The organism is Polynucleobacter sp. MWH-UH35A (assembly GCF_018687075.1).
In the GTDB taxonomy this organism is placed as follows: Bacteria; Pseudomonadota; Gammaproteobacteria; order Burkholderiales; family Burkholderiaceae; genus Polynucleobacter.
Window position 1 is genome coordinate 1,819,640 of sequence record NZ_CP061285.1, and the last position, 111,761, is coordinate 1,931,400.

At 46.0% G+C, this 111,761-nt stretch carries 121 protein-coding genes, 1 tRNA gene and 1 riboswitch (2 of these 123 running past the window's edge); of the genes, 46 read left to right on the forward strand and 76 right to left on the reverse strand.

Annotation, left to right across the window (positions count from 1 at the left end; translation table 11 throughout):
- Positions 1 to 777, reverse strand: the 5' portion of a protein-coding gene (gene mutY, locus ICV36_RS09415) for an A/G-specific adenine glycosylase (RefSeq protein ID WP_215400426.1). 369 nt of this gene lie to the left of the window's left edge; the window shows 777 of its 1,146 coding nt (coding positions 1-777); the start codon lies at positions 775 to 777; the stop codon falls past the left edge of the window.
- The gene (gene mutM / locus ICV36_RS09420; RefSeq protein WP_215400427.1) at positions 762 to 1,598 is read right to left on the reverse strand and encodes a bifunctional DNA-formamidopyrimidine glycosylase/DNA-(apurinic or apyrimidinic site) lyase; all 837 of its coding nucleotides are present in this window, start codon (positions 1,596 to 1,598) and stop codon (positions 762 to 764) included. The genes mutY and mutM overlap by 16 nt, the downstream gene beginning before the upstream one ends.
- Before the next feature lie 35 nt (positions 1,599 to 1,633).
- On the opposite strand from mutM, the gene ICV36_RS09425 reads away from it, so the two are divergent.
- The 6 genes from ICV36_RS09425 to pth all read left to right on the forward strand — a co-directional run bounded on the left by ICV36_RS09425 (position 1,634) and on the right by pth (position 6,596).
- Positions 1,634 to 3,121 carry a lipoprotein insertase outer membrane protein LolB gene (locus tag ICV36_RS09425; protein WP_215400428.1) on the forward strand — a complete coding sequence of 496 codons (1,488 nt, stop codon included), beginning with the start codon at positions 1,634 to 1,636 and terminating at the stop codon, positions 3,119 to 3,121.
- A gap of 11 nt (positions 3,122 to 3,132) precedes the next feature.
- Complete coding sequence (ispE, locus tag ICV36_RS09430; RefSeq protein ID WP_371743225.1) at positions 3,133 to 4,011, forward strand: 4-(cytidine 5'-diphospho)-2-C-methyl-D-erythritol kinase; 879 nt, start codon at positions 3,133 to 3,135, stop codon at positions 4,009 to 4,011.
- Between the two features lie 5 nt (positions 4,012 to 4,016).
- A tRNA-Gln gene (locus ICV36_RS09435) sits at positions 4,017 to 4,093 on the forward strand.
- A 54-nt stretch (positions 4,094 to 4,147) separates the two neighbouring features.
- Positions 4,148 to 5,113 carry a ribose-phosphate pyrophosphokinase gene (locus ICV36_RS09440; RefSeq protein WP_371743200.1) on the forward strand — a complete coding sequence of 322 codons (966 nt, stop codon included), beginning with the start codon at positions 4,148 to 4,150 and terminating at the stop codon, positions 5,111 to 5,113.
- Between the two features lie 136 nt (positions 5,114 to 5,249).
- Entirely contained in the window at positions 5,250 to 5,894 is a 645-nt protein-coding gene (locus ICV36_RS09445; protein ID WP_215400430.1) for a 50S ribosomal protein L25/general stress protein Ctc, read from the forward strand.
- A gap of 111 nt (positions 5,895 to 6,005) precedes the next feature.
- Entirely contained in the window at positions 6,006 to 6,596 is a 591-nt protein-coding gene (pth, locus tag ICV36_RS09450; RefSeq protein WP_215400431.1) for an aminoacyl-tRNA hydrolase, read from the forward strand.
- Positions 6,597 to 6,605: 9 nt separating this feature from the next.
- On the opposite strand, the gene ICV36_RS09455 is transcribed toward pth, so the two are convergent.
- Genes ICV36_RS09455 through ICV36_RS09475 form a run of 5 tightly spaced genes read right to left on the reverse strand, consistent with a single transcriptional unit; the run spans position 6,606 to position 10,750 of the window.
- The gene (locus ICV36_RS09455; RefSeq protein ID WP_215400432.1) at positions 6,606 to 6,872 is read right to left on the reverse strand and encodes a YfhL family 4Fe-4S dicluster ferredoxin; all 267 of its coding nucleotides are present in this window, start codon (positions 6,870 to 6,872) and stop codon (positions 6,606 to 6,608) included.
- Positions 6,873 to 6,895: 23 nt separating this feature from the next.
- The gene (coaD, locus tag ICV36_RS09460) at positions 6,896 to 7,393 is read right to left on the reverse strand and encodes a pantetheine-phosphate adenylyltransferase (RefSeq protein ID WP_215400433.1); all 498 of its coding nucleotides are present in this window, start codon (positions 7,391 to 7,393) and stop codon (positions 6,896 to 6,898) included.
- 36 nt (positions 7,394 to 7,429) lie between these two features.
- Positions 7,430 to 8,077, reverse strand: a complete 648-nt coding sequence (gene rsmD, locus ICV36_RS09465) for a 16S rRNA (guanine(966)-N(2))-methyltransferase RsmD (protein WP_371743201.1) — start codon at positions 8,075 to 8,077, stop codon at positions 7,430 to 7,432.
- On the reverse strand, positions 8,049 to 9,386 hold the full coding sequence (locus tag ICV36_RS09470; RefSeq protein ID WP_215400434.1) for a pitrilysin family protein: 1,338 nt from the start codon (positions 9,384 to 9,386) through the stop codon (positions 8,049 to 8,051). The genes rsmD and ICV36_RS09470 overlap by 29 nt, the downstream gene beginning before the upstream one ends.
- Entirely contained in the window at positions 9,386 to 10,750 is a 1,365-nt protein-coding gene (locus ICV36_RS09475; protein ID WP_215400435.1) for a pitrilysin family protein, read from the reverse strand. The genes ICV36_RS09470 and ICV36_RS09475 overlap by 1 nt, the downstream gene beginning before the upstream one ends.
- Before the next feature lie 63 nt (positions 10,751 to 10,813).
- On the opposite strand from ICV36_RS09475, the gene ftsY reads away from it, so the two are divergent.
- Together ftsY and rpoH are read left to right on the forward strand one after the other, a co-directional pair.
- Entirely contained in the window at positions 10,814 to 11,704 is an 891-nt protein-coding gene (gene ftsY, locus ICV36_RS09480; RefSeq protein ID WP_215400436.1) for a signal recognition particle-docking protein FtsY, read from the forward strand.
- Positions 11,705 to 11,797: 93 nt separating this feature from the next.
- Positions 11,798 to 12,721, forward strand: coding sequence for an RNA polymerase sigma factor RpoH (gene rpoH / locus ICV36_RS09485; RefSeq protein ID WP_215400437.1), 924 nt, complete (start codon positions 11,798 to 11,800; stop codon positions 12,719 to 12,721).
- 44 nt (positions 12,722 to 12,765) lie between these two features.
- On the opposite strand, the gene ICV36_RS09490 is transcribed toward rpoH, so the two are convergent.
- Genes ICV36_RS09490 through ICV36_RS09510 form a run of 5 tightly spaced genes read right to left on the reverse strand, consistent with a single transcriptional unit; the run spans position 12,766 to position 16,847 of the window.
- Positions 12,766 to 13,350 carry an SCO family protein gene (locus tag ICV36_RS09490; RefSeq protein ID WP_215400438.1) on the reverse strand — a complete coding sequence of 195 codons (585 nt, stop codon included), beginning with the start codon at positions 13,348 to 13,350 and terminating at the stop codon, positions 12,766 to 12,768.
- Between the two features lie 30 nt (positions 13,351 to 13,380).
- Positions 13,381 to 14,274 (reverse strand): heme o synthase, encoded by an 894-nt coding sequence (cyoE, locus tag ICV36_RS09495; RefSeq protein WP_215400439.1) that lies wholly within the window; start codon positions 14,272 to 14,274, stop codon positions 13,381 to 13,383.
- 2 nt (positions 14,275 to 14,276) lie between these two features.
- Entirely contained in the window at positions 14,277 to 15,398 is a 1,122-nt protein-coding gene (locus ICV36_RS09500; RefSeq protein WP_251375003.1) for a heme A synthase, read from the reverse strand.
- Complete coding sequence (locus tag ICV36_RS09505; protein ID WP_215400440.1) at positions 15,398 to 16,054, reverse strand: hypothetical protein; 657 nt, start codon at positions 16,052 to 16,054, stop codon at positions 15,398 to 15,400. Before ICV36_RS09505 ends, ICV36_RS09500 begins: the two co-directional genes overlap by 1 nt.
- Positions 16,044 to 16,847 (reverse strand): SURF1 family protein, encoded by an 804-nt coding sequence (locus ICV36_RS09510; RefSeq protein WP_251375005.1) that lies wholly within the window; start codon positions 16,845 to 16,847, stop codon positions 16,044 to 16,046. Before ICV36_RS09510 ends, ICV36_RS09505 begins: the two co-directional genes overlap by 11 nt.
- A 23-nt stretch (positions 16,848 to 16,870) precedes the next feature.
- Between ICV36_RS09510 and ICV36_RS09515 the strand changes: the two genes are divergently transcribed.
- On the forward strand, positions 16,871 to 17,083 hold the full coding sequence (locus ICV36_RS09515) for a twin transmembrane helix small protein (RefSeq protein ID WP_128112804.1): 213 nt from the start codon (positions 16,871 to 16,873) through the stop codon (positions 17,081 to 17,083).
- Positions 17,084 to 17,145: 62 nt separating this feature from the next.
- Here ICV36_RS09515 and ICV36_RS09520 read toward each other — a convergent pair whose 3' ends face one another.
- The 7 genes from ICV36_RS09520 to ICV36_RS09550 form a co-directional block, all read right to left on the reverse strand.
- Positions 17,146 to 18,000, reverse strand: coding sequence for a cytochrome c oxidase subunit 3 (locus tag ICV36_RS09520; RefSeq protein ID WP_215400441.1), 855 nt, complete (start codon positions 17,998 to 18,000; stop codon positions 17,146 to 17,148).
- Positions 18,001 to 18,029: 29 nt separating this feature from the next.
- On the reverse strand, positions 18,030 to 18,224 hold the full coding sequence (locus ICV36_RS09525; RefSeq protein ID WP_215400442.1) for a DUF2970 domain-containing protein: 195 nt from the start codon (positions 18,222 to 18,224) through the stop codon (positions 18,030 to 18,032).
- Positions 18,221 to 18,805 carry a cytochrome c oxidase assembly protein gene (locus ICV36_RS09530; protein WP_215400443.1) on the reverse strand — a complete coding sequence of 195 codons (585 nt, stop codon included), beginning with the start codon at positions 18,803 to 18,805 and terminating at the stop codon, positions 18,221 to 18,223. Before ICV36_RS09530 ends, ICV36_RS09525 begins: the two co-directional genes overlap by 4 nt.
- Positions 18,806 to 18,819: 14 nt before the next feature.
- A complete protein-coding gene (locus ICV36_RS10285) occupies positions 18,820 to 19,035 on the reverse strand; it encodes a cytochrome oxidase small assembly protein (RefSeq protein ID WP_215400444.1) in 216 nt (71 codons plus the stop codon).
- On the reverse strand, positions 18,935 to 20,554 hold the full coding sequence (ctaD, locus tag ICV36_RS09540; protein WP_215400445.1) for a cytochrome c oxidase subunit I: 1,620 nt from the start codon (positions 20,552 to 20,554) through the stop codon (positions 18,935 to 18,937). Before ctaD ends, ICV36_RS10285 begins: the two co-directional genes overlap by 101 nt.
- Before the next feature lie 42 nt (positions 20,555 to 20,596).
- Entirely contained in the window at positions 20,597 to 21,754 is a 1,158-nt protein-coding gene (gene coxB, locus ICV36_RS09545) for a cytochrome c oxidase subunit II (protein WP_215400446.1), read from the reverse strand.
- Positions 21,755 to 21,933: 179 nt separating this feature from the next.
- Entirely contained in the window at positions 21,934 to 22,731 is a 798-nt protein-coding gene (locus tag ICV36_RS09550) for a class I SAM-dependent methyltransferase (protein ID WP_251375008.1), read from the reverse strand.
- 23 nt (positions 22,732 to 22,754) lie between these two features.
- Between ICV36_RS09550 and ICV36_RS09555 the strand changes: the two genes are divergently transcribed.
- Together ICV36_RS09555 and trmL are read left to right on the forward strand one after the other, a co-directional pair.
- Positions 22,755 to 23,516 carry a ComF family protein gene (locus ICV36_RS09555; protein ID WP_215400447.1) on the forward strand — a complete coding sequence of 254 codons (762 nt, stop codon included), beginning with the start codon at positions 22,755 to 22,757 and terminating at the stop codon, positions 23,514 to 23,516.
- Complete coding sequence (trmL, locus tag ICV36_RS09560; protein WP_215400448.1) at positions 23,509 to 23,979, forward strand: tRNA (uridine(34)/cytosine(34)/5-carboxymethylaminomethyluridine(34)-2'-O)-methyltransferase TrmL; 471 nt, start codon at positions 23,509 to 23,511, stop codon at positions 23,977 to 23,979. Before ICV36_RS09555 ends, trmL begins: the two co-directional genes overlap by 8 nt.
- Before the next feature lie 23 nt (positions 23,980 to 24,002).
- On the opposite strand, the gene ICV36_RS09565 is transcribed toward trmL, so the two are convergent.
- From ICV36_RS09565 to ICV36_RS09580, 4 genes are read right to left on the reverse strand one after another with little or no spacing between them, the layout of a single operon-like run.
- A complete protein-coding gene (locus tag ICV36_RS09565; RefSeq protein WP_215400449.1) occupies positions 24,003 to 25,025 on the reverse strand; it encodes an NAD(P)H-dependent glycerol-3-phosphate dehydrogenase in 1,023 nt (340 codons plus the stop codon).
- Positions 25,026 to 25,050: 25 nt separating this feature from the next.
- Entirely contained in the window at positions 25,051 to 25,563 is a 513-nt protein-coding gene (gene secB / locus ICV36_RS09570) for a protein-export chaperone SecB (protein WP_215391711.1), read from the reverse strand.
- Between the two features lie 28 nt (positions 25,564 to 25,591).
- A complete protein-coding gene (grxC, locus tag ICV36_RS09575; protein ID WP_215400450.1) occupies positions 25,592 to 25,846 on the reverse strand; it encodes a glutaredoxin 3 in 255 nt (84 codons plus the stop codon).
- A gap of 9 nt (positions 25,847 to 25,855) precedes the next feature.
- Positions 25,856 to 26,269: a rhodanese-like domain-containing protein gene (locus ICV36_RS09580; protein WP_215400451.1), complete on the reverse strand. Its 414-nt coding sequence runs from the start codon at positions 26,267 to 26,269 to the stop codon at positions 25,856 to 25,858.
- A 22-nt stretch (positions 26,270 to 26,291) separates the two neighbouring features.
- On the opposite strand from ICV36_RS09580, the gene gpmA reads away from it, so the two are divergent.
- Genes gpmA through ICV36_RS09595 form a run of 3 tightly spaced genes read left to right on the forward strand, consistent with a single transcriptional unit; the run spans position 26,292 to position 29,203 of the window.
- On the forward strand, positions 26,292 to 26,981 hold the full coding sequence (gene gpmA / locus ICV36_RS09585) for a 2,3-diphosphoglycerate-dependent phosphoglycerate mutase (RefSeq protein WP_215400452.1): 690 nt from the start codon (positions 26,292 to 26,294) through the stop codon (positions 26,979 to 26,981).
- Positions 26,982 to 26,994: 13 nt separating this feature from the next.
- Positions 26,995 to 28,428 carry a S41 family peptidase gene (locus ICV36_RS09590; protein ID WP_215400453.1) on the forward strand — a complete coding sequence of 478 codons (1,434 nt, stop codon included), beginning with the start codon at positions 26,995 to 26,997 and terminating at the stop codon, positions 28,426 to 28,428.
- A 19-nt stretch (positions 28,429 to 28,447) separates the two neighbouring features.
- Positions 28,448 to 29,203 (forward strand): HesA/MoeB/ThiF family protein, encoded by a 756-nt coding sequence (locus ICV36_RS09595; RefSeq protein ID WP_215400454.1) that lies wholly within the window; start codon positions 28,448 to 28,450, stop codon positions 29,201 to 29,203.
- A gap of 23 nt (positions 29,204 to 29,226) precedes the next feature.
- Here the strand turns inward: ICV36_RS09595 and ptsP are convergent, their stop codons facing one another.
- The 8 genes from ptsP to ICV36_RS09635 form a co-directional block, all read right to left on the reverse strand.
- Positions 29,227 to 30,978 carry a phosphoenolpyruvate--protein phosphotransferase gene (gene ptsP, locus ICV36_RS09600; RefSeq protein ID WP_215400455.1) on the reverse strand — a complete coding sequence of 584 codons (1,752 nt, stop codon included), beginning with the start codon at positions 30,976 to 30,978 and terminating at the stop codon, positions 29,227 to 29,229.
- Between the two features lie 5 nt (positions 30,979 to 30,983).
- Positions 30,984 to 31,253 carry an HPr family phosphocarrier protein gene (locus ICV36_RS09605; protein ID WP_215400456.1) on the reverse strand — a complete coding sequence of 90 codons (270 nt, stop codon included), beginning with the start codon at positions 31,251 to 31,253 and terminating at the stop codon, positions 30,984 to 30,986.
- A gap of 17 nt (positions 31,254 to 31,270) precedes the next feature.
- Positions 31,271 to 31,693, reverse strand: a complete 423-nt coding sequence (locus ICV36_RS09610; protein ID WP_215400457.1) for a PTS sugar transporter subunit IIA — start codon at positions 31,691 to 31,693, stop codon at positions 31,271 to 31,273.
- A 2-nt stretch (positions 31,694 to 31,695) separates the two neighbouring features.
- A complete protein-coding gene (gene gshB / locus ICV36_RS09615) occupies positions 31,696 to 32,637 on the reverse strand; it encodes a glutathione synthase (RefSeq protein WP_215400458.1) in 942 nt (313 codons plus the stop codon).
- 28 nt (positions 32,638 to 32,665) lie between these two features.
- Positions 32,666 to 33,964, reverse strand: a complete 1,299-nt coding sequence (gene gshA, locus ICV36_RS09620; protein WP_215400459.1) for a glutamate--cysteine ligase — start codon at positions 33,962 to 33,964, stop codon at positions 32,666 to 32,668.
- Between the two features lie 104 nt (positions 33,965 to 34,068).
- Positions 34,069 to 35,556 (reverse strand): ammonium transporter, encoded by a 1,488-nt coding sequence (gene amt / locus ICV36_RS09625; RefSeq protein WP_215400460.1) that lies wholly within the window; start codon positions 35,554 to 35,556, stop codon positions 34,069 to 34,071.
- A gap of 13 nt (positions 35,557 to 35,569) precedes the next feature.
- Positions 35,570 to 35,908: a P-II family nitrogen regulator gene (locus tag ICV36_RS09630; protein WP_011903792.1), complete on the reverse strand. Its 339-nt coding sequence runs from the start codon at positions 35,906 to 35,908 to the stop codon at positions 35,570 to 35,572.
- Between the two features lie 24 nt (positions 35,909 to 35,932).
- Positions 35,933 to 36,772, reverse strand: coding sequence for a TorF family putative porin (locus tag ICV36_RS09635; protein WP_215400461.1), 840 nt, complete (start codon positions 36,770 to 36,772; stop codon positions 35,933 to 35,935).
- A gap of 263 nt (positions 36,773 to 37,035) precedes the next feature.
- Between ICV36_RS09635 and ICV36_RS09640 the strand changes: the two genes are divergently transcribed.
- On the forward strand, positions 37,036 to 37,290 hold the full coding sequence (locus ICV36_RS09640) for an accessory factor UbiK family protein (protein ID WP_215400462.1): 255 nt from the start codon (positions 37,036 to 37,038) through the stop codon (positions 37,288 to 37,290).
- Positions 37,291 to 37,343: 53 nt separating this feature from the next.
- On the opposite strand, the gene ICV36_RS09645 is transcribed toward ICV36_RS09640, so the two are convergent.
- Genes ICV36_RS09645 through ICV36_RS09675 form a run of 7 tightly spaced genes read right to left on the reverse strand, consistent with a single transcriptional unit; the run spans position 37,344 to position 42,032 of the window.
- Positions 37,344 to 37,928, reverse strand: coding sequence for a hypothetical protein (locus ICV36_RS09645; RefSeq protein WP_251375009.1), 585 nt, complete (start codon positions 37,926 to 37,928; stop codon positions 37,344 to 37,346).
- Entirely contained in the window at positions 37,921 to 38,931 is a 1,011-nt protein-coding gene (gene lipA, locus ICV36_RS09650; protein ID WP_215400464.1) for a lipoyl synthase, read from the reverse strand. Before lipA ends, ICV36_RS09645 begins: the two co-directional genes overlap by 8 nt.
- Positions 38,928 to 39,572: a lipoyl(octanoyl) transferase LipB gene (lipB, locus tag ICV36_RS09655; protein ID WP_215400465.1), complete on the reverse strand. Its 645-nt coding sequence runs from the start codon at positions 39,570 to 39,572 to the stop codon at positions 38,928 to 38,930. Before lipB ends, lipA begins: the two co-directional genes overlap by 4 nt.
- A gap of 6 nt (positions 39,573 to 39,578) precedes the next feature.
- On the reverse strand, positions 39,579 to 39,845 hold the full coding sequence (locus ICV36_RS09660) for a DUF493 family protein (protein ID WP_072582654.1): 267 nt from the start codon (positions 39,843 to 39,845) through the stop codon (positions 39,579 to 39,581).
- A 19-nt stretch (positions 39,846 to 39,864) separates the two neighbouring features.
- A complete protein-coding gene (locus tag ICV36_RS09665) occupies positions 39,865 to 40,578 on the reverse strand; it encodes an alpha/beta hydrolase (RefSeq protein WP_215400466.1) in 714 nt (237 codons plus the stop codon).
- Positions 40,579 to 40,613: 35 nt separating this feature from the next.
- Entirely contained in the window at positions 40,614 to 40,922 is a 309-nt protein-coding gene (locus ICV36_RS09670; RefSeq protein ID WP_215400467.1) for a ferredoxin, read from the reverse strand.
- 15 nt (positions 40,923 to 40,937) lie between these two features.
- The gene (locus ICV36_RS09675) at positions 40,938 to 42,032 is read right to left on the reverse strand and encodes a VanZ family protein (protein WP_215400468.1); all 1,095 of its coding nucleotides are present in this window, start codon (positions 42,030 to 42,032) and stop codon (positions 40,938 to 40,940) included.
- A gap of 37 nt (positions 42,033 to 42,069) precedes the next feature.
- Here ICV36_RS09675 and ICV36_RS09680 point away from each other — a divergent pair, with 37 nt between their 5' ends.
- Together ICV36_RS09680 and ICV36_RS09685 are read left to right on the forward strand one after the other, a co-directional pair.
- The gene (locus tag ICV36_RS09680) at positions 42,070 to 42,855 is read left to right on the forward strand and encodes a biotin--[acetyl-CoA-carboxylase] ligase (protein ID WP_215400469.1); all 786 of its coding nucleotides are present in this window, start codon (positions 42,070 to 42,072) and stop codon (positions 42,853 to 42,855) included.
- Positions 42,852 to 43,664, forward strand: a complete 813-nt coding sequence (locus ICV36_RS09685; protein WP_215400470.1) for a type III pantothenate kinase — start codon at positions 42,852 to 42,854, stop codon at positions 43,662 to 43,664. The genes ICV36_RS09680 and ICV36_RS09685 overlap by 4 nt, the downstream gene beginning before the upstream one ends.
- On the opposite strand, the gene rfaE2 is transcribed toward ICV36_RS09685, so the two are convergent.
- Positions 43,661 to 44,149, reverse strand: a complete 489-nt coding sequence (gene rfaE2, locus ICV36_RS09690) for a D-glycero-beta-D-manno-heptose 1-phosphate adenylyltransferase (protein ID WP_215400471.1) — start codon at positions 44,147 to 44,149, stop codon at positions 43,661 to 43,663. The two genes, ICV36_RS09685 and rfaE2, sit on opposite strands and share 4 nt — an antisense overlap.
- Positions 44,150 to 44,240: 91 nt before the next feature.
- Here rfaE2 and ICV36_RS09695 point away from each other — a divergent pair, with 91 nt between their 5' ends.
- Genes ICV36_RS09695 through ICV36_RS09715 form a run of 5 tightly spaced genes read left to right on the forward strand, consistent with a single transcriptional unit; the run spans position 44,241 to position 49,037 of the window.
- Positions 44,241 to 44,810, forward strand: coding sequence for a glutathione peroxidase (locus ICV36_RS09695; protein ID WP_215400472.1), 570 nt, complete (start codon positions 44,241 to 44,243; stop codon positions 44,808 to 44,810).
- Positions 44,807 to 46,183, forward strand: a complete 1,377-nt coding sequence (locus tag ICV36_RS09700) for an NAD(P)/FAD-dependent oxidoreductase (RefSeq protein ID WP_215400473.1) — start codon at positions 44,807 to 44,809, stop codon at positions 46,181 to 46,183. The genes ICV36_RS09695 and ICV36_RS09700 overlap by 4 nt, the downstream gene beginning before the upstream one ends.
- Positions 46,184 to 46,186: 3 nt before the next feature.
- Positions 46,187 to 46,972 (forward strand): DUF1365 domain-containing protein, encoded by a 786-nt coding sequence (locus ICV36_RS09705; protein ID WP_215401631.1) that lies wholly within the window; start codon positions 46,187 to 46,189, stop codon positions 46,970 to 46,972.
- A complete protein-coding gene (locus ICV36_RS09710) occupies positions 46,969 to 48,264 on the forward strand; it encodes a cyclopropane-fatty-acyl-phospholipid synthase family protein (protein ID WP_215400474.1) in 1,296 nt (431 codons plus the stop codon). Before ICV36_RS09705 ends, ICV36_RS09710 begins: the two co-directional genes overlap by 4 nt.
- Entirely contained in the window at positions 48,261 to 49,037 is a 777-nt protein-coding gene (locus ICV36_RS09715; protein ID WP_215400475.1) for an SDR family oxidoreductase, read from the forward strand. Before ICV36_RS09710 ends, ICV36_RS09715 begins: the two co-directional genes overlap by 4 nt.
- 61 nt (positions 49,038 to 49,098) lie before the next feature.
- Here ICV36_RS09715 and ICV36_RS09720 read toward each other — a convergent pair whose 3' ends face one another.
- The 3 genes from ICV36_RS09720 to argS are packed head-to-tail and all read right to left on the reverse strand — an operon-like array spanning position 49,099 to position 52,093.
- On the reverse strand, positions 49,099 to 49,746 hold the full coding sequence (locus ICV36_RS09720) for a thiol:disulfide interchange protein DsbA/DsbL (RefSeq protein WP_215400476.1): 648 nt from the start codon (positions 49,744 to 49,746) through the stop codon (positions 49,099 to 49,101).
- Positions 49,743 to 50,330 carry an SPOR domain-containing protein gene (locus ICV36_RS09725; RefSeq protein WP_215400477.1) on the reverse strand — a complete coding sequence of 196 codons (588 nt, stop codon included), beginning with the start codon at positions 50,328 to 50,330 and terminating at the stop codon, positions 49,743 to 49,745. Before ICV36_RS09725 ends, ICV36_RS09720 begins: the two co-directional genes overlap by 4 nt.
- Positions 50,331 to 50,365: 35 nt before the next feature.
- Positions 50,366 to 52,093 carry an arginine--tRNA ligase gene (gene argS / locus ICV36_RS09730; RefSeq protein ID WP_215400478.1) on the reverse strand — a complete coding sequence of 576 codons (1,728 nt, stop codon included), beginning with the start codon at positions 52,091 to 52,093 and terminating at the stop codon, positions 50,366 to 50,368.
- Positions 52,094 to 52,128: 35 nt separating this feature from the next.
- On the opposite strand from argS, the gene ICV36_RS09735 reads away from it, so the two are divergent.
- Entirely contained in the window at positions 52,129 to 52,446 is a 318-nt protein-coding gene (locus ICV36_RS09735) for a DUF1840 domain-containing protein (RefSeq protein WP_215400479.1), read from the forward strand.
- Here ICV36_RS09735 and metH read toward each other — a convergent pair.
- Positions 52,443 to 55,193 (reverse strand): methionine synthase, encoded by a 2,751-nt coding sequence (gene metH, locus ICV36_RS09740; protein WP_215400480.1) that lies wholly within the window; start codon positions 55,191 to 55,193, stop codon positions 52,443 to 52,445. The genes ICV36_RS09735 and metH overlap by 4 nt on opposite strands.
- Entirely contained in the window at positions 55,190 to 56,254 is a 1,065-nt protein-coding gene (locus tag ICV36_RS09745; RefSeq protein WP_215400481.1) for a homocysteine S-methyltransferase family protein, read from the reverse strand. Before ICV36_RS09745 ends, metH begins: the two co-directional genes overlap by 4 nt.
- A gap of 75 nt (positions 56,255 to 56,329) precedes the next feature.
- Here ICV36_RS09745 and ICV36_RS09750 point away from each other — a divergent pair, with 75 nt between their 5' ends.
- The gene (locus tag ICV36_RS09750; protein ID WP_215400482.1) at positions 56,330 to 56,788 is read left to right on the forward strand and encodes a PhaM family polyhydroxyalkanoate granule multifunctional regulatory protein; all 459 of its coding nucleotides are present in this window, start codon (positions 56,330 to 56,332) and stop codon (positions 56,786 to 56,788) included.
- Here the strand turns inward: ICV36_RS09750 and ICV36_RS09755 are convergent.
- Positions 56,700 to 57,785, reverse strand: a complete 1,086-nt coding sequence (locus tag ICV36_RS09755) for an MBL fold metallo-hydrolase (RefSeq protein WP_215400483.1) — start codon at positions 57,783 to 57,785, stop codon at positions 56,700 to 56,702. The genes ICV36_RS09750 and ICV36_RS09755 overlap by 89 nt on opposite strands.
- Positions 57,786 to 57,832: 47 nt before the next feature.
- Here ICV36_RS09755 and ICV36_RS09760 point away from each other — a divergent pair, with 47 nt between their 5' ends.
- Complete coding sequence (locus tag ICV36_RS09760) at positions 57,833 to 58,015, forward strand: DUF1289 domain-containing protein (RefSeq protein ID WP_215400484.1); 183 nt, start codon at positions 57,833 to 57,835, stop codon at positions 58,013 to 58,015.
- Between the two features lie 19 nt (positions 58,016 to 58,034).
- Here ICV36_RS09760 and ICV36_RS09765 read toward each other — a convergent pair whose 3' ends face one another.
- Positions 58,035 to 59,018, reverse strand: a complete 984-nt coding sequence (locus ICV36_RS09765; RefSeq protein WP_215400485.1) for an MDR family oxidoreductase — start codon at positions 59,016 to 59,018, stop codon at positions 58,035 to 58,037.
- A gap of 87 nt (positions 59,019 to 59,105) precedes the next feature.
- On the opposite strand from ICV36_RS09765, the gene ICV36_RS09770 reads away from it, so the two are divergent.
- Genes ICV36_RS09770 through ICV36_RS09780 form a run of 3 tightly spaced genes read left to right on the forward strand, consistent with a single transcriptional unit; the run spans position 59,106 to position 60,602 of the window.
- Positions 59,106 to 59,402 (forward strand): hypothetical protein, encoded by a 297-nt coding sequence (locus ICV36_RS09770; RefSeq protein ID WP_215400486.1) that lies wholly within the window; start codon positions 59,106 to 59,108, stop codon positions 59,400 to 59,402.
- Between the two features lie 9 nt (positions 59,403 to 59,411).
- Positions 59,412 to 59,912: a flavin reductase family protein gene (locus ICV36_RS09775; protein WP_215400487.1), complete on the forward strand. Its 501-nt coding sequence runs from the start codon at positions 59,412 to 59,414 to the stop codon at positions 59,910 to 59,912.
- Between the two features lie 27 nt (positions 59,913 to 59,939).
- A complete protein-coding gene (locus ICV36_RS09780; RefSeq protein WP_215400488.1) occupies positions 59,940 to 60,602 on the forward strand; it encodes a glutathione S-transferase family protein in 663 nt (220 codons plus the stop codon).
- Between the two features lie 18 nt (positions 60,603 to 60,620).
- Here ICV36_RS09780 and ICV36_RS09785 read toward each other — a convergent pair whose 3' ends face one another.
- The 8 genes from ICV36_RS09785 to ICV36_RS09820 all read right to left on the reverse strand — a co-directional run bounded on the left by ICV36_RS09785 (position 60,621) and on the right by ICV36_RS09820 (position 72,185).
- Positions 60,621 to 63,656: an efflux RND transporter permease subunit gene (locus ICV36_RS09785; protein WP_215400489.1), complete on the reverse strand. Its 3,036-nt coding sequence runs from the start codon at positions 63,654 to 63,656 to the stop codon at positions 60,621 to 60,623.
- 7 nt (positions 63,657 to 63,663) lie between these two features.
- A complete protein-coding gene (locus tag ICV36_RS09790) occupies positions 63,664 to 64,803 on the reverse strand; it encodes an efflux RND transporter periplasmic adaptor subunit (RefSeq protein WP_215401632.1) in 1,140 nt (379 codons plus the stop codon).
- A 169-nt stretch (positions 64,804 to 64,972) separates the two neighbouring features.
- Positions 64,973 to 66,511, reverse strand: a complete 1,539-nt coding sequence (locus tag ICV36_RS09795) for an efflux transporter outer membrane subunit (RefSeq protein WP_215400490.1) — start codon at positions 66,509 to 66,511, stop codon at positions 64,973 to 64,975.
- A gap of 129 nt (positions 66,512 to 66,640) precedes the next feature.
- Positions 66,641 to 68,473, reverse strand: coding sequence for a glutamine--fructose-6-phosphate transaminase (isomerizing) (glmS, locus tag ICV36_RS09800; protein ID WP_215400491.1), 1,833 nt, complete (start codon positions 68,471 to 68,473; stop codon positions 66,641 to 66,643).
- Positions 68,473 to 70,017, reverse strand: coding sequence for a bifunctional UDP-N-acetylglucosamine diphosphorylase/glucosamine-1-phosphate N-acetyltransferase GlmU (glmU, locus tag ICV36_RS09805; RefSeq protein WP_215400492.1), 1,545 nt, complete (start codon positions 70,015 to 70,017; stop codon positions 68,473 to 68,475). Before glmU ends, glmS begins: the two co-directional genes overlap by 1 nt.
- On the reverse strand, positions 70,014 to 70,922 hold the full coding sequence (gene ttcA, locus ICV36_RS09810) for a tRNA 2-thiocytidine(32) synthetase TtcA (RefSeq protein WP_215400493.1): 909 nt from the start codon (positions 70,920 to 70,922) through the stop codon (positions 70,014 to 70,016). Before ttcA ends, glmU begins: the two co-directional genes overlap by 4 nt.
- 23 nt (positions 70,923 to 70,945) lie before the next feature.
- On the reverse strand, positions 70,946 to 71,341 hold the full coding sequence (locus tag ICV36_RS09815; RefSeq protein WP_215400494.1) for a dihydroneopterin aldolase: 396 nt from the start codon (positions 71,339 to 71,341) through the stop codon (positions 70,946 to 70,948).
- Between the two features lie 22 nt (positions 71,342 to 71,363).
- Positions 71,364 to 72,185, reverse strand: coding sequence for an SDR family oxidoreductase (locus ICV36_RS09820; protein ID WP_215400495.1), 822 nt, complete (start codon positions 72,183 to 72,185; stop codon positions 71,364 to 71,366).
- A gap of 25 nt (positions 72,186 to 72,210) precedes the next feature.
- Here ICV36_RS09820 and ICV36_RS09825 point away from each other — a divergent pair, with 25 nt between their 5' ends.
- Entirely contained in the window at positions 72,211 to 73,398 is a 1,188-nt protein-coding gene (locus ICV36_RS09825; protein ID WP_215400496.1) for a class I SAM-dependent methyltransferase, read from the forward strand.
- Between the two features lie 9 nt (positions 73,399 to 73,407).
- On the opposite strand, the gene ICV36_RS09830 is transcribed toward ICV36_RS09825, so the two are convergent.
- The 3 genes from ICV36_RS09830 to ICV36_RS09840 are packed head-to-tail and all read right to left on the reverse strand — an operon-like array spanning position 73,408 to position 77,371.
- Complete coding sequence (locus ICV36_RS09830) at positions 73,408 to 74,538, reverse strand: polynucleotide adenylyltransferase (RefSeq protein WP_215400497.1); 1,131 nt, start codon at positions 74,536 to 74,538, stop codon at positions 73,408 to 73,410.
- Positions 74,538 to 75,446, reverse strand: a complete 909-nt coding sequence (locus tag ICV36_RS09835; RefSeq protein WP_215400498.1) for a complex I NDUFA9 subunit family protein — start codon at positions 75,444 to 75,446, stop codon at positions 74,538 to 74,540. Before ICV36_RS09835 ends, ICV36_RS09830 begins: the two co-directional genes overlap by 1 nt.
- A 38-nt stretch (positions 75,447 to 75,484) precedes the next feature.
- Positions 75,485 to 77,371 carry a lytic transglycosylase domain-containing protein gene (locus ICV36_RS09840; RefSeq protein ID WP_251375011.1) on the reverse strand — a complete coding sequence of 629 codons (1,887 nt, stop codon included), beginning with the start codon at positions 77,369 to 77,371 and terminating at the stop codon, positions 75,485 to 75,487.
- 164 nt (positions 77,372 to 77,535) lie between these two features.
- On the opposite strand from ICV36_RS09840, the gene ICV36_RS09845 reads away from it, so the two are divergent.
- Positions 77,536 to 78,153 (forward strand): 5-formyltetrahydrofolate cyclo-ligase, encoded by a 618-nt coding sequence (locus tag ICV36_RS09845; protein WP_251375013.1) that lies wholly within the window; start codon positions 77,536 to 77,538, stop codon positions 78,151 to 78,153.
- Here ICV36_RS09845 and metF read toward each other — a convergent pair.
- From metF to metK, 3 genes are all read right to left on the reverse strand, one after another.
- Positions 78,142 to 78,972, reverse strand: a complete 831-nt coding sequence (metF, locus tag ICV36_RS09850; RefSeq protein ID WP_215400501.1) for a methylenetetrahydrofolate reductase [NAD(P)H] — start codon at positions 78,970 to 78,972, stop codon at positions 78,142 to 78,144. The two genes, ICV36_RS09845 and metF, sit on opposite strands and share 12 nt — an antisense overlap.
- A gap of 31 nt (positions 78,973 to 79,003) precedes the next feature.
- Positions 79,004 to 80,449 carry an adenosylhomocysteinase gene (ahcY, locus tag ICV36_RS09855; RefSeq protein ID WP_215400502.1) on the reverse strand — a complete coding sequence of 482 codons (1,446 nt, stop codon included), beginning with the start codon at positions 80,447 to 80,449 and terminating at the stop codon, positions 79,004 to 79,006.
- Positions 80,450 to 80,510: 61 nt separating this feature from the next.
- Positions 80,511 to 80,623: riboswitch (S-adenosyl-L-homocysteine riboswitch) on the reverse strand.
- 67 nt (positions 80,624 to 80,690) lie between these two features.
- The gene (metK, locus tag ICV36_RS09860; protein WP_215400503.1) at positions 80,691 to 81,857 is read right to left on the reverse strand and encodes a methionine adenosyltransferase; all 1,167 of its coding nucleotides are present in this window, start codon (positions 81,855 to 81,857) and stop codon (positions 80,691 to 80,693) included.
- A gap of 201 nt (positions 81,858 to 82,058) precedes the next feature.
- On the opposite strand from metK, the gene ICV36_RS09865 reads away from it, so the two are divergent.
- Genes ICV36_RS09865 through dapF form a run of 3 tightly spaced genes read left to right on the forward strand, consistent with a single transcriptional unit; the run spans position 82,059 to position 84,756 of the window.
- Positions 82,059 to 82,919, forward strand: a complete 861-nt coding sequence (locus tag ICV36_RS09865) for a lysophospholipid acyltransferase family protein (protein ID WP_215400504.1) — start codon at positions 82,059 to 82,061, stop codon at positions 82,917 to 82,919.
- Positions 82,920 to 82,942: 23 nt separating this feature from the next.
- On the forward strand, positions 82,943 to 83,842 hold the full coding sequence (locus tag ICV36_RS09870; RefSeq protein WP_215400505.1) for a lipid A biosynthesis acyltransferase: 900 nt from the start codon (positions 82,943 to 82,945) through the stop codon (positions 83,840 to 83,842).
- Between the two features lie 59 nt (positions 83,843 to 83,901).
- A complete protein-coding gene (gene dapF, locus ICV36_RS09875; RefSeq protein WP_215401633.1) occupies positions 83,902 to 84,756 on the forward strand; it encodes a diaminopimelate epimerase in 855 nt (284 codons plus the stop codon).
- Between the two features lie 12 nt (positions 84,757 to 84,768).
- Here the strand turns inward: dapF and pyrE are convergent, their stop codons facing one another.
- A complete protein-coding gene (pyrE, locus tag ICV36_RS09880; protein WP_215400506.1) occupies positions 84,769 to 85,437 on the reverse strand; it encodes an orotate phosphoribosyltransferase in 669 nt (222 codons plus the stop codon).
- Between the two features lie 8 nt (positions 85,438 to 85,445).
- On the opposite strand from pyrE, the gene ICV36_RS09885 reads away from it, so the two are divergent.
- On the forward strand, positions 85,446 to 86,228 hold the full coding sequence (locus ICV36_RS09885; protein ID WP_215400507.1) for an exodeoxyribonuclease III: 783 nt from the start codon (positions 85,446 to 85,448) through the stop codon (positions 86,226 to 86,228).
- 39 nt (positions 86,229 to 86,267) lie between these two features.
- Here ICV36_RS09885 and ICV36_RS09890 read toward each other — a convergent pair whose 3' ends face one another.
- The 12 genes from ICV36_RS09890 to gatC all read right to left on the reverse strand — a co-directional run bounded on the left by ICV36_RS09890 (position 86,268) and on the right by gatC (position 97,623).
- Positions 86,268 to 87,584 carry an MFS transporter gene (locus ICV36_RS09890; RefSeq protein ID WP_305848870.1) on the reverse strand — a complete coding sequence of 439 codons (1,317 nt, stop codon included), beginning with the start codon at positions 87,582 to 87,584 and terminating at the stop codon, positions 86,268 to 86,270.
- 15 nt (positions 87,585 to 87,599) lie between these two features.
- Entirely contained in the window at positions 87,600 to 88,193 is a 594-nt protein-coding gene (gene metW, locus ICV36_RS09895) for a methionine biosynthesis protein MetW (RefSeq protein WP_215400508.1), read from the reverse strand.
- Positions 88,186 to 89,328, reverse strand: a complete 1,143-nt coding sequence (locus ICV36_RS09900; protein WP_215400509.1) for a homoserine O-acetyltransferase — start codon at positions 89,326 to 89,328, stop codon at positions 88,186 to 88,188. The genes metW and ICV36_RS09900 overlap by 8 nt, the downstream gene beginning before the upstream one ends.
- Positions 89,325 to 89,975 (reverse strand): nucleoid occlusion factor SlmA, encoded by a 651-nt coding sequence (gene slmA, locus ICV36_RS09905; protein WP_215400510.1) that lies wholly within the window; start codon positions 89,973 to 89,975, stop codon positions 89,325 to 89,327. Before slmA ends, ICV36_RS09900 begins: the two co-directional genes overlap by 4 nt.
- Before the next feature lie 10 nt (positions 89,976 to 89,985).
- Complete coding sequence (gene argB / locus ICV36_RS09910) at positions 89,986 to 90,888, reverse strand: acetylglutamate kinase (protein WP_215400511.1); 903 nt, start codon at positions 90,886 to 90,888, stop codon at positions 89,986 to 89,988.
- A gap of 12 nt (positions 90,889 to 90,900) precedes the next feature.
- Positions 90,901 to 91,278: an RNA polymerase-binding protein DksA gene (gene dksA / locus ICV36_RS09915; protein WP_050747259.1), complete on the reverse strand. Its 378-nt coding sequence runs from the start codon at positions 91,276 to 91,278 to the stop codon at positions 90,901 to 90,903.
- A 231-nt stretch (positions 91,279 to 91,509) separates the two neighbouring features.
- Complete coding sequence (locus ICV36_RS09920; RefSeq protein WP_215400512.1) at positions 91,510 to 92,571, reverse strand: GTP-binding protein; 1,062 nt, start codon at positions 92,569 to 92,571, stop codon at positions 91,510 to 91,512.
- 69 nt (positions 92,572 to 92,640) lie between these two features.
- Positions 92,641 to 93,642: a tyrosine recombinase XerC gene (locus ICV36_RS09925; RefSeq protein WP_215400513.1), complete on the reverse strand. Its 1,002-nt coding sequence runs from the start codon at positions 93,640 to 93,642 to the stop codon at positions 92,641 to 92,643.
- Positions 93,623 to 94,297 carry a DUF484 family protein gene (locus ICV36_RS09930; RefSeq protein ID WP_215400514.1) on the reverse strand — a complete coding sequence of 225 codons (675 nt, stop codon included), beginning with the start codon at positions 94,295 to 94,297 and terminating at the stop codon, positions 93,623 to 93,625. Before ICV36_RS09930 ends, ICV36_RS09925 begins: the two co-directional genes overlap by 20 nt.
- A gap of 49 nt (positions 94,298 to 94,346) precedes the next feature.
- Complete coding sequence (gene gatB, locus ICV36_RS09935) at positions 94,347 to 95,819, reverse strand: Asp-tRNA(Asn)/Glu-tRNA(Gln) amidotransferase subunit GatB (RefSeq protein WP_215400515.1); 1,473 nt, start codon at positions 95,817 to 95,819, stop codon at positions 94,347 to 94,349.
- Positions 95,816 to 97,333: an Asp-tRNA(Asn)/Glu-tRNA(Gln) amidotransferase subunit GatA gene (gatA, locus tag ICV36_RS09940; protein ID WP_215400516.1), complete on the reverse strand. Its 1,518-nt coding sequence runs from the start codon at positions 97,331 to 97,333 to the stop codon at positions 95,816 to 95,818. Before gatA ends, gatB begins: the two co-directional genes overlap by 4 nt.
- Positions 97,330 to 97,623: an Asp-tRNA(Asn)/Glu-tRNA(Gln) amidotransferase subunit GatC gene (gene gatC, locus ICV36_RS09945; protein ID WP_215400517.1), complete on the reverse strand. Its 294-nt coding sequence runs from the start codon at positions 97,621 to 97,623 to the stop codon at positions 97,330 to 97,332. The genes gatA and gatC overlap by 4 nt, the downstream gene beginning before the upstream one ends.
- A 63-nt stretch (positions 97,624 to 97,686) precedes the next feature.
- On the opposite strand from gatC, the gene ICV36_RS09950 reads away from it, so the two are divergent.
- The 5 genes from ICV36_RS09950 to rodA are packed head-to-tail and all read left to right on the forward strand — an operon-like array spanning position 97,687 to position 103,260.
- On the forward strand, positions 97,687 to 98,730 hold the full coding sequence (locus ICV36_RS09950; protein ID WP_215400518.1) for a rod shape-determining protein: 1,044 nt from the start codon (positions 97,687 to 97,689) through the stop codon (positions 98,728 to 98,730).
- Between the two features lie 24 nt (positions 98,731 to 98,754).
- A complete protein-coding gene (gene mreC, locus ICV36_RS09955) occupies positions 98,755 to 99,690 on the forward strand; it encodes a rod shape-determining protein MreC (RefSeq protein WP_215400519.1) in 936 nt (311 codons plus the stop codon).
- A complete protein-coding gene (gene mreD, locus ICV36_RS09960; RefSeq protein ID WP_215400520.1) occupies positions 99,687 to 100,211 on the forward strand; it encodes a rod shape-determining protein MreD in 525 nt (174 codons plus the stop codon). The genes mreC and mreD overlap by 4 nt, the downstream gene beginning before the upstream one ends.
- Positions 100,212 to 100,219: 8 nt before the next feature.
- Positions 100,220 to 102,127 carry a penicillin-binding protein 2 gene (mrdA, locus tag ICV36_RS09965; RefSeq protein ID WP_215400521.1) on the forward strand — a complete coding sequence of 636 codons (1,908 nt, stop codon included), beginning with the start codon at positions 100,220 to 100,222 and terminating at the stop codon, positions 102,125 to 102,127.
- Positions 102,109 to 103,260: a rod shape-determining protein RodA gene (gene rodA, locus ICV36_RS09970; RefSeq protein ID WP_215400522.1), complete on the forward strand. Its 1,152-nt coding sequence runs from the start codon at positions 102,109 to 102,111 to the stop codon at positions 103,258 to 103,260. Before mrdA ends, rodA begins: the two co-directional genes overlap by 19 nt.
- 90 nt (positions 103,261 to 103,350) lie before the next feature.
- Here the strand turns inward: rodA and ICV36_RS09975 are convergent, their stop codons facing one another.
- Both ICV36_RS09975 and ICV36_RS09980 read right to left on the reverse strand, forming a co-directional pair.
- Entirely contained in the window at positions 103,351 to 103,671 is a 321-nt protein-coding gene (locus tag ICV36_RS09975) for an HU family DNA-binding protein (RefSeq protein ID WP_150114176.1), read from the reverse strand.
- Positions 103,672 to 103,748: 77 nt separating this feature from the next.
- A complete protein-coding gene (locus ICV36_RS09980) occupies positions 103,749 to 104,114 on the reverse strand; it encodes a hypothetical protein (RefSeq protein ID WP_215400523.1) in 366 nt (121 codons plus the stop codon).
- Positions 104,115 to 104,271: 157 nt separating this feature from the next.
- Here ICV36_RS09980 and ICV36_RS09985 point away from each other — a divergent pair, with 157 nt between their 5' ends.
- Complete coding sequence (locus tag ICV36_RS09985) at positions 104,272 to 105,168, forward strand: aspartyl/asparaginyl beta-hydroxylase domain-containing protein (RefSeq protein WP_215401635.1); 897 nt, start codon at positions 104,272 to 104,274, stop codon at positions 105,166 to 105,168.
- Between the two features lie 9 nt (positions 105,169 to 105,177).
- Here ICV36_RS09985 and ICV36_RS09990 read toward each other — a convergent pair whose 3' ends face one another.
- Entirely contained in the window at positions 105,178 to 105,480 is a 303-nt protein-coding gene (locus ICV36_RS09990; RefSeq protein ID WP_215400524.1) for a DUF167 domain-containing protein, read from the reverse strand.
- 22 nt (positions 105,481 to 105,502) lie between these two features.
- On the opposite strand from ICV36_RS09990, the gene can reads away from it, so the two are divergent.
- From can to ICV36_RS10020, 6 genes are all read left to right on the forward strand, one after another.
- Positions 105,503 to 106,174, forward strand: a complete 672-nt coding sequence (gene can / locus ICV36_RS09995) for a carbonate dehydratase (protein WP_215400525.1) — start codon at positions 105,503 to 105,505, stop codon at positions 106,172 to 106,174.
- A 1-nt stretch (position 106,175) separates the two neighbouring features.
- Complete coding sequence (locus tag ICV36_RS10000) at positions 106,176 to 107,075, forward strand: lipid A biosynthesis acyltransferase (RefSeq protein WP_215400526.1); 900 nt, start codon at positions 106,176 to 106,178, stop codon at positions 107,073 to 107,075.
- Positions 107,076 to 107,100: 25 nt separating this feature from the next.
- Complete coding sequence (locus ICV36_RS10005) at positions 107,101 to 107,853, forward strand: metallophosphoesterase (RefSeq protein ID WP_215400527.1); 753 nt, start codon at positions 107,101 to 107,103, stop codon at positions 107,851 to 107,853.
- Between the two features lie 3 nt (positions 107,854 to 107,856).
- Positions 107,857 to 109,275 carry a serine/threonine-protein kinase gene (locus ICV36_RS10010; RefSeq protein WP_215400528.1) on the forward strand — a complete coding sequence of 473 codons (1,419 nt, stop codon included), beginning with the start codon at positions 107,857 to 107,859 and terminating at the stop codon, positions 109,273 to 109,275.
- 248 nt (positions 109,276 to 109,523) lie between these two features.
- Positions 109,524 to 110,261: a pseudouridine synthase gene (locus tag ICV36_RS10015; RefSeq protein ID WP_215401636.1), complete on the forward strand. Its 738-nt coding sequence runs from the start codon at positions 109,524 to 109,526 to the stop codon at positions 110,259 to 110,261.
- Positions 110,262 to 110,317: 56 nt separating this feature from the next.
- A protein-coding gene (locus ICV36_RS10020) for a peptide chain release factor 3 (protein WP_215401637.1) crosses the window boundary here: on the forward strand, positions 110,318 to 111,761 show its 5' portion. It continues 185 nt past the right edge of the window; the window shows 1,444 of its 1,629 coding nt (coding positions 1-1,444); its start codon is at positions 110,318 to 110,320; its stop codon lies beyond the right edge, outside the window.

Consider the following 111,761-nt stretch of genomic DNA (forward strand, 5'->3'; position numbering starts at 1 on the left):
AGGGCGCTTTTGCAAAAGGACAGAATTACCCGCACGCATCAATAACATAGTGCAGTCGAATTCAGGCGATTTTGTCTTCTTGGTTTTTTGCGGCAGCAAAAGAACTTGATCGCTTAAATTTGCCTGGCAATCTTTGGCAAACGGGCACTTCTTTTCAGAGCCCAAACAAACTGGTTTGCGAGAAGTACACCAAGTAGCACCGAAGTCCATCAGCGCCTGTGTGTACACCGGCATATCGGCAGGTTTGTTCGGCAATAAATTCGTTGCCAATTGCCAAAGCTGATCATTGACAGCCTTATCTTGAATGGCGCCATCAAGCGCGAATAATCGCGCCAAGATCCGTTTGACATTGGCATCTAATATGGGTGCTCGCTCATGAAATGCAAAAGCAGCAATAGCACCTGCAGTTGAGCGACCTATGCCCTTCAGTTGCTCGAGCAAAACAGGGTCGCTGGGAAACTTGCCCCCAAATTCTGACATCACTTGTTTTGCGCAAGCATGTAGATTTCTGGCGCGAGAGTAATAACCCAAACCAGCCCACTCCGCCAATACCTCATCAACGCCTGCAGCAGCTAATTTTTTTACCGTTGGAAAACGTTTCATAAAGCGCGGGTAACGCTCAAGAACCGTAGCCACCTGCGTTTGTTGCAACATGATTTCTGATACCCAAACTGCATAGGGATCGCGATTATCTTGCCACGGCAAGCCTGAGCGGCCGCTGACACCATGCCAAGCAATCAACCTTGGCGCAAAGGTTTTGCTTAGCGCTTTTGACATTGGGAACAGAAATAGGTGGATCGTTGGCCCTGCACGATCTGGCTGATGGGGGTTCCGCATACTTTGCACGGCAGCCCTTTGCGATCATAGACTTTGGTTTGAACCATAAAGTGCCCAGGATCACCATCGCTATTCACAAAATCTTTTAATGAACTACCGCCAGCAGCAATGGCTTTTTTTAGTATGGATCTGACGGCCACCGCAAGACGAGAGCATTGTGGCCGAGTGAGCTTACCAGCTGCCTTGGCCGGATGAATGCCTGCCTCAAACAAACTTTCTGAACAATAAATATTGCCGACACCAACAACGGCTTGTCCCGCCAAAAGAAACTGTTTAACAGTAATACTGCGTTTACGAGAAGCTCTGTACAAAACTTCGGCGCCCAACTCACCAGAAAATTCTGGAGAAAATGGCTCTACTCCCAACTTCTGTAGCAGCGAAAATTTTTCTATTGGCCCCTTTGATTTTAGGTGCCACAGGACTGCGCCAAATTTTCGGGGGTCATGCAAGCGCAAACTCAACTTACCGAACTCCAGCGTAACACGATCATGAGTCTTCAGTGAATCGGAGCCTGGAAGTACACGTAAGGTACCAGTCATGCCTAAATGAATCAGCAAATAACCTGTGTCCATCTCTAATAAAAGATACTTCCCCCGTCTATTGATGGCATGTACTTTTTGCCCCGGCAAGATTTTAGAGAGACTTGCGGGCACAGGCCAACGCAAGCGTCCATCAATAATCTTGACGGCACTAACTTTGCGCCCCTCAAGATGGGGAGCAATTCCTAATCGGGTAACTTCTACTTCTGGGAGTTCAGGCATAAATGGATTGTAGATTCGCGGATTAGAATGTGCTTATGAGTAAATTCAGACTAAAACCTTTATTACAGGGTTTATTCCTGGCAGCTTTAGCTGGTGGAGTGTTTTCATCAGCCCATGCGCAACCGCAGCCAAACGGCTTACAAACCGGTGAAGCCGTATTTGAAGTACTAGCTTCCGAAATCGCCCTTCAGCGGGGTGAGGCCGGCTTGGCTTACAACACCTATTTAGAAATGGCGCGCCAATACAAAGATCCCAGATTGGCTCAAAGGGCGATGGAAATTGCTATTGCGGGCGGTTCTCCAGATCTAGCGATGCAAGCCGCAAAGACCTGGGATGAGCTCTCTCCAGCGGCAGATTCCAAGCCCAAAGAAGTCTTGGTGACCCTACTCATTCTAAGCAACCGTTGGACAGATGCTGTCAAGCCTGCCATCGCTTTATTACGTCAACAGACCCCGGCAAAACAAGAAAACACACTGTTGCAATTGCAAGCATTGCTTGCGAAAGCAAAAGATGAGTCTGAGGCCTTACGCGCTTTTTATGAAATCGCATCTACAGTCAAGATTCCACCGAAAGATCCTGGCCTGCTTTATACCTATGCCATGTCCGCTGAAAAGGTTGGTCGTATTGATGTTATGGAAAAAACACTGCGTGATATTTTGCGCAAGAATCCCAATGATGTGAATTCGCTTAATGCGCTGGGCTACTCCTTAGCTGATCGAAATGTCAATTTGCCTGAGGCCTATGCTCTTATTAGCAAAGCGCACCAACTCTCACCAAAAGATAGTTTTATTTTAGATAGCTTGGGGTGGGTGAACTTTCGTCTTGGTAAAAATGCACTTGCTTTAGAACAACTACAACAAGCATTTGCTATGAAACCAGAAGCGGATATTGCAGCCCACACTGGTGAAGTGTTATGGGTCATGAATCGCCATGCTGAAGCAGAAGAGATGTGGCGCCAAGGACAAAAATTGGATGCCAACAATCCAACACTAAAGGAAACTCTTAAACGTTTTAAACCCGACTGGACTAGAGATGATCAAGCAGCCAAAGGCTCATGGGATGGGCGCTTTGCCGTCAAAGTCATTGGTCTAACGGAATCGCAGAACCAAGGCGGCTCTGGTGGCTTTACCTTAACCCAAGAGGCATTAAAAGATGTGCTGGAAATTCGTAATCCCATGGGTGGGTCGATTGCAAAAATTACGATTACTCCTGGTGAAGCTACGCTCGAAAGTGATGGCAAGGTCGTTACCGAAGTGGATGCAGATACCCTAGTACAAAACACCTTGGGCCTACCACTGCCTGCTCGAGGTTTATCGAATTGGTTAAGAGGTGAAGTGCGCCCCGGCAGTGAGGCAAGTATTGATAGAAACTCCAAAGGGCAGGTAAGTAAAATTAGTCAAGATGGCTGGGACTTGGTATATACATGGAGTAATACCAATCGACTTGAAAAACTCATCATGACACGCAGCTCAAACATCGGCTCGATTGATATTCGTCTAGTGTTTGATCGTCCAAATGATTAAGCGAAACAGCAATTGTGAGCATTGATTATTTAACGCTTCGCTCTCCGGCTAAGCTCAATCTTTTTTTGCATATCGTTGGACGTAGAGCGGATGGCTATCACCTACTGCAATCTGTTTTTCAATTGATTGATTGGTGTGACACACTCCGCTTAAAAAGAATTCCTGAAAATGAAGTGCACCGAGTAAATCCCATTCCTGGAGTTGCGCCCGAACAAGATTTGGTGGTCCGTGCCGCACACTTACTTAAAGAATTTTGCAAGATTACTGCTGGTGTTGAAATCGATCTTCAAAAAGAAATCCCGATGGGTGCAGGTATGGGAGGCGGCTCTTCAGATGCAGCATCCACTTTAATTGGACTGAATGCCCTCTGGAATCTCAACCTACCCAAACAAACGCTCTGCGAGCTAGGTTTACAACTAGGAGCCGATGTCCCATTTTTCATTTTTGGCCAAAATGCCTTTGTTGAGGGAATCGGCGAAAAAATTCAAGAAATTGCCCTCGAAACCCCTGATTTTTTAGTCATATTCCCAGGCCAGAGCATTGCCACCGCTAGTATTTTTCAAGACCCGGAATTGACCCGAGATCATGCTCAGATTACAATTGATGGCTTTCTTGCATCGCCATCGCTATATCAATCAAATGATTGTCAGGCCGTTGCGATGCGGATTTGCCCAGAAGTGAAGCAAGCTTTGGATTGGATTACCCAGGCAGTATCGGGCTCACAGCCCCGAATGTCTGGTTCTGGAAGTAGCGTTTTTGCTGTCTTAGACCCTAAGACTGACACCGCAAAACTAGAAAATCTTCTTCAAAATCTTCCTAAAGGGTGGGTAGGTCGGGTTGTTCGGGGGCTAAATAAAAATCCCGCTTACAATTTGATTTCTTCAGATTGACCTGTAGGGGAATCGCCAAGCTGGTTAAGGCACTGGATTTTGATTCCAGCATGCGAAGGTTCGAATCCTTCTTCCCCTGCCAAAGACTGTAGAAACGATAAAGATAACCTTTTGACCCCACAAAACCCTTAAGACTATGTCCCCCATAAACGCAGATTTATTGACTCTTTTCACAGGCAACGCAAATCCCGTTTTGGCGCAGGCTGTAGCCAAAGAACTCAACCTCCCAATGGGGAAAGCCTTTGTTGGCCGATTCTCCGATGGCGAGATTCAAGTAGAAATTCAAGAAAATGTCCGCGGCAAGAATGTCGTAGTGATCCAATCAACCTGTGCGCCTACTAACGACAGCTTGATGGAGCTCATGATCATGATTGACGCCCTGAAGCGCGCATCTGCAAGCCGTATCACTGCCGTGATTCCTTACTTCGGGTATGCCCGTCAAGACCGTCGCCCACGCTCAGCGCGTGTTGCGATCTCCGCTCGCATTGTGGCCAATATGCTGCAGTCCGTCGCGGGCATCGAGCGTGTTCTGACGATGGACCTACATGCCGATCAAATTCAGGGCTTCTTTGATATTCCGGTAGACAACATCTATGCCTCCCCAGTCCTTTTGGCTGACCTGGAAGCACAAAAAACCAAAAAAGATCTCATCATTGTTTCGCCAGACATTGGCGGCGTAGTCCGCGCCCGCGCGATGGCCAAACAATTAGGCACCGATTTGGCGATTATTGATAAACGTCGTCCTAAGGCCAATGTATCTGAAGTCATGCACCTTATTGGCGAAGTAGAAGGTCGCCATTGCGTCATCATGGATGACATCATTGATACCGGTGGAACCCTCTGTAAAGCCGCTGAAGCGCTTAAAGAGCGTGGCGCTAAGGGTGTTACCGCCTACTGTACTCACGCCGTTCTATCAGGCGGTGCTGTAGCCCGAATTGCCGCCTCCGAATTAGATGAATTGGTTGTTACCGACACCATCCCTCTAACCCCAGAGGCGATGAAAGTATCCAAAATACGCCAATTGAGCGTTGCCCCCATCCTTGCTGAAACCCTTTCCCGCATTAGTAAAGGTGATTCAGTCATGTCGATGTTTGCTGAATAAGCCAAAAATCCCTGTTTTACCCCGGTTTTTGGCAGTTTTGAGCCTTTTGTAGGCAAAAACATCCTTTCCCACGATATAATCGAAGGCTTTTCTGTTTGGTCGCGAACGGAAATTAACCTTAACTAGGGAATTCATCATGAAAGTTGTAGCCTTTGAAAGAAGCGTACAGGGAACGGGTGCGAGCCGCCGTCTGCGCAATTCCGGAAAAACTCCGGGAATCGTTTACGGTAGTAAAGATCCAGCCTTGGTCATCGAGTTAGACCATAACGCGTTATTCCATGCTCTCCGCAAGGAAGCATTTCACTCATCTATTTTGGATTTGGAAATTGGTGGCAAGACACAAAAAGTGTTGTTGCGCGATTACCAAATGCATCCATTTAAGCCATTGGTATTGCACATTGACTTCCAACGCGTATCCGCGACTGAGAAAGTTCATATGCGCGTTCCATTGCACTTCACAAACGCTGACACTTCAGCAGCTGTGAAATTGCAAGGCGCAGTAATCAGCCACATCATGACTGAACTCGAAGTATCTTGCTTACCAGCAGACTTGCCAGAGTTCATCGAAGTGGACTTAGCGAAGATTGAAGTTGGTCACGGTATTCATGCTAAAGACATCGCATTGCCAAAAGGCGTTACCTTGGTATTGCATGTTGAGCAAGAGAACCCAGTGCTTGCAAACGCACGTATCCCAGCAGTTAAGGCTGCTGAGCCTACAGATGCGCCTGCTGCACCAGCTGCCGCTGCCCCTGCAGCTGAAGCACCAAAGGATAAAGCTTAATTTATTAGCTAAATCGCTTGTACTAGAAGGCCTGCGCAAGCGGGCCTTTTTTATTGCACCAAGCTTTCATTCTTTTTTGGCGAAATACTTTTATATCTTTAAACTCTCAACATGACTAAATTAATTGTTGGCCTAGGCAACCCCGGGGATGAACACGAAGAAGATCGACACAATGCAGGCTTCTGGTTTGTCGACGCCCTAGCAAAACAATTAAGCGTACGTTTTGAATCAGAAAAACGCTTTCATGGAAAAGTAGCGAAAGCTAAATGGGAAGGCGAAGATCTTTACCTTCTAAAACCAAGCACCTATATGAACCTGAGCGGTCAAGCTGTTGGTGCGCTATGTCGCTTTCACAAGATTGCACCTGCAGATATTCTGGTGGTGCAAGATGAGCTCGACCTCAAGCCCGGCACTGCTCGCTTAAAACTTGGTGGGGGTACTGGTGGCCACAATGGCCTCAAAGATATTCAGGCACATTTAAGCACACCAGATTATTGGCGTTTGCGCCTGGGCATTGGTCACCCCAGAGACTTAGCGGGCGATGGCCGCCCAATGGATGTTGCTGATTATGTTTTACGTAGGCCGCAACTAGCCGAACAGAAACTCATTCATGCCAGCATTGAAAATGGCTTGCAGATTTTGTCGCTCTTTTTAAAAGGGGATACCCAAACCGCCATGATGGAGCTGCACTCTAAGGGCTAAGCTGCTCAGTTAAGCAGTGCCAGCCTTTTTGGCAGCAGTTAATAATTTAAATTTCACCATTAACTGCTCCTGAGTTTCGGCGTGCTCAGGGTTAAAAGGAATGCAGTCTACAGGACATACTTGGCGGCACTGGGGTGCGTCATAGTGACCCACACATTCAGTACATTTATTGGGGTCGATTTCATAGATCTCTAGCCCCATATAAATTGCATCATTCGGGCATTCTGGCTCACATACATCGCAGTTGATGCATTCATCCGTAATCATTAAAGCCATGATTTACTCGCCGCCCTCATTCTTCACTCTTTGTTATGAGCACCAGAGGCAATTTTTTTGACCAACCATTTTTCCACTGATGGGAAAACAAACTTGCTCACATCACCGCCCATGGAGGCAATCTCACGCACAAAAGTGCCAGAAATAAATTGATATTGATCGGACGGAGTTAAAAACAAGGTTTCGACATCCGGTAATAGATAACGATTCATACCAGCCATCTGGAACTCATACTCAAAGTCGGATACAGCGCGCAGACCCCGCACAATTACGCGCGCATTATGCTCACGAGCAAAATCTTTCAATAAGCCTGTAAAACCAACGACTTTGACATTGGGATAGTGGCCAAGAACTTCCTTAGCGATATCAATTCGCTCTTCCAAAGTAAAGAATGGGCGTTTGCTACGGCTATCTGCAACACCCACAATCAGCTCTTTAAAAATGCTTGATGCGCGACGTACCAAATCCTCGTGACCACGAGTAAATGGATCAAATGTTCCTGGATATACGGCAACTGTCATAAGGTTCCTAAGGCTTTATCGGCTACAGGCAAGAGTTTAGCCTCTTCCACTACGAAATAGACAAGCTTTTACCTGTCCAGCCTCTAAGTATTTTCCACAATGCCAGCCTGGTAATAGAGCCTCTACCTCCTCACGGGAGCGGCTTGAGGGAAACTCCACATAAATACCGCCACCTCCAGAGTCATCGCACACCCTAGCAGCTTCAATGACCGAGCGATCCAATAAGCTTGAATCTTGAAATGGTGGATCAACAAAAATAAGATTGCTGGAACGATCTGACTGCTGCTTCAGAAATTCAAGGCTATCTCGCTGCAAAATTTCTACAACCCCATTTGCGGGGGATGACTGCAATAAAGCAAAGTTTGCACTTAAATTTGCACAACCTTTTTTATCCTTTTCGAGCAATATCACCAATGCAGCACCTCTTGAGGCGGCCTCAAAACCTAAAGCACCCGTACCCGCAAAAAGATCCAAACAGCGCAAGCCCGTTAAATCTTGTCCCAACCAATTAAAGAGGGTTTCACGAATACGATCAGTTGTAGGTCGCAAACCTGGAAGATCTAGAACCGTTAACAAACGGCTTCTCCAGTTACCCCCAATAATGCGAACCCTCTTTGGCGGCTCAGTTTTGAGAGATTTAGTTGCTTTTTTGGGCTTATTTATTTTTTGCTCCCAATACAACAATTTTCATGCGATCCATGGCAAGGTATTTTTGAAATGCTGCTTTGACCTGTTCCAAAGTAACCGCTTCAAGTTGTTTCGTCCATACATCCATCGTATCTAGTGGCAAGTCATTCCATGCAATTGAGGATACGTTATCCAATAACTTACGATTGTTATCAATGCGAAGCGGATAGCCATTTACTAAATTCGCTTTAGCAGCAGTAAGTTCAGACGACGTAGGTCCATCAGCAATAAATTGCGCAATCGTTGAACTCATCACCTCTAAAGCCAGTGAAGCTTGATCATTCTTGGTTTGCAGGCCCGCTTGAAAAATACCATTCTCTTTTCCAGGAGCAAAGTAGCTAAACACGCTATAAGCAAGGCCACGTTTCTCACGAACCTCGGACATCAGTCGAGACACAAAACCGCCGCCACCCAAAATGTAATTGCCAACAAGTAGGGGGAAGTAGTCTGGATTATTCCGAGCAACTGCAGTCATGCCCATGGCAATATGGGCTTGCTGAGAATCAAATGGAATCTGAATTTCTCGTTCCGCCAAAGGCTCAACAGGGGAGCGCTGTAACTCCGGTAATTTTGCTATGGGCGCACCTGCTTGCGGAATTTGTTTTAATAAGGCCTGAACAATTTCATTTGCCTGTGCACGGTCAACATCCCCAACAATACTGACGATCATGCGATCACCGCGGTAAAACTGTTTGTGAAACTCTCGCAAATCATTTGCACTCACAGAGGCAATAGATTTCACGGTCGGAGAGTTTGCCAAAGGATAGTTTCCATAGACTGCTTTTTTAAAGCGGCGCTCGAGCACAAACTCGGGTTTTGTTTCCGCCTCTAGCAAGCTCGTAATGGCTCTTTGCTTCTCACGCTCCAGAATTTTCGAGTCATAAGTCGGGGTGCTTAACATGGCTCCGGCCAACTGTACCGCTCTATCACGCAGATCTTTTCTGCTCAGGCTTCGAATACGAAGAATAGCGCGCTCCCCACCCACAGATAATCCAATATTGGCGCCCAAATCTGCGATTTCGTCGGCAATTTGGGCCTCTGTTAGCACGCCACTATCACCCTTCACCCCATAATTCATGAGGCCTGCTGCCATATCTGCCAAACCACTCTTGCCGACTGGATCATAACGATCGCCCGCATCAATGCTGACCTCAATATCTACCATGGGTAGCGCTTTAGTTTGAACTAAATATGCCTTGGCACCCTTATAAGAATCTAGCCTCTCAATGGGCAAGATGGCGCACACGTTACTAAGTAAACCAAAAGCTAAAACAGTAGCTGCAATACTTCTAGTAAAGAGATTCATTATTTGCTCACCTTACTTACAGATTGACGAGCCTGTGGTTCTAATACCGCAATTGTTAAACCCTCATTTACCAGATATTTTTTAGCAACCGCTTGCACTTGCTCAGGCGTAATGGTTTGCATTTTTTCTAGCATGTAGTCAATATCTTTCCAGGAGAAGCCAGCCATTTCAGTACTACCGATTTCCATTGCCTGACCAAAGATAGAATCACGCTTGTAGATTTGTTCAGACAAAATACGCACCTTAATGCGCTTCAGCTCAGACTCTAGAATTCCGTTTTGCTTCAATTCATCAAGAGCCCTCCGAATGCTGACCTGGGCTTGATCTACCGTCTTACCCTTGGCCATCGTCGCGCTGATTAAAAATAATTCTGGTCCACGTGAAATCATGTCGTAACCCACCCCAACATCATTCACCACTTTCTCCTGCTTAACGAGAGTGCGATTAAGACGGGCATTGTCATAACCATCAAGTACTGCCGTCAGGAGTTCTAGAGCATAAGGCTCAGGGTCATCCAACTTGCCAGGCTCAAGGCGCGGAACCTTCCAAGCCATCGATAGCTGAGCACTATCTGCAGGCGCTTTCACCTGAACCTGCTTAATCCCTTTTTGAGGCGGCTCAATTTGAGGCTTCCGAACTGCTAGCTCATGAGCAACAGCTGCACCGTAATATTTTTCTACTAAGGCCAGCACTTTTTTTGCATCTACATCGCCCGTGATTACTACAGTGGCGTTATTGGGAGAGTACCAACTACGATACCAATCGCGCGCATCAGCTGCTTTCATATTCTGCAAGTCATTCATCCAACCAATAACAGGATGACGATATGGAGAACTCATATAAGCAGTTGCCATTAATGACTCATTGAGCAAACTATTTGGGTTGTCTTCAGTGCGTAAACGACGCTCTTCCATAATGACTTGGATTTCTTTTAAGAACTCTGCATCATCAAAATTGAGATTCGACATGCGATCCGCTTCAAGCTTGATGACGTCTTCCAGTTTTGATTTTTCAACTTGCTGAAAGTATGCAGTGTAATCGCGCGAGGTAAATGCATTTTCGCGCCCACCGACAGCAGCAACCAAGCGAGAAAATTCGCCTGCTTTCACCTTGTCAGTGCCTTTGAACATCATGTGCTCAAGGACGTGAGCAACACCAGTCTTGCCGTTAACTTCGTCCATCGAACCAGCTCGATACCAGACCATATGAGCCACTGTTGGCGCACGATGATCCTCTCTCACGATGAGCTTTAAGCCATTGCTGAGCTGATATTCATGCGTATCAGCCGATTCAGGATTTGCAGCCCAACTAAGTTGAGCAAATACAATGAATACAAAGGAAATTCGAAGTAAATTAGAAAGCATCTGCTAAATCACCATATCCCAAGAATTAAATTGATAAGATGCATGTTTTAAATTGTATCGATTATGTTCGGCCTACGTAAAACCCTTGGATCTCTTTTTAAATCAAGCAAGATTGATGAATCTTGGTTTGATACTCTAGAAGAATCACTTATACAAAGTGATGTTGGCCTACCCACGACCGAACAACTCATTAGCAAGCTTCGTAAAGCAGCGAAATCCGAAAAGGCATCCAGTCCTGAAGAGTTACAAGCCTTATTGATTCAAGAGGTCAGTGCACTGTTGACTGCTATTGAACCTTCACCAAACCCGCTATTTACAAGTGACAAGCCTAACACCCCGGAGGTATGGCTGGTTGTAGGGGTAAATGGGGCTGGTAAGACAACAACCATTGGCAAGCTTTGCAGACTCTTTCAGTCGCAAGGTAAGTCAGTTCTCCTAGCGGCAGGCGATACCTTCAGGGCAGCTGCACGCAATCAACTCCAGGAATGGGGTGGACGCAACCAAGTGGATGTCATTACCCAAGAAGGTGGTGATGCGGCTGCCGTTGCCCATGATGCAATTCATGCGGCCATCTCCCGCAAGAACGACATTCTGATTATTGACACTGCGGGTCGCCTAGCGACTCAAGATAACTTGATGGAAGAGCTTAAGAAAGTGAAGCGAGTTATCGGCAAAGCACTTCCTGGAGCACCACACCACACACTACTAGTGCTAGATGGCAATACGGGGCAGAACGGCCTAAGCCAGGTCAAAGCCTTTCATGCCGCTCTCGGCCTTACTGGAATCATCGTGACCAAGCTAGATGGCACCGCAAAGGGCGGGGTGATCTGCGCCCTAGCCCATACCCTACAAGACGGACCAAAACCCGCTGTGTTAGCCCTGGGCAAAGGGGAAGGTATTGATGATTTGGCCCCCTTTACAGCAGGGCAATATTCATCCGAATTATTCAATTAAATCAATAGCTTATAGACTATTAAAACCATTAGCACTCTCTTGACAAGAGTGCTAAAATATACACCTATTAACACCTCATATTTATAAGAAAAAATGGTTCAAAAGAAATCTGACAAACCGAATTTGCAAACGCTGCCAGTCGCGCAGACTGCGGCGGCGTCTGCATTTCCAATGCTGCCAACTCTTGGGGTTGGCACTCTCGACTCATACATCGCTTACGTAAATCGCGTGCCGATGCTCAGCGCTGCGGAAGAGTTGCATCTTGCGCAGGAATTTCGTCGCACAGAAAATGTGGATGCCGCTAAAACATTAGTGCTCTCACATTTGCGCTTAGTAGTTTCTGTAGCCCGTCAATATCTTGGCTATGGCATTCCACATGCTGACTTAATTCAAGAAGGCAATATTGGCTTAATGAAAGCGGTCAAGCGCTACGACCCAAACAATGGTGCTCGCTTAGTGTCTTATGCGATTCACTGGATCAAAGCAGAAATTCATGAGTACATTCTCAAGAATTGGCGTTTAGTAAAAACAGCAACCACTAAAGCACAACGTAAATTATTTTTTAACTTACGCAGCAACAAACCTACCTTAAGCGCACTCACTCCAAGCGAGGTAGATGCCTTGGCTAAAGCCTTGGATGTCAAGGGTTCTGACGTTAAAGAAATGGAAATGCGTCTTGCTGGTGGCGATGTTGCCCTTGAAGGCGATGATAGCGATGATGAATCTGCTTACGCACCTATTCAGTGGCTGGCAGATAGCTCGCAAGAGCCGACTGCACGTATTGCTAACGCCGAAGCTGATGCACTGCAAGGTCCCAAGCTAGATCAAGCGCTGATGGCTTTAGACGAGCGCAGCCGCAATATTGTCCAGTCCCGTTGGTTAGCTATGGATGCTGAAGGTAATGGCACGAAGACATTACATGATCTTGCTGATGAATACGGCATTTCAGCTGAACGCGTGCGTCAAATCGAAACTGCTGCTCTCAAAAAGATGCGCGGCTTACTCCAAGCAGCCTAAATAAAAAAGGGTTCGATTCAGAACCCTTTTTAGTTTTTTTCTTTTCACTTCAGCAGCTCTTTTAAATCATGCGCCAAGGTCTCCGGACCTTGAGCGTGTTTGATGTACAAGCGTAAGCGGCCTTCGGGATCAAATGCATAACTACCTGCTGTGTGATCCATTGTGTAAGAACCCGGCTTGCTTCCAGGCACTTTCTTGTAATAGATCTTGAAGTCCTTAGTAACTTTTTCTAAAGCGGCTTCATCTGCAGGTCGCAAGCCCAAGAAACGGGGATCAAATGCAGGAACATATTGCTTGAGGATTTCTGCGGTATCTCGCTCAGGATCGACAGTCACAAAAAGTACTTGAACCTTATCCGACTGGGGCCCCAACAGAGCCATGACTTGTTGCATCTCTGTTAAGGTCGTTGGGCAAATGTCTGGGCACTGGGTATAACCAAAAAACATCACCACCACTTTGCCCTTAAAGTCAGCCAAGGTTCTCACCTTCCCATCAGGGTCCACCAAGCTGAAATCAGTACCAAATGCTTTGCTGCCAGTGATATCAACATTCTTAAACTCTGGCTTTGGACTGCAGGCGGTCAGAACAAAACATAGGATTGCTAAAGAGCAAATGCGCAGAAAATTCATATGGCTTATGAGATTTAAAGGTTTAAAGGTTTAAAGGAAATAGTGATCTACCAAGAGCGCCGCAAACAGTAGCGATAGGTAGGTAATTGAAAAACGAAACGTTTTCTTGGCCAATGCATCGCTATACGAGATGAATAGCGCAACTACATAAACCAAGAACAACAAACCCAGAACAATAGCTGAGATTAAGTAAACCATACCACTCATGCCATAGATATAGGGCAGCATCGTGGCCGCAATCAAGATTAGGGTGTAGAGCACGATATTCAATAGCGTGAAGCGCTCCCCATGGGTCACGGGCAACATCGGCAAGCCAGATTGCACATAATCATCCCGGCGATACAAAGCCAGCACCCAGAAGTGCGGGGGCGTCCACACAAAGATGATGAGAACCAAAAGCCAAGCTTCTGCAGAAAGTGTATTAGTCACAGCGGCCCAACCTAATGCTGGCGGCATGGCACCAGATAATCCGCCAATCACAATATTCTGAGGTGTTGCAGGCTTGAGTAACCAGGTATAGATCACTGCGTAACCAACAAAGGTGGCAAGTGTCAGCCACATGGTTAAGGGGTTACAGAAATTCCACAAAATAATCATTCCAAGCGAGCCCAAAACGATTGAAAAAATAATAATGTGAAAAGGCGTCACTTCGCCTGTAGCAGACGGACGCCATGACGTACGCTTCATCTTGGCATCAACCGCTTGCTCTATTAAACAGTTCACCGCAAAAGCAGCGCCCGCTAAAAGCCAGATGCCCACAATGCCCCCAAAAAGTACAGGGTAAGGAACCATCCCCGGTGTTGCTAAGAACATTCCTATAACCGCGCAAAAAACGGCGAGCTGAGTCACTCTCGGTTTAGTTAAAACCCAGTATTGACGCCAACGTGGCATAGCCACTGATACGTTGGTTTTAGAGTCACTCATATTTATGCCATCTTCTTTTGAATGAAAGGCTTCCAAGAAGCCCAATAGCTCATTCTGACCAAACAGAATACCAAAGCAGCAGAGCCTGCGGTATGCAATAAAGCCGCGAGTAAAGGCCACTGGAATATCACGTTCGAAATGCCTGTTATCACCTGCAAGAAAAGCACGCCTAGCAATAACTTAGCTACCCGACCAAGGCTCGATAGGACAGGGGTTGCAAGCTGTAGACCCTTCCACCCTAAAGTGCCTAGCACTACCAACACCAGTATTGCGAACAAGCGATGTGCCCAATGAATAGCTTGCAAAGCCACAGGGGAAATGAACTCACCTTGCGCATTTAAGCCAAGTTGACGCCAGAGAGTAAAGCCCTCCCCCCAATTAGTTTCAGGCCATGCACTGCCCAAGCACGTAGGGAAATCAGGGCATGCCAATACTGCGTAATTAGTACTCACCCAAGCACCCAAGAAAACCTGGATAAATAAAACCACAAAAGCAAGCGAAAGAAGTTGAGCAGAAAGTGGACGAATACGAATGGTGCGAATTGCAGAGGACTTACTCTCCCATACTTGCTGCGCATAAGCTGTTATGCAAGCCAATAGGACTAAAGCCAACAGCAAATGGATCGTCACAATAATTGGTTGCAGCTTTAGCGTCACTGTCCAAGCGCCAAACGCGCCCTGAACACAAACCAATAACAGCAATCCCAAGCTACCAAGCAAAGGATTTTTTCCTAAAGATTTCAATTTAGAGCATGCAATAGCTACTTGCACCAAAATTAAGGCGCCCACTGTCATTGCTAAGTAGCGGTGAATCATCTCAATCCAGGCTTTAATCACCGTCACAGGCCCTGTAGGTAAGGCGCTTTCGGCCTGCTGTATATCGCTCAGCGCATGAAAAGGGTTGGAAGTGCCGTAGCATCCAGGCCAATCTGGACAACCTAAGCCTGAGTCGGTCAAACGTGTAAATGCACCAAACACAATCAGATCGAATGTCATAAAGACCAATACCCAATTGAGTTTTTGGAAAAAACTATAACCTGGCTTTCTCCAAAGATAAACCAGTGGCAAGCCGGCAAAAATAATAGCAATTGCAGCTAACTCCAGAAGCAAAATCAAACTTGGCATTACAAATTCTCGCCCTTGTGATTGAGCTTCAACAGTTTTTCCAAGTCTTTCTTCATGCTCGAAAATTCTTTAGGAGAATTCGTGACTGGAAAATACATCATCTTGGCAGGGCTAGGATCAATTAATTGAATCTGTTGACCAGTGCCCTCTTTATTTAGCCAAGTATCAAATTCAGCTCTGAGCTTAGGATCCGCTGGCAGTGAAACAACCCGAAGACCAGCCGCTTTTTCGTCATAAACCTTGGTAACCTCAGGGTCTACAGGCTTACCATCGGTATTGACCCAGATCAGCTGCAAGCGCCCACTCTCTCTACCCATAGCAACTCTTGTCTGCCGCATCAGGAATAGCGCCTCGATGCATTTCTCATCTTTAATTTGGCATTCACTCGATGGACGAGCAATTAAGAGGGTCCACTTACCTTGTATAGGCGCATCAAGCCATGCCGAATTAAATTCTTGTGCTGGATGTACAAGCGTCCCCAGATTGGTTTTACCGCCCGCAGGCTTAATCACATAATACGTAAAATAAGAGGCAATCACCGGGGAAGCACAGGCCAGCAATAACAACAACATCTGTATACGGCCGCGACGAGTACGCGCATTAATCGCAGATGAATCTATCTGTGATGCCGGAATTAATAACTCTTTATCGCTCACCCTTGATCCCCTCGATACCCATTGCCAGACCCTGACGTTTATATTGCCGCAAGCCTGTCAGCAACCAAAATATAAATCCAGCAAAAGCCAAAGCAAACCACTGGAATGCATAAGCATAATGGCGATCGACCCCGCTTGTCAGGGGTGCCCATTCACGCAATAAACCATCTTCTGCACCAGCCTCAACCTCACGCAAAACAAAAGGGAGTTGCTCCCAATCTCGCTGTTTACCTTCGGCCTCTAAATCAAAGTTTTGTTCAATCCTGGGCTTACCAGTCTGGGTTGAATTTTTGCCGCTGCCCAACTCATACACCTTGCCGGGATGAGCAAAGACAATGCCTTCAATGCTAACGACCTTAGTTGGCGTCTGTACTGGCGGCAAGGTCTCACGATTTTCATTGTTGCGAGGAGCCCAACCGCGGTTTACCCAAAGAACCTCGCCCCTTCCTTCAAGCTTTAAAGGCATCATCAAATAGAAGCCGGACTGCGCGGTGTTACTGCCAGCGGGGGGAATAGGCCTTGGTCGGTTATCGAGCCAAATGGCTGCATCTGGAAGATATTGCCCTCGAGCCGTCATACGACGCTCCGTCGCCTCTTCCAGAGTCCAAGGACCCGCATTTGCATTCAGAATTGGCATTTGCTGCCGAGCCAATAAATTAGCCGCCAACGCAATTTTGGTCTCAGCCCTACCAAGCTGCCAAATGCCAGCGCCACAGCCAATAGCAATAACCATCAAGGCTGATACAGTAGCAACTATGCGCTTAGTAATGAGGGCGGTAAAAAGATTATTCAAGATATTGAAGATAAGGATTTGAGATGAAATGGCTTATTCCGATTGTCCTACTAATGATTGTTTTTAGCTTAGGATCGGCCCTGTATTACATGATGAAAGATAGAGGGAATAGCTCTCGCATGGTGCACTCGCTCATGCTGCGTATTGGCTTATCTATCGCCTTGTTTCTGGGAATTCTCCTGGCCCACTACTTTGGGCTTATTGAAGCAACGGGAATTAAAGTCGGCACTAACTAAAGCAAATTTTAATCAGCGCATAAAAACAAATCGGGGCTTTTAGCCCCGATTTTTTTGCTTACTTACATCCAGTAAACAGCGATGTACAGACCCAGCCAGACCACGTCAACGAAGTGCCAGTACCAAGCAGCGCCTTCAAATGCGAAGTGATGCTTAGAGGTGAAATCACCACGAATCATACGACGCAACACAATTGCCAACATCGTGCCACCCAAGAACACATGGAAACCATGGAAACCAGTCAACATGAAGAATGTGGAGCCATAGATGCCTGAAGTTAATTTCAGGTTCAACTCATGGTACGCATGGTAGTACTCATACACTTGGAAACCCAAGAACACTGCGCCCAAACCAACAGTTGCAGCTAAGCCAATGATGGCTTTTTTCATGTGATTTTCGACTAATGCATGGTGAGCGATAGTAATCGTTACGCCAGAGCTCAACAACAATAATGTGTTGATTGTTGGAATTGGCCATGGGCCCATGGTCGTAAATTTCTCAACCAAACCAGCTGGGCCATCATTTGGCCATACAGCCTGGAAATTTGGCCAAATCAATTTACTTTCAACATCGCCCATCCAAGGCATTGCAATATTACGCGCATAGAACAAGGCCGCAAAGAAGGCACCAAAGAACATGATTTCAGAGAAGATAAACCAAGCCATTGACCAGCGATAAGAGATGTCCACGTTGACACCATTCTTACCGGCATTTGACTCTGCAATCGTGTCGCCAAACCAGTTATAGAGCACATAGAGAACAAACGCTACACCTGCAAGACAAAGTGGGCCGCCCCAAGAGGCATGATTTACCCAACCAGAAATACCAAAGCCAAAAGCAATCAGACCAAAGGCGGCCATGGCTGGATGTCTAGATAGTCCAGGGACGAAATAGTATGGGGTTGAATTGGATGACATCTTATTCTCTCTATTCAATCAAAAAATAATCAATGGGACACTACTGCCTTCACTATCAACAGGAGAACGCCCATAAAAATCAAGGCGCCGATAACTCCTGCAATGATAATGTGCACAAAACTCAATGAAGCAACATCTTCCTGCAAACCTGACTTCTTACGCACCCCCAAAAAGCCCCACATCACGGCTTTCATAGACTGCATAAAACTACTTTTCTTTTTCATGAAACCACCTTTGATTTCGGGGCTGGGGGAGTGCCACCTAAGCCCAACTCAAAGAAGGTGTATGACAAAGTAATTGTCTTTACATCATCCGGCAAACCCGCATCAATTACAAAGACTACCGGCATCTTTTTTGTTTCATTTGCTGCTAGCGTTTGTTCCTGAAAACAAAAGCACTCTAATTTCGTAAAAAACTCTGTCGCACTTTTAGGTGCATAACTTGGTATTGCCTGCGCACGCACCGTACGATTCTGATTGTTCGTTACTTCATAAACAATCTCGGTCATTTCACCGGGATGCACTTCTAAAAAATTCTTTACTGGCTTAAATGTAAACGGGCCACGACTGTTCGAATCAAACTCAATGGTTACTGTGCGAGCATAGTTAACTTGCGTATTGCCAACCTTATTAGGGCTAAAGGCTCTGATACCATAATCATTCTTGCTCGTTACTACATTGATTCCGGTGACCTCACACAAGGCTTTGTACATCGGAACCAGTGCGTAACCAAAGCCAAACATCATTACTGCCGCAATTAACAGCTTTAATAAAATTTGGCGATTCAGTGATTGAGTTGAAACCATCGTTAGCGAGAGAATTAACCCAACATACTCCGTTTAATCACAATACCAATAAAAAAAGTTACTACAACACTTACAAGAATCAAGCCCATCCTGCGATTATTCGCAGCAAGGGCCTGCTTCTCTGGAGAATTAAATTCCTGCTTCACGCAATTGCTCTGCACTTGGCGGAGTTTCAAAAGTGTGATGTGGCGCTGGAGAAGGCACTGTCCACTCAAGACCTTTTGCTCCATCCCATGGCTTCATTGGGGCTTTTTCGCCTTTGCCGTTATAAGCCGGCAATACAACGAAGAGCAAGAAATAAACCTGCGCCAAACCGAATCCTAATGCGCCAATCGAAGCAATTGCATTGAAATCAGCAAACTGCGTTGGATAGTCAGCATAGCGACGTGGCATACCTGCCAAACCCAAGAAGTGCATTGGGAAGAAGGTGATGTTAAAGAAAATCATGGAAGCCCAGAAATGGATCTTGCCGCGAGTTTCGCTAGCCATGTAACCAGTCCACTTAGGACACCAGTAATAGAAACCAGCAAACATTGCGAACAATGAGCCTGCTACTAATACATAGTGGAAGTGGGCAACGATGTAATACGTGTCTTGAATGCCAATATCAATTGGCGCCATCGCACAGATCAAACCAGTAAAGCCGCCCATAGTGAACACAAAGATAAAGCCGATGGCCCACAACATTGGAGTTTCAAAGGTCATTGAACCTTTCCACATGGTTGCTACCCAGTTGAAAATCTTCACGCCAGTTGGAACGGCAATCAACATGGTTGCGTACATGAAAAACAATTGACCTGTAACTGGCATACCAGTTGCAAACATGTGGTGAGCCCAAACGATGAATGACAAGATCGCAATCGATGCGGTTGCATACACCATTGAGCTGTAACCGAACAATGTTTTTCTGGAGAATGCTGGAACGATTTCACTGATGATTCCAAATGCTGGAAGAATCATGATGTAAACCTCTGGGTGACCAAAGAACCAGAAAATATGCTGGAACATGATTGGGTCACCGCCGCCAACAGCGGAGAAGAATGAAGTACCGAAATGACGATCAGTCAGAACCATGGTAATCGCGCCAGCCAATACAGGCATCACAGCGATCAACAAGTAAGCAGTGATCAACCAAGTCCAGCAGAACATTGGCATCTTCATCAATGTCATGCCAGGAGCGCGCATATTCAAAATGGTCACGATGATGTTGATCGATCCCATGATGGAAGAGGCACCCAACAAATGCAGGGCAAAAATCGCCATGTCCATGCCAGGACCCATTTGCGAAGTCAATGGAGCATAGATAGTCCAGCCACCTGATGGAGCGCCGCCAGGAACTAAGAATGAGCTCAACAGCAATGTTGCTGCTACTGGCAGAATCCAGAAGCTGAAGTTATTCATACGAGCAAATGCCATATCAGATGCGCCAATTTGCAAAGGCACCATCCAGTTAGCAAAACCAACGAAGGCCGGCATGATCGCACCGAACACCATCACGAGACCGTGCATGGTTGTTAATTGGTTAAAGAACTCTGGACGCAAGAATTGCAAACCAGGCTGGAACAATTCCAAACGAATTCCCAAGGCCATCACGCCGCCAGCCAGCAAGCTAACGAATGAGAAGATCAAGTACATCGTACCGATGTCTTTGTGGTTGGTTGCAAACAGCCAACGACGCCAGCCGTGTGGCATGTGATCGTCATGCGCGTGGTCGTGTGCGTGATCGTGGGTAGTAGAGACTGTGCTCATAAATTACTCCGGTTTCGTTTTATCTGTATTTGTTAATCTGAATTACTTGCCGCCGCGCGCAGTAATAATCTCTTGGGTCTGAATCACTTCACCCGTCTTATTACCCCATGCATTACGTGTATAGGTCATCACCGCAGCAATATCGCCATCAGAAATCACGCCAGCCCACTTCGGCATAGCGCCTTTACCATTAATGAGGATATTGAACTGACCTGCTTTAGGGCCGTTAACCACTTTGCTACCGTCCAGCGCTGGGAATGCGCCCGCGCCTTTACCGTTTGGTTGATGGCAAGCTGCACAGTTCGCTGCATATACTTTGGCGCCACGCTCTTTTTGCTCATCCAAGGTGTAAACCTTTGAAGGATCGTCGCCACCAGCACCCATTTCCTTTTTCTTCTCTGCAACCCACGCGCTGTAGTCCTCTTGAGAAACCACTCTCACAACGATGGGCATAAAGGCATGCTCTGCACCACAAAGCTCAGAGCACTGACCACGGAATGTGCCAATCTTGTCAGCTCTAAACCAAGTGTCACGCACAAAACCTGGGATCGCATCTTGCTTCACGCCAAACGCTGGAATTGTCCATGCATGAATAACGTCATTAGCTGTAGTGATCAAACGAATTTTTTTACCAACGGGCACAACCATTTCATTGTCAACTTCCATCAAATAAGTATTTGATTTAGGCGCCAAGTTATTGATTGCTTCACGGGAAGTAGACAAAGTAGACAGGAAGCTAATACCTTCACCCTCACCTTTGATGTAGTCATAACCCCATTTCCACTGATAACCAGTGGTCTTAATAGTGATGTCTGAATTAGTAGTGTCTTTCATTGCCACAACAGTTTTTGTTGCAGGCAACGCCATACCAATCACGATGAGTAATGGAATGACTGTCCAAATAATTTCAACAGTGGTGCTCTCGTGGAATGAAGCTGATTTATGACCTAGAGATTTGCGGTGCTTCAAGATGGAATAGAACATCACACCAAAAACGCCGACAAAAATCAACGCACAAATAACCAACATCATCCAATGCAACCAATGAATCTCTTGCATGATTTTGGTAGCAGGAGGCGCAAAATTCAGCTGATTTACAGCTGGGCCACCAGGCATATTCTCTGCTGCATGAGCAATTGCAGTTCCAAAAGCTACTGCGAAATAGAGCGAAGCCCTAGTGACTTTTCCAAATAAATTCATCTTATTCTCTGTTTATTGTCGTGAGCAAAGCAGCAAAAATGCCACAAAATGCCCAAAAAACGGTCTTAAGCCAATACATACTGCCGTGATTATAGGGTTAATTGAGCACAACAACAAACAGGGTTAACCCAGCTTGATCCAATCTTGGTCAAGGTTTAAATGATAGTAAGCACTTACACTTAAGCAGAATCTGGCCTAGTCTTGCGTCCAATTTGATTTAGATCAATATAGGCAACGTTATCCTTCGCTTTTGCAAGGTGCTTTCCAAGAGCCCATGCATGCCCATAAACCACCTCCAAGGTCAGTTTTTGTGGCAAAAGCTCTAATTGAGGGGTTGCGTCAGGGCCCAAATGCAGCAAATTCAGAGCGCTGATGTCTGCGAGCAATAGTTCGGGCTTCTCATAATCTAGGGTCAAATACTCCATATCCATCACCGGGTCAGAAAAGCGCTCTGCAAGCAAAGCATCTCCCATATCGTGCATATCCCAAGGGCTTAATATATTTTTCAGTTTTAAGCTCGGAATTTCGAGTGAGCGCAGCTCTTTTCCGGTATCGGGCCCCAAATAGCTAAACGTGAGTAATCCACCTTCACGCAGTACACGCCAACATTCTCGAAGAAAATGTTTTGGATCTGCCAAATCCTGGATTAATAGATTACTGAACACCAAATCTACAGAATTATCTGGAATATCAAATCTTCCGGATGAAGTGAAGCTTGCTAAAGGACTCGCAGTGTTGCTAAACAGCGTGCGCCAATTGCGCAAGGCTTTAGCTCGCCACATTTGAAAACTAGAAACCCCCTCTTCAGTAATGCTTAGAGTTCGCACTTTAGGGAAGCGCTTAGCGAGCACATCTAAATGTTTGCCTGCAAAATCTGGCACGATCAAGAGATCTTTTACATCGAGCTTAACGATGTCTAATTTCTGCAGCATGCGATCTGCAATTTCGTCTTGTAACCATCTAATGGGCTGGGTCATTGGCTCAGTATACTCAGCGCCCCATGCGATTTCCAGAGAACATTTTTCAAACCATTTGCGAACAGCTTTTACCGACTGCTTGCATTACCTGTCAGACATTCCAAGGACACTCCGTTTGCGATCAATGTGTTGACTCGTTACAAAATAATGCTTTACTGAACTATGAATGCTGCTTTCAATGCGGCATAACGTTAGAGGCCTTTGAGGTGAACCAAGAAAAGTGCACCTCCTGCGAAAAGAACAAGCCACACTTTGATGAAACCTATTGCTTGGATCGCTATGATGGATCATTGCAGTCTCCACTCCATGAATTAAAGTATCAAAGGCGCATCGCATTTGCCCATGCACTTGGCAGCATATGGAATATTATTCTCAACAAAGAGCTTATTGATATTCACGCAGATTACTTGCTACCAGTACCGCTCAGTATTGAGAAATTAGCGCAACGCGGCTTTAATCAAAGCTGGGAAATTGCGAAGCAAATCCGCTGTGCCAAGCAGATTCAAAAATCACCTTATGCACTTCGTCGCCACCATTACTCAGGACACCAAGCAGGAAGCTCTCTGAGCAATCGTCACTTAGCAATTCAGGGAATGTTTTATGTAGAGGAACGATATATTCGTCAGTTGCAAGGCAAGACTGTCATCGTATTTGATGATGTAATGACTAGCGGTGCAACCCTGAATGAAATTGCACGCATTCTGAAGGACAATGGTGTATCTCGTGTAATCAATTGGGTACTGCTCAGGGCTACGCGACCAATCGAAAGAGTGTCACATGTTTAATATTGTTTTATTCGAACCAGAAATCCCGCCCAATACTGGCAATATCATTCGCTTATGCGCCAATACCGGTGCCAAGCTACACTTGATTGAGCCGCTTGGATTTCCGATGGAGGATGCCAAGTTACGCAGAGCGGGTTTGGACTATCACGAGTTTGCAAGAGTAAAAGTCCACAAAAATTGGGCGCAGTTTTTAAAAGATGAGCAACCCAATCCCGAGAATATCTTTGCTTTAACGACCAAAGGTTCTGGAAGGTTTCATGAGGGCAAATACTCTCCGAATGATTACTTTGTATTTGGTTCTGAAACCAAAGGCATTACCAATGAAGTAAGGGAGTCTATCCCAGAAAAAAATCGCATGCGCCTTGCAATGCAAGATAGTAGCCGCAGCTTGAACTTGTCGAATACTGTCGCGATTGTTGTGTATGAAGCTTGGCGCCAAAATGGCTTAGCAGGTGGTCAGTAAGCAACTGGCCAAAGAGTTATTCGCTATGATTCGATTTTTGGATCACGCCCCATCAACTTCTTAAGGGCATCTTGCGGCTTGAGTTTTCCTGAAAGCACCTCGCCCATCATCGCAGTAATCGGCATTTCCACATCTAAACGTTTTGCCAAATCACCAACTGCGGCAGCGCAAAGCACACCCTCAGCAACATGGCCAAGACTTGTCAGAATTTCTGGCAGTGGCTTGCCGTTCGCGAGCTCGAGACCAACTCGACGATTGCGAGAGAGATCACCGGTGGCAGTCAAGATTAAATCGCCAACACCAGTTAAGCCCATACACGTTTCAGATTTACCACCGGCAGCCTTCACTAGGCGCATCATTTCCGCCAAACCGCGGGTGAGAACAGCGGCACGGGCATTCAACCCTAAATCGAGCCCATCCCCAATACCTGCAGCAATAGCGAGGACGTTCTTTATAGCGCCACCTAATTCAACGCCGATCAAGTCATCACTGGAATAAACCCGCATATTACCGTGATGGAATGCCGCCTGAACCGTTTCACAAAGCACTGGAGATTTGCTAGCAACCGTTAAGGCACAAGGCATTCCCATACCAACCTCCCGCGCAAAGCTCGGACCAGATAAGGCGCCATACGAATGCACAATGCCATGCGCATGAATCTTGCTTTCACGCTCAACAACTTGGTGTGGCAATAAAGCGGTATCTGGCTCTAGACCCTTGCAGAGCCAAACAATGTTCAGCGGATGCTCTGCCATTCTTAATACTTGAGCAATCGTCTCTGAAAGCCCTGACATTGGCGTAGCAATAACCAATAAGTCATCACTGGAAAGTCTTTTTACCGCTTCAGAAAAGTCACTCTCAAACTTGAGACCCTCGGGTAATTGAACGCCCGAAAGATAGGTACGGTTTTCGCCACAATCTTGAATATCATCCAATTGTTGTTTGCTACGTGACCATAAACAAACATCACCATCTTGGAGATGGCGAGCGGCTTGTGCCGCCATCGCCGTTCCCCAAGCACCAGCACCAAGCAGCGTCACTTTCATGATCTGTGGGCTCGCTTGTTAGATATTAGTGGGGCTTGCTCTCAGCAGCTGCGCCATCTTTAGCGGCTGCTTCTTGTTGAGCCTGCATCAAACGATGCTCATACATACCGTGGAAATTAATCTCATTTAAATGAATTGGCTGGAAGCCTGCACGACTAATAATGTCGGCAATATTAGAGCGCAGATATGGATACAAGATTGTTGGGCAAGCAATGCCAAGCATTGGATCAATTTGCTCAACAGGAATATTACTGAACTCAAAAATACCAGCTTGCTTTGCCTCGACCAAGAACAATACTTTTGCATCAACTTTAGCAGTCACAGTAGAACTTAAGGCTACCTCAAATATTCCTTCGCCCAAGGGGGCAACAGCAATATCAATTTCAACTTGTACTTGTGGCTCTGATGCCACCAATAGAATCTGTGGTGCATTCGGCTGCTCAAGCGATACATCTTTTAGATAAATACGCTGAATACGAAATCCAGGCTCTTTAGATTGTTCGGCGCTTGCTTCTGGTGCAGAAGTTTGTTCAGTCATTACTAACTTTCTTTGTATGTGTAATCTTTTAGGCTAGCAAGGGGTCAAGCTTGCCAGCACGATCCAATGCTACTAAGTCATCATATCCACCAACGTGGGTGTCGCCTATGTAAATCTGAGGAACAGTACGACGACCAGTTCGAGTCATCATGATTTCACGTTGAGATGGGTCACGATCAATCAAAATCTTTTCCAAGCTTGTCACACCTTTTTTGAGTAATAACTTTTCAGCCATGACGCAATATGGACAAACCTGAGTGCTATACATTGTGACTGGAGGCATTATTTCTCCTTACTTCACCAAAGGAAGGGCTGCGGCTTTCCAGGCTTGCACGCCACCATCCAAAGAACCAACTTCCGCAAAACCCAGCTTTTGAGCCTCGGCAACAAGTTTGCGTGATTGGGTTCCTGAATCGCACACCAAGACTACTGGATGCTTCTTGTCGAGTTTGAGCTTTTCAACAGCGGCGGTCAAACCAGCCGCATTTACCAATTTAGCGCCAGGTAGATGGCCTGATTTGAAAGCCTCCTCCGAACGCAAATCCAATACATGAGCTTTTCGACGATTAATCCAAATAGTTGCCTCGGTAGGCGACAAGCCTTTTCCGCCAATAAGCGTAGATAATGTAGGTAGGAAAAGCGCTGCGCCCGAAACCAACAGTAGGGCAATAAGCGCTAAATTATCAATTTGCGTGAGAAAGTTCATCACCGGATTATAGAATGGCTCTATGAAACAACTTGTCCTTATTCGTCATGGCGAATCCGCCTGGAACCTTGAAAACCGCTTCACTGGCTGGGCGGACGTTGACTTAACCCCAAAAGGCGCTGAACAGGCCCTAGCAGCAGGTGAAAACCTGAAAAAAGCGGGTTATGAATTTGATGTTGCTTACACCTCAGTTTTAAGGCGTGCAATTCGCACCCTCTGGAATGTGCAAGACACCATGGATCTCATGTGGCTACCAGTAGTTCATAGCTGGCGCCTCAATGAGCGTCACTATGGCGCTCTCACAGGATTAAATAAAGCTGAAACCGCAGAAAAATATGGGGATGAGCAAGTTCACATTTGGCGTCGCTCATACGATGTACGCCCACCTTTGCTAGAACATGCTGATGAGCGCAACCCCAAAAATGATCCGCGTTATGCAAAACTCAATGCCGCTGATATTCCGTTAGGCGAATGTCTCAAAGATAACGTTGAGCGCGTACTGCCACTGTGGAATGAGTCTATCGCTCCTGCACTAAAAGCAGGAAAACGTGTTTTATTAGTTGCTCATGGCAATAGCATTCGATCATTAATTAAATATTTGGATCAAATGTCAGATGAAGCCATCATGGAAGTGAATGTGCCAAATGGTGTGCCACTTGTTTATGAGTTGGATGACAACCTCAAACCTATTCAACACTTTTATTTAGATTAAAAACAAAAGAGATATGCGCCAATTTCTAAAGAATTTCGCCCTGATAACCGTTGGTCTTATCGCCGGTGTGGCAGCGACAATCCAGCTCTCCGCTACGGCCCAGCAAGGAGCCCAGCTACCGCTAGATGAGTTGCGTACGCTTTCTAACGTCTTCGCACAAATCAAGCGTGAATATGTTGAGCCCATTGAAGATAAGCAATTGTTAACGGACGCAGTCAAGGGAATGGTGAGTAGTCTTGACCCGCACTCCACTTTCTTGGATAAAAAAGATTTTTCAGAAATGCAAGAGCAAACCTCTGGAAAGTTTGCTGGCCTTGGCATTGAGATTACCTCAGAAGATGGTGTTGTCAAAGTTCTCAATCCAATTGAAGATAGTCCTGCAGCACGTGCTGGCTTGCAAGCGGGGGATTTAATTACTCGTCTGGACGATAAACCTGTACGCGGTATGTCTCTCGATAAAGCAGTTCGCACAATGCGAGGCACTCCTGGAACAAAAATTACTTTGACGGTATTTCGTAAAAGTGAGGAACGCAGCTTTCCTGTCACAATCACTCGCGCAGAAATTAAAGTTCAGTCAGTTAAAACCAAAATTCTTGACAACGATATTGCTTGGGTTCGCATTACCAGCTTTCAAGAGCGTACCGTCCCTGACCTCGCTAAAAAATTAACAGATATTGCCAACCAGGATCCAAAGCTCAAGGGCATCATTTTGGATCTGCGTAACAATGGTGGCGGCCTACTTCAAGGTGCCGTAGGTGTAGCTGCTGCCTTCTTGCCTGCGGATGCGATTATTGTCTCCACCAAGGGACAATCCCCAGACTCCACACAAGTATTTAATGCCACGCCAGCCATGTACCGCCTTAATGAGTCTGGCGATCCTTTGGCTGGTGTTCCAGCCATGTTTAAAAAGTTGCCAATGGTAGTTTTGGTGAACGCCTACTCCGCCTCTGCCTCAGAGATTGTGGCCGGCGCACTTCAGGACTACAAACGTGCAACCATTATTGGAAAAACTACTTTTGGTAAAGGCTCTGTGCAAACTGTACGTCCACTTACCAATGATTCCGCACTGAAAATCACTACTGCTTATTACTACACTCCAAGCGGCAAGTCGATTCAAGCTTTTGGTGTGAAACCAGATATTCCGGTAGATCAAAATAAAGATGGTGATCCAGATGATGTATTGATCACTCGCGAGATTGACAGCGAGAAGCATCTGCGCAATAAACAATCAGCTGAAGACAAGTTAATCAAAGATCGTGAGCAGCGTCGTCTTGAGGAGCTACAACGCATTGAAGAAAAAAATGCCAAAAAGACTCCCGAAGAAAAAGAGAAAGAAAAAAATAAGAAGCCTACTGAACTCGGTAGCGCAGATGACTTTATGCTCTCCCAGGCTGTGGCGTTCATCAATGGCCAGCCTGTAAAGCGCTCATCATCTAAGCTGGAATAATGAAGCTCACGGCTTACCTATGAATGATGAGCAGTTACTTCGCTACTCCAGACATTTATTACTGGAAGAAATTGATGTAGCTGGCCAAGAAAAGCTGCTCAGCGCGCATGTATTGGTAATCGGCGCTGGCGGCTTAGGAAGCGCGGCAGCGCCCTACTTGGCTGCTGCAGGAGTGGGGCACATCACGCTAATGGATCATGATTCAGTAGAGCTGACAAATCTGCAGCGCCAAATCATGCACACCGAGAGCAGCATTGGTAAAAGTAAAGTTGCATCCGGAAAGGAATTTCTAGAACTCCTTAATTCCACGATTCAAATTGAAACTATTCAAGCTAAAGCAACCAGCGCTCTTCTTGATGAGTTATTACCAAGTGTGGATATCGTCTTAGATTGCACCGACAACTTTTCAACTAGACACCTCATCAATGCCGCCTGCTTCAAAAACAAAACTCCGCTCATTTCGGGGTCTGCTCTTAAATTTGATGGTCAAGTGAGCGTCTTTGATCCCCGCAACTCTAGTTCACCCTGTTATGCGTGCATCTTTTCTCCAGACGAAGAATTTGAAGAAGTTAGTTGCTCTAGCATGGGCATTTTCTCACCCCTGGTTGGCATAATTGGCGCCATGCAGGCAGCACAAGCACTGCAAGTATTAATTGGTTTTGGCGAGCCTTTGGTGGGTCGTATGTTGCTTTGGAATGGTCGCACTACCCAAATCGATGAAATCCGTATTAGCCGTAATTCTGAATGCCCAGTATGTGGCGCATCACACCAATAACTCAGCAAGAACCGACAAAGCCATTAAGACAGCAATCGCTCCAAAGCTTTTGCTTGCTCTTCAGGCTCATATGCCCTCAAAACTCTAGGTACACGAGCTCGTAACAAACCCACATTGGCTTTAAGAATCTCGCGCTTTACCAGCAGCAATTGGCTGAAATGCATCGAGAAGTCAGTTAAACCCAAAGCAAGCAATAATTTTGTTAAGGCGGGATCACCAGCCATCTCGCCACATACAGCTACCGGTACATTTGCACGTTTTGCCTGCTCGATGATGTTAGATAGCAAGCTTAAGATCGCTGGGTGCAAAGGATCATATAAGTGTGCCACCGCATGATCCGCCCGATCAATTGCTAGCGTGTACTGAATTAAGTCATTGGTGCCAATGGAAAGAAAATCAAATCGATTGATAAACAACGGCAGCACTAAAGCAGCCGCCGGAATTTCAATCATGGCGCCCACTTGAATATTGGGATTAAATGCTTTGCCGCGCTGATGTAATTGCTGCTTTGCCTTTTCGATCAACCTAAATGTTTCGTCAATTTCTTTAGCATGCGCCAACATCGGGATCATAATGCGTGCCTGACCATGTGCTGATGCGCGTAAGATTGCTCTGAGCTGCGTTAAAAAGATTTCAGGCTCTGTTAAAGACCAGCGGATCGCTCGTAAGCCCAAGGGGGATGTGCCAGTTTGAGAAACATCTCCACCACCACCCAAGGCTTTATCAGCGCCGACGTCAATCGTTCTGATATTGACAGGTAAGCCATGCATTAAATCAACTACCCGACGATATTCTTGATACTGTTGCTCTTCATCCGGCAAGGCCTGTTTGCGATCCATAAATAAGAATTCGGAACGAAATAGACCAACACCCACAGCACCCAATTTCACAGCTTGAATTGCATCTTCTGGCAACTCAATATTGGCAAACAATTCAATCTCAACGCGATCCGCAGTCTCCGTTTTTGCATGCTTTAACTGTTGAAGCTTACGCGCCTCTTTTAAAACTTGGGTTTGCAGTTTGCGATATTCGGCGAGAAGCTGCTCATCAGGGGCAACTACAACGACTCCTCGTTCTCCATCTAATACCAACCAATCACCATGCCGAATCATTTCACTGGCGTGGCGTACGCCAACTACCGCAGGTATCTCCATGCTGCGAGCCACAATGGCAGTATGCGAGGTCTTACCCCCAAGATCCGTCACAAAACCAGTAAAAGCATGCTCTTTAAAACGCAACATGTCATGTGGTGCAATATCGTGGGCAACGATGATTGACTCCACTCCGATATCACTCGTTGGCAAAAAATCAGAGTCGTTTAAAGGATCTTTTTTCTGCGCATTTAAAGCTTTGATGACACGCTCAGCAACCTGCCGAATATCATTGGCGCGCTCTTTTAAATAGGCATCCTCAATGTCTACAAATTGCTCTAACAAATCATTGAGCTCTGTAGTTAAGGCCCAGGCTGCATTTAAGCGCTGCGTACGAATTAACTTCATCGGCTTTTCAGCTAGAGCAGGATCTGCCAAGATCATCCCGTGCACATCTAAGAATGCCGCCATCTCTTGTGGCGCATCTTTTGGCAGTCCTTGGCGTAATTGATCCAACTCTAAACGCACCTGATCAAATGCATCTAATAACCTTTGAGCCTCTGCTTCTTCTTTACCAGCCTCAATTAAGTAGTGACCGACCTCCAATGCAGCACGAGAAATCAGTACCGCCTTGCCAATGGCAATGCCTTTTGATACTGGGATTCCGTGCAATGCAAACGTCATAGTATTTATTCGCCTTCGCCAAAGCGATCATTAATTAATGCTGTGATGGCCTGCATGGCTTCATCTTCTTTTTCGCCTACAGTCTCAAGCGTCACGGTGCTGCCTATACCAGCAGCCAACATCATCACACCCATAATGCTCTTAGCATTAATTTGACGCCCATTTCGTGACAACAATATTTCACAGGGAAACTGTGCAGCTAATTGCGATAGCTTCGCCGATGCGCGAGCATGCAAGCCTAATTTATTAATGATTTCAATTTCTGCTGAAGGCATTCTGTGCGGACCCTTATTTATTCTTGATTGACTTTGCTGCCCAAGCGCAAGATGCCATGCTGCCCACCAATTAGCGCTTTTTGCGCTAACTCTTCCAGCCCCTCACCGCGATGAGATATACAGCGCATCAACATCGGAAGATTGAGTCCCGCCAAAACAATGACGGGGGCATTTAATCCCGATAATGGGCCTAAGGCCTCCAACTTTGAAGCCACATTGGCAGGGGTGGCGCCCATGACATCTGTCAAAATCAGCACCCCATTACCAGTATTTACGCCATAAGCCGCCTTCATAACGCGATCAAAACTTGCTTTGGTATCTTCGTGGGGCGGGATATCCACAGCCCTCACGCGCTCGGGCAGCACGCCATATGTATGTTCAGCAAACCCCAGCATTGCGCTAGCAACCGGTGTATGGGCAACGATGACAATTCCAGCCATATTTAAGCCAATGCCTTCTCTAGTGCTGCCAACCAAAATTGCGGAACATTGCAGTCCGTTTGATTGGTGATTTCAACAAAACAAGTGGGGCTAGTCACATTAATTTCTGTAAGGTGGCCACCAATTAAATCTAATCCCACCAAGAATAATCCACGCTGATGTAAGAGTGGGGCTAATTTTTCAGCAACCTTTTTTTCTGCCCCAGTTAAAGGCATCGCTACCCCTTTACCCCCAGCTGCTAAATTGCCCCGAATTTCACTTCCTTGAGGAATGCGTGCCAATGCATATGGCACCACCTCTCCACCAATTAAAAGCACGCGTTTATCGCCCTGAGCAATCTCAGGCAAGAAACGTTGGACCATTAGCGTTCTTGCACCATTCTCACCCAGCGTTTCTACGATGCTAGCAAGATTGAGGCCATCTGGTCCCACTCTAAATACACCCATACCACCCATGCCATCCAGAGGCTTAATAACAATATCGCCATGGATCTGATGGAACTGCTCTACCGCAGCCAATTCACGCGTTACCAAGGTAGGCGGAATAAGCTCTGGGAATTCGGTAATGGACAACTTTTCTGAGTGATCTCGCACCGAGCTGGGATCGTTAAACACTTTGGCGCCCTGGCGCACTGCGGCTGATAGCAACCAGGTTGTATTAAGGTATTCAATATCGAATGGAGGGTCAGTACGCATCAAAACGGCAGAAAAAGTCTTCAGCGCTCGAGACTCCACTTCACCCAGCTCATACCAATTGGTGGAACTGGGTTTGATCAATAACGACTGGCAATCGGCTACTACATGATCATCTCGCCACAATATATTTTTACTTTGACAAAACCACAAGCGATGCCCCGCTTCTTGGGCTACACGCATCATTGCCAACGTAGAATCTTTTTGAATCTTGAATGACTCAAGCGGGTCTGCAATAAAAAGAAAGTTCATTTTTTCTATTGAGAGATTAACGTTTCATTTAAGCAACTTCAGCGTTGGGATCGGTGCGCTCAAGCTCTAATGATGATGCCAGCAGAGCCAAGCGAGCAACCACACCATACAGATAGAAGCGATTAGGAGCCGCACTACCAGGCTTAGCCCCCAGGTCAGGCATAGAGTTTTGCTCAAAGGCCAGCGGTACGAAATGCATACCTGGTGCATTGAGGTTCTCGTCAGGGCCTCGATCAGTGTGCACACGGTAGAAGCCACCAATGACATAACGATCAATCATATATACCACTGGCTCTGCTACAGCCTCATTTACCTTTTCAAAGGTGTAGACGCCTTCCTGTATGAGCACATCACTCACCTCAAGACCTTCTTTGACGACACTCATCTTGTTGCGGTCTTTACGATTCAAACCTTTTAGCTGTGAAGGATCATTCACAACCATCACACCCATGCCATAGGTGCCTGCATCGGCCTTTACAACAACATATGGCTTTTCTTTAATGCCATACTCGCGATATTTTTTAGCAGTCTTCTTCAAGACTTGCTCTACTGCAGCCTGTAACTCATCTTCACCTTTGCGCTCATGAAAATTAATATTCGAGCAACTCGTGAAGTAAGGATTAATCATCCATGGATCGATATCTACTACCTTAGCAAATTTCTTTGCAACTTCTTCATAAGCGGCAAAGTGATTTGATTTACGACGGACATGCCAGCCAGCGTGTAAGCCAGGGAGTAAGTACTGCTCATAGATATTTTCTAGAATCGGCGGGATGCCTGCAGACAAGTCGTTATTCAATAAGATCGAGCAAGGATCAAAATCTTTTAAGCCTAAACGTTGTTTCTTGAGACCTAGTCGAGAGAGTGGCTCCATCAACAAACGATTGCCATCAGGCAACTCAATCCACGTTGGCTTTTTTATCTCTTCAGAAAATGTACCTAGTCGCACATTTAAACCTGCTTGACGCAAAATGGAAGACAGGCGTGCAATGTTTTGTAAATAAAAAGTATTGCGGGTATGTTTCTCAGGAATCAATAGTAAATTTTTTGCTTCCGGACAAATTTTCTCAATTGCTGCCATAGCAGCCTGCACAGCAAGCGGCAACATCTGAGGTGAAAGGTTATTAAACCCGCCAGGAAACAGATTGGTATCAACCGGGGCCAACTTAAAGCCAGAATTACGCAAATCGACCGAACAGTAAAAAGGTGGGGTGTGCTCTTGCCACTCCAATCTGAACCAACGCTCAATGGTTGGGGTCGCTTCTAGAACCTTTGACTCTAATTCGAGCAAAGGACCGCTTAGGGCTGTAATGAGATGTGGAACCATTCCACCATTGTAAGATTATTAAAAGAAAGACGCGGGATCCTAGGATCCCGCGCTTAAAACTAGGCAGCCAACCAGAGCCGCCCAGTGAGGGGTAAATCTACTGATTAAGACTCGTATGCAGTCTCACCGTGTGAGCTGATATCCAAGCCTTCGCGCTCTTCTTCTTCCTTCACACGCAAACCAATCACGATATCGACTAGTTTGTAGGCAATAAAGGCCACAACACCAGACCAAATCAATGTAGTTGCAACGGCTTGGAACTGAATCCAAACTTGAGAGGCAATTGAGTAGTCTGGAGTAACGGCATTTGCCACGTAATCCCATACACCTGTACCACCCAATGCTGGATCAGCAAATACACCGGTCAACAGCGCACCAGAGATACCGCCTACGCCATGAACACCGAACACATCCAAGCTGTCATCAGCACCAAGAATTTTCTTGAGTCCAGTAACGCCCCAGTAGCAAACAATACCTGCGATCAAGCCAATAATTAGGGCGCCAACCACTCCAACAAAACCAGCTGCTGGAGTAACTGCAACCAAACCTGCCACCGCACCAGATGCTGCACCAAGGATTGATGGCTTTTTCTTGAAAATCCATTCAACTACTGTCCAAGTCACTACAGCTGCAGCCGTTGCGAGCAATGTATTAACGAAAGCCAACGCTGCACCGCCACTTGCTTCTAGCGCTGAACCTGCATTAAAGCCAAACCAACCTACCCACAATAGTGATGCACCAACCCATGTGAATGTAAGGTTGTGTGGCTTCATTGCTTCTTTACCGTAGCCAATACGCTTGCCAACTACATAGGAGCCTACGAGACCAGCAATAGCGGCATTGATGTGAACCACTGTACCGCCAGCAAAATCCAACGCGCCTTTTTGGAACAACCATCCAGAAGCTGCAACAGCTTTTTCTGCGGCCGCTGCATCTGTAAACGCATCAGGACCAGGCCAGAACCAAACCATATGAGCAATTGGCAAATAGCTGAATGTGAACCAAATGATCGCAAACAACAGCACGGCAGAAAACTTCACACGCTCTGTGAATGCGCCAATGATCAACGCAACTGTGATTGCTGCAAAAGCACCCTGAAACGCTGCAAATCCAAACTCAGGAATTACTACACCCTTACTAAATGTTGCAGCAGCAGTATCCGGCGTAATGCCCGCTAAGAACAATCTATCAAACCCGCCAAAAAATGCCCCGCCCTCCGTAAATGCGATGCTATAGCCATAAATTGACCATAAAACGATTATTAGAGAGAAGATGACCAAGGTTTGTGCAAGTACAGAAAGAATATTCTTGCTGCGTACTAAACCACCATAGAACAAACCTAAGGCTGGAATAGTCATCATGATTACTAATGCAGTACAAATCAACAACCAAGCTGTATCCGCTTTATTGCACTTTTCAGAGCAAAGAATTGGAGCAGGCTCAGCCGCAGCAGGAGTTGCTGCAGGAGCTGTGACTGCAGGCTTTTTAGCATCATCGGCAGCATGCGCTGGCGAAGTCACCATTACACCAGTAGCGCCAATAGCCAAGGCCATAGCACCACCAGCAACGAGTCGTTTCATCCAAGTTAACATTTTGAACCTCTCTTTAAAGTGCTGACGCACCGGTTTCACCGGTACGAATACGAATGACGTGCTCAACTGGTGAGACAAAAATCTTACCATCACCAATCTTGCCTGTACGTGCAGATTTTTCAATTGCTTCAATCGCACGCTCCAAGATGCCATCTTCAACAGCAGCTTCAATTTTTACTTTAGGCAGAAAGTCGACAACATACTCAGCACCACGATACAACTCGGTGTGACCTTTTTGACGACCAAAGCCTTTAACTTCAGTGACGGTAATGCCCGAAACTCCCACTTCCGAGAGAGCTTCGCGCACTTCGTCAAGCTTGAAGGGCTTGATGATTGCGGTAATTAATTTCATGTGTTTCTCCGTTCAGAGTGGAAATTAGAAAGTTTTAGTCAAAGAAATCAGACCAGTATTGCCACCTTGCGTTCTGCCACCTGGAACTGAATAGGCATAAACACCAGCATAAGAGCCACTACCTTGCTTAACGTTAGTGCCAACATATGCTGCTGAGGCAGATAAGCCACCGCCGAAATCTTTAGTTAAACCTAACTTCCAGTCGGCGTAGCTAAGTGATGCTTGACCTGCGCTGTAATACTGACCAGCAATCTTTTGGAAACCAGCATGTGCATTTACTGTGATGCCATAAAAACCAGTATCGTAGTTTGCAGTTAAATCGGTATAGTTGGATCCAGTACTGTTGTTAGTTCCAAAAGTATTACTCAATGAGTAGGAGAATTTGAGGAAACCTGTAACGGGTCCGAACGTAGCATTCTGAGCTACATATAGTTCAGTTGTATTAGGGTTTACATATCCACTAGCAGTGCTAATGCCGTTTGTTGGATAGTAGTACTGCAAGATACCGAAATCAGAAGCAAAGCCTTCAGCAATTAAATCTTTCTTAAAGCCGCCGTAAAAATCCATCTCAATTGGTGCGCTTTTAGCAATAGCACTATCTGATACCCAGCTAATCGATGAGTTCCAGTTACCAATATATAAACCGCTCTCATGAGCGTAGTCAAAGCCACCTTGAATAGCTGGCTTGTAGTTAGATTGTGTCAAGCCACGGTAGATGTAGTTGTTTGTTACGGTAACGTTTGCTGTAACTGGGCTTACCTCTGGTGCCGCTGGCTCATCCGCAGCAAAGGCCGCTGAAGATGCAAGACCTGTTAACAAAGCTACTGCTGCTGCAGAGATTGCTGTCTTGTGAATGGTTTTCATAAACTACTCCTTACTGGTTGTAATAAAAAATGGGTTGAATGCTTAATGCATGGGGTGATATTGAATTGCTCGGCCTCTCAGCCTTTGTCACAAATCCCCCCAATAAGGCAAATGCACTTTTTTGGTGCTTAATATTGCACCTAATAGGTGAATTTAGGGCATTTTTTGGGTTTTAACCCCTTTTTGGGCATTTTTACCCATACAACTTAAAATACGAATGTGTATCTTTTCTGCAACTCTCAATAGAACTGCGAATCCCCATCATGCAAAAACCTGGCGAAATCCTCGAGCAAATCCAACGTATCGCTAACGATATGCAGAATAAAGTTGGTGATGCAATCCGCAATTCGCCAGCTCAAGAAATTGAGAAAAATGTTCGCGCTATGATGAACCAAGGATTTCAGAAAATGGATTTGGTAACACGTGAAGAGTTTGAACTTCAAACCAAAGTACTTACGAAGACACGTGAAAAATTAGAAGCACTTGAAGCTAAAGTTGCTGCACTTGAAAAACAGTAATAGCTAGTTAATTGCTGTTATCACAGCAAATTCAATGTTTTGATTCTTTAGATTTACTCTGGAGAGAAATCACTAAAGAAGTTTTCATACTCTTCTTTAGAGAAAAAAGTTTTTGCATTTTCTTTCGCTGCATTCGTATGCAGCACTGAGATCTGATAAATCCAATGATCGCCATTTGGCGCAACTCGATTAATCCAACGAATACGCATGAGTTGCTGTGATTTGTTGTTTGATTTCAAATCAATAAAATAATCTTTGGTTGGTAAGCGTTGCTTATCTGTCGTTTTATAAAACGTATCCTCAATAGTGACATCGCCACCAGATGCTTTTGCCCTATCAATTAAATTTGCCTGGAGCTGATATAGGAGCTTACTAAGTGATGCACTTTGATTGGCCGGCAACTGAATGGTGCTAACTGAATAAATATCGTCATCAATTTTTACCGCTTCAAGAACTTGTAAAAACTCTTGATCAAGATAGGGGATACGTCGATCTAATTTATCCGGCTTACCGGGGAATAAAGCGGTGTATCGCTCTTGTGGAGACTGAACAGTACGCCAATCTAACTTGGGGCTGCATGCATTGAGAAAAGCTAAAGCCACCAATAAAGTAGCGGCTTTTGAAAGCCCTCTAAACAACCCCTGCTCCATGTGCTTGTTGATCTGCGTGATAGCTTGAACGCACCATAGCTCCCACAGCCGCATGGGAGAAACCGATTTCATAGGCTTTTTCCTCAAACATCTTAAAGACATCAGGATGCACATAACGAGTAACAGGCAGATGATGTCCTGAAGGTGCAAGGTACTGACCAATAGTAAGCATGTCGATATTGTGATCACGCATATCACGCATCACTTCTAAAATTTCTTCATCAGTCTCACCAAGACCAACCATCAAACCACTTTTAGTCGGGACATGCGGAAAGCGCTCTTTAAAGTCTTTCAAAAGCTTTAGAGAATGCACGTAGTCGGCACCAGGTCTAGCCTGTTTATACAAACGAGGGACTGTCTCGAGGTTGTGGTTCATTACATCAGGCAAACCACTCGGAGCATGCTCAGCAAAAATATCCAACGCTTTATCAAGTCGACCACGGAAGTCCGGCACCAATACCTCAATGCGTGTATTGGGCGAAAGGGCACGTGATTGAGAAATGCACTCTACATAGTGCATTGCGCCACCATCACGCAGATCATCGCGATCCACGCTAGTGATAACGACATAGTTCAATTTAAGTGCCGCAATAGTACGAGCAAGATTTGCGGGCTCTTTTATATCTAGCGGATCTGGTCTACCGTGACCTACATCGCAAAATGGACAACGACGGGTGCACTTGTCACCCATGATCATGAATGTGGCAGTGCCCTTACCAAAACACTCACCGATATTCGGGCAGCTTGCTTCTTCGCAAACAGTCACCAACTCGTTCTCACGCAAAATCTTTTTGATTTCAGAAAAGCGAGAATTATTCGAAGCGGCCTTAACTCGAATCCAATCCGGTTTTTTGAGAACCTCTTCCAGCGGAACAATCTTGATCGGAATGCGTGCGGTCTTCTCGCTCGATTTTTGCTTGCGAGATGCGTCGTAATTGAGATCTTGGCGCACCTCAATAGCTGGGTTGGTTTCAGGCTTATTCGTTGTCATGATGGCATCAGTTGCTTTTGCAGGTGCTGCAAAAGCCTTTGGCTAATAGTGCCTATATTGTCCTTGATCCCAAGGGTTTTCATATCAACCGTCTTTAAACCCTCATAACCGCAAGGGTGGATACGCTTAAAAGCTTCTAAGTCAGTGGCCACATTGAGCGCTAAGCCGTGATAAGAACAGCTTTTAGAGACCTTGAGGCCCAAAGCAGCCACTTTAGCGCCAACCCACTCTGGGGGTACTCCAGCCTGTTCAGAGATATAAATTCCTGGGGCGCCCGGATGTCTTTCAGCCTCAATTGCAAAATCCGCAAGCGTATCGATCAGCGCTTGTTCGATTCGAGAAACCAATTCTTTAACAAATATTCCAAGACGCCTGAGATCAAGCAATAGGTAAACCACAATTTGACCAGGTCCGTGATACGTAATCTCACCGCCTCGATCAACCTGAACAAGTGGAATTTGATTGCTAGGTGAATGCAGATTCCCTGCATCTCCAGCAAGACCTAAAGTAAAAACGGGGGGGTGCTCTAAAATCCAAATCTCGTCAGGCGTTTCGGCAGTTCGTTCTTTAGTAAAACGTTGCATCGCTTCATACGTCGATGCGTAATCAGCTAAACCAAGTTGTTTTACTAAAACTGACATGAATTACTACAGCACCACGCTAACCAATGGATGAGTGGATAGTGTTCTATACAACTCATCCAACTGTTCACGACTAGTGGCCGTGATTGGTAAAGTTATCCCTAAATAATTTCCATCCTTAGAGGGGCGTTGCTCAACTTTGCTCTCATCGAATGTTGGATCAAATTGTTTTGCAATATGCACTATCGCAGGTAGATATTCTGGATTTGCTTTACCCATGACCTTAATAGGAAATAGTGATGGGTACTCAATAAGTGATTTTTCTTCGGCCATAGGGTCTTTCTAGTATTTCTTATTGACGATGGTCTGGCATGCCTAACCAAGCGCCAGTGATGATGTTGCGAATGCAGTGCAATCGACGATGAAAAAAATGATCGGCGCCAGGAACCACTTGAACAGTTAATTCTTGCGGGCGCGCCCAATCTAAAACATCGATCAACGGAATAGTTTCATCCAATTCGCCATGAATCAAAATCGTATCCGTTGGAACTTGAGCTAAGGTCCATTTGCCGGCAGCGCTACCCACCATCACAAGGCGCTCAGCCGGTCTACCGAGATCCGCAAGCCTCTGTACTAAATGACTGCCAACAAAACTTCCAAAAGAGAATCCTGAAACTACTAAGGGCAAAGTATTTGAGCTCGCCACCCAAGATTGATTTGTGGTTGCTTCAAATTCGCTCCAGCTTGAGGGGGTTCGCATCCAGTCGGTCACATGCAGCAAATCATCCAACTCACCTACGCCGTCATCATGAACACCTTCGGTCCCACCCACGCCCCGGAAATTAGGACGAACACTCACGTAACCTAACTGATTAAAAGCGCGCGCCATAGTTTGAGCTACCTTATTGTCCATGGTTCCACCCATCAATGGATGAGGATGCGCAACAAGAGCTAAACCACGCACTGCGAATGTAGGGTCATTTTTTAATTCGTCTGGAAGATCAATAGACATTTCCATCGACCCAACAATGCCTTGTATATGAATTACTTTTGTACGACTATTCATAAAAAACTTTCAAATCTCTTTCAACTTTTAAGTGACTAGGTCAATTGCAAGCGCTCAACTGGGCGCCCCTCAATTAAGTGTGATTGAATAATTTCTTCAACGTCATCCACATCCACTAAGGTGTACCAAATACCATCTGGGTAGACCACCATTACAGGTCCATCAGCACAGCGATCTAAGCATCCTGCTTTATTTACCCGAATTTTTCCAGGGCCCGAGAGACCAAGCTCTTTCACTCTTTTTTTGGCGTAGTCAAATAAAGCAAAGGCATTGTGCTGATCGCAGCACTCCTCGCCATTGCTGCGTTGATTTAAACAAAAGAAGAGGTGGTGTGAAAAACTCATAAAAAATTATATTCATCAATGCTTTGGTTTGGGGTCTGTGACACTGCGAATCATCCAAATAAGTGCCAGAGGTAACCATACTACTGAAACCCACTGCATTAGTTCATTAAAGTGCAACAGACGCCCTTGATACCAGTGCCGTAGTGTCATTATGAAATAGGGATTGTCCGGCAAAACATTGACTGCGATTGTGGTGCCGAGCAAACAAATCAAAGCCAACCAAAACTTCGTCATTTGCTTTAGCCTCAAGGCCCATCTTAATAGGATGCTGCCCAGTACCATACCCCAAAGAGCACCGGCAGTAAGCCAAATTAAACTGAACTCAGCGCCAAATTGAAGGGCAGTGAACAAGTTTTTAATTAACACTGTCAGACCAAGTAAGCCATTCAGAATGCGCCACTGCGGAGCTTTAGTCCGCAACCCTAGTGAAAGCAGCAATGCAACGCCAAGCCAACATAATGTGGTGATGACTGTTTCTTGAATAACATGATTGATTACCAAAGTGCCCCAGTCTACTGAGCCAAAGATGGCGTGCCCCCAAACCCCCGTCCCCAGCCAAGAGCTTTGTGGATAAATTTGTGACCATGGAAATAAAAGAAATAAGGCGCACGCTGCCCAATTCAGACCAAACCATTGATCAAAACGCCTGCGAATTGCACTTCCAGACAGCCATTGAGGCCCAAGAGGAATGGCTAACAAGCCTCCCAATAGCCCACCCAAAATATTGGCCCACCAATCCATCTGACTAGGTATTCGGGTGGGGAGCCAAGACTGCAAAGTCTCCACACTCAGCGCCAAGGTTGCACTTAAGACCAAGGCAATTCCAAGTGCCACATAGTTGCGCCAACGGGGATAGGCCGCAAACATCACCAAAAACCCAAATGGGATATATGCCAAGATATTGGCCAATACATCAAATAGCGTAATAAAACGGGGTAATGGGGCATTCACCCAAGCCCATGCAGCGATGCCATTCTTAAAATCGAAGTCAAAGGGGTTCAGACTGACATATAAGATCAATAGCGCATAGCTTAGGCTCATAGCCCTTGCCAATGGCATAGCCTGAAGAGGCCATACCAACTTTCGAGGTCGCTGATCTTTTTGATCCATCCCACAATTCTAGGTCAGACCTTTCTACAATGGCGGAATGACTGCAAATTGCATCCTTGAACGCGTTAGCGAGACCAAATCCACCAACGACGATCTATTGATACGCTGGCGTGCGGGCGAGCTTATCGACCCTGTGGCACGAATTGCACACAAACAAACTGCTGGCAAAGGAAGGGCTGGTCGAACTTGGTTAGCGAATCCAGAGGATTCCCTTTGCTTTTCTCTAGCATTTCCATTTAAGCGACGCCCTGCTGAACTCAGTGGATTAAGCTTGTTGGTTGGCTTAGCGGTGATTGCTGGAATTTCGCAGGCTTGCGATCTGAGTGAGGCAGCACTTCATGCTGCTGGGCTACACCTGAAATGGCCCAACGACTTACTCCTCAACAACAATAAGCTCGGCGGCATTCTCATTGAAGGTGGCCAAGCCAAAGCAGATGATCCAACTTGGATGATCATTGGGGTTGGTATTAATTTACGCAATCCAGAAGCAATTGAAGCAAATCTAGACGCTGGAGTGAAGGCAAGCTCGCTCTCACAGATTACTAAGACACTTCCTGATGTTGAATACCTTTGGCTTAAATTAATTGCTTCGCTAGAAAACCATCTCACAGAATTTGATCTGCATGGATTTAAGTCATGCAAGGACTCATGGATGAAGTGGGATGCCTATCAAAATAAGCCTGTATGTATTTCTGGCACTGGCAAAGATCCTATTTATGGGATCGCAAAAGGTGTTGATGAAACAGGGGCATTACTATTGCAGCAAGATAACAAAACCATTGCTATCCATGCGGGCGATGTTTCATTACGGATTCAATCATGAGCCTCTATTTATTTTTTGATGTTGGTAATACGCGTCTTAAATGGGCTGCTGTAGAGCCGACCCAAAATCCGAGTGATCAACAAAAGAAATTGTGGGCTTACTCTGGATCAATTAGCAGCAAATCTTTACAGTCTGCAGAGCATCGAGCTGAGTTAGCAGACTATATTGCCAAAACGCTCCCAAAGCCTGCAGCTATTGGGTTCTGCTGTGTTGCGGGTCAAGAAGCCATTGCCAATCTCAAATCACTTTTTCCTCAATGGAATGATGTTGAGTGGAAGCAACTAAAAGGCGATAGCGCTTACGCAGGAATGCGGAGTCTTTACAAAGACGTCAGCAAACTTGGTGCCGACCGCTGGTCCGCCCTGATAGGTGCGCGCGCCCTTTCAAATAAAAACACTTTAATTGTGAATGCCGGTACCGCTACTACCATTGATCTGCTGGGCGCTAATGGCGTGCATTACGGGGGCTGGATTTTGCCTGGCCTAGGGCTAATGCAAGAAAGTTTGCAAAGTAAAACAGCGCAGCTACCTTTAGCGGTTCGCGAAGAAGCCCAACAAGAATTTGGAATCACAACGAATGAGGCAATTATTGGTGGATGTGATGCAGCGCAGATTGGCGCAATTCAATTTGCTTTGCTACAAGCCAAAGAAATGAATTTACCTATTGAAAAAATTTGGCTGGATGGTGGCAATGCCAAAATCCTGACAAAAGAAATTGCTCGATCCAATCTACCACTCAAGCAAACGCTCGAGGTAACGGAAGGCTTAGTACTGCGTGGTATTTGGGCTTGGTTGCTACAGCAAGTTTAAGAGCGAATCTTGCCCAATAAACTGGTAGTGGAGCGCTCATACAAGAAAGGTATTGCAACAGCTTTACCGCCCCAACTTTTCACCAAATGCGTTTCGGCTAAGGTATCGATTTCATAATCCCCGCCCTTAACATAAATATCAGGACGAATTTTTTCGATTAAGTTGACTGGTGTTTGTTCGGCAAACAATATGGCCATATCTACACTTTCGAGTGCGGCCAACAAAGCCTGACGATCGGCCTCAGAATTAATAGGCCTGTCATCGCCTTTGCCCAGCATCTTGACTGAAGCATCCGAATTCACGCCCACTACCAAACTTGCACCCAAGGCACGCGCTTGTGCCAAATAGCTGGCATGTCCACGGTGCAGGATATCGAAGACTCCATTAGTAAACACTAATGGCCGAGGAAGGTTTGCTAGGCGCTCAGTAAGCTGCTCTGGTGGGCAGACTTTAGCCTCAAAAGATGGGGGTGGTAAATGACTCATGACTCAATATTAATGGCAATCTTGCAAGGCCAGCGTTATTACCCAGAATGTCTTAGACTTGGTCTCTATCAAGTGAATTTAAAGGCGCAATATGCACCGCAATCTAATACATTGGCTCTTTGGCTTATTAACCCTCCTGTCTGGACTACAGATTGCCAATGCTGCAACCAACTGCAGCCCACTGCTCTCTCATACCTTTCCTCGCCTCCAGGACGAGGCGCCGCAAAATCTTTGCCAATACCAAGGCAAAGTCATTCTGGTTGTAAACACAGCTAGCTTTTGTGGCTTTACAAGTCAATACGAAGGTCTTGAGAAGCTCTATGCCAAATACAAAGATCAGGGCTTTGTAGTTCTGGGCTTTCCCTCCAATGACTTCGGACAACAAGAACCAGGCACTAATAAAGAAATTGCTGATTTCTGTAAAAACACTTATGACGTGAAATTTCCAATGTTCGCAAAGAGCGCTGTATCCGGAAACAATCCAAATCCTTTTTTTAAGATGTTGATTGCCAAGACCGGCACAACGCCAAAATGGAATTTCTATAAATATCTTATAGATCGCAATGGGAATGTCGTTGATTCATTCGGAAGCATGACAAAGCCTAGTAGTAGCAGCATTACCGGCCCTATAGAAAAGCTTTTAGGAGAAAAGGCGCAGTGAGTAAAAAACGAATTGCCATTATTGGAGCAGGGATTTCTGGATTAGGTTGTGCTTACGCTTTGAGACAACACCCAGATTTTGAAATTACATTATTTGAGGGCGGTGATCATATTGGTGGCCATAGCAACACCGTAGACTTTACTTACAAGATTGATGGGAAAGAAACCACCCACGGTGTAGATACTGGCTTCCTAGTATTCAATCGCAAAACCTATCCGCGTCTTGTTCGACTATTCGAAGAAATTCAGGCGCCAGTAGCCCCCTCGGAGATGTCTTTTTCTGTATCTATTGATACATCCGCAAAATCAATGCTCCATAAAAAAATTGAGTGGGCGGGTAACGACATTAATTCTTTCTTTGGCCAACGCGCCAATCTGCTCTCGGCATCATTTTGGAGAATGGCTTACGATATTTTGCGCTTTAACCGCTTAGCTACAAAGCTAGCACAGCAACAAATTGAGTCAGGTCATTTGTACAAAGAGCCTGATGAGAAGATTGCAGATTTTTTAGAACGCCATCGCTTTAGTCAAAGCTTCAAGGAGAATTATTTTCTGCCAATGATTGGTGCTATTTGGTCATGCTCAGTGGAGCAAATGCTGGAGTTTCCCATCCAAACGATGGTGCGCTTCTGCCACAACCACGGTCTTTTACAAATCCAAAACCGCCCACAATGGCTAACCATCAAGGGTGGCTCACGAGAGTATGTAAAGCGCATTGTTGCCGCCCTAGTAAAACATCAAATCATGATTAAACGTGAAAGCGTCCTGCGTGTGAACGCAAATCAAGGTGGTGATGGGGTTGAAGTAATCAGTCAGACAGGTTCGGCGCATTTTGATGAGGTAGTTATGGCGTGTCACAGCGACCAGACGCTTGATTTACTGCACGGTATTGATCAACAAGCCAGAAATATCCTTGCAGCGGTTCCCTATCAAAAGAATCGGGCAATTTTGCATACCGATATCCGCTTCTTGCCTGAAGCAAAGCGCTGTTGGGCAGCATGGAACTACACCGCAAAATCTGGCGACAAACCCAATGCGAAGCAACATGTCAGCGTCAATTACTTAATCAATCGCTTACAACCTCTTCCGGATCAACTGCAAGATACGCAAATTATTGTGAGCTTAAATCCCTCAGAAGAGCCGAACCCAACGCTGGTTCATCAAGAGATTCACTATTCACACCCTGTCTTTGATATGAGCGCAATACAAGCGCAAAAAGAACTTCCCTTAATCCAGGGCGCTTCATCAGTTTGGTATTGTGGTGCTTGGACAGGCTTTGGATTTCATGAGGATGGCTTGCGCTCTGGAGAATTAGTTGCTGAAGCCCTAATTGAAAGTGTTCGCCAACCCACACAAACCAAAGAAGACGTCTAATAAATAGTGCAAGCAAACATTAACTTTGGAGTAGTAAAACACCAGCGTGTGCGGCCGGCTAAAAATGCTTTTGGCTATGGTGTATTTACCGTCTCTATTCCTATGCGTGCGCGCAGCGCTAATCCCATGCTCCTCGATCAAAATGGACTGAGTGATAACCGCTGGGGCCTTTGCGCATTCTTTGACAAAGACCATGGCCTAGGAGAATCCAATTGCCTTGCATGGATAGAAAAGATTCTTGCTGCGAATGGCGTACAAAATATTGATGGTGAAATTTGGCTGCAAACTTTTCCAAGAGTACTGGGCTATGTCTTTAATCCGGTAAGCTTTTGGATTTGTACTCGAGCTAACGGCAAAGTACAAGCAGTGCTTGCTGAAGTAAATAACACTTTTGGTGAACGTCACTGTTACTTGCTGCACAAAGATTCTGGTGAAGAGCTTTACTCAGGTGAAACGCTTACTAGCAAAAAAGTATTTCACGTTTCACCCTTTTGCGAAGTACGAGGGGAATATCACTTCCGCTTCTTATTTCCCAAAGACAGTAGTAGCGGCAAAAATACCGTCTGCCGTATTGAGTTACATGAAGATGGCCTTCCACTCATTAATACCAGCATCAGTGGCACCAGTCGAGCACTCACTCGAACCAATATCATCAAGGCGCTTTTACGCTACCCATTAATGAGTTTAGGCGTTATCTTTCGCATTCATTGGCAAGCATTGAAATTATGGGTAAAAGGTGTACCCTTTCATTCAAAACCCAAACCCCCAGAACTTGAAGTTAGCAGATGAATCGCCCTGGACAACCCCTACTCTCTAGATTAAATTTCTCTCGCCCCGAAGGGCGAGTGAGCACCTCACCTCAACATCAAATTAGCACCAAAACACTCCTAACACTCTTGAGGCAACTGAACAACGGCTACCTAAAGCTGACTCTGCCAAACGGCGAACAGCGAGAGTTTGGTAATCACAGTGATGCTTTACACGCAGAAATACATATTTTGGAGTGGTCAGCATTCAAGGAGATCATGTCGCATGGCGATATTGGTTTTGCCGAGAGTTATATTCAAGGCAAATGGAATACACCCGATCTCAAAGCGCTACTTGAACTTGCGATTCGTAATCGAACCATTCTAGATAAAGCAATTTATGGCAATTGGTATAGCTCCATTTTTTATCGCCTAAAACATTGGCTAAGAGACAACAGCAAGGCTGGCAGTCGCAAAAATATTCATGCGCACTATGACTTAGGTAATGCTTTTTATGCGCTTTGGCTTGACCCCACCATGAGTTACTCTAGCGCCTGGTTTTCAGAAGGTGCCAAGCAAAACTTAGCAGACGCACAAAGAGCAAAGATCGTTCGCATTCTTGACTCCCTACAAACAAAGACGGGTGATCATATTTTGGAAATTGGCTGCGGCTGGGGTGGAGTTATGGAAGAGGCTCTTCGCAACAATAGATCAATTACCGGCCTGACTTTGTCTACCGAACAAAAGGCATTTGCGGAAAAACGTTTAGCTGCAATACAAAGACAAATTCCCAATTCCCCTAAATTTGAAGTCCGTCTTCAAGACTATCGCGATTGCCAAGAGAAGTTTGATGGCATCGCTTCAGTTGAAATGTTCGAAGCGGTTGGTGAAAAGCATTGGCCTGAATACTTCAAAACAATCGCCCAATGCCTCAAGGCTGGCGGCAAGGCCTGCGTTCAAACCATTGTTATTGCGGAAGATCTTTTTGATCGCTATCGTCGTAATACCGATTTTATTCAGCAATACGTCTTTCCTGGTGGTATGCTGCCTTCTCGATCAAGCTTTAAAGCTAGTGCCGCTAAAGCCGGTCTACAAATTGAAGATGAGTTTAATTTTGGGCAAGACTACGCCAAAACACTATGCCTTTGGCGTGATTCCTTTAATCAAAAACTTCAAGAAGTCCGTCAATTAGGCTTTGATGAGGCTTTCATTCGACTCTGGAATTTCTATCTCATGTATTGCGCTGCAGGCTTTACTGAACGCAACATCGATGTGGTGCAATTCACTCTGAGTCACCAACCCTCACGAGCATCTTCTGATGCAATCAGCGTATGAAACAATCTGGAATTGCAGACTTCTCCGGCAAAAGAGTCTGGGTCATTGGGGCCTCTAGCGGCATCGGAGAGGCATGTGCCAAAGCACTATTACTTAAAGGCTCGAAGGTAGCACTTTCCAGTCGAAGAGTAGAGCGACTAAATCAAATAGCGATTGCTAGCGGAGTTAACCAAACACTTGTCATTCCATTAGATGTCACAAATGATTCGCAATTGCAAGATGGCTACAAAAGCATCATGAGCGCCTGGGGTGGAATTGATCTACTGCTTTTTGTATCTGGTGTATACACACCGCTTAGAGCAGATAATTTCGATATCAAGATTGCAGAAAAAACGATAGATGCGAATCTTTTAGGGCCCATGAGAGCAGTTTCATTGGTGTTGCCAGAAATGCTCAAGGCCCACGCAGGGCATATTGCCATTGTTGGCAGCGTTGCTGGTTATAGCGGCCTGCCTAAGGCTTTGGCCTATGGCCCAAGCAAAGCCGCCATCATCAATTTTTGTGAAAATCTGTTTTACGACTTACTGCCAACTGGAGTCAGCGTGCACATGATCTCGCCTGGCTTTGTAACTACAGAAGCTACCGCACAGAATGATTTTGAAATGCCAGCTCTTATCAGCGCAGAGGTAGCAGCAAATGAGATATTAGTGGGTATTCAGAAAGGGGAATTTGATATTCACTTTCCCAAGCGTTTCTCTAGATTCTTAAAGTTTCTCAGAATCTTGCCCTACCCAATCTACTTTTGGATTGTGCGCCGTTTCGTCAAAATCTAATGAATGATGAAGGGTGCAGTGGTGTAGCGGTACTGTATTTACTACACCACTTCTTTTGAATTTACTGCTTGTACTTATCTTTGCGGATTTTCTCTTCTAGATAATCCATTACCGTAATAGCTTTAGCTTTGGAGCCCGCGATCGACGGTGATGTGACATATTTACCCTGCATCACAATAGTGGGAACCCCATCAATTCGATAAGCTTCGGTCAACTGTTTTGCTGCACGCGCTTTTGATACCACCGCAAATGAGCGATAGGTTGCTAAGAAAGTGTTCCGATCAATACCCTGAGATGCTACCCAGTCGGCGATCTCTGACTCCGTCAAGAGGCGCTTGTTTTCCTTGTGCATCGCATACATTACTTTTTCGTTTAGAGCATCAGCCTTACCCATGGATTCAAGCGCATAGTACATTTGACTATGCGGCAAGAAGTCATCACGAAAGGCTACTGGAACTCTTCTGAAGACTACATCTTTAGGCTGGCGCTTTACCCAGGCACTGAGTTCAGGCTCAAAGTCGTAGCAATGTGGACACCCGTACCAAAAGAATTCAATAACTTCTACCTTACCTTTGGTTTCTACTGGCTGCGCAATTGGCAAAATGCGGTAATCAAAGCCCTCTTCAATTTTTTGAGCTTGCGCACCCACTAAACCACTTAAAGAGAAAAGTGCAAATAAGGTAATGAGTCTTTTGCTAGCTGAAATCATGATTTATTGGATTTAATTAAAGTTGGTTTAATGCCCATGCCACTCAATTTATCGCGTACTGAGTTGCTCTCATCAACACTGTTATACGGACCTACACGCACGCGCCAAAGGGTGTTGCCATCACTAGTTACCTCACTTAACTGCGCCTGAATTCCTTGAATCGCTAGGTTAGCCTTTTGTGCGTCAGCATCGGCACGCTTGGTAAACGCACCCACTTGTAAGAAATAAATAGAATCGGATTTGGCTGCAGGAGATACGTCCGCTGGTTTGTCTGCTGCTTTCTTACCATTCACCAAATCGCCAATCGGATCTGCCGCAGCAGGGCTAGGTGATTTACCCTGCAGCGGTTTATTAAGGTCAACTGGTTCCGCAGGAGCCGCAGTGTCACCCTCAGCAGGCGCTGCAGAAGGCTTAATAGTCAGAGGGAGATTTGGGGCACGCACGCCAGGTCTTTCCTGGGGCGTATTTTTAGACAGATAAAAAGCGATGACAAACGCAATGCCGAGACCAGCGCCCAGACCCAATATAAAGCCGAGGATGGTGCCGCCGTATTGAGAATTTTGTTGATTCGGTGTTTTCATCATTTCCTCATCTTACATCTACGCCTCTTACCCCGCCATTACATCTTTGCTGGTGCGGATACCCCAAGTACTCTTAAGCCATTTTGCAAAACTTGGCGGGTCGCCAGAAGCAGGGCTAAGCGTGCCAACTTTAAATTCTGATCATCGACCAATACACGATCAGCGTTATAAAAAGTATGGAAATCACCCGCTAAGTCACGCAAATAAAAAGCAAGTGCATGCGGAGCCAATTCCTCTGCTGCAGTCGTTAGCATCTCTGGATATTCTGCTAAACGACGCAATAAATGATCAGACGCTTTGCTTTGCAAAAGAGAAAGGTCGGCTTTAGCCAAGTCTGATGTCTGGCCGCCCCACTGTTGCAAGATAGAACTAATACGCGCATGAGCATATTGAACATAGAACACGGGATTCTCATCGTTCTGCTGCAAAGCTAAATCAATATCAAATACGAACTCTGTATCTGCCTTGCGGGAGATCAAGAAAAAACGTACAGCATCACGGCCGCGCTGCAATGCCAATTCTCTTGCTTCAGGCGTCATTTCTGGAGTAACGCCACCAGACCACTCCACTAAATCACGCACTGTTACATACGAACCAGCGCGCTTAGAAATTTTTACCTCTTCACCATGGCGCATCACAGTAACCATCTTATGCAATACATAATCTGGATAAGTTTTAGGAATATCCCAACCGCGCTTTTGCGCTACGCCCTGCAAACCTGAGCGAACACGAGCAATCGTCCCATGATGGTCGCTGCCCTGCACATTGATCACTTTCTGAAAACCACGATTCCACTTGCTAGTGTGATAGGCAACATCAGGTACAAAATATGTGAAACTACCATCAGACTTCCGCATTACACGGTCTTTATCGTCACCATCATCCGTCGTTCTTAACCAAAGTGCGCCTTCAGACTCATAGGTCTTGCCAATACTTTGGAGATCGTCAACGATTTGAGCAACACTACCGTCGGTATACAAGGAGGACTCGAGGTAGTAGCAATCAAATTTAACGCCAAAGGTTTTTAAATCAATGTCTTGTTCATTGCGTAAATAGGCAACTGCGAATTGACGAATCGCTTCGATGTCATCTTTAAATTCTGCAGAAGCTTTAAATGATTCAGCAATCTCTGCAATATATTCGCCGTTATAAGCCTGCTCTGGCCACTTCGCATCACCAGGTTTTAAGCCTTGTAAACGTGCCTGCACTGATAAGGCCAAGTTTGCAATTTGTACGCCAGCATCGTTGTAATAAAACTCACGATGCACTTTAATTCCTTGAGTAGCTAGCAAATTAGCTAAGGCGTCACCAAGCGCGGCTTGTCTTCCATGTCCAACATGTAATGGGCCCGTTGGATTGGCAGAAACAAACTCAATCATTGCGTTTGGGGCTGACCCATGGCTAAGGGCTGACTCGCCAAAATGGATGCCTGCAGAGAGCACTTCCTGCACCACTGCAGTTTTAGCTGCATTACTAAGGCGGAAATTGATAAATCCAGGGCCAGCAATCTCACACGAAGTGATGAGCTCATTAAAGCCAGCTTGTTGCTGTAGGCGCTCTACCAAAGCTTGTGCTAACTCACGTGGATTGAGCTTCCAAGCCTTTGAAAGCTGGAGGGCAATATTACAGGCAACATCCCCATGATCAACTGCTTTGGGACGCTCTAATCGTGGGGTAGGGGCTTCGCCTAGGCCACGTTCCTGAGCCATTGCTGCAAGAGCAGCGCTCAGCATTTCAATTAAACGATTTTTATTGGTCAACAACATAGATAAGTGAGTTTATCAGGTGGTAAGCTATCACAATGATCTATCAATTTCGCTCTAAGGCTGGTCCAGACGTCATCATGCTGGCGGATCTGACTAAGCGAATTTTTGACATTTTAGGGCGCACCCTAGAGCCTCGCGGCATCCTAACGGTAGAGCAACTCCCCAGTCTCATTACCGCACTAGAAACAGCCATCCTCAAAGATCTTGAGGAGCGAGCTAAAGCAAATGAAGATGCTGATAAGGATTCCGAGAAGCCCAAGTTAGCCGACCGTCTTGGACAACGCGCTTACCCATTTCTTGAGCTAATGAAACAAGCTAAGGCCAAAGACGAACCCGTCATGTGGGGTGTTTAGTCCAATAAGCTCGCCAGCTGGCGACGGGTGTCTTCAACAGTTTGACCGCGACGTTTAGCCAAGTCTTCAACTTGATCGTCTGAGAGTTTGCCCACATTAAAGTAACGCGCATCTGGATGAGCCAAATAGAAACCGCTCACACTAGAAGCGGGATTCATCGCCATAGACTCCGTCAGAGTCATACCAATGTCTTCAGATCCTATTACGCGCAATAAATCTTCCTTGACTTCATGCGCAGGACAAGCCGGATAGCCAGGCGCGGGACGAATACCACGGTATTCCTCATTAATCATCTGATCATTTGTCAGAATTTCATCGCTTGCGTAGCCCCAAAGATCAGTACGAACACGATGATGCATGAGTTCAGCAAACGCTTCAGCCAAACGATCTGCCAAAGCTTTCAACATAATCGCGCTGTAGTCATCATGCTTTGCCTGAAACTCAGCAACTTTCTTTTCAACGCCATGACCTGTAGTCACAGCAAAACAACCGAGGTAATCAGCAACACCGGAATCTTTTGGCGCAACATAATCAGCCAAACAACGATTCGGTCTGCGTACCCCATCTATCACAGGACGCTCAGATTGTTGGCGCAAGTTATGCCAGACAAACAAAGGATGCTCGCGAGCCTCATCACTATATAAAACGATATCGTCACCAATAGTATTGGCCGGATAAAAAGCAACTACTGCATCAGCCTGTAGCCATTGGCCTTTAATTAGCTTATCCAGCAAAGCTTGTGCATCCGCATAAACCTTACGCGCTTCAATACCAACAACTTCATCATCCAAGATTGCAGGAAATTTGCCTGCTAAATCCCAGGTCTGAAAGAATGGCGTCCAGTCGATGTACTGCGCAATATCACTCAGTGCAAAGTTTTTAAATACACGGCGACCAATGAACTTTGGCTTCTCCGGCACATATATTGACCAATCAATCATCTCGCGATTTTTGCGAGCCGCTTCTAAAGAAATGGTTGGCGCAGCTTTCTTATTAGCGTGTTGCTCACGAATGCGCACATAGTCATCACGTAAGTCTTGAATAAATTTCTTGGCGCTTTCATCTGAAAGCAGGCTGGAGGCCACAGAAACCGAACGAGATGCATCAGGCACATAGACCACAGGACCATCGTAGTGCGGAGCAATTTTCACCGCAGTATGTACACGTGAGGTGGTTGCGCCACCAATCATTAACGGAATTTGACGCTCGCGGAACCAGTCATCCCGCTGCATCTCTTGTGCCACGTAGGTCATCTCTTCTAGAGACGGCGTAATCAATCCAGACAAACCAACAATGTCAGCATTCTCTTCTTTTGCACACTTCAGAATCTCTGCACATGGAACCATCACGCCCATATTGGCTACTTCAAAATTATTACATTGCAGAACAACAGTCACAATATTCTTACCAATATCGTGCACATCGCCCTTCACAGTCGCCATCACAATCTTGCCCTTGGCTTTGGCTTCGCCACCAGCAGCAATATGTTGACGCTTCTCTTCTTCGATATAAGGAATCAGAATTGCAACAGCCTGTTTCATTACACGGGCACTTTTAACCACTTGGGGTAAAAACATTTTGCCAGCGCCAAACAAGTCGCCAACGACATTCATACCATCCATCAGCGGTCCTTCAATCACTTCGATTGGCCTACCGCCTGCGCCCATAATTTCTGCGCGCAACTCTTCAGTGTCTTCTTCAATGAATGTCGTAATACCGTGTACTAATGCGTGCGTTAAACGCTCGCGTACTGGAGCTTCACGCCACACAAGGTTCTCAACCTGTTTAGCGCCACCACCTTTAAATTGATCGGCAATATCTAAAAGTCGTTCTGTTGGAGTTTTGCCATCTTTTTCTTTGAAGCGATTGAGAACAACATCCTCAACTCGTTCACGTAACTCGGGATCTAAGTCTGCATAAACGCCTAATTGCCCCGCATTCACAATACCCATATCCATGCCAGCTTGAATGGCGTGATACAGGAACACGGTGTGTATCGCTTCACGCACACGATCATTGCCGCGGAAGGAGAAACTCACATTGGATACGCCACCGCTGACCTTAGCGCCAGGAAGGTTTTCTTTGATCCAACGTGTGGCATTAATAAAGTCCACCGCATAGTTATCATGCTCTTCAATACCTGTAGCGATAGCAAAAATATTGGGGTCAAAAATGATGTCCTCAGCTGGGAAACCAATTTCATTTACCAAAATTTCATAGCAGCGCTGGCAGATTTCAGTCTTACGCTTGAATGTATCGGCTTGCCCCACCTCATCAAAGGCCATTACTACCGAGGCGGCACCATAACGACGAATTAAGCGCGCTTGCTTTCTAAACGGCTCTTCGCCTTCTTTCAAGGAGATCGAATTCACGATTGGCTTACCCTGAATGCACTTCAAGCCTGCTTCGATGACGCTCCACTTAGAGGAGTCAATCATGATGGGGACACGTGCAATATCAGGCTCAGAAGCAATCAAATTTAAGAAGCGAGTCATTGCCGCTTCAGAATCGAGCATCGCCTCATCCATATTGATATCGATGACTTGAGCGCCATTCTCAACTTGCTGACGAGCGACGGCAAGCGCCTCATCAAATTGATTATTTAAAATCATGCGGGCAAATGCTTTTGAACCGGTTACGTTAGTGCGCTCACCAATATTCACAAAGCCAACATCAGCAGTAACATTAAATGGCTCAAGACCCGAAAGTTTCATTGCTGGCATGACTTTTTTCTCAACATTACTCATGCTGCTACCTCAGCATTCTCGCGATAGAAAACACGAGGTTTACGTTTTGCAACAGCATTAGCAATCGCACGAATATGGTCGGGCGTTGTACCGCAACAGCCTCCAACCAAATTAACTAGGCCATCTTTTGCAAAACCATCAACCAGACTAGAGGTGATTTCTGGCGTCTCATCAAAACCCGTATCACTCATAGGATTGGGCAAGCCTGCATTAGGGTAGCAAGAAACAGCAGCATCACAAATCCTTGCGAGCTCGGCGATATAGGGGCGCATGAGCGCAGCGCCTAGCGCACAGTTCAAACCAAAAGTGAGGGGCTTTATGTGACGCAAGCTGTTCCAGAAAGCTTCAACCGTTTGACCAGACAAAATGCGTCCTGATGCATCTGTTACTGTTCCAGAAATCATTACCGGTAAGCGCTCACCAGTCTCTTCAAAAAATTCATCTAAAGCAAAGAGTGCAGCCTTTGCATTGAGAGTGTCAAAAATAGTTTCGACCAGAAATAAGTCTACGCCTCCTGCAAATAGCCCTTCGATCTGCTCACGATATGAGGCACGCAAAGCATCAAAAGTCACATTGCGCGCACCTGGATCGTTTACATCCGGTGAAATGCTGGCTGTCTTCGGTGTTGGCCCAATTGCGCCTGCTGCAAAACGAGGCTTATCTGGAGTGCTATATTTTTCACAAGCAGCCCGCGCCAATTTTGCTGAGACTACATTCATCTCATGCGCTAAGCTGGCCATTTTGTAATCTTCTTGGGCAACTGAGGTGGCACCAAAAGTATTAGTTTCTATGATGTCCGCGCCTGCATCCAAATACTGTTCATGGATCTTGCTGATGATTTGAGGCTGAGTCAGCACTAGCAACTCATTATTACCTTTGATATCGCCTGGATGGTCGGCAAAACGGGTATTCCCCGGCAAACCACGATAGTCAGCTTCAGTAAGCTTGTATTGCTGAATCATGGTTCCCATAGCGCCATCTAATATGAGGATGCGCTTCTTTAGCAGATCAGGTAGCGCCTGACCGCGGGTATAGGGCTGGGATAAACCATTAAATTGCATTGCTCAACCGGGAATAGTCTCTAGAATCCCTTATTCTATTGGAAAAGCCACTTTTCATTTACCCCGGAGCCCCTTATGTTTGAAACCATTCCAGAATTCAATCAAAGCCTAGATATGTTGAGAACAATGTGGGGACAAGGCGCAGCAGCCCAAGCTGGTCAGTTCCCATTCACAGCAGACGCCTCTAAGGCAGCCAGCGGCTTTGCTTCGGCTTTCCCTGGCTTGGATGTGGATGAGCTTGAAAAGCGTATCAAGGACCTTAAAAGTGTTGAAAACTGGCTTAATTTGAACCTCAATATCCTCAAGTCCACCATTCAAGGCTTGGAAGTACAGCATGCCACCATGATGGCCCTCAAGTCATTCGGTGATGCTGTTTCAGCCGCAGGCACAGCTGCTACTTCAGCAAGTGCCCCAAAAGAAAAATCTGGAACTAAGACAACTAGCGCTAGACCGCGGAAAACCGCAACACGCCGTCCTCGCAAAGCTGGCGACGCAACTTACCTCGACGAAGTAGGTAATTCAGATGAGCAATAGCCTCACCCATAGCAAATGTGAGCTGATGAATATCTAATTCACGTTTAAACAAAACCGGCACAATCTCTCGAGCATGTGCCGGTTTTTTACATGCGCCCAAGGTATCTACCAAGCGCTCATCATGATGTGCCTTCAGTTGTGCAACACGCGGTCTAATTCCAATAAATGGTTTGCCATGTGATGGAAGTACTAAGGTGTCCTCAGGTAGGGCTAAATATTTTTCAATAGAGTCCAAATACAAACCCAATGGATCAGCATCTGGGTCAGCATCAAAAACACTGACATTTGTGGATATCCGAGGCAAGAGCATATCCCCGGAAATCAGTAGGCCAAGCTCTTTACAAAAAAGAGAAGCATGTTCTGGCGCATGACCATACCCCATCATTACCTGCCAAGTGTGTCCGCCAATCAAAATAGATTCGCCATCAACAATCCGACGGTATTGGCGAGGTACACCGGGAACCATATTGCTGTAGTAATTGGAGCGCGCCCGAATTTTTTCCAAATCTTCAGGTGCAGTTAAACCATGTTTTTGAAAATGATCGGCGGAACCGCCACTTCCAGCGCGCGCACCTACAGCTGCGCCGCCCTCTTTGCAGCTTAACCACTGAGCAGTTAAATAATCTGTCATGGATATCCACATAGGGGCACACCACTTTTCGCACAGCCATTGGGATAAGCCAACATGATCAGGATGCATGTGGGTCACTATGATGCGTAAGACCGGCATGCCATCAAGCTGGGTGGCAAATACCTGCTCCCATGCAGCTTTTGTTTCATCGTTGGCAATTCCGCAATCCACAATCGTCCAGCCAGATACGCCATCAATCTCATCGCGCAATAACCAAAGATTGATGTGATCCAACGCAAAAGGGAGGCGCATTCTGACCCAACGAATGCCCGGAGCAACCTCTATGCTGCTACCTACTTCCGGAAGCGCATCTACTAAGGGATAATGAACTATAGCTTCAACACTTGCTTGGTTTTGAGTGCTCATGGTTTAACGTAATTTCTTTTTATTTTTTCTTTTTTTCTAGGTTCGCTTTGACAACAGTTCCATCGCCTTGCATTAATTGGTGTGACATTAATCCTGAAAACGGTTACTGTCGTGGCTGCTATCGTACCCTGACTGAAATTGCTGATTGGTCTGATCTAACTAATATCGAGAAACTTGAGGTATGCGCACAATTACCCAGCCGTAAACCCCAAGTGCCTCAGCATAACTGAGCTTTTAATCTCGCTTGCTTTATTTATTTACATCGACGATCAAACGTCCGCGTACATTACCCGCCATTAATTCTTGAGCATATTTAATCGACTCTTCAAGACTGATTTCATGAGAGATTTCATCTAAAGTTTTTAGATCCACCAACTTACTTAATTGCTCATAAGCAGCAACTCGTTTTGCACGTGGCACAGTGACGCTATTGATGCCATACAGCGTCACGCCACGCAAAATAAATGGGGCTACAGTAGAAGGAAAATCCATTCCTTGAGCTAATCCGCAGGCCGCTACTGCACCATCACTCTTAGTCTGGGCGCAAGCATTAGCTAGGGTATGGCTACCCACGCTATCAACCACCGCAGCCCAACGCTCTTTTGCCAATGGTTTTCCAGGAGCAGATAAGGTGGCGCGATCGATTACTTCTGTTGCGCCCAATTTTTTTAGATAATCCGCTTCAGCCATACGACCAGTACTAGCGACAACTGTAAAACCCAATTTGTGCAGCAACGTGATCGCAAAGCTACCCACACCTCCAGCAGCACCGGTGACCAATACTTCGCCATCACTTGGTTTAAGGCCATGCTTTTGCAGGGCCATGACACAAAGCATCGCGGTGTAGCCTGCAGTGCCAATAGCCAATGCTTGTTTAGCCGTGAAACCCTTTGGCAAGGGAATGAGCCAATCTGACCTTACTCGAGCTTGCTGTCCTAAGCCGCCCCAATGTCCCTCGCCCACACCCCAGCCATTTAAAAGCACCATGTCGCCAGTTTTGAAGTCAGGGCTGGAACTTTCTATTACCTCGCCTGCAAAATCGATGCCAGGCACCATAGGAAAGCTTCGCACCACCGGGCCTTTGCCAGTAATAGCCAAACCATCCTTGTAGTTAAGAGTCGAATACAGCACCTTTACACGTACATCACCCTCTGGGAGGCTGGCCTCATCAACTTGGGCTAATTCTGTGCGATAGCCTTGATCGTCTTTCTTTACCAATAGCGCTTTAAACATGTCTCATCCTTTTAGATCGAGGTATTTCCCCGCAGCAATTGCTTAATAGGTTTATCCTAACGAGCATTGCTGATTATGGAGGTTTCCATGAAAAAAATTCTACTATTAACTGCGTTTTCTGGCTTAGCGCTTGCAGGATGCTATTCAACCCAAATCAATATGTCTATGGGCAATATGCGCCTCATTAGCTCTAGTGCAGCACCACAGGATGTGATGGATTTCGCCACCAAGACCTGTAAAGATGATTTTTATGAAGGCGCAAGCTTTCTCTCCAAAGCCGGCAAAGAGTACCGCTTTAAGTGTGTAAAAGCCGAAGAAAATGAAATCTTGATTCCAATTCCTGGCACAACGATTGCAGATCCTGCAAAAGCCGAAGCTAAGTAAGTCAAGTTGATGACCCCATTTACCTCACAAGAACTGCGCAAAGGCTTTGCTTCATTTGCAACTGGGGTCACTGTCATCACCTGTTTGGATGAAGAAAATCAGCCTCATGGAATCACGATTAGCTCGTTCAACACCGTCTCACTAGAGCCGCCACTGATTCTATGGAGCCTTAAAAAACATTCACGGCTAATGCCTTGGGTTGAGCTTGGCAAGAAACATCTCATTCATGTTTTAGAGCGTTCTCAAGAAAATTTGGCGATGCATTTCGCCACCGTGAAGACTGAGCAATTTAAGGGGATTGACCATAAACTAGCGGCTAGCGGTCTCACCCAAATTGATCATTGCGTAGCCTATTACGAATGCGAAACCGTTTGTGTTCACGTTGGTGGCGATCACAACATCATTGTTGCTAAAGTGATTAACCTAAGAAATTATCCTGATCGTGAACCCCTCATTTTTGCTCGCAGCAAATTTGTTGGCCTTGATTTCACTGAAGCTAAAGCCGGCTAATACAAGTCATCTTCCCAGGAAAATACTATGATGCGTTTATGGGGTCGTAAAAGTTCGATCAACGTTCAAAAAGTATTGTGGTGCCTTGCTGAGCTTGGGTTAAAAGAAGGCAAGGATTTTGAGCGAATTGATGCAGGACTGCAATTTGGAATCAACAATACACCTGAGTTTTTAAAACTCAATCCGAATGGATTAGTGCCAACGCTAGAAGACAGCGATGTGGTACTTTGGGAGTCCAATACCATCCTGCGTTACTTAGCGCATCAATACGATAAAGCCGGACGCTTCTCTGGGGATATCAAAACTCAATACGAGTCTGAAAAATGGATGGATTGGCAATTGGGCACAATGTGGCCTGCGCTGCGCATTGCGTTTCTTGGGCTCACTAGAACTCCAGAATCCGAACGTAACTACCAAGCGATTTCCAAGGCCTACCAAGAGACCAATCGACTGCTAGGCTTACTAGATCAAACATTGGCCAAGCAAAACTATTGCTCCGGCAATCAATTCCAGACCGGAGATATTGTTCTGGCTCTGTGTGTCAGTAGATGGATGATGTTACACAATACCTTCCCAGAGCAAACAGGGGAACGTGCAAACCTTGAGCATATTAATGCTTGGATGAAACGCCTAGAAGAAGAGACTTGCTTTAACGAAATTGCTGAAAAAGAACTCAACATCGTCAAGTAGTCACCCTGCTTTTAATCTCTACTCCTGCTTAAATTTCTTAGCGTGATGATCGGCGCCAATCAATAAGTACATCGCTGGTACTACAAAAAGCGTGAACAATGTACCTATCGACAGGCCCGTAAAGATCACAATGCCCATAGATTTACGCCCAGCAGCACCCGCTCCCGAAGCGATTACTAAAGGCAATACGCCCAGAACCATTGCAGCAGTAGTCATCAAAATTGGGCGTAGACGAACGCTACTTGCCTCAACAATGGCATCAAGCTTACTTCGTCCAGCCTCTTGAAGTTCATTGGCAAATTCCACAATCAAGATACCGTGCTTACTAATGAGGCCCATTAGCGTTACTAGGCCAACTTGGGTGTAAACGTTCAGAGTCGTGAAGCCCAAGTTAATAAAAATCAAAGCGCCAAACAAGGCAAGAGGTACAGAAACCAAAATCACGATTGGATCACGGAAGCTTTCAAACTGGGCAGCCAGCACCAAGAACACAATCAAGATCGCAAAGAACATGGTGACCAAGAATCCACCTGACTCGGCCATAAACTGACGTGATGGACCAGCATAGTCCATGCTGTAACCATTCGGCGCAACTTCCTTCAAGGTCTGGCGCATGAACTCCAATAAATCCGCCTGGGAAATAAATGGTGTACTCACACCAGAAATGGTTGCGGAATTCAATTGCTGAAAGTGATTAATAGATTGTGGAACCACTCTTTGCTTAATCGTTGCAATGGTACGTGCTTGAACCATTGCACCACTTGGGGTGCGAATGTAATAGTCCAAGATTTGATCTGGGTTCAAACGATCAACCTGTTTCACCTGTGGAATTACTCTGTAAGAGCGTCCCGCCACTGAGAAATAGTTCACATAACCACCGCCTAATGCTGCAGATAATGCTGCACCCACTTGTTGCTGGGTCATACCCAATGCCGCAACTTTTTCACGATCGATTTCTAATACATCTTGCGGCTTATCAATCTTCAAATCAGAGTCTACGAAGAAGAAATTGCCGCTACGGCGCGCTTTGTCTAGTACCGCCTGCGATACTTCATTTAACTGAGCATATGGTTCTGTTGTATTAATAACAACCTGCACCGGCAAGCCTTGGGCACCTGGTAAGGCAGGAAACTGGAAGGCTGCAACACGCGCACCAGCAATACTGTTCCACTTCTGCTGCATATCTTCTTGAAACTTGGTTGCATTGCGACTGCGCTCGCCCCAGTCTTTTAACAAGATACCGCCAAAACTAGAAGTAGGACTCGTGATCTGGAATGCCTGTTCGTATTCTGGTTCTGCGGCAGCAATCGCGTAGATTTGATCCGCATAAGTTTGCATTTGTGTCACTGTGCTGTTTGGAGGCCCAGAGGCCTGCATCAAGACAATGCCTTGGTCTTCTGTTGGCGCTAACTCAGCACGTGCCGTTGCATATAAATAAGCAACCCCACCCAACAAAATGACACCCATCACGATGATGACTTGCCACGTGCTCAACAAATCTCGTAGGGTGCTTTGATAACTGTGATGGACCTTATCAAAAATGCGATCAATCTTCTGCACAAATGAAGAGGCCTCTTGCTCTTCAGTGAAAATGCGGGAACACATCATCGGCGAGAGCGTTAATGCAATCAACCCAGAAACTGCTACCGCACTAGCCAAAGTAAACGCAAATTCTGTAAACAGTGCGCCTGTTAACCCACCCTGGAATCCAATAGGGATATACACTGCAATCAACACTACTGTCATCGCCAGAATTGGGCCGCCTAGTTCACGGGCAGCAATTAAAGACGCCTCAAGCGGAGACTTGCCTTCCTTCATGTGGCGATCAACGTTTTCTACGACGATGATGGCATCATCTACCACCAATCCAATTGCTAGCACTAGCGCCAAGAGAGTAAGTAAGTTAATCGAATAACCTAAAACCTGCATTAAGAAAAAGGTTCCAATCAATGACAAAGGCATTGCAATCACGGGTACAGCAACAGCACGCGCACTACCTAAGAATAGGTAAATCACTACCGTCACAATAACCAGAGCTTCTAGCAAAGTAGACACCACCTCATCAATAGAGCTAGTAATAAATTTGGTTGAGTCATACACAATCTTGCCAGTCATGCCGATTGGTAATTGCTTTTGAATGTCAGGAACAACGTCTCTGACGCGTTGGGCAACATCCAATAGGTTCGCTTGGGGAGCGACTTTAATGGCAATAAATACAGAGCGCTTGCCACTGAAAGCAACGTTGGTGTTGTAGTCCTCAGATCCCAAAGTAACCGTGGCTACTTGATCCAAGTAAACAATATTCACGCCATCTTTTTTAATGACCAGTTTTCGGAACTCATCTAGCGTATGCAAATCAGTTCCAGCAACCAAGTCAACCGATACCATATCGCCCTTGGTGCTACCAACGGCCGACAAATAATTATTTGCAGACATAGCGCTATAAACATCATCCGCACCCACACCAAGACCAGCCATCTTCTCGCGGTCTAACCATGCGCGCAATGCAAACTTACGGCCGCCAGTAATTTCAGCGTTTTGCACACCCTCAACGGAGTCTAGTTTTGGCTTTACAACGCGCAACAAATAATCAGTGATGGCATTGTTAGGGATTTCATCGCTATAAAAGCCCATATACATCGCAGCGGTAGATTGACCCACCTGCACTGTCAAAATCGGTTGCTGCGCCTGAGGTGGCAACTGATTCTTTACCGCACTAATTTGAGTCTGTATCTGAGTTAACGCTGCATTTGCGTCATAGTTCAGCTTGAGCGTTGCAATAATTGTCGAGACTCCGCTAACGCTGGTTGATGATAAGTAATCAATACCCTGTGCCTGAGCAACCGATGCCTCTAAGGGTTGAGTAATAAAACCAGCAATCGTTTCAGGATCTGCGCCATAGTAAGCAGTCGTGATTGTCACAATCGCATTTTGCGTTTGTGGATATTGATTCACCGGCAATGAACCTATCGCCTTTAAGCCAAAAATCAATACCAAAGCGCTCACCACCATGGAGAGCACTGGCCTACGGATGAATATGTCAGTCCAATTCATCTGCTATTTATTCCTGCGGCTTCGGATCTGGTGAGTTTGCTGGCTGCACCTTGTTGTTAATAATGAGTGGCGTGCCATTCTTTAACTTCAACTGCCCACTCGTAACAACCGTCGCACCCTCATCAACACCCTTGAGAATCGCCACCTGATCGCCACGGGTGGATCCAGTAGTCACAAAGACCTGCTGCGCTTCAAGAGCAGGATTGCCTTGCTTGTCTTTTTTACCAGTTGGTTTAGCAATAAAGACTGTAGATCCGTAAGGATTGTAAGTAACCGCTGTTTGTGGAAGCGTTAAATATTTGACCTGATCACCAAGCTTAATATTCACATTAGCAAACATGCCTGGCAAAATTTTCTTATCGGGATTGGCAAGCTGAGCCTCAACCTGAATGTTGCGGGTATTGGTATCTACTTTTGGACTAACCGCTGTAATTTTTCCTGTGAAGCTTGCATCCTTAAATGCATCGGTTGTCACCACCACCTCTTGTCCGACCTGAATTTGCTCGGCATTATTTTGTGGCAAATTGAAATCCACAAAAATAGGGTCCAAGGTTTGTAATGTTAATAACTTGTCGCCAGGATTTACATACTGGCCGGGGTTAATAGCCACAATGCCAATGCGCCCACTAAATGGTGCCTTCAGATTTTTCTTAGCTACCAATGCAGTCTGCTGCTCTACCTGGGCCTGCTTCGATTTAGCATCAGCAGCACTCGTATCAAACACATTCTTACTAATTGCCTGAATAGCCAGTTGCTGTCTATCACGTTCATTAATCACTTTAGCTAAATCAGCCATCGCCTTCAAAGAATTCAATTGGGCAACATCAGAGGCATCATTTAATTTAATTAGCAAATCACCTTCTTTTACATCCTGACCCGACTTAACTGGCACAGTCTGAACTAAGCCGCCCAGTTCAGTACTGAGCTCAACACCCCTAAAGGCGCGCACATTCCCAACGCTGGTTAACTTCGGCTGCCACTCTGTAGTAGTGATCACCATGGTTGATACTGTTGCAGGAGGCAAGCCCATTCCTGCAATGAAATGCTTAATCATGAATGTCTTGAGTTGATTAAAAGCAAAGATCAAGCCTAATAATAAAAATACGCCGCAAAGCATGATAGTCATGCGACGTTGTAATGGTTCCATCGCCATTAACTTTGCGTGAACTTTAGTGCCACGCCATTTTTGACCCATGCGCGCCCAAAATGCTTTTGCCTTTTCCCACAGAGCAATCGCTCTATCGCGCAATTTCCATTCAATCGCTTTGCGCTGCATCCATGCCCACAGGGCAAGAACTAAGGCAATGAGCTTGTTCTTAATTATTTCCAGAAGTTTCATTTTGATCTTTGTTCGCTATGTCTTTTGACTTAAAAGCAGGGCCTTCACGATTCCACCAGCCGCCACCCAATGCTGCAAATAAAGCTGCCGTATCTGAGAAACGCGTTGCTTGTGCGGCAACTGATTTCACTTTGGCTTGTTGATACTGATTTTGGTAATAGAGCACCGCCAAATAACTTGCTGTACCCAACTTATATTGCTGCTGCACTAAATCTAGAGTTTCATAGGCATAGCGTTCTGCATCCGATGCCGCTTTGAGCGCTTGCGCACCTGTCTCGAGTGCGCGCAAGGCATTCGCCACCTCTTGAAATGCATTCAAGACAGTTGCCTGATATTGAAAAGCCGCTTGTTCATAGTTTGCGATCGCACCACGACGTTGCGCCAATAAAGCACCACCCTGGAATAGGGGTTGCAAGATGCCCCCACCCAAGGTCCATAAAGCAGAATTAGGACCAAATAAACCGTTTGAGGTCAAAGAGGCGGCGCCAATCGAACCGGTGATATTAAATTGAGGCAATAAGTTCGCCGTTGCAACACCAACAAAAGCGTTCTGCGCTTTTAACTGCGCCTCCGCTGCACGCACATCAGGACGTTGACGCACGAGGCTGGAGGGTACTGATAAAGGCAACTTCTCAGGCAAATGTAAATTTGCTAAATCAAACTTGGCAATATTGGCATTGCTCGGAATTTCACCCACCAGAACTGCGAGTTGATTACGTGCAAACGCAAGATTTCGTTCGTAGTTAAATAAATCTACTTGAGAACTTGAAACTAATGTGCGCTGGGATGTAACGTCTACCTTAGATACCGTGCCAATGATCAATTGCTTCTCGGTTACTTCGGCAAGATTCGTTTGCGCTTTTAAAATTTCTTCTGTAGCTTGCATCTGTGCACGCAGCGCCGCCTCTCTTACGGCGCTAGTCACCACATTTGCCGTTAAAGAAAGGTAGGCTCCCTCCAATTGAAACTGCGCAACCTCTGCTTGTGCACGTGCACCTTCAACCGCTCTACGTGCTCCACCAAACACATCTAACTTATAGGTAACGTTGACTGTTGCGTTATATAGGTTGTAAGTATCTGTACCATAATTCATGCCATACACAGCCGATGGCTGTTTTTGTCTTAATGCGTTTGCGCCAACGCCAATCGCTGGAAAATACTGACCGCCAATTTGTGCATTGACATTTTCTTGCGCTGCACGCAATGCAGCATCGGCAGCGCCTAAGTTAGGATTCTGCTCAAGCGCTTTTTTAATCAGCGCATCAAGCTCGGGGGACTTGTATAGCTCCCACCATTGCGCCTCGATATCAGCGCCCTCTACAAACTCCTGATCACTACCGCCAGGTACACCAGGAGCAGTAGTCAACTTCTTAGATAAAGCTGTTTCTGTATAAGACGAAGTCTTAGGGGCCTCGGGTTGTTTAAAGTCTGGACCAACTGCACACGCCGAAAGAACTCCCGCACAAACGAGCGAGAGAAAATTCAAACGTGAAAACTGGGCAATCGACAGAAACATGGGTTACAACAAATATCCTCTTTAACAAGAGTTATTTGAACACAAAAATGCAATCAGGGCTTCGTAAAGCCCTGATTTTTCTACTGAATTTTGTACACAACTTTAGCTCAATGTCAAACCGGCAAAAATTTACTCGACCGTGACACTCTTTGCTAAATTTCTAGGTTTATCTACGTCAGTGCCACGAGCACAAGCAGTGTGATACGCCAATAGTTGCAGAGGAACCACATGCAGAATAGGCGAGAGATTGCCATAGTGCTCGGGAAGTTTGATGACGTTAATGCCTTCACTATTTGAGATGTGGGTATCTTGATCAGCAAAAACATAAAGCTTGCCACCGCGAGCCTTGACTTCTTGCATATTCGATTTCAGTTTTTCTAACAGTACATCATTAGGTGCAACAGTCACAACGGGCATCTTATCTGTCACCAAAGCCAGCGGCCCATGCTTTAACTCACCAGCTGGATAAGCTTCAGCATGAATATAAGAAATCTCTTTGAGTTTTAATGCGCCTTCAAGTGCAATCGGGTAATGCATGCCGCGACCTAAGAAGAGCGCGTTCTCACACCTCGCAAACGCATCGCTCCAAGCCATGATTTGTGGTTCAAGAGCCAGAACCGCATGAAGCGCTTTTGGAAGGTGACGCAACTCACGTAGGAGCTCTTTTTCTCCTTCAGCAGAGAGTCTACCGGCGCGTTTTGCCAATGAGATCGCCAAAAGGTATAGCGCTAAAAGCTGCGTAGTAAATGCTTTAGTGGAGGCCACACCAATTTCAGCACCTGCTTTAGTTAAGAAGTGCCAATCGGTTTCACGAACCATGGCGCTACTTGCAACATTGCAGATGGCCAAAGTGTATTGGTGACCCAAGCTCTTTGCATGTCGTAATGCAGCCAAGGTATCAGCCGTTTCACCAGACTGCGACACAACAACAATTAAGGTTTTAGGATTAGGCACAGTGGTGCGATAACGATATTCGCTTGCAATTTCAACTTGCGTCGGAATACCAGCAATATCTTCCAGCCAATATTTAGCAACGCAAGCAGAGTAGTAACTTGTGCCGCAGGCCAAGATCAAAATTTGATCAAATGCATTCCAGTCTTTAGGGTTGGCATTGAACAAGTTGGGGCCAAATTCAGCGATATTGGCTAACGTATCACCAATCGCCCTTGGCTGTTCAAAAATTTCTTTTTGCATGTAGTGCTGATAAGGGCCTAAATCAACCGAGTCAGCTTGAGCTGGCATAGGTTTCAATTCTCTTTGAACAAACTTGCCCGCCTGATCAATGACCTCAACACCATCCGCCTTAAGGACAGCAACATCTCCTTCCTCCAAATAGAGCATGGAGTGTGCGCGCCCTGCTAAAGCCAACGCATCAGATGCCAAGAAGTGCTCATGATCGCCAATGGCCACCACCAATGGCGATCCAACCCGTGCACCCACCAGGGTGACTGGATTATCTTGAGCTATTACACCGATAGCGTATGCACCATGTAATTTAGGGAGTACAGCTCTCACGGATGCCGCGATGTCATTTTGACCACTAGCTACATATTGTTGATGCACTAAATGTGCGATGACTTCAGTATCCGTTTCAGAGGTAAATTCATAGCCAGCAACTTTTAATTCGGCACGAAGAGTTTCGTAGTTTTCAATAATGCCGTTATGAACTACTGCGATAAGGCCACCAGAAATATGGGGATGCGCATTTTGCGTATCTGGCTTGCCGTGAGTAGCCCAACGAGTGTGAGCAATTCCCAAAGTGCCACAAAAGTCTTTGCCCTGTTCGCCTAACTCGGAAACTCGTGCAGTGGTACGAGCGCGCTCTATTGGATGCTTGGCATCATCGCTATTAATTACTGCAAAGCCACAAGAGTCATACCCGCGATACTCTAGGCGACGCAAGCCTTCCACCAAAACTTCAACAATATTTTTATGAGAAGCTGCGCCAACAATGCCGCACATTATTTTTTACCCTTTGCAGTTGTCTTCACTGCCTTTTTGGCTACCTTTTTTATTGCCGCCTTCTTTATAGCTATCTTCTTTGTAGCCACTTTTTTAGCTGCTACTTTTTTTGTGGATGTTTTTTTGGCTAGCGTTTTCTTTTCTTGCTTCACAGGGCGTTGCCACTGCAATGAAATTTGTTTTGCTCTGGATACAGTTAATTGATTTGCTGGAGCATCTTTAGTGAGCGTTGTTCCAGCACCCAATGTGGCGCCACGACCGACACGCACAGGCGCAACCAGCTGAGTATCTGAGCCAATAAATACATCGTCTTCAATAATGGTCTGGTGTTTATTCACGCCATCGTAGTTACAAGTGATGGTGCCAGCACCAATATTCACTCTTGATCCAACAATGGAATCGCCAACATAAGCTAAGTGATTGGCTTTGCTATTAGCAGCAATTTTGCTGTTCTTCACTTCTACAAAGTTGCCAATATGCACATCGTTAGATAAATCTGCGCCAGGACGCAAACGAGCATAAGGCCCAATCACTGATTGATTGCCTACTTTTGCGCCATCAATATGGCTATATGCCTGAATTGAAACACCTTTACCAATCACGCTATTGCGAATCAGGCAATAAGGGCCAATCTTTGTGCCCGCATCTAAAGTAACGCATCCTTCAAAGACACAGCCCACGTCAATTGACACATCTGTACCGCACTCCAATGTGCCGCGCACATCAATACGCGCAGGATCCGCAAGGGACACCCCGGCAGCCATTAATTGGCTGGCAATATTCTGCTGATGCACTCTTTCTAGCGCCGCGAGTTGATAACGACTGTTAACGCCAACCGTCTCAAACTCGTCATCCGCTTGTGTTGTGCGGATTGGCACACCGTCTCTGACGGCCATAGCGATGACATCCGTTAAGTAGTACTCGCCTTGCGCATTACTTGCACGCAAAGCCTTTAACCATTTCTTTAATGCGTTCGTTGGCAACACCATGATTCCAGTGTTGATTTCTTGAATTGCATTTTGTGCAGGTGTTGCATCTTTCTCTTCAACAATCTCTTTCACGGCGCCATCAGCATCACGGACAATGCGACCATATCCAGTTGGATTGGCAAGGTTTTGCGTGAGGAGCGCAAGGGCACTATCTTGACCACGCACACCATCAGCCAACTTGACTAATTTAGCCAAGGTCTTTTGGCTAGTAAGGGGGACATCCCCATACAAAACTAATGTTGGCTCTTGAGTATCTAATTTCGGCAAAGCCTGCAAAAGAGCATGACCCGTTCCTTTTTGCTCTGCCTGGAGGGCAGTCACTACTTTGCTAAATCTGGAATCCTCTGCGCTTGCATTCACTAGGAATGCCTTGACATCCGCTGCACCATGGCCAACCACTACAACAGGGCCAGATTTAGCCTTCTTATCTTGCAGTGAAAGAGCAGTATTGAGAACGTGTTGAAGCAGGGGCTTGCCTGCCAAAGTTTGCAGAACCTTGGGCAGAGCGGATTTCATCCGCTTTCCTTGCCCAGCAGCCAATATGACGATATTCATAAAGGGGGATTATAAGTCCCCTGAATCATGGTTCCACAGGCTAATTCGTCTAGATCAGCCTCATCGATTGCCCTATCACCAGCAGATCTTGCAGCAATTCCAGAGAGTTCAGTGGAAATCTCCAGATTTTTGAAATCAAAGGCCTCGCCATCCATTAAATGTGATGGGACGATGTGATGCATCGAGCGAAATACGTTCTCAACTCTTCCTGGATGCTTTTTTTCCCACTCGCGTAGCATTTCTTTCATGACCTGGCGCTGGAGATTGGGCTGACTGCCACACAAATCACATGGAATGATGGGGAAATTCATATCTGCCGCATAGCGCTCAAGCAGTTTCTCAGGCACATAAGCCAAAGGACGAATCACAATGTGTTTGCCATCATCTGAACGCAACTTAGGCGGCATGCCTTTAAGTTTGCCCGCATAAAACATATTGAGCATCAAGGTTTCTAAAATGTCATCACGGTGATGACCCAAAGCAATCTTTGTTGCACCTAACTCATCTGCAACGCGATACAAAATTCCGCGACGCAGGCGCGAACATAATCCACAGGTAGTTTTGCCTTCTGGAATAACGCGCTTCACAATGCTGTAAGTATCTTGCTCTTCGATGTGATACTGAATACCTAAGCTCTTTAAATAATTGGGCAAAATTTCAGTGGGGAAATTAGGCTGCTTCTGATCTAAATTCACTGCAATGATTTCAAAGTTTATGGGCGCACGCTCACGCAGCTTCATCAAAATATCGAGCATGGCATAGCTATCCTTACCTCCAGATAAACACACCATGACTTTATCGCCGTCTTCAATCATGCCGAAGTCGCCAATAGCTTGCCCTACCAAGCGACAGAGTTTTTTCTCCAACTTGTTTTCTTCGAAGACAACCTTACGAATATCGCCCATAAGCATTCTTTTCCAATGGCTTTTTAAGACACCTTAATACGAAACACCTCAACACCTACTGAGTGGCAGTCTGGGTAAACATCCGGTTTAGCAGTACTGACACGTGCAGCCAAGACTTTAGGGTGCAGTAGCATTGCAGTCACAATGTCATCACAAAAAGTTTCTTGTAGATGAATGTGACCTTGAGAGGCTCTGGCCTTAATGGTCTCACGCATAAAGTCATAATCCACAACCTCTTCTAACTGGTCGTTAGTCGGTGTGTTCATAGATAGCGGAATATATAAATCTACATTAAGGATAACGCGCTGCTCTGCTTTTTTCTCAAAATCATGAACGCCGATGTTGATATAGATTTCATAGTCCCTGAGAAATAAACGGCGACAGTCAACCAAGGCGGGATGAGAAAGAATTGCGTGCATGAATATTTGCTTTTTAAATTACTTAATTGGTTTTGAACATCACATCACGTGATGAAGGCAATAAATGCTGACCACCATCTACATATAAAGTGGTTCCAGTAATAGCGCTCGAGTCAGCCAAAAATACGGCCGCTTTGGCAATGTCTGCAGGGGTTGAAGATCTGCCTAGTGGCGTCATTTGATGTGCTTTAGAAAACCCTTCGATAGTTTGATCACCGGAGGGCAACGAAATTCCAGGGGCCAATCCAACAACCCGCAGGTAAGGCGCAAAATCCATCGCCAATAATTCAACGGAAGAAAGAAGTGCCGCCTTAGATAATGTGTAGGACAAATAATCTGGATTGGGGTTAATCAATTTTTGATCAAGCAATTGGATTACTGCTGGGATGACTTCCGACATTTCGCCCGCTTTAGTTGGCTTGCTTTTTTGATACTCAAACATCAGCTGAGCTAACAAAATAGGCGCGGCTAAATTGACTTGCATATGATCCTGCAAGCTTTTTCCACTTACAGGTGTATTTGAGTTTGCGCGATCGTACTCAAAGATAGAGGCGCTATTCACCAAACAATCTAAACGAGGAAATACGTTACTCACATCCAGGAAAAGCTTTTGAGTGGCGTACTCATCAGCCAAATCCGCCTGAAAAGCCTGAGCCATAACCCCCAATTCCTGAATTTTTTCCACAGTTTGGGTGGCTTCTTGGCCGGATCGCCCATAATGAACAGCGACGTCCCAACCCTGACGGGCAAACTGCAAGGCAATTTCTTGACCCAGGCGCTTGGCAGCGCCAGTCACTAAAACTGCTTTTCTTTGCTGGGATGGGGGCGTTGAACTGGGGTTCAATTAAATTCTCTTAGACTAGCGAGCTATGGATATTACCTTGACCAGCCTTGAAACGGAGCATAGTGCGCTTCTAAAGGCCAAAATAGCCTCTCAGATCGCCTCCCAACAGGGCTGGCTGCCCTTTTCTCGCTATATGGAAATGGCGCTCTATGAGCCCGGCATGGGTTATTACAGCGCCGGGGCTCACAAACTAGGAGCTGGTGGTGATTTCACGACCGCCCCTGAATTAAGCCCCCTATTTGGGGCTGCCATTTGCTCCACCCTGCTACCCGTTCTCGAGGGACTCAAACAAAAGGGGCTTCCCACTCAGATTTTGGAATTTGGCGCAGGCACTGGCAAATTAGCCGCATCCATTCTGACTCGACTACACGATCTAGGGTTTCATTTAGATCACTACGACATTATTGAAATTTCACCAGACTTAGCTCAACGCCAACAAAAGAGAGTTAACGCGACCGTTCAACAGCTCAACCTCAAGACCCAATGTCGCTGGCTATCTGAGTTGCCTGAAAATTTCAAGGGCATCATTCTGGCCAACGAAGTAATCGATGCTATTCCTTGTGATGCCATTATTTTTAAAGATGGCTTTTGGTATTGGTACGGCGTTACATTTGAAAGTGACACGCTCTCCTGGAAAGCTGGGGCACCAGTAGAGCAAAAGTTACTCCCTGAGAGCCTTCTCAGTGGCAATTTCTCAGAAGGCTATGTCACTGAGTTGCACTCACCAGCAAATGCCTGGATGCAACAAATTGCCAAAAATTTAGATATTGGCCTGTTTCTCACATTTGATTATGGTTTTCCTGAAAGTGAGTACTACCACCCTCAAAGACTTGGGGGCACCTTGATGGCACACCATCGCCATCATGCCATTCAAGACCCTTTTTATCTTCCTGGTCTCTGTGACTTAACAACGCATGTTGAGTGGTCACAGATTGCTCGCAGTGTGCTATCTGAAAATGTGGATGATGTTTATCTTACGAATCAGGCTGCATACTTACTTGATGCAGGAATTGGAGATATTGCTCTAGAGATTGGCGATCCAAGTGATCCAGAAACATTTCTTCCGATCTCCAACTCATTGCAAAAGTTATTGTCCGAGGCGGAGATGGGTGAGCTCTTTAAGGCTTTTGCATTTACTAAGAAATTAGACAGTTTGATGCCAGGCCATACTCTTGAAGATCTGCCAGGCCTACGCGGCAGAAATAGGCTCTAGAAAATTATGTTAAGAATTTAGCGCTGCAGTAATTGCAGCCAATCTTGCGGATTCAAACGCACTGCCAATTCGCTCGCCATTTGAGCGGTCCTCTGCTGCGACACCGGCAATAATTTCTGCAGTATTAAATGCTTGCGCATTTCGTATTGCATGGATTAAAGCTGCAACCGGGAAAGCCAACTTTTCAGCAAGATGCAAAATTGCTTGTGTGCGATCAGGTTTACGCCAAACATCAGCACGGTTAAACCAAGCCAAAACGTCTACAGCTTGATAGGAGGTCTTTTGATACTTTTTTATCAAGGCCATCAGATCGCTAAATATTTCAGAGAAATCACGCACCTCGATTGGCATCCGCACACAATCAGCCCATGAACGAATTTCACTTGCAGGCAAATCCATCAAAGCAATTGCGCAGCGTTCCTCTAGGCTATTTCCCGTTAATGAAAAATGCGCAATCAACTCTTCGCGAAAGGCTTCCTCAGATAACTTAGTAACTAACGTAGAGGGCAAGAGAGATTTAGCTGCGCCAGTGTTTAGCAACACCTGAAACAGATGCATTGGCTTCTGCGCAACTAAGCCTCTAGCCAATTCTTGCCAAATGCGCTCTGCTGATAATGCGCTTAACTCACCTGACTGAACAATCGCTTTTAAAGCATTAAGCGTTTCATCTGCTACGGTAAATTCTGGGAAACGTGCGGCAAAACGGGCGATGCGCAACAGGCGCAGAGGATCTTCTGCAAATGCATCAGACACATGACGAAATACTTTGGCAGCCAAATCTTCTTGGCCGTTATAAGGATCAATAATTGGTCCGAATTGCTTTCCATCGGCACCCACTTCTTGCGCCATTGCATTAATCGTTAAATCACGGCGCTCTAAATCTTGCTCCAAAGTGACTGATGGATCAGCATAAAAATGAAAGCCTTTATAGCCTTGGCCAGTCTTACGCTCAGTGCGAGCAAGCGCATATTCAGCTTGCGTCTCTGGATGCAAAAATACTGGGAAATCTTTGCCTACGGGGCGATAGCCCTTAGCAACCATCTCTTCTACGCTGGAGCCCACCACAACATAGTCAATGTCGTGCACAGGTAAACCCATGAGGGTATCCCTGATGGCGCCGCCCACTGCGTAGATTTTCATTACTGCATGCCCTCTAGGCTACGGCGACTCACTTTGAAGACTTCTGTCAGCGCATCAACACCATTTTCTGGCAATGTGTTGGGCAGCTGCATGGAGGCAATATTGTCACGCGACATCAGCGTTGGGCCTGGAAGAAATTCAAATGCCAGTGCTTGTAAATAGCCTACAAAGGCGGGCACCGGAATGATGACACAAGAGGTATTGGCCTTACGTGAAGCGAGCTCAACAATCTCTTTCATGGTGTAAACCGTTGGACCCACCAAATCATACGATTGATGAATTGTTTGCGGCATTGATAGTGATTTCACAAAAGCGGATGCAACATCATCCACACTCACCGGCTGAAACTGCGCCTGATGATTTGCTAATGGCATCGCTGGAAATAACTTTGTCAACTTAGAAAACAAGTTAATAAACTGATCTTGTGCACCAAAGATAACTGATGGCCTAAAGATGGTCCAATCTAAATTGCTTGCTTTTACAGCGGCCTCACCATCACCTTTGCTGCGTTGATACATCGATGGCCCTTGTGAATCAGCACCTAAGGCACTCATATGTAGGTAACGCTTTAAGCCATGCATCTGCATTGCCGTAATAATATTTTTTGGCAAATCTACATGAGCAGCCTTAAACACTTTGCCATAAGGCTTGGCAGGTTTATCGTGCAGCACCCCAACCAAATTAATCACAGCACCATTTGACTTTATGCGCCCACATAGATTCTGCAACTCATCGAAATCATGAATCTCCGCCTCTTCAATATGCACCTTTGGCAACATCCGCAATTCTCGTGCAGTAGATAGGTGGCTAGTAGGCAGCAATACCGAATAACCCGCTAACTGAAGTTGCGCAGCAATCACACGCCCCACAAATCCATTGCCACCGATCAGAAGAATGTCATATTTCATAAAAAATGCTTTCTTTGCTTAGCGCCTTCATTGGTAGTTTATGGAAGCTCAGATTGAGTTGCAGCCTTCGGTGTAATAACCCCTAAGCGCTGTTTTAGAGATTGTGTTTGACCATTCATCACTGATGAATAGTAATTTGCATTAGAAAGTACATTCTTCACATAAACCCGTGTTTCTGTAAACGGAATTGTTTCGGCAAAAATAGCGCCCTCGGTTGGGCCAGACAACTTTTCACGCCAAGCCTTTGATCTCGATGGTCCAGCGTTATAGGCTGCGGAAGCTAAAACCCAAGAGCCGTCAAGATCAATCAGCACCATATTTAAATAATTACTACCCAAGGTCAAATTAGTATTGGTGTCGCTCAACTTGTCATTGGTGTAATTGGTCATCCCAATTTTTTTGGCCACATACTTTGCCGTATTTGGCATTACCTGCATCAACCCAGATGCGCCCACAGAAGAAGCGGCATTCATTATGAAGCGTGACTCCTGACGAATCAAACCATAGGCCCATGCGAGGTTTAAATCAATTTGGCGCGCAATTGGAGACAGCTCTTCTTTGTATGGAGTTGGGTAGCGCAAGCTAAAGTCATGCTCTTGCTTTGTGCGATCTGCTGTATTGACAACACGGTCATACAAATTAATGCGTTTTGCATACTCTGCGGCGGCCAACAACTGCTTGTCAGTCATGTTACGCAATTCCCAATTCCACTCGCGATTGCCTTCGAAGCGAAGATTCATGGCGTATAAACGCTCACCCCGAATAAAGCCCTTACGGCTTGCCATCGCATCAATCTCTTGCTCAGTCACTTTGGTTTTAGGTGGGGCATGATTAGATTTGCCAAGCTCTTCACGTGCAAGTTGCCCATAAAAGTTATATTGATCCGTAATCAATTCAAAACTATCTTTGGCTTTAGCTTCTTGACCCTCAGCTTTTAATGCACGGCCATACCAATAGGTCCATGCAGGATCTTTACTGCGAACAGCAGGGTTCATGCCATCAATTGCATTTTTAACGAGAGTCCAGTCTTTAGCACGTAAGCCTGCGCGCACTTTCCACTCTTGTGATTCAACCGACAGCAGCTCGTTATATCCAAGCTCTTGCTGCAGACGATATGCATCGTCTGCATTTGGGTCTAATTTTTTAGCCAAAAATTGTCCAATCACACCCCAAGCAACAGCTTGATTCTCTTTGCTATAGCGTGATGCACTTTGAGAAAAATCACGATAAGCTTTAACTGGATCAGACTTGGCTGCTTTAACAATATCGGCAATTGGATCTTCACCACCAAGTCGACGAGCCATGGTGTCATAACCTTTTTCGCTTGCAGCACGACCAATTGCTTTTGCTTCACTGGGAGACATACCCCCAGCAGCAACTAAGGAAGGCACCAACTCCTGACAAGCTTGTCCAAAGTAACTTGGATCCAACAAGACTAAGCGTGAATCGATCGCAAGCTTAGTTGGATTCTCGCCCTGCGATAACTTGGATAGCAAGGAATAACACTTCACTTGCGTGTCATCATCTAGCACAAACTTGGCATACTCAGCATCAAAGCGCGCCCAGTCCTTACGCTTGCCTAAAACGAGCAGCCAATCATTGCGCATACGATCAGCTAAAGCTGTACCTTGATATTGATTTAAAAATGCAACTACCTGCGCATCAGCACTGTAATCGTTACGCACACCGCCAGCGCTATCAAATAATTGCGGCTTAATATGAAAATAGGTTACGTAATCATCAAATGGGTAGTTGGCTAAATTCGATGAAAGCTGCTGGGTGCGAAAGACATCATTCTTTTTGGCAGCTTCGCGCAAATCGATAAACATGCGATCGGTGTCAGTAATTTCAGCAGGAGCAACTTTGCTTTCATACGACTTAGGCAGGGTGGGCTTTTTTAGCTTTTCTGCAAAGCTATTAGACATCCCCAAAGCAAGGCCCAAAACCAGAATTTTGGCCAATTGAAGGTATTTACAGTTTAGTGTTGCCGACTTCATTCTTACGATCTAATCCTATCTTTGTTTGCAAGGCTCCAGCCCTGCAATACTTGATTACTATATCCTTTAATTTTCGCCTGATAATGGTCGATATGCACGGTAATTCACCAAAAACTCTTCGCCAAGATTTATTAAAACAACGCAAAGAATTTGCTGCTGGGAATGGCTACGCTCAAATTCAGGCTGATCTCATAGATCACTTAAATCAATTGTTATCTGAACAAGGCAATTCCTGGCAATCTATTGCTCTGTATTGGCCCATTCAAGACGAAGTTGATTTACGGTCTACCTTACTGGCCTGGGCTAAAAAAACCCCCAATAGAACCCTCGCACTACCCTTTGCGCGGTCAGACAAACACCTCGATTTCTTTGAGTGGCGCCAAGGTGACCAATTGCTTCCAAGCAAACATGGCGTACTAGAACCTGATCCCAATAATTCTGCAAGGCCGCAAATCATCCCTGACCTAATCCTCATTCCTTGCGTGGGATGGTCTAGTTCAAAAGTGGGTGACAAAAAACATTACTGGCGCTTAGGCTATGGTGGCGGATATTTTGATCGCACCTTAGCCGATCTCAGAAAGAAAAATCCCAAGCTTGTTTGCGTTGGGATTGGTTTTGATTGGCAGCAACTAAATGATGGCCAGTGGTCAGCCCAGACTCATGATGAGCCACTCGATATGCTCCTGACGGAGTCAGGCTTACTTCGTTAAGTCTAAATTATCAGCAATCGCCAAAACGGCATCGGCCTGATTGAGTGAGTAAAAATGAATTCCAGGCGCGCCAGCGGTTAATAGCTGATCACAAAGATCTGTTACAACCTCTTCACCAAATGCACGGATAGAGGCAATATCGTCGCCATAGGACTGAAGACGCAAACGAATCCAGCGCGGAATCTCTGCACCGCAGGCATCCGAGAATCGCAGCAACTGACTGCTATTCGTAATCGGCATAATGCCGGCAATGATGGGCTGTGTGACACCTAAATCATAAGCCTCATCAACGAAACGGAAGTAAGCATCGCTGTTATAGAAATACTGAGTGACTGCAGAGTTTGCGCCCGCCTTCATCTTTTGTACAAAGAAATCAACGTCACTCGCAGGCGACTTTGCCTGTGGATGCGTCTCTGGGTATGCAGCCACATCAATGTGAAACCAATCACCAGTCTCTGCACGAATAAATTCCACCAATTCATTGGCATGATGAAACTCGCCATACTGACCCATGCCAGATGGCAAGTCTCCGCGCAAAGCCACAATTCGCTTCACGCCTAAAGCTTGGTATTGCTTGAGCATCTCACGCACACTTTCACGCGAACTACCAACACAAGACAAATGAGGAGCAACTGCTGCACCAGCAGCATGAATGTCACTCACCACTTTTAATGTGCCAGACTGAGTAGAACCACCGGCACCAAAGGTAACGGAATAAAACGCTGGCTTGAGTGCTTCTGAAAAACGCTCGCGTACCAGATGCAACTTGGTCTCACCTTCAGGTGTTTTTGGAGGAAAGAATTCGACGCTTAATTCCATGATTTTGGACCTAGGTTTCTATGTGATTGGATTAATAACGATAGTGGTCAGCCTTGTATGGGCCTTCCTTTGTTACGCCAATATATGCAGCCTGCTGATCTGACAACACAGTTAACTCCGCATTGAGAGTCTTGAGCTGTAAGCGTGCAACCTTCTCATCCAAATGCTTAGGCAATGTGTAAACACCGATTGGATATTTGTCTGTACCTACTGCATTCCACAATTCAATCTGCGCAATCACTTGGTTTGCAAATGAGGAGCTCATTACATAAGAGGGATGGCCTGTGCCGCAACCTAGGTTGACCAAACGACCTTTAGCCAAAATGATGATGCGCTTTTCAGGCTTGCCATTGGCAGCTGGGAAAATCACATGATCAACTTGCGGCTTGATTTCTTCCCACTTGTATTTTTCAATACCTGCAACATCGATCTCATTGTCAAAGTGACCAATGTTACAAACGATGGCTTGGTTCTTCATCTTAACCATGTGGTCATGTGTGATCACGTGGTAGTTGCCAGTTGCAGAAACAAAAATGTCTGCTTTATCAGCAGCGTAATCCATGGTGACAACACGGTAGCCTTCCATCGCAGCTTGCAATGCGCAGATTGGATCCACTTCAGTCACCCAAACTTGAGCAGATAAAGCGCGCAATGCCTGAGCCGAACCTTTGCCCACATCGCCGTAACCACAAACCACAGCAACCTTGCCCGCCACCATTACGTCAGTAGCACGCTTGATCGCATCCACCAAAGACTCACGGCAACCATAAAGGTTATCGAACTTACTCTTGGTTACAGAGTCGTTTACGTTAATTGCGGGGAACTTCAGATCGCCTCTAGCAAACATTTGATACAAGCGATGAACACCAGTAGTGGTTTCTTCTGTAACGCCTTTTACTTTTTCGAGGCGTGTTGAATACCAAGTTGGATCTTGTGCTAATTTTTTCTTAATAGCGGCAAACAAAATGGTTTCTTCTTCGCTAGTTGGGTGATTCAAGCAAGCTTGATCTTTTTCCGCGCGGGCACCGAGGTGCAATAACAAAGTAGCATCGCCACCATCATCCAAAATCATATTGGTGTAACCACCATCGGCCCACTCAAAAATGCGATGCGTAAAGTCCCAATACTGCTCAAGGGTTTCGCCTTTAATCGCAAATACTGGCGTACCGTTTGCAGCAATGGCGGCAGCAGCATGGTCTTGTGTGGAAAAAATATTACAAGAGGCCCACTGAACTTCAGCGCCGAGGGCTTCTAGCGTCTCGATCAATACTGCAGTTTGGATGGTCATGTGCAAAGAGCCTGTAATGCGTGCACCACGCAATGGCTGTTGTGCGGCAAATTCATCGCGAATGGCGATCAATCCAGGCATCTCAGTTTCAGCAATCGCAATTTCTTTACGACCAAAGTCAGCCAAAGAAATGTCGGCAATTGCGCAACGAGTTGCTACAAAGTTGTTTAAATCAGAAACGGTATTCATTAATGCTCCAGCTAAATACGATCCAATGCTGGAGTGGAAACTCGCTAGCCGTTGAACCATGGGTTAGCGAGCGCGGTTGCAATTAGCAAACTCCAGAGATTTCCTTGGAGCCCACTCCCTTCAAGCCTGGGGAAGTGCTGGGTCACAGCATTCCTTGCAACGCTCCTTGAAGGTATGCCGTAATTGTAAACAATTACGGCATATTTCGCCTCAATACATCTACAAACTGCGTATTTCCTACTTATAGACCTGCTGCGGCACGTAATGCAGCCGCCTTGTCAGTTTGCTCCCAAGTAAATTCTGGCTCCTCACGACCGAAGTGGCCATAAGCAGCGGTCTTCTTATAAATTGGACGCAAGAGATTCAACATCTTCACAATGCCTTTTGGACGCAAGTCAAAATGCTCAGAAACCAATTGAGCAATCTTCTCATCGGAAATCTTGCCTGTGCCAAAAGTACTCACCATTACTGAAGTGGGTTTTGCCACGCCAATCGCATAAGAAATCTGAATCAAGCACTTGCTTGCCAAACCAGCAGCAACCACGTTCTTTGCAACATAACGACCAGCGTATGCAGCAGAACGATCAACCTTAGATGGATCTTTACCAGAGAAAGCACCGCCGCCATGAGGAGCAGCACCACCATAGGTATCCACAATAATTTTGCGACCAGTTAAACCGCAATCGCCTTGTGGGCCGCCGATAACGAAACGCCCCGTTGGGTTCACTAAGAAGTTAATTGCGCCTTTGATCAAATGCTTAGGAAGCACTGGTTTGATAATTTCTTCAATCACTGCTTCGCGCAATTTCTCGAGAGAAATATCTTCGTCATGCTGAGTGGAGAGCACAACAGTATCAATAGAGTCAGGTTTGCCATCTGCATAACGCAAGGTCACTTGTGACTTCGCATCAGGACGCAACCAGTTCAAACGACCATCGCGACGCAATTGTGATTGACGCTCCACCAAGCGATGTGACAAGTGGATTGGTAAAGGCATCAATTCCGCAGTCTCATCACAAGCGTAACCAAACATCAGACCTTGGTCGCCAGCGCCTTGATCTAAACCATCGTCATGCGCCTTATCAACGCCTTGGGCGATATCAGGACTTTGCTTGTCGTAAGCAACCAATACTGCACAACCTTTGTAGTCGATACCATAGGCGGTGTTGTCGTAACCGATTTCACGCAAGGTATTGCGTGCAACTTGGATGTAATCCACGTTAGCGTTAGTAGTAATTTCACCAGCTAAAACAACTAAGCCGGTATTGCACAACGTTTCTGCCGCTACACGTGCAGTTGGATCTTGAGCCAAGATGGCATCAAGAATCGAATCAGAGATTTGGTCTGCTACTTTATCGGGGTGACCTTCAGAAACCGATTCTGAGGTAAAGAAGTAATCATTTGCCATTGCATATTCCTTTGTTAATTAACACGATCTTGGGACAACTCACGTGCCTGGAACTACAACGGCGACGCTTTAGCAGAATTTATGAATCGCTCTGCAAGTTGTCTTAACTCAGCGATGGAAGGATTCTATCCGAAAAGTGGCTAATTCACCAAATCAAACTGAAATCCACACACTTAGAGCGGCATTGAATATCATTGAGGGGTGCGAAAACTTCTTCTCAAGCTCTGCCTGAATCTGATTGCTGTGCTTCCCCTTGCGCCAGTACAGACAATTGGGGCCTTTTTAGGCATGCTGGCATACATTGGCTCAAAACAATATCGCTCACTTTTTCGCCCTCAATACGAAGCTGTAGTTCATGCTCGGGGTTTGCCATTCAAGCTGTGGGAAGCTATCAGAGCCTCTGGAATGCTTTTTTCAGATAGCCTGTGGATTTGGCGCAACCCCGCAAAGGCGCTTAACTTGGTTGAGGTACAAAACTGGGATGTCGTTGAAACGGCAATCGGCGAAGGACATGGCTTGGTAATGCTTACTCCCCATCTCGGTGGCTTTGAAATTATTCCGCGCGTACTAGCTCAACATTTTCCCGCAACCATTCTTTATAGGCCCTCACGCCAAGAATGGCTCAATGAGGTAGTAGAAGAAGGTCGCGCCTATCCGAATATGCATTTCGTACCGACCAATCTGAATGGTGTGCGTCAAATGACTAGAGCACTTAGCAAAGGCGAGGCAATCGGCATTCTTCCAGATCAGGTACCCAGCGGCGGTGAGGGCGTATGGGTGCCATTCTTTGGTCGTCCCGCTTACACAACGCCATTACCAGCTCGTCTTGCCAATCGCAACAACACGCCAGTAATCATGTTTACTGCCAAGCGTAAAGGGCTTGGTCAAGGCTGGTTAATGCAGGCAACTCGTCTTGCGTCGCTTTCAGAAGATGCTGACACTGCTGCTGCAGAATTAAATATTGCAATTGAAAACGCGGTGCTCGTCGCACCAGAACAATTCATTTGGTCTTATAACCGCTACAAGCATCCAGCCGGTGCAGAATTGCCTCCGAGCAATTAAATAAATTCGTTATCATTTTTGAAATGACCTGGTTACAAAACCTCTTCAATTTCTTAGCGCTGAGTCTTCTGCGGCTCTTTGCCTTTTTACCATACACCATTACGGTCTATGTAGGTTATGGCCTAGGCTGGCTTGCAGCCCATATTCCAAATGGTCGCACCCATGTAGTAAAAACCAATTTACGCCTGTGCTTTCCCAATCTCTCCAAAAAAGAAATTGACGATCTGGCAATTGAACATTGGAAATTATTTGGTCGTAGCGTACTAGAGAGAAGTCGAATCTGGTTAGGCAGCGGCAAACAAATTACAGACATTGTCACCATCAAATCCGCTATCACCCTCGGAGATCGCAAGCCCCGCCTTCTGATTAATCCTCACTTTGTTGGGCTTGAGGGTGGCTTCATGGCGCTGTCAGTTTTGGCCAATCAACATGACTGGCCACGTGGTGCTGGTCTATATCAAAATATGAAGAATCCTTTCTTCAATCAAAAGATGATTGAGTGGCGCAATCGTTTTGGTGGAAAATCCATTGAAAGGCAAAGTCGCTTGCGAGATCTCATTCGCGAAATTCAAACAGGTAACTTTATTTTTATTGCGCCCGATATTGACTTAGGACCCCGTGATTCAGTTTTTGTGCCCTTCTTTGGCATCCAAACCAACACCATTACTTCCGTATCCCGCCTAGCAAGGCTCAGTGGCGCAGAGGTATGTCTTATGACCACCACCTTGAATAAAGACCGCAAGGGATACACCTGCAATATCAGCGAGCCATTGCCAAACTTTCCTAGCGATGATGTTGAAAAGGATACTGCTCGCTTAAATCAATATATCGAAGAGCTTGTTCGCGAAAGACCAGCAGAGTACTATTGGGTACATAAACGCTTTAAACACAGACCCGCAGGCGAACCCAGCCTTTACGATTAAATGGAAATATTTTGAGCATCAATACCAGCAATTCAATACGCAAGTTGCGCTTCACCAAAATGCATGGTGCTGGGAATGATTTCATTGTGCTCAACGGAATTGAGCAAGATCTCAGCGGTATTACACGCGAGCAATGGCAAGCCTTAGCTCATCGTCAATTTGGTATTGGTGCAGATCAAATTCTGCTAGTTGAAAAGGCAACGCGCCCAGATGCTGACTTTCGATATCGCATTTTTAATGCTGACGGTGGCGAAGTGGAGCAATGCGGCAATGGCTCTCGTTGCTTTGTACGTTTTGTATTGGATCAAGGTCTTTCCAGCAAGAACCCTTTACGCGTAGAAGTGGCGCACACTGTTCTCACCCTCAAGTCCCACCCAGATGGGCAAGTAGAGGTGGACATGGGTGCGCCTATTTTTGAACACAGCCACATTCCCTTTAACGCAAATGGGCTGGCAAGTGTTCAAGAGTTTCAAGAAACACTGTATGCACTACCCTTAAATCACCCTGCTACACACGATACTTTGGTTGGCGTTCTATCGATGGGCAATCCACATGCAGTGCAAGTGGTTGGTGATGTTGATAGTGCGCCTGTTTTAGAAGAGGGGCCTGAAATTGAACAGTTTGCGGCTTTCCCAAATAAAGTAAATGCGGGTTACCTGCAAGTCATCAACCGCAATGAAATTAAATTACGCGTGTTTGAGCGTGGCGCAGGGGAAACCTTAGCCTGCGGCACCGGTGCTTGTGCAGCCGTTGTTTCTGGCATCCGCAGGGGTCTATTAGATTCGCCAGTAAAAGTACATACTCGTGGTGGAGACCTACAAATTACCTGGGCTGGAACCGTTGATGGCGTTGCTCAACCCGTCATCATGACTGGTCCAGCAGTGACTGTTTTTGAAGGTGAAACCGAAATCTAAGAGAGAGCGCTCTTAGATGCCGTACTTCTCGCGATAAGCTTTTACTGCGGGTAAATAATTGGTTAATTGAGTGTCACTTGATGCGGTCAAGAATGACATCAAGCCAGCCAGGTTAGCAATCGAAATCACGGGCAATCCAAACTCTTGCTCTACTGCTTGCACAGCAGACTTATCGCCAATATCTACCGCATTGCCAGAGCGCTCCATACGATCTAAAGCAATCAATACTGCAGCAGGCTCTGCCCCTGCTTTACGAATGAGATCTACAGACTCTCTTACAGAGGTTCCAGCTGAAATCACATCGTCAATAATCACGACTCGCCCCTTAACAGGAGCGCCAACCAGAACTCCGCCCTCACCATGATCTTTTGCCTCTTTGCGGTTGTACACATAGGGCACATTGATACCGCTGTCAGCCAAGGCAATGGCAGTTGCCGCCGCAAGTGTGATTCCTTTGTAAGCAGGCCCATAAAGCATATCGAATTGAAGATTGGATTCTTGCAGGGCTTTGGCGTAATAACGGCCCAAGGCACTCAAGCGAGCACCATCATTAAATTCACCGGCATTAAAGAAATAAGGAGAGAGTCTTCCCGCTTTAGTTTTAAACTCCCCGAAGGACAAAACCTTTGCCTCCAAGGCAAAACGAATAAAGTTATCTTGATTTGAATTATTTGAGCTCATAGGCCTACATGTTACGCATCATTTCCGCTAACCTCAACGGTATACGTTCTGCAGTCAAAAAAGGCTTTTTGCCATGGGCTGTAAAGCAAAAAGCTGACTTCATATGTATGCAAGAGCTCAAGGCTCAGCGCGATGACCTAGAAGATGCCATCCTTAATCCAGACGGTATGCATGGCTTTTTCCATCACGCCGAAAAGAAGGGCTATAGTGGCTGCGGCATCTATACCCCCCATAAACCCGATGAGGTCTTGTACGGCTATGGCAACGACGAGTTCGATGCTGAGGGGCGCTACGTTGAGGCCCGCTTTAAAGGCTTATCAGTCATTTCCGTTTACATGCCATCAGGCTCTAGCTCTGATGAGCGCCAAGAGGCCAAATACCGCTACCTAGACAGCTTTCTACCCCATCTTATTTCCCTTAAAAAATCAGGTCGGGAAATCGTCCTGTGCGGAGACGTCAATATTGCCCACCAAGAAATTGATCTGAAAAACTGGAAGGGCAATCTTAAAAATTCTGGTTTCTTGCCTGAAGAGCGCGCATGGCTAAGCAATCTTTTTAACAAAGTAGGCTATGTGGATGTGTATCGACAACTTGAACCAGAAGCAACCGAAACTTGCTACACCTGGTGGAGTAATCGAGGCCAAGCCTATGCAAAGAATGTTGGGTGGCGCATTGACTATCACATCACCACCCCTGGCATTGCCGCCACCGCTAAGAAGACGACTGTCTATAAAGATGAAAAATTTTCAGATCATGCGCCACTCACCGTGGACTATGACTGGAAGCTTTAAGCAATAAGTCGGGGTGTATTACTCCTCTTTTCTTGCTTGCTACTCTTCTTTTTGGATCTGCACAATCTTGAAATGCATTGTTACCCAAATCAAGATTAAGACTGGGGCGCCAATGATGGCAGTGCCATAAAAGAATGCTTGATACCCAAAGTGATCGACAAACACGCCCGAGAACCCTGCCAACCATTTGGGCAAGAGCAGCATCATCGAACTAAACAAAGCGTACTGAGTGGCTGAGTAGCGAATGTTGGTCAGCGATGACAAGAAAGCAATGAAGGCGGCGCTAGCAATACCCGAACTTAAGTTATCAGCAGAAATCACCCAAATCAAACCATGTAAATCATGGCCTTGGGTTGCTAGCCACGCAAACAATAAGTTACTGACAGCCGAGAGAACTGCGCCCACAAAAAGAATTCGGAGAACGCCAAAGCGGAGTGTGAGTACACCACCAACAAAAGCGCCGACCAAAGTCATCACTACACCAAACACTTTACTTACAGCAGCAACCTCATCCTTGGTGTAGCCCATGTCTACATAAAATGGGTTGGCCATAATGCCCATCACCACATCGCTAATGCGGTAGACGGCTATCAAAGACAAAATCAGAACTGCATGCCAACGATAGCGCGTAATAAATTCTGCAAAAGGCTCAACCAAGGTTTGATAGAGCCATGCTTTGGCAGTCCGCACCTTTGCTAACTCATACTTCACGGGCTCTTTGCTTAATAGGGTTGTCATTACACCAACGCCAATAGAAGCTGCCATACAAAGATAGGCAAATTGCCATGCGCCGGCATCGTAACCACTACCCGTTTCAGCACGAGCAGCAAGCCATAGAACCCCAGCACCAGCCCAAATGAGAGCGAGTCGATAACCAGTTTGATAGGTTGCTGCTAACGCTGCTTGATGATCGCTAGTGGCTGACTCAATTCGAAATGCATCCAAAGCAATGTCTTGAGTGGCTGATCCAAAAGCTACCAAAAGCGCACACCAAACAATCGAATTGAGTGCAAGCTTAGGATCCAATGTCGACATGCCGACTAGACCCAAAATAATGAGTGCTTGGGCAAAGAGCAACCAACTACGGCGGCGGCCAAATAATTTTGTTAGTAGCGGGATTTGCACACGATCTACCAGCGGCGCCCACATCCACTTAAAAGCATAAATTAATCCGACCCAGGTTAAGTAACCAATCGTACTGCGGTCTATTCCAGCTTCACGCAACCAAAAACTGAGCGTGCCCAAGATAAGCAACAAAGGCAGTCCTGCAGAGAAACCCAAGAACAACATGCGCAAACAAGGCCACTCGAGATAAACCCGAAAGTCTTTTATCCAAGATTGGACTGCAGTTAACACCTTTGTTTTTATACCCTAGGCGCGACGGATACGGAATAAGGCAAGACTGCCAAAAAGATTTGGCAATAAGGTAACCCGGCGACCTTCATGCAAGATACATTGATCGAGCACCTTGAGGCCCAAGCTTGAAGCCAACTTTTCGAAGTCAGCAACCGTTAGAACACGGACGTTTGGAGTGTTGTACCACTGATAAGGCAGGCTTTTAGAAACTGGCATGCGACCCAAACCAACAGCAAGGCGATGCGACCAGTGGCCAAAATTTGGGAAAGAGATAACAGACTCTTTGCCTACGCGCACTACTTCACGCAAAATTTTCTCAGTCTGATGAATGGTTTGCAATGTTTGCGATAGCACAACCGTATCAAAACTGTTGTCTTCAAAAAGAGCCAATCCTCCTTCTAAATCTTGCTGAATGACATTTAAACCTTTTTGCACACAAGACAGTACGCGTGCATCATCAATCTCAACACCATAGGTATGAACTGGTTTTTGCTTTTGCAAAAATTCTAGGAAGCTACCATCACCACAGCCAAGATCTAACACTTGGGTATTAGGTGCAATCCAATTGGCTATAGCGGCAAAATCAGCGCGCTTATTAAAATTAGTCATGCTTGGCCTCACGCATTTGCATAAAGTAGGCCCTAACCAAATTGTGATAACGCGCATCGTCCAGCAAGAATGCATCGTGACCGTGTGGCGCATCAATCTCCGCATAAGTAACTTCACTCTTATTACTCAACAAAGACTGAACAATTTCGCGACTGCGATTGGGTGGAAAACGCCAATCCGTTGAAAAGCTCACTACTAAAAACTTGGCTTGAACCTCTGCAAGGGCGCGATTTAAACTGCCATCGCAGCGACGAGCAGGATCAAAATAATCCAAGGCTCGTGTAATAAGCAAATAGGTATTGGCATCAAAATAAGTTGAAAACTTATCGCCCTGATGACGCAAATAGCTCTCAACCTCAAACTCAACATCAAAGCTGAAGCGATAGTCGTTGGACTCACCATTGGGGCGCTGCAACTCACGCCCAAATTTTTCTGCCATATCGTCGTCAGATAAATACGTGATGTGGCCAACCATACGGGCCAACCGCAAACCACGCTTGGGCACTACGCCGTGCTCATAATAGTTGCCACCATGAAAATCTGGGTCCGACAAAATAGCATTGCGCGCCACTTCATTAAATGCAATATTTTGCGCGCTAAGCTTTGGTGTAGATGCAATCACTACGCAATGGTCTATGCGCTTCGGAAATTGGATAGCCCAAGCCAAAGCCTGCATACCACCTAAACTACCGCCCATCACCGCAGCGAACTTCCGTATACCCAGCTTATCGGCCAAGCGAGCCTGCGTATTTACCCAATCCTCAACAGTAACGACAGGAAAGTCTGCGCCATAAGGCTTGCCAGTTTCCGGGTTAATGCTCATGGGCCCAGTCGAACCAAAGCAGGAACCCAAATTATTTACGCCAATTACAAAGAAGTGATTAGTGTCTACTGGCTTACCTGGGCCAATCATGTTGTCCCACCAACCAATATCTTCTGGATCTTCAGGGCTTGGGCCCGCTACATGATGAGAGGCATTCAGCGCATGACAAACCAATACGGCATTACTTTTATCAGCGTTGAGTTTGCCGTAGGTTTCAATGACTAAGTCATAACCAGACAACATGGCGCCACTCTGCAAAGGCAGGGGCTCGGCAAAATGAATGGTGTTTCTAGAAAGGTGTAGCTCGCTCATTCTGACAAGAGAAGACGCAAACTAACATCGGAGGCTTCTGTCGGCAACTTCTTAAATCCGCTACGGGCAAAGCGATGCCAACGGCCCAAAACAAAACTCATCAACATGGCAGCTCGGATGCTGACTTCTTCTTGACCCAGATTTGCCCAGTTACCACCTTGAGTTTGAGCAATACGCAGAGCCTGCTTAAGAGATGCCTCGACACGATCTAGCACCTGAGTAATGCGCTCTTGTAAACGATCATCTTCTTGTAACAAAGCATCGCCCAATAAAACACGGGTCATACCAGGATTTTTTTCAGCAAAGAATAAAAGCATTTGCAAAATGCCGCGCGCCTGAGCGAGGCCAGACTCTTCTTTTTGATTGATTTGATTAATCAATCCAAAAACCGTTTGCTCAATAAAAGAAATGAGGCCTTCAAACATCTGCGCTTTACTTGCAAAATGACGGTACAGGGCTGCTTCTGAGACCTCGATCTTAGCTGCTAAAGCCGCAGTGGTAACGCGTTCACCCTTGGGGTTTTGCAACATCTCCGCAAGCACTTGCAGAATCTGCAAGCGACGCTCGCCAGGACGAGGACGCTTGCGAGCTTTACCAGCGTCAGCATTGCTGTCGTTAATATCTGCTGGCTCTGTAGGTTCGCGCATGCTGATTTACTTATCTAGAACGGATCATCGTCCCGAACGCTTGCTCGGTCAGAATTTCTAACAATAAAGAATGTTCAATACGGCCATCGATGATGTGCACTGAATTCACGCCGCTCTTAGCAGCATCTAGTGCAGAAGAAATCTTAGGCAACATACCGCCAGAAATAGTGCCATCCGCAAAAAGTGCATCAATTTCTCGCGCAGTTAAGTCTGTCAACAGCTTGCCGTCCTTATCCATCACACCAGGAATATTGGTCATCATGACCAATTTCTCTGCGTGGAGAATTTCGGCCATCTTGCCGGCGACTAAGTCTGCATTAATGTTGTATGCCTGACCCTCAGCGCTAAAGCCGATTGGAGAGATCACCGGAATAAACGCATCATCTTGCAAGGCTTTAACGACCGCAGGGTTAATAGCTTCAATTTCACCAACAAAACCGATGTCTACTTTTTTTCCTGGCTCTGAGTCGCTAGGAATCATCATTTTCTTAGCGTGGATCAAGCCGCCATCTTTACCGGTTAAGCCAACCGCCTGGCCACCAAAGTGGTTAATCAACATCACAATATCTTGCTGTACTTCGCCACCGAGAACCCACTCCACAACTTCCATGGTTTCTTCGTCGGTTACGCGCATACCCTGAATAAAGGTTCCGGTCTTGCCAATTTTCTTGAGGGCTTCATCGATTTGTGGTCCACCACCATGAACCACCACTGGATTCATACCGACCAATTTCAACAAAATCACGTCGCGCGCAAAACTTTCTTTGAGGCGCTCTTCGACCATGGCGTTTCCACCATACTTAATCACAATAGTCTTGCCGTGATAAGCGCGAATATAAGGTAGCGCTTCGGCAAGAATCTCTGCCTTTAATAAAGGTGAGATATCACTTAGAGTTGGCAAATGCTTAGTCATTACAAGTCTGATTTATTCGCCAAATAATTTTTGGCGGAGTTCGCGACGCTCTTGAGCTTCAAGAGATAAATTGGCTGTAGGCCTTGCAATTAAACGGTTCAGGCCGATTGGCTCGCCTGTTTCTTCGCACCAACCATAGTCACCAGACTCAATACGCGCTAATGCTTGCTCTACTTTTTTGAGCAGCTTACGCTCGCGGTCGCGTGTGCGTAATTCCAATGCATGCTCTTCTTCGATGGTTGCACGATCAGCAGGATCGGGAACCAAAATGTTTTCACGCAGATGCTCCGTTGTCTCGGATGCATTCTTCAAAATGTCATCTTTAAGAGTAAGCAGTTTTTGACGGAAAAAATCCAACTGCGCAGCATTCATGTAGTCCTTGTCGGACATCTTGAGAAGTTCTGCCTCAGTGAGTGGAGCACCTTTTGCAACTTTAGTGCTCGCAGCCTTGCTTCCTGCTTTTGCAGCAGTTGCTGGTTTTGTTGCTGTTTTTACCGTCATCTCATTCTTTCCTGATTTGAAGCATTATTGCCTCATTCTGCCAAACTTTTATTACCCTCGAATCAATATTTCTCAATATTCATAATATCGACCGTGGCGGCGGATTGTACCCGAATCTCCCTAAGCCAAACATCCCTCAAGCCCAGCCAATAGGGTGTCCTTAGGTAAATCGATGCCTATAAAGACCATGCGGGTTTGCTTGGGTTCTGCACCCCATGGACCAGCTAAATCGCTGCCCATCATCTGATGAACGCCCTGAAACACCACTTTACGAGGGCTTCCCTTAACATAGAGGACGCCTTTATAGCGCAGCATCTTCTCGCCAAAGACCTCCAAAATGCCCCCAAGGAAGTCCTCCAACTTTTTGTGATCAAAGGGTTTATCACTACGAAAAACGAAGGATTGGATACGATCTGTATGGCCTGCGTGACCATGGTGGTGATCATGACTATGATCGTGGCCACACGTGCTGTGATCATGATCATGGCTGTGGTCATGACCGCAATTGGCATGATCGTGGTCATCCTGCTCCAAGAAGTGCGGATCAATATCCAACTTGGCATTGAGATTGAAGCCCTTCAGATCCAAGACTGCATTTAAAGACACCACGCCTTTAGAAATGCCAGCAATAGGCGCCCTTGGGTTCATATGCATTAAGCGATTGCGCAAGGCATCCACCTCAGCAGAGCCGACCAAATCTGTTTTGGTAATAAAGATTTGATCTGCAAAGCCAACCTGACGCTGCGCTTCTTCGTGCTCGTTGAGTTGCTGCTGACCATGTTTGGCATCTACTAGAGTAACCACGGCATCCAAAACATAATGGTCTGCAACATCATCATCCATAAAGAATGTCTGGGCTACAGGGCCAGGATTAGCTACGCCCGTGGTTTCAATTACCACACGATCAAAACTAATCTTTTTATCTTTGCGCTGTTCCCATAATGCATTGAGCGCTTCAACAAGATCGCCGCGAATGGTGCAGCAAATGCAGCCATTACTCATTTGCACAATGTTCTCTTGGTTGTCTTGCACCAAGATATCGTTATCAATGTTTTCTTCGCCGAATTCATTCTCGATCACCGCAATTTTTTTACCATGCTCCTCAGTGAGAATGTGTTTAAGCAAAGTAGTTTTTCCGCTTCCCAAGAAGCCTGTCAAAATCGTTACCGGAATTAATGCCATGGATGATCCAATCAAAATCTAAAAGCTAACAATTCCCAAAGTGGGAAACCTTCTATCTTACCGAGTTCCTTAGTCTTTGCCAGCCTTTGCGCGCGGATGCGCTTTATCGTATGCCTGAGCTAGGTGCTGAAAATCTAAGGACGTATAAATCTGGGTACTAGCGATGCTGGCATGCCCCAACATCTCCTGTACTGCACGTAAATCTTGCGAGGATTGCAGTACATGACTTGCAAAACTGTGCCGCATCATATGGGGGTGCACATGGGTTGGTAAACCAGCACGCATCGCTAAAGTGCGTAATCTTGCTTGCACAGTGCGTGGCGATAGTCGCTTGCCTGTGGTTGATAAAAACAGGGCCATTGATTCTTCGGCATAGCTACCAGCATCACGCAGCTCTCGCCATGCAGTAAGCGACTTCATCGCTGGTACACCAACCGGTACTGAACGTCGTTTACCGCCCTTACCTAAAACCGTTACCTCGGCAGCATCCCAATCTAACCAGCCAGCAGATTCATGCTGGCGATCTTTGCTTTGCATCACATCAATGCCGAGAAGCTCCGATAGACGCAAGCCTGAGGAATACAGTAAATCAATAATCGCCGCATCGCGGATCGACTCCAAATCTTTCTTTTCTTCAGCTTCTTTGACGGCTTGATTTACGAGGGCCAGCGCTTGCTCAACGGATAGCGCCTTAGGCAAGGACTTCAATCGCTTGGGCGCCTTCACATCATCCACCGGATTGGCAATCAGATTGCTGGTGACCTTGCCTGCACGCGCATCACGCCTCGCATCTTTCTCAGTAAGCCAGTCATACCAACCGCGCCATGCTGACAGCGCCCTTGCAATACTTCTCGCAGATTTGCCTTTGGAATGCAAGCGTCCGGCCCAACGACGTACATGACCATTGCTGACTTTTAATAATTCAATGGAGTCTTCAAGTGCAAAATTTTGGAGGTCGCTGAGATCCATGCCATATGCTTTGAGTGTATGCGGCGAGAGTTGACGCAACACATGCAACTCATGCAAATACTCTTGCATGAGGGGATGAAGTTCAGTCGCCTTTAATTTCATAAGCCTGGATACGATCCAAAGCTGCAGCAGTGAGTTCGGCGATCTGACGCAAATAGAAAGCGCCCATATCAGCAGTAAAACGTGACTCATCTCTACTTGCTAGCAATAACACCGCCGGCGATTGAGTGGAGCCAATACTCTTACCCAAAGGCAGGCCAATAGCCACCATACTTTGCCATTCTGGATCGATGGTTGTTTGGCTAGCTAATAGTGCCACGCTAGCGGCAGCCAACTCTTTTGCTGAGCCACATAGGGGTGTATCCACCCAAGGGCCAAAAGCAGAATTAGGAGCAAGCAATTGCGCAGACTCCACTTCAAACACTTCAGCAAGACCAGAGGTAATTGCCGCCTCTACATCAGACTTATTATTTGCCTTCATCAGGCGCAATAACCAAGCAACTAAACTTTGTTGGGTTTTATCGTTACGACTACCAAAGTGCAACATCTCACTTAAGCGACGATTGAGTTCTTGATTTTGTGTACGCAACACCGTCATCTGACGCTCTTGCAAAGAGATCGCGCGATCTTCATGTGGGTGCTTAATACGAATCTCATTTAAGAGATCGGCATAGCGCTCGAAAAAACCTGGGGTTACCCGTAACCACTCGGCAACCAATTCTTCTTGCTCAGCTTGTTTTGGATCGATTGCACTCATGAATTTCTTTCTCTAATGACTTTTTTATTTACTTGTTTTATAGACTTAGTTAGCCAAGTTTTTTACGCAAGAGCTCATTCACCTGGCCAGGATTAGCCTTGCCTTGTGAGGCCTTCATGATCTGACCGACTAGGGCATTAAAAGCCTTCTCTTTACCAGAGCGAAACTCTTCAGCAGACTTCTGGTTGGCGGCCAATACTTGATCGATGATGGCTTCAATAGCACCGCTATCACTAATTTGTTTCAAGCCTTTGGCATCAATGACTTGATCAACCGTGCTGATGGCCTTGCCTGCAATAGCTTCTTCCCACAGAATCGCAAAGATATCCTTGGCAATCTTATTGGAGATGGTGCCGTCTGCGACGCGAGTCAACAAGGGCGCCAAATGCCCAGCCTGTAGTGGTGCATCTGCCGTTGCAATACCTGCACGGTTTAAGGATGAAGCAAACTCACCAGCAATTAAATTAGCGGCTGCTTTAGCCAAAGGCTTGCCAACAATGGCCAACAACTCTTCAAATACTTTTGCAGTATCACGATCTTGAGTGAGCAACTGCGCATCGTATGCGCTCAAACCAAATTCGCTTTGCCATTGCTCACGCAATTGTGCAGGCAGTGCCGGCATCTTGCTGCGCACATCCGCAATCCATGCATCGTCTATTACCACTGGCAACAAGTCAGGATCGGGGAAGTAGCGGTAGTCGTTCGCATCTTCTTTGCTGCGCATGCTGCGTGTTTCACCGCGATCAGGATCGTATAAGCGGGTTTCTTGAACGACAGTGCCCCCGTCTTCGATCAATTCAATTTGGCGGCGCACTTCATACTGAATGGCCTCTTCCAGAAAGCGGAAAGAATTCAAGTTTTTGATTTCGCAACGAGTACCAAATTCAACCTGGCCTTTGGGGCGAACGGATACGTTTGCATCACAGCGGAAAGAGCCTTCTTGCATATTGCCGTCACAAACCCCCAACCAAACCACCAGGCTATGTAAGGCCTTGGCATAGGCTACCGCTTCGGCCGCACTACGCATGACTGGCTCGGTCACAATCTCGAGGAGTGGTGTGCCGGCGCGGTTTAAGTCTATGCCACTAGACGGTTCGCCATGGGGACCAATGAAGCCTTCTTCGTGAACTGATTTACCAGCATCCTCTTCCATATGGGCGCGAGTGAGTTCAACCACCTTCACCTCATCGCCAACTAGGATTTCTACTTGACCGCCGACTACTACCGGGATCTCCATCTGGCTAATTTGATAGCCCTTTGGCAAATCAGGATAGAAGTAATTCTTGCGCGCAAAAATACTTGCTGGAGAAATCTTTGCATTCACCGCCAAACCAAAACGAATGGCATGCTCTACTGCTTGACGATTCAATACTGGCAATACTCCAGGTAAAGCCAGATCGACTGCACATGCTTGAGTATTTGGCTGCGCACCAAAACGTGTGCTTGCGCCACTAAAAATCTTAGACTGCGTTTGTAATTGTGCGTGGGTCTCTAGACCAATAACGACTTCCCATTGCATCATGCCACCTCACTTGCTGGGCGCAAATGCCAATCACTGGCTTGCTGATATTGATGAGCCACTTGCAACAAGCGCGCTTCCGAAAAGTAATTACCGATAAGCTGCATACCAATAGGTAGATTGCTTGCATTAAATCCACAAGGAACGCTCATAGCTGGCAAGCCTGCTAAGTTAGTAGACAGGGTGTAAATATCCTCTAAATACATTTGCACTGGATCTTTTGACTTCTCACCCAAACGCCAGGCCACATCAGGGGCTACAGGGCCTAAGATGACATCGCACTGCTTAAACGCCGCCTGAAAATCCGCAGCAATAATACGACGTATCTTTTGCGCTTGCAGATAGTAGGCATCGTAATAGCCATGACATAGAACGTAGGTGCCAATCATGATGCGGCGCTTCACTTCTGCACCAAAACCTTCGGTGCGTGATTTCGCATACATATCATTAAGATCACGATATTCATTGGCGCGGTATCCGTAACGCACACCATCAAAGCGACTCAAATTACTAGATGCTTCTGCTGGCGCTAATACGTAATACACCGGAATAGATAACTTGGTTTTAGGCAAACTCACTTCAACTAATGTCGCACCCAAGCTCTCTAAAAGCTTGGCAGCTTCATTAACGGATTTAGCAACATCACTTGCTAAACCTTCGGCAAAGAATTCTTTTGGTAAGCCAACACGCAAACCTTCCAATGGTTTTGCAGGATTTGTGTTGCCTTCTTTCCAAGCTTGATTCAGGTAACGACCATAGTCCTCTCCTGAATCAGCCAAAGAAGTGGAGTCACGCGGATCATGTGAAGACATCGCCGACAAGAGAAGCGAGCAATCTTCAGCCGTCTTACCCATGGGCCCCGCTTGATCGAGTGAAGAGGCGTAGGCAATCATGCCGTAACGGGAAACGCGCCCATAACTAGGCTTAATGCCAGTTAATCCACAAAATGCTGCTGGCTGACGTATGGAGCCGCCGGTATCCGTTCCGGTAGCAATCGGCGCCAAGCCAGCTGCTACCGCTGCAGCTGAACCGCCGGATGACCCACCTGCTACGTGAGCGACATTCCAAGGATTTAAAACCGGTCCAAAAGCAGAGTTTTCATTAGAGGAGCCCATGGCGAACTCATCCATATTGGTTTTACCCAAACAAACCATTCCAGCACCATGGGGATTGTGTTCATCTGGAATTCCCAGATTAGCAACTACTGTGGCATCAAAAGGACTTTGATATTCAGACAATATTTTGGATGCCGCAGTCGACTTCCAGCCCCGCGTTACAAAGACATCCTTGTGGGCAATGGGGATACCCGTTAACTTTCCGAACTTTCCTGATGAAATTAGCTGATCTGCTTTATTTGCTTGCTCTAAGCTTAAGTGAGCATTCACATCAAGATAGGCATTCCACTGTTTTCCAGCCTCAATACGGTCCAAAAAGTACTGGGTCAGCTCAGCACTGGAGACCTCTTTTGCGGCAAGCGCTTTTGCCATTAAGGCGATAGAGGTGTTATGCCAACTCATTCGATCACCCTCGGAACTAGGAAATAGCCATCCTGCTGCGCAGGGGCTGACTGCATGTTTTCAGCGCGATGGTCCGACTCGGTAACTTGGTCAACTCTCATTGGTTGGGTCAAATCACGCAAAAAGAGGATAGGGTGAGCTAAAGGCTCAAGGCCCGTTGTGTCGACAGCCTGCATCTCCTCAACCAAGGAAAAAATGGCCTGCAATTGAGGCAAAACTGCCTCAGCTTCTGCCTGATTTAACTCAAGCCTAGAAAGGTGCGCAATGCGCTGGACATCATCAAGTTTCATAGGTCGCTAGAGTATCATTCCTATATATTTTTTTATTAACACTTTCTATTTTCCCACTACATCATGTTTGGTTTTTTCCGCAACTACTTTTCCAATGACCTAGCCATCGACCTAGGAACCGCAAACACCTTAATTTATATGCGTGAGCGGGGTATTGTCCTTGATGAACCCTCTGTTGTGGCAATTCGACAAGAAGGCGGTCCAAACGGCAAAAAGACCATTTTGGCCGTCGGCAAAGAAGCAAAAGCGATGTTAGGACGAGTTCCGGGAAATATTGAGGCAATTCGCCCAATGAAAGATGGTGTGATTGCCGACTTCACGATTACCGAACAAATGCTCAAGCAATTTATTAAGCTTGTGCACGAAAGTAAACTATTAAAGCCAAGCCCACGCATCATCATTTGCGTTCCTTGTGGATCTACTCAAGTTGAACGTCGTGCGATTCGTGAGTCTGCCTTAGGTGCTGGTGCATCACAAGTATTTTTAATTGAAGAACCGATGGCTGCCGCAATTGGTTCTGGCTTGCCAGTTTCCGAAGCAGCTGGTTCAATGGTTGTCGACATCGGTGGTGGCACAACTGAAGTTGGCATGATGTCATTGGGCGGTATGGTTTACAAAGGCTCCGTTCGTGTTGGCGGCGACAAGTTTGATGAAGCTATTACAAATTACATCCGTCGCAATTACGGCATGTTGATTGGCGAACAAACTGCTGAGTTGATTAAGAAGACAATTGGTTCCGCTTTCCCTGGCGCTGAAGTGCGCGAGATGGAAGTAAAAGGTCGCAATCTTTCCGAAGGTATTCCACGGAGTTTCACTGTTACTAGCAATGAAATTCTTGAGGCATTAACAGACCCACTGAATCAAATCGTGACTGCAGTTAAAGCGGCTCTCGAGCAGATTCCACCTGAGTTGGCGTCTGACATTGCCGAGCGGGGCATGATGCTAACGGGTGGTGGCGCCTTATTGCGCGACCTAGACCGTCTTTTATTGGAAGAAACTGGCTTGCCAATTCATGTTGCTGAAGATCCTTTAACTTGCGTGGCTCGTGGTTGCGGGATCGCACTCGAGCGCATGGATAAGTTAGGCGGAGTGTTCTCGCACGAGTAAGCGACATACACGTCGATCAGGGAATTGCAACATAGCGCTCCACCACTTTTCAGACAGGGCATTCCGGCCTTACTTAAACTGATTGTCTGTCTGTCGATCAGCATCGCTCTGATGCTGATCGATTTTCGTTTCAAAGCACTCGATCCCATCCGCAACAACGTCAATTGGATTTTGCGTCCACTTGAATACGCCATGATAGCGCCACGTAATGCATTTGAGGCAACCTCAGAATACTTCACGACAAGAGCAACTCTTGATCAAGAAAACCAAGTAATGAAAGTGCGTCAAGCTGAGCTTTCATTGCTAGCAAACCAATCTGAATTTCTGATGGTGGAAAACCAAAACTTGCGCGAGCTCATGGCCTTGCAAAAGCAAGTGCCATTTAAAACATTGCCAGTTGAAATTCTGTTTAATCCACCCAATCCCATCTCTCAGCGCATCGTGATTAATCGCGGCAGCGATGACGGACTCAAGCTTGGCAACCCAATTGCCAATGACTCTGGCATCTTGGGGCAGGTAGTTCGCCTTTATGAGCGCTCGGCTGAGGTTTCCTTGCTGGAGGACCGTGATTTTGCAGTCCCAGTACAGGTGGCTCGCAACGGCTTACGTGCCGCCGTTTTCGGGGCTGGGCGCGGCAACCCCTTGGAGCTGCGCTATTTACCGGTAGCTAGCGACCTAGAGGTGGGCGATATTTTGCTGACCTCCGGGATTGATGGCGTTTACCCCCCAGGCTTTGCGGTTGCCGTCATTAGCAAAATCGAGCGTAACGTCGACAAGAACTCTTCAAACGTATTCTGCGTCCCAGTAGCCGCAGTCAATCGCTATCGCCAAGCGCTTGCGCTTTTGTATGACCCCAAGTTTGATGCGAAAGCGCCAACCATTAACAACAAATCTGCTTCTGGCGCGCCTTTAACTAATACGCCAGGCAGACGCCAAACTCGCGCGCGAGGAATGCAATGATCGATTTCCAGAGCGGCTATATTTTGCGCCCGGTAAATCCGGCATTTATTTACTTCAGCTTGTTTTGTGCGCTGCTATTAAATTTATTGCCGATTGGCAATTATGGTTGGGTACCAGATTGGCTCATTCTGTGCATTGTGTTTTGGAATATTCATCAACATCGCTACGTCAATGTGATTACCGCATTCATCTTTGGATTGATGATGGATGTACACAACTCAGATTTGTTGGGCTTACACGCATTTAGCTATTCACTAGTTGCTTATGTAGCCATCTCTTGGCATCGACGTATTGTGGCCCTCACGGTGCTTTTACAAGCATTACATCTTCTGCCTATTTTCTTATTGGTGTCACTATTCCCCGTGCTGGCCCATTGGCTACTGAGTGGCGAGCTCTATTGGTGGGCCCTAACAGGCGCAATACAGGCCTTGATTGAAGCCATACTCTGGCCTTTAGCTACTCGCGTTCTGCTTGCGCCGCAGCGCCGTCCTATAGATGTTGACCATAATCGACCACTATAAGAAGCAAGATGGTTTCTTTTAAAAAGCCGGATCTCGATTCATTCCAAGAGCGCATTCATATTGCGACTCTTTTTGTCACGTTTTGTTTTTTTCTTCTGATTACCCGACTGGTATGGTTGCAACTGGTTAGTCATGGCAAATACGCCTTACTCGCAGAAAGTAATCGCTTTGCACTAGTTCCCGCTCCAGCAAATAGGGGTCTTTTAATTGATCGCAATGGCATCGTCATTGGTCGAAATTATTCTGCCCTCACCCTAGACGTCAATGCTGAAGAGGTAAAGGGGAATGTAGACCAACTCATCAACGATCTTTCTGAAATTATTGATATTTCCCCTCGAGATCGTCGTAATTTCAAGCGCTCACTAGAAGATTCCCGAAATATGGGCACTTTTCCGCTGCGCTCCATGCTCAATGAGACCGAAACAGCCCGCTTTATGGCCAATCGCTACCGTTTTCCTGGAGTCGAGATTCGCGCTAGAAACTTTCGAGAGTACCCATACAACGAATTAGCATCCCATCTGATTGGTTATATTGGCCGCGTTTCTCAGAAAGACAAAGAGCGCATGCAGGCAGAAATTGAGGGTGCTAAAGCGGATGATCCCGATGCTTTACAGGCCTCATTTTTGCCAGGCATTCAGTATGTTGGCAAGATTGGTTTAGAGCAAAGTTATGAAACTGTTTTGCGTGGCGTTCCTGGATATGATCAAGTAGAAATTACTGCGGGCGGCAAACCTGTGCGCACTCTTTCTAGCTCACCATCTGTGCCCGGCAAAAATGTTGTTCTATCAGTGGATATCAAGTTGCAATACTTGGTAGAACAACTGTATGGCAATTTCCGTGGTGCATTTGTAGCAATTGATCCCGAGACAGGCGATGTCTTGGCGTTTGTTTCTAAGCCCAACTTCAACCCAAATGATTTTGTTGAGGGTATTGATTCAGTTACCTGGAAAGAGCTCAACGACTCTCCGCAAAAACCGCTTTACAACCGCCCACTCAAAGGCATCTATCCACCAGGTTCAACTTACAAACCTTTTATGGCGCTTGCTGCTTTAGAAAATAAAAAGCGCACACCATCACAAACTATTTCCGATCCAGGTTACTTTGACTTTGGTAACCACACCTTCCGCGATGATAAAAAAGGTGGTCATGGCATTGTTGATATGCAAAAGTCCATTGTTGAATCTTGTGACACTTACTACTACATGTTAGCGCGTGATATGGGCGTCAACATGATTGCCGATTTCATGAAGCCTCTTGGCTTTGGTCAAATTACTGGCATTGATTTACAAGGCGAAGCTAGAGGCGTTCTTCCATCAACAGAGTGGAAGAAAAATACTTTCAAAAAGCCTGAGCAGCAAAAGTGGTACGAAGGTGAAACGATTTCATTAGGCATTGGTCAAGGTTATAACGCATTTACCATCCTGCAATTAGCACATGCAATGGCAAACGTAGCTAACAATGGCATCGTCATGAAGCCCCACCTGGTTAAAGCAATTGAAGACCCATTTACGCGCAATAGAGTGCTCACCACTCCAAAAGAAAGTTATCGCATCGATCTCAATGCGGACAATATTGAAGTCATCAAGAAGGCAATGCTTGAGGTAAACAATTCAGGTACATCTGCCGCCGCATTTAAAGGAACTGGATATCAAGTTGGCGGCAAGACTGGAACCGCACAAGTATTTAGCTTGAATTCCAAAGAATACAAACATGGTGCCACTGCAGAATTTTTACGTGACCATGCTTTGTATATTGCTTTTGCGCCAGTGGAGAAGCCAACCATTGTGATTGCAATGGTCGTAGAGAATGCGGGCTTTGGTGCGCAGTATGCTGCTCCGATTGCACGCAAAGCATTAGACTTTTACATAGAGGGCAAGTGGCCTAAGGAGATTCCAGAATGGAAAAGAGCCCCTTAATTAAAGTAAAAGGCCTTTTCTTTGGCATCTTTGCTGGCTTAGACCGCCAGCTAGGCCTTATTCTGCTTGGCTTGGCGGCCGTTGGCTTTTTTACTTTTTTATCTGCTAGTCAAAATACGCCCGTACAAATTGCGGATGAGTTTCGCAATCTCGTACTGTCGTTTGTAATGATGTGGCTTGTCTCTCGTATTCCACCAAAGTGGCTGGAGATGAGTGCCGTTTGGATTTATGGGCTTGGTGTTGCTCTTTTAATTGCAGTAGCCGCATTTGGATTAATTAAAAAAGGTGCGCGTCGTTGGCTTAATGCTGGCATAGTGATTCAGCCATCCGAGATTATGAAAATTGCGATGCCGCTGATGCTTGCTTGGTACTTTCAAAAACGTGAGGGTATCCAAAAATCCTGGGACTACGGCGTTGCCGCAATCATCTTAGCGATTCCCGTTTTTTTAATTGCTCGCCAACCAGACTTGGGCACTGCGCTACTTGTTTTTGCCGCAGGGATGTATGTCATTATTTTGGCGGGGCTACCCTGGAAGTGGATCCTTCCATTTGTAGGGCTGGGTGTTATTGGCATTTTATTAATCATTGTTTTTGGCGGAACTATTTGTGCTCATGATGTGGTTTGGCCATTTGTTCATGACTACCAAAAACATCGCATCTGCACTTTGCTTGATCCCACTAGCGACCCGTTGGGAAAAGGGTTTCACACGATTCAATCAATGATTGCCATTGGCTCTGGTGGCTTCTTTGGCAAAGGCTGGTTCCAAGGAACTCAAGCACACCTGGAATTCATTCCAGAAAAACATACCGACTTTGTGTTTGCCGTTTTTTCAGAAGAGTTTGGTCTATTGGGTAACTTAGTATTACTAGCACTTTTCTTCGCATTGATTAAAAGAGGTCTGGCCATCTCTGCAAGCGCGCCAAATTTATTCACGCGATTACTGGGTGCAGCAGTAACTTTAATTTTCTTTACCTATGCATTCGTAAATATCGGCATGGTAAGCGGCTTATTGCCAGTAGTTGGGGTCCCGCTGCCATTTATTAGTTATGGAGGTACTGCCCTTGTAACTCTAGGATTTGGGGCGGGCATACTGATGAGCATTCATCGTCATCGCCGATTAGTACAAAGCTAATTAAAAAAGATGTGGTAGTTTTGTTTGCTGAGATTATTGAGGAAATAAAAAAGCCCGGCATGCCGGGCTTTTTTATCAACAAAGGAAGAATTACTTCTTACGCTTGTTAACTGAATCTTTAAATGCTTTACCAGCAGAAAACTTAACAGTTTTTGCGGCAGCGATTTTGAGTGGCTCGCCAGTTTTTGGGTTACGGCCCATACGTGCAGCACGTTTGCCAGAAGCGAAAGTACCAAAGCCGATCAGTTGTACTGAGTCACCTTTAGTAACAGCTTTGATGATTGTCTCGATAGCTGAATTCAATGCGAATTCAGCTTTGGCTTTAGAAATCTCAGCGTCGTCAGCAATCGCTGCGATTAGTTCGGCTTTGTTCAAGTGAAGCTCCTTATAGATATTGATGTCAGCGCACATTACGCTTACATGATTTTAACCACAAAAAATTACAAAAATAAAGTTGCGTTACAGCAATTTTTTACTACGACTACAAATTACTCATCCAAAACGGTGATGTCAGAAACAAAATACTCAGTATCGCCAAAACAAGTTGTTGGTAGGCCAATGTGTTGCTCGTACTTTAAGGCAACTTTTTTGCCTAAATTAGCATTTATTTTTTGCGCTAGAGCATCATCTCGCACCGTAAAGAGGAATTTTTCAGACATCGTGCCCGGCATAGAAACCATCGCCAATTCCCCTTCCCAGGTTTTGCATATATACCCACGATTGGAGAATTTCTGTACATATCCTGCCCGCTCACCACTGCCATAGCTCCAAGTTAGCATTCCCCATGTATAGACCGAAATACCCACTAACCCAATTAAAACAAGGCTTAAGAGCCACTTTATAAAGCTATTCATCAGAATTTCCTTGATAAATCTACACACAAACCCTTAGCGGGTGCTGATATTTTCTTTCAGCAGTATATGAGCATCCTAATGGAAGAAATAGTCTATTTAGCGGTGACAGACAAATTAAAATAACTAGAATTACCTCACTTAGACAAAACCCATGGAAATTCGCCACATCGTATTTTTTATTTTTGTAGCATCAGCGGTCTATGTTTATTTCAGAGGAAAAGTTCGCTTTGGGGTTGTTAGATCCCTTACCGATTACCAAGTGCTTTTGGCGCCCGTAAATGCTCTTTTGTATTTGTTTTCAAAAGTAAAGCCTGGCGCCTTTATTCCAGTCAATCAATTTCCTGAGATGAAACCGATTCAAGATAACTGGGAAATTATTCGTCAGGAAGCGCTTTCTTTGCAAGAAGGCGGCTCAATTGCGGCAGCCACTGGATATAACGATATTGGCTTTAACTCTTTCTTTCGCACTGGCTGGAAGCGTTTTCACCTCTGCTGGTATGGCAAAGAAGTGCCATCCGCCCAAGCAAAGTGCCCTAAAACGGTTGCACTGCTTAAATCCATCCCCTCCGTTAAGGCTGCCATGTTCGCCTCATTGCCCCCTGGGGCAACTCTGGTGCGTCATCGCGACCCCTATGCAGGCTCCTTGCGCTATCACATTGGCCTCATGACACCGAACGACCCAAAATGCTTTATTGATGTGGATGGGGAGCGTTACTTCTGGAAAGATGGCGAAGCGGTTATGTTTGATGAGACTTATATTCATTTTGCTGCCAACGAAACAGATCAACAAAGAATCATTTTATTTTGTGATGTGGAGCGTCCTGTTCACACCAAGGTTGTTGAGCTATTTAATCGCTGGTTTGGAAGATATGTCATGAGCGCCGCCTCATCCCAAAATGTGGAGGGCGAAAAAGTAGGTTTTGTAAATGTACTGTTTACGTATTTTTACCAACTTCGTGCGCAAGCTAAAAAACTCAAAGCGAAACATCGCTCTGTCTACTACGTGGGCAAATGGGTTCTCATTTTGGGTATTTTGTGGGCTCTTTTCTGGTAAACCCACGCCTTAGTTTTGTGGGCTGAGCAACAGAACAATTTGTTCGGGGCTAATTGACCCCCAAATCTCCACTCTTTTCTTGCGGCTATTTTGGCCAGAAACAAATTGAATCTGTTTTTGAGGCACCTTGAGTTGCTTTGAAAGCCAAGCCAATAAAAGCTCATTGGCCTTATTTTCAAGGGCCGGCGCCTGCAGGGAAATCTTTAGGCAACCATCATGAAGGCCTACAACTTTTGTTACCTTTGCCCCTGGTTGGCAATGCAAATTTAAGATGATTCCGGCGGGGGTTTGTTTTAACCAAATAGGTGTCATCAAAGTACTTTAAACTGAAACTATGTCAATCAAGAACTCTCAAGCTTTAGAACAACTATTTGCCAACAATCGCGCTTGGGCCGAGAGCATGGTGGCAGAAGATGCAAACTTTTTTAAGCGCCTTGTTTCTCAGCAAGCACCTGAATATCTTTGGATTGGCTGCTCTGATAGCCGAGTGCCAGCCAATGAAATTGTGAATCTCCTCCCTGGCGAATTATTTGTTCATCGAAATGTTGCCAATGTAGTCGTACATACTGATTTAAATTGCCTTTCGGTTATTCAATTTGCTATTGACGTTCTAAAAGTTAAGCACATATTGGTGGTTGGTCACTATGGGTGCTCTGGCGTACATGCTGCGCTAACTGATAAGCGTGTTGGTCTAGCAGATAACTGGTTGCGTCATGTCAAAGACGTACATCAAAAACATGAGCGTTATTTGGGCGATATCATTCCCACCCCTAAACGCCAAGATCGTCTGTGCGAGCTCAATGTGATTGAGCAAGTTGTTAACGTATGCGAAACAACGATTGTGCAAGACGCATGGGCACGCGGGCAAGATCTAACAGTACATGGCTGGGCTTATCGCCTCGAAACCGGCTTGGTAAATGATTTAGGCATGTCGAGCAGCTCTATTGAAGAAATGACTGAGCGCTATACCAAATCTGTAAAACGTTACGAATCAGAGCAAAACTAATTTGCTCAAATCCATTTCCAATCAAGTAGGCGTCGCTCTACTCAGACTGCTCGCCCTCTTGCCTTATAGGCTGTTAGTAGTCATTGGTTACGGACTTGGATGCCTTGCTGCCTATATTCCTGGCGATAGAAATCGAGTGGTCAAAACAAACTTGCGGCTCTGCTTTCCCAAGTTAAGCCCAAATGAAATTGATGATCTGGCGAAGGAGCATTGGCGATTACTTGGGCGCAGTCTAGTTGAGAAAAGCATTATTTGGTGCGGTAGCGCAAAACAGCTAAGCAATATGATCGAAGTGAAATCCGCCGTAGATCTCTCCAGCAAAAAGCCACGCATCTTAGTCAATATGCACTTCACAGGCATCGAGGGCAGCATCATTTTGAGTGCCTTAGCTAGAGAAAAACATTGGCCACGTACCTCAGGATTTTTTCAACGAATGAAAAATCCATTCTTCAACAAAAAGATTGTGGACTGGCGCAATCGTTTTGGCGGCAACTCCATCGATCGACAGGGCAACGCCAAAGCAATCATTCGAGAAATTCGCAACGGCGACTTCATCATCATTGCGCCTGACATTGATCTAGGTCTCAAGGATTCTGAATTTGTTCCCTTTTTTGGGATTCAAACAAACACCATCACCACCATTTCCCGTCTAGCCAAAATTACTGGCGCTGATGTTTGCATGATGACCACCACGTTAAAAGCCGATGAATCTGGCTATCTTTGTGAGATTGGCGCTCCATTACAAAACTTCCCTGGGCCAGACTCCAAGTCAGACACTGCTCGCCTAAATCAATACTTTGAGGCTGAAATCCGACTTCGACCAGCTGAGTACTACTGGGTCCATAAACGCTTCAAAAACCGCCCTGACAGCGAGCCGAACCCCTATAACCCTTCTAAATGAAGGGCATTTGTCCTATCATTAGAAGATGACTGAACGTATTGGGCTCTTTGCCGATCTCCATAGCAATTTAGAGGCTTTTGAGGCATGCATGGCGCGCGCTGAAGAACTTGGTGTAAGCCGCATGGTTTTCTTAGGTGATCTCGTAGGCTATAACGCCGATCCCGTGGCGATTATTGATCGCATCGCCACCTTGGTAGGGGATAAAAAAGCGATTGCTGTTCTTGGCAATCACGATGAAGCTGTTTTCAAAGACAGTCGCGACCAAATGAATGCTAGCGCTAACGCTGCTATTGAGTGGACTAAATCTCAATTAAAAAATAGTCATGTTGATTTTCTTAAAAATTTACCCCTCATGGTGCAAGAAGAAAAAATCTGTTTTGTACATGCTTCCGCACACAATCCATCTGACTGGAATTACATTACCGATAGCATGAGTGCCTGGCGCTGTGTACAAAACTCTGGCAAGAGCTACACCTTTGTTGGTCATGCTCATGAACAAGCCCTTTTTTATCAAAGCGCTGTTGGAAAACTTATTCGTTTTGCGCCGCATCCTGGTGATGAGATTCCAGTACTGCATCATCGCCAATGGGTAGGTGTTGTAGGCTCACTGGGTCAGCCCAGAGATGGCAATCCTGAAGCGTGCTTTGCAGTATTTGAACCCGAGACTGAGGTTCTTACATTTCATCGCGTAGCTTACGATCACTTTACTGCGGCAGATAAAGTCCGTCGCGCTGGGCTGCCAGAAGACCTTGCAAACCGTCTCATCACTGGCAAATAATCGATGGCAATTAATACTGATATTGAAGCCGTAGACGATATATTTCAAGAAGGCAAAGTGGTTGATGGCTTTGTCTTGGGCAAAGAAGTTCATCGCGGCGGAATGGCCAGCCTCTTCTCAGCAACTAAAGAGGGCATTGAAGTACCTATTCTGCTCAAGATACCTCGCGTTGGCAGAGACCAGCCTGTAGAAAGTTTGATCGGCTTTGAAACCGAACTGACGATCTTACGCTCCTTAAAGAGCCCTTATGTTCCTAAATATTTAGGCTCGGGCAATATGGCTACACGCCCATATATTGCAATGGAAAGGGTTGAAGGTCGCCCACTAGAAGACTACATTAAAGAAGGCAAAGTATTTACGATTGATGAGGTGGTGCGTATTGGGGCAGACCTAGCGCAAGCGGTGCAATCTTTGCACTCGCAAGATGCCATCCATTTAGACATCAAGCCTGAAAATATTTTGATCGATGACAAAGGCAAACTAACAATCATTGATTTTGGTTTGTCGCATCATGCGCGATATCCAGACCTGCTAGCAGAAGAAATGCGCAAAGGCGTTGGATCTGCTCCATACATCTCTCCAGAGCAGGTTGCCGGCATTCGATCTGATTCACGTAGTGATATTTTCTCTATTGGCGCGATCATGTATGAATTGCTTACTGGCGAGCTACCATTTGGCAACCCCCAAACGATGAGTGGACTTCGCAGGCGTATGTGGGCCGAGCCATTCCCCCTGCGCGCCATTCGCCGCGAGATTCCGCGGTGGCTACAAGAAGTTGTACTCAGATGCTTAGAGCCAAGGGCCGCAGACCGCTATCAAAGCGCTGCACGCCTACGACAAGTATTAAGAGATCCTGAGGGTGTCACTCTCACTGAGCGTGCCGACCGAGTTGAGCCGCCCAGCTTTTGGCAAAACCTTAAAGGCATGTTCAAGGCTGCAGGCTACGAGCCCTCCCCAAGTCCGCGTCCGAGTATGGGCAACTTTGACGCCCCCCTCATGATTGCTGCGATTGATACACGCCAGTCAGATGAAGATCTGCGTGAACGCATGCAAATCACAGCAAAAAATTTATTGCAGGCTTACCCCGAAAGTCGTCTGGTTTGTATAAGTACGATTAGCAGCACGCCCACCTTTGAGGGCAACCAAGAAAATGAAACTGCCAGCGGAATTGTGCGTGGCCATTTGGTGCAGCTGATGGATTGGGCGAAACCACTTAAGCTACCGCCAGAAAGAATTTCTTATCACGTACTGGAGGCTATGGATCCTGCCTCACGGATTGTTGAGTTCGCCAAAGACAATGATGCATCTCTCATTTTGATTGGAGCCTCACATAAGTTACCCAACAAGGTAACACCTTGGAGAACCTCTATGACCAAGATTGTCGAAGAGGCCCCCTGTAGCGTGCATATTGTGCGGACTTAAGTCTTAGCTCACTCAGCGCATTTTGTCTTACTCTTGATCCAAGATAAGTCTAGTTCTTGGTCTAATAAAATACCAAGAAATAACGCTGCAAGTATCTGAAAATAAAGGATTTTATAGAATGGCGGCTTTTTTAAAGTAGTGGCCATTCGCGCCCCCTTTATGAAGTAACGCGCTAGCAAATCAACAAGCGCTGTAGTTAGATAGACCCCCGATCCTATTTGGACTCCTTCATGCTTGATAATGCAAGCATGGAAGAAAAAGTACGAGTCTCAAAATTACTCTCCGAGCTTGGTCTTTGCTCACGTCGCGAGGCAGACTCTTATATTGAGCAAGGTTTGGTAACCGTTGATGGCGAGGTAGCGAACGAGTTAGGAACGCGCGCCTTCCGTCATCAAAAAATTGAGTTGCAATCAGGAGCAAAAGCACAACAAGCATCACGTGTTACCGTCATCCTCAACAAACCTGTTGGCTACATCTCTCACTATGACGATGAACAGGAATACCAACCAGCAGCTTCTTTGATCACGCCTGAAAATTACTTTGCCAGCCCTCTAGACAAAGGCAGAAGCCCTCGCTTTAATACCAAAGGTCTTGCACCTGCGGGGAGGCTAGATATTGACTCTACGGGTATGCTGGTTCTCACTCAAGACGGCCGTATTGCCAAATTATTAATCGGCGAAAATAGCCCTATTGAAAAAGAATATTTAGTACGCGTTGAAGGCTTTCTTTCATTCGAAGATTTAGATCGGCTGCGACATGGTCTCTCCCTTGATGGAGTAGAACTCAAGCCTGCTCAAGTAAGTTGGCAAAACGAAGAACAACTTCGCTTTGTGCTGCGTGAAGGGCGCAAGCGGCAAATTCGCCGGATGTGTGAGATGGTGGGGCTAAAAGTTTTGGGACTCAAACGCGTGAGAATGGGCCGCATCTCCTTGGGACCATTGCCTCCAGGTCAGTGGCGTTATGTAAGACCTGAAGAGCAGTTCTAAAGAGTTTGCACGCTTATAATTGCGTCCAAACCTAGACTAATCAACGCAGAATTACCATCGAAACTCCAAACTCCAGCACTCCAGGCGCAGAAGTACTGAGACGTCGCAGCTTTGCCATCATCTCCCACCCAGATGCAGGCAAAACGACGCTTACAGAAAAATTATTGCTTTACGCAGGAGCTATTCAAATTGCAGGAAGCGTTAAAGCTCGTAAAGCAAGTCGTCACGCAACTTCAGACTGGATGGAAATTGAAAAGCAGCGTGGCATCTCTGTAGCAAGCTCGGTGATGCAGATGGAATATCGTGATTGCATCATTAACTTGCTGGATACGCCGGGTCACCAAGACTTTTCTGAAGATACCTATCGCGTTTTAACAGCCGTTGATTCTGCACTCATGGTGATCGATGCCGCCAATGGTGTTGAATCTCAAACCTTGCGCTTACTCGAAGTGTGTCGCGCTCGCAACACACCTATTGTGACTTTCATCAACAAAATGGACCGCGAAGTAAAGGCGCCAATGGAGTTGATGGATGAGATTGAGACGGCGCTTGGCATTGAAGTAGTTCCTTTTACCTGGCCCGTGGGCATGGGCAAGTCCTTTGCCGGCGTGATTGATATTGCCAACTCTCGTATGCGCATGTTCAAAGCAGGCGAAGACCGAGTTACCGAAGATTCTCATGCTGTGGTTGATGTCAATGATCCGGCCCTAAAAGAACGTCTTGGCACCGACCTAGAAAATGCCCTTGCTGAAGTGGCGTTAATAAAAGAAGCCATGCCTGCATTTGATCTTGAGGCTTTCTTAGCCGGACGTCAGTCGCCGGTCTTCTTTGGCTCAGCCATCAACAACTTTGGTGTGCGTGAGATTCTTAATACATTGGTTGAGCTTGCACCTTCACCAGGATCACGCAAAGCTTTACAGCGAGAAGTCAGTCCTGCAGAAAATAAATTCTCAGCAGTAGTCTTCAAAATTCAAGCCAATATGGATCCAGCGCATCGTGACCGTGTTGCATTTTTACGCATCTGCTCGGGTCACTTTCAGCGTGGCATGAAATTAAAGATTTGTCGCAATGGCAAAGAAGTTCGCACCAATAACGCACTCTCCTTCTTGTCACAAAGACGCGATATTTTGGATGAGGCATTTCCGGGTGACATCATTGGTCTACCAAATCATGGTCTTCTACGCCTAGGTGACACACTGACCGAGGGCGAGCAACTGCAATTTACTGGGCTGCCATTTTTTGCCCCGGAAATTTTCCGCATGGTTGAGTCTGCTGATCCGCTGCGCTCAAAACAACTACGCACCGGTCTGATGCAACTCGGCGAAGAGGGGGCCATTCAGGTCTTCCGGCCAATGGCCGGTGGGACCATGCTACTTGGCGCGTTCGGCCAGCTTCAATTTGAAGTAGTCAGCCATCGCCTGCAGACTGAATATGGCGCAGAGGTGCGCCTTTTACCTGCCCGCTATAGTCTAGCCCGCTGGGTTAGCTCAGATGATCCTG

Excerpts from the sequence above, each read along its gene's own strand:
- mutM (WP_215400427.1), bottom strand. The coding sequence starts at position 1,598 with ATGCCTGAACTCCCAGAAGTAGAAGTTACCCGATTAGGAATTGCTCCC.
- ICV36_RS09425 (WP_215400428.1), top strand. The coding sequence starts at position 1,634 with ATGAGTAAATTCAGACTAAAACCTTTATTACAGGGTTTATTCCTGGCA.
- ICV36_RS09440 (WP_371743200.1), top strand. The coding sequence starts at position 4,148 with ATGTCCCCCATAAACGCAGATTTATTGACTCTTTTCACAGGCAACGCA.
- ICV36_RS09445 (WP_215400430.1), top strand. The coding sequence starts at position 5,250 with ATGAAAGTTGTAGCCTTTGAAAGAAGCGTACAGGGAACGGGTGCGAGC.
- pth (WP_215400431.1), top strand. The coding sequence starts at position 6,006 with ATGACTAAATTAATTGTTGGCCTAGGCAACCCCGGGGATGAACACGAA.
- ICV36_RS09455 (WP_215400432.1), bottom strand. The coding sequence starts at position 6,872 with ATGGCTTTAATGATTACGGATGAATGCATCAACTGCGATGTATGTGAG.
- coaD (WP_215400433.1), bottom strand. The coding sequence starts at position 7,393 with ATGACAGTTGCCGTATATCCAGGAACATTTGATCCATTTACTCGTGGT.
- ICV36_RS09470 (WP_215400434.1), bottom strand. The coding sequence starts at position 9,386 with ATGAATCTCTTTACTAGAAGTATTGCAGCTACTGTTTTAGCTTTTGGT.
- ICV36_RS09475 (WP_215400435.1), bottom strand. The coding sequence starts at position 10,750 with ATGCTTTCTAATTTACTTCGAATTTCCTTTGTATTCATTGTATTTGCT.
- ftsY (WP_215400436.1), top strand. The coding sequence starts at position 10,814 with ATGTTCGGCCTACGTAAAACCCTTGGATCTCTTTTTAAATCAAGCAAG.
- rpoH (WP_215400437.1), top strand. The coding sequence starts at position 11,798 with ATGGTTCAAAAGAAATCTGACAAACCGAATTTGCAAACGCTGCCAGTC.
- ICV36_RS09490 (WP_215400438.1), bottom strand. The coding sequence starts at position 13,350 with ATGAATTTTCTGCGCATTTGCTCTTTAGCAATCCTATGTTTTGTTCTG.
- cyoE (WP_215400439.1), bottom strand. The coding sequence starts at position 14,274 with ATGAGTGACTCTAAAACCAACGTATCAGTGGCTATGCCACGTTGGCGT.
- ICV36_RS09500 (WP_251375003.1), bottom strand. The coding sequence starts at position 15,398 with ATGCCAAGTTTGATTTTGCTTCTGGAGTTAGCTGCAATTGCTATTATT.
- ICV36_RS09515 (WP_128112804.1), top strand. The coding sequence starts at position 16,871 with ATGAAATGGCTTATTCCGATTGTCCTACTAATGATTGTTTTTAGCTTA.
- ICV36_RS09520 (WP_215400441.1), bottom strand. The coding sequence starts at position 18,000 with ATGTCATCCAATTCAACCCCATACTATTTCGTCCCTGGACTATCTAGA.
- ICV36_RS09525 (WP_215400442.1), bottom strand. The coding sequence starts at position 18,224 with ATGAAAAAGAAAAGTAGTTTTATGCAGTCTATGAAAGCCGTGATGTGG.
- ICV36_RS09530 (WP_215400443.1), bottom strand. The coding sequence starts at position 18,805 with ATGGTTTCAACTCAATCACTGAATCGCCAAATTTTATTAAAGCTGTTA.
- ICV36_RS10285 (WP_215400444.1), bottom strand. The coding sequence starts at position 19,035 with ATGGAGCAAAAGGTCTTGAGTGGACAGTGCCTTCTCCAGCGCCACATC.
- ctaD (WP_215400445.1), bottom strand. The coding sequence starts at position 20,554 with ATGAGCACAGTCTCTACTACCCACGATCACGCACACGACCACGCGCAT.
- coxB (WP_215400446.1), bottom strand. The coding sequence starts at position 21,754 with ATGAATTTATTTGGAAAAGTCACTAGGGCTTCGCTCTATTTCGCAGTA.
- ICV36_RS09550 (WP_251375008.1), bottom strand. The coding sequence starts at position 22,731 with ATGACCCAGCCCATTAGATGGTTACAAGACGAAATTGCAGATCGCATG.
- ICV36_RS09555 (WP_215400447.1), top strand. The coding sequence starts at position 22,755 with ATGCGATTTCCAGAGAACATTTTTCAAACCATTTGCGAACAGCTTTTA.
- trmL (WP_215400448.1), top strand. The coding sequence starts at position 23,509 with ATGTTTAATATTGTTTTATTCGAACCAGAAATCCCGCCCAATACTGGC.
- ICV36_RS09565 (WP_215400449.1), bottom strand. The coding sequence starts at position 25,025 with ATGAAAGTGACGCTGCTTGGTGCTGGTGCTTGGGGAACGGCGATGGCG.
- secB (WP_215391711.1), bottom strand. The coding sequence starts at position 25,563 with ATGACTGAACAAACTTCTGCACCAGAAGCAAGCGCCGAACAATCTAAA.
- grxC (WP_215400450.1), bottom strand. The coding sequence starts at position 25,846 with ATGCCTCCAGTCACAATGTATAGCACTCAGGTTTGTCCATATTGCGTC.
- ICV36_RS09580 (WP_215400451.1), bottom strand. The coding sequence starts at position 26,269 with ATGAACTTTCTCACGCAAATTGATAATTTAGCGCTTATTGCCCTACTG.
- gpmA (WP_215400452.1), top strand. The coding sequence starts at position 26,292 with ATGAAACAACTTGTCCTTATTCGTCATGGCGAATCCGCCTGGAACCTT.
- ICV36_RS09590 (WP_215400453.1), top strand. The coding sequence starts at position 26,995 with ATGCGCCAATTTCTAAAGAATTTCGCCCTGATAACCGTTGGTCTTATC.
- ICV36_RS09595 (WP_215400454.1), top strand. The coding sequence starts at position 28,448 with ATGAATGATGAGCAGTTACTTCGCTACTCCAGACATTTATTACTGGAA.
- ptsP (WP_215400455.1), bottom strand. The coding sequence starts at position 30,978 with ATGACGTTTGCATTGCACGGAATCCCAGTATCAAAAGGCATTGCCATT.
- ICV36_RS09605 (WP_215400456.1), bottom strand. The coding sequence starts at position 31,253 with ATGCCTTCAGCAGAAATTGAAATCATTAATAAATTAGGCTTGCATGCT.
- ICV36_RS09610 (WP_215400457.1), bottom strand. The coding sequence starts at position 31,693 with ATGGCTGGAATTGTCATCGTTGCCCATACACCGGTTGCTAGCGCAATG.
- gshB (WP_215400458.1), bottom strand. The coding sequence starts at position 32,637 with ATGAACTTTCTTTTTATTGCAGACCCGCTTGAGTCATTCAAGATTCAA.
- gshA (WP_215400459.1), bottom strand. The coding sequence starts at position 33,964 with ATGGTTCCACATCTCATTACAGCCCTAAGCGGTCCTTTGCTCGAATTA.
- amt (WP_215400460.1), bottom strand. The coding sequence starts at position 35,556 with ATGTTAACTTGGATGAAACGACTCGTTGCTGGTGGTGCTATGGCCTTG.
- ICV36_RS09630 (WP_011903792.1), bottom strand. The coding sequence starts at position 35,908 with ATGAAATTAATTACCGCAATCATCAAGCCCTTCAAGCTTGACGAAGTG.
- ICV36_RS09635 (WP_215400461.1), bottom strand. The coding sequence starts at position 36,772 with ATGAAAACCATTCACAAGACAGCAATCTCTGCAGCAGCAGTAGCTTTG.
- ICV36_RS09640 (WP_215400462.1), top strand. The coding sequence starts at position 37,036 with ATGCAAAAACCTGGCGAAATCCTCGAGCAAATCCAACGTATCGCTAAC.
- lipA (WP_215400464.1), bottom strand. The coding sequence starts at position 38,931 with ATGACAACGAATAAGCCTGAAACCAACCCAGCTATTGAGGTGCGCCAA.
- lipB (WP_215400465.1), bottom strand. The coding sequence starts at position 39,572 with ATGTCAGTTTTAGTAAAACAACTTGGTTTAGCTGATTACGCATCGACG.
- ICV36_RS09660 (WP_072582654.1), bottom strand. The coding sequence starts at position 39,845 with ATGGCCGAAGAAAAATCACTTATTGAGTACCCATCACTATTTCCTATT.
- ICV36_RS09665 (WP_215400466.1), bottom strand. The coding sequence starts at position 40,578 with ATGAATAGTCGTACAAAAGTAATTCATATACAAGGCATTGTTGGGTCG.
- ICV36_RS09670 (WP_215400467.1), bottom strand. The coding sequence starts at position 40,922 with ATGAGTTTTTCACACCACCTCTTCTTTTGTTTAAATCAACGCAGCAAT.
- ICV36_RS09675 (WP_215400468.1), bottom strand. The coding sequence starts at position 42,032 with ATGGATCAAAAAGATCAGCGACCTCGAAAGTTGGTATGGCCTCTTCAG.
- ICV36_RS09680 (WP_215400469.1), top strand. The coding sequence starts at position 42,070 with ATGACTGCAAATTGCATCCTTGAACGCGTTAGCGAGACCAAATCCACC.
- ICV36_RS09685 (WP_215400470.1), top strand. The coding sequence starts at position 42,852 with ATGAGCCTCTATTTATTTTTTGATGTTGGTAATACGCGTCTTAAATGG.
- rfaE2 (WP_215400471.1), bottom strand. The coding sequence starts at position 44,149 with ATGAGTCATTTACCACCCCCATCTTTTGAGGCTAAAGTCTGCCCACCA.
- ICV36_RS09695 (WP_215400472.1), top strand. The coding sequence starts at position 44,241 with ATGCACCGCAATCTAATACATTGGCTCTTTGGCTTATTAACCCTCCTG.
- ICV36_RS09710 (WP_215400474.1), top strand. The coding sequence starts at position 46,969 with ATGAATCGCCCTGGACAACCCCTACTCTCTAGATTAAATTTCTCTCGC.
- ICV36_RS09715 (WP_215400475.1), top strand. The coding sequence starts at position 48,261 with ATGAAACAATCTGGAATTGCAGACTTCTCCGGCAAAAGAGTCTGGGTC.
- ICV36_RS09720 (WP_215400476.1), bottom strand. The coding sequence starts at position 49,746 with ATGATTTCAGCTAGCAAAAGACTCATTACCTTATTTGCACTTTTCTCT.
- ICV36_RS09725 (WP_215400477.1), bottom strand. The coding sequence starts at position 50,330 with ATGATGAAAACACCGAATCAACAAAATTCTCAATACGGCGGCACCATC.
- argS (WP_215400478.1), bottom strand. The coding sequence starts at position 52,093 with ATGTTGTTGACCAATAAAAATCGTTTAATTGAAATGCTGAGCGCTGCT.
- ICV36_RS09735 (WP_215400479.1), top strand. The coding sequence starts at position 52,129 with ATGATCTATCAATTTCGCTCTAAGGCTGGTCCAGACGTCATCATGCTG.
- metH (WP_215400480.1), bottom strand. The coding sequence starts at position 55,193 with ATGAGTAATGTTGAGAAAAAAGTCATGCCAGCAATGAAACTTTCGGGT.
- ICV36_RS09745 (WP_215400481.1), bottom strand. The coding sequence starts at position 56,254 with ATGCAATTTAATGGTTTATCCCAGCCCTATACCCGCGGTCAGGCGCTA.
- ICV36_RS09750 (WP_215400482.1), top strand. The coding sequence starts at position 56,330 with ATGTTTGAAACCATTCCAGAATTCAATCAAAGCCTAGATATGTTGAGA.
- ICV36_RS09755 (WP_215400483.1), bottom strand. The coding sequence starts at position 57,785 with ATGAGCACTCAAAACCAAGCAAGTGTTGAAGCTATAGTTCATTATCCC.
- ICV36_RS09765 (WP_215400485.1), bottom strand. The coding sequence starts at position 59,018 with ATGTTTAAAGCGCTATTGGTAAAGAAAGACGATCAAGGCTATCGCACA.
- ICV36_RS09770 (WP_215400486.1), top strand. The coding sequence starts at position 59,106 with ATGAAAAAAATTCTACTATTAACTGCGTTTTCTGGCTTAGCGCTTGCA.
- ICV36_RS09775 (WP_215400487.1), top strand. The coding sequence starts at position 59,412 with ATGACCCCATTTACCTCACAAGAACTGCGCAAAGGCTTTGCTTCATTT.
- ICV36_RS09780 (WP_215400488.1), top strand. The coding sequence starts at position 59,940 with ATGATGCGTTTATGGGGTCGTAAAAGTTCGATCAACGTTCAAAAAGTA.
- ICV36_RS09785 (WP_215400489.1), bottom strand. The coding sequence starts at position 63,656 with ATGAATTGGACTGACATATTCATCCGTAGGCCAGTGCTCTCCATGGTG.
- ICV36_RS09790 (WP_215401632.1), bottom strand. The coding sequence starts at position 64,803 with ATGGAACCATTACAACGTCGCATGACTATCATGCTTTGCGGCGTATTT.
- ICV36_RS09795 (WP_215400490.1), bottom strand. The coding sequence starts at position 66,511 with ATGTTTCTGTCGATTGCCCAGTTTTCACGTTTGAATTTTCTCTCGCTC.
- glmS (WP_215400491.1), bottom strand. The coding sequence starts at position 68,473 with ATGTGCGGCATTGTTGGCGCAGCTTCTCATAAAAATATTGTTGAAGTT.
- glmU (WP_215400492.1), bottom strand. The coding sequence starts at position 70,017 with ATGAATATCGTCATATTGGCTGCTGGGCAAGGAAAGCGGATGAAATCC.
- ttcA (WP_215400493.1), bottom strand. The coding sequence starts at position 70,922 with ATGGGCGATATTCGTAAGGTTGTCTTCGAAGAAAACAAGTTGGAGAAA.
- ICV36_RS09815 (WP_215400494.1), bottom strand. The coding sequence starts at position 71,341 with ATGCACGCAATTCTTTCTCATCCCGCCTTGGTTGACTGTCGCCGTTTA.
- ICV36_RS09825 (WP_215400496.1), top strand. The coding sequence starts at position 72,211 with ATGGATATTACCTTGACCAGCCTTGAAACGGAGCATAGTGCGCTTCTA.
- ICV36_RS09830 (WP_215400497.1), bottom strand. The coding sequence starts at position 74,538 with ATGAAAATCTACGCAGTGGGCGGCGCCATCAGGGATACCCTCATGGGT.
- ICV36_RS09835 (WP_215400498.1), bottom strand. The coding sequence starts at position 75,446 with ATGAAATATGACATTCTTCTGATCGGTGGCAATGGATTTGTGGGGCGT.
- ICV36_RS09840 (WP_251375011.1), bottom strand. The coding sequence starts at position 77,371 with ATGTCTAATAGCTTTGCAGAAAAGCTAAAAAAGCCCACCCTGCCTAAG.
- ICV36_RS09845 (WP_251375013.1), top strand. The coding sequence starts at position 77,536 with ATGCACGGTAATTCACCAAAAACTCTTCGCCAAGATTTATTAAAACAA.
- metF (WP_215400501.1), bottom strand. The coding sequence starts at position 78,972 with ATGGAATTAAGCGTCGAATTCTTTCCTCCAAAAACACCTGAAGGTGAG.
- ahcY (WP_215400502.1), bottom strand. The coding sequence starts at position 80,449 with ATGAATACCGTTTCTGATTTAAACAACTTTGTAGCAACTCGTTGCGCA.
- metK (WP_215400503.1), bottom strand. The coding sequence starts at position 81,857 with ATGGCAAATGATTACTTCTTTACCTCAGAATCGGTTTCTGAAGGTCAC.
- ICV36_RS09870 (WP_215400505.1), top strand. The coding sequence starts at position 82,943 with ATGACCTGGTTACAAAACCTCTTCAATTTCTTAGCGCTGAGTCTTCTG.
- dapF (WP_215401633.1), top strand. The coding sequence starts at position 83,902 with ATGCATGGTGCTGGGAATGATTTCATTGTGCTCAACGGAATTGAGCAA.
- pyrE (WP_215400506.1), bottom strand. The coding sequence starts at position 85,437 with ATGAGCTCAAATAATTCAAATCAAGATAACTTTATTCGTTTTGCCTTG.
- ICV36_RS09885 (WP_215400507.1), top strand. The coding sequence starts at position 85,446 with ATGTTACGCATCATTTCCGCTAACCTCAACGGTATACGTTCTGCAGTC.
- metW (WP_215400508.1), bottom strand. The coding sequence starts at position 88,193 with ATGACTAATTTTAATAAGCGCGCTGATTTTGCCGCTATAGCCAATTGG.
- ICV36_RS09900 (WP_215400509.1), bottom strand. The coding sequence starts at position 89,328 with ATGAGCGAGCTACACCTTTCTAGAAACACCATTCATTTTGCCGAGCCC.
- slmA (WP_215400510.1), bottom strand. The coding sequence starts at position 89,975 with ATGCGCGAACCTACAGAGCCAGCAGATATTAACGACAGCAATGCTGAC.
- argB (WP_215400511.1), bottom strand. The coding sequence starts at position 90,888 with ATGACTAAGCATTTGCCAACTCTAAGTGATATCTCACCTTTATTAAAG.
- dksA (WP_050747259.1), bottom strand. The coding sequence starts at position 91,278 with ATGTCCGACAAGGACTACATGAATGCTGCGCAGTTGGATTTTTTCCGT.
- ICV36_RS09920 (WP_215400512.1), bottom strand. The coding sequence starts at position 92,571 with ATGGCATTAATTCCGGTAACGATTTTGACAGGCTTCTTGGGAAGCGGA.
- ICV36_RS09925 (WP_215400513.1), bottom strand. The coding sequence starts at position 93,642 with ATGAAATTAAAGGCGACTGAACTTCATCCCCTCATGCAAGAGTATTTG.
- ICV36_RS09930 (WP_215400514.1), bottom strand. The coding sequence starts at position 94,297 with ATGAGTGCAATCGATCCAAAACAAGCTGAGCAAGAAGAATTGGTTGCC.
- gatB (WP_215400515.1), bottom strand. The coding sequence starts at position 95,819 with ATGATGCAATGGGAAGTCGTTATTGGTCTAGAGACCCACGCACAATTA.
- gatA (WP_215400516.1), bottom strand. The coding sequence starts at position 97,333 with ATGAGTTGGCATAACACCTCTATCGCCTTAATGGCAAAAGCGCTTGCC.
- gatC (WP_215400517.1), bottom strand. The coding sequence starts at position 97,623 with ATGAAACTTGATGATGTCCAGCGCATTGCGCACCTTTCTAGGCTTGAG.
- ICV36_RS09950 (WP_215400518.1), top strand. The coding sequence starts at position 97,687 with ATGTTTGGTTTTTTCCGCAACTACTTTTCCAATGACCTAGCCATCGAC.
- mreD (WP_215400520.1), top strand. The coding sequence starts at position 99,687 with ATGATCGATTTCCAGAGCGGCTATATTTTGCGCCCGGTAAATCCGGCA.
- mrdA (WP_215400521.1), top strand. The coding sequence starts at position 100,220 with ATGGTTTCTTTTAAAAAGCCGGATCTCGATTCATTCCAAGAGCGCATT.
- rodA (WP_215400522.1), top strand. The coding sequence starts at position 102,109 with ATGGAAAAGAGCCCCTTAATTAAAGTAAAAGGCCTTTTCTTTGGCATC.
- ICV36_RS09975 (WP_150114176.1), bottom strand. The coding sequence starts at position 103,671 with ATGTGCGCTGACATCAATATCTATAAGGAGCTTCACTTGAACAAAGCC.
- ICV36_RS09980 (WP_215400523.1), bottom strand. The coding sequence starts at position 104,114 with ATGAATAGCTTTATAAAGTGGCTCTTAAGCCTTGTTTTAATTGGGTTA.
- ICV36_RS09990 (WP_215400524.1), bottom strand. The coding sequence starts at position 105,480 with ATGACACCTATTTGGTTAAAACAAACCCCCGCCGGAATCATCTTAAAT.
- can (WP_215400525.1), top strand. The coding sequence starts at position 105,503 with ATGTCAATCAAGAACTCTCAAGCTTTAGAACAACTATTTGCCAACAAT.
- ICV36_RS10005 (WP_215400527.1), top strand. The coding sequence starts at position 107,101 with ATGACTGAACGTATTGGGCTCTTTGCCGATCTCCATAGCAATTTAGAG.
- ICV36_RS10010 (WP_215400528.1), top strand. The coding sequence starts at position 107,857 with ATGGCAATTAATACTGATATTGAAGCCGTAGACGATATATTTCAAGAA.
- ICV36_RS10015 (WP_215401636.1), top strand. The coding sequence starts at position 109,524 with ATGGAAGAAAAAGTACGAGTCTCAAAATTACTCTCCGAGCTTGGTCTT.